Here is a 113,067-nt window from a genome sequence, read left to right as displayed (position 1 = left end):
CAGTCCATAGGTTCATTTCATCAGACGAACATGTCGACCAGTCGTTTCAAGAATGGAATCCGGCATTACCGAATCGACCGTTTATGCAAGTATCGCCGGAAACTAGACTGACCGTGTTCTCGTAACGAAGAGGGAGATGATGGATCTGAAACTGTCGGGAAAAACGGCGCTCGTACTCGGCGCGTCACGCGGGCTCGGACTGGCGAGCGCAATCGAACTGGGACGCGAGGGGGCGAACGTGATGATCGCTTCGTCGAACGGCGGCCATCATGCACACGCACTGGCGCAGCTACGCGAAGCGGGCGTGACGAACGCACACGCGATCACAGTGGACGTAAGGCGTCCAGACGACGCATCGCATGCGCTCGCCGATACCGTCGCCCAATTTGGCTCGCTCGATATTCTGGTCAACAACGCCGGAGGTCCACCCTTCGGCTCGTTCGACACGTTTGACGACGCCGCGTGGCAAGAGGCGTTCGAGCTCAGCTTCTTGAGCATCGCGCGCTTCACACGCCTGGCGCTGCCGCATCTGCGCCGCTCCGGCGAGGGCCGCGTGATCAATATCGTCAGCTTTTCGGTGCGGCACGCAATGCAGGGATCGATTCTGTCGACGAGCATGCGCCTGGGCGTAGTCGGCCTCGCCAAGCTGCTGTCACGCGAGGCGAACGGCAATGGCATCACCGTCAACAACGTGGCACCGGGATTGATACTGACCGACCGCATCCGCGAGTCGTCGCTCAAGCAGAAACTCGCGGACGGCAGAAGCGAACAACAGGGCCTCGCGGAACTGGCCGCGGAAGTCCCCTTGCGGCGCCTCGGTCGTCCGGAGGAACTCGGCGCGCTGGTCGCGTTTCTGGCGTCTCCCCGCGCCAGCTATATCAACGGCGCAACGATCCAGGTCGACGGGGGCCTCGGCACCGGCATTCTGTGATTCGCGAGGCCGGCGCGCTTCGGCTCGCGGCGCCGCTTCGTTCACCATTTCGTCAGACGAGAACCGCACTGAAAGCGGTCTAGAATGGATTCATTGTCTCAGTACGGAAACGATCGCCATGATCGACCTCAATGATCTGTATTACTTTTCGGTCGTGGTCGAGAAACGTGGCTTTTCCGCTGCGGCCGATGCAATCGGGATCCCCAAGGGCACCCTTAGCAAACGCCTGCAGGCATTGGAGCAGGCGTTGGGACTGCGGCTTGCGAACCGCACGACGCGCAAGTTCTCGCTCACCGAGGCGGGCGTGGACTTCCACGCGCACTGCCTGCGCGTAATGAACGAGGTACGCGATGCCGAGCAGGCCGCACAGGCGCGCCTGACGGAGCCGGTTGGACGCGTGCGCATCACGTGTGCGGCCGGCATCGTCCGGATGGCGCTCGATAGAGTGCTGCCGCCGTTTCTCGCCGTGCATCCGAAAATCGACATCGATCTGCAGACCTCCAGCCGCTATGTCGACATCGTTGAAGAAGGGTATGACATTGCGCTGCGCAGCCATACGGAGCCGCTGCAAAGTTCGTCGCTGATCGCGCGGCCCGTTGGGCAAACGCGCGTAGTGCTCGTCGCGAGCCCCACGCTCTTTGCGAATGGACCGCCCTCCGAGCCGGCTGAGCTGAACGGCGCGGACGGCATGCAGCTGGCGCGTCGCGATACCGGCTGTACCTGGTTGCTGCATGCCTCGGATGGACGCACCGCGACCGTTTCCTACCACCCGAGGATTCGCTGCAACGACGCGCCGTTCGCGAAGTTCGCGGCCCAGGCGGGGCTAGGCGTCGTCGCCCTACCCTCGCCGATGTGCAAGGCCGAACTCGCAGACGGACGGCTCGTGCGCGTCCTCCCGGACTGGCACATCCCACGAGGCACGTTAAGTATCGTCTTTCCGTCGCAACGCGGCATGACGCAAGCGATGCGCGCGACCGTCGACTATCTCGCCGAAGCGTTGCCCGCCTTGATGAACGACTGACTCCCTTCGCAAACAGCCTTCATTCGAGCGCATGAAAAAGGGCGCAGGCCCGATTTCGTCCTCGTCCCGATCGTTTCCACGCGGAAACAGTTTTACTCCTCCAGCCGTCTTTTTCATTGTTTCCCTGCTGTCTACGATGACGCTCTTCAAGGAGGAGCAATCAGATGGCAAATACGTTGTCCCGTGCCGAGCGGCGTATCGCTCAACGCGCACGATCGCTGAACAGTTCGGCGATTCGCGAAATTCTCAAGCTCACCGAACGACCCGACATGATCTCGTTCGCGGGCGGCGTTCCGTCGCCCGCCTCGTTTCCGCTCGCCGCACTACGCGATGCATCCGCTCGGGCGACGCATGCTTCCAGTGCCGACATCTTCCAGTACAGCGCGACGGAAGGCTATGCGCCATTGCGCGAATGGATCGCGCGCGCGCACTCGACCAGCCAGCATCCCGTCACGCCGTCCAACGTCCTGATCACGAGCGGCTCCCAGCAGGCGTTCGACCTCATCGGCAAGGTGCTTGTCGATCCCCAAAGCGCGGTGCTCGTGGAGCGGCCGACGTATCTCGGCGCGTTGCAGTCGCTCTCGCTATACGAACCCGAATTCGTGAGCGTGCAGACGGACGACCACGGCATCGTGTCGAAAGCGCTCGAGTACATCGAACCCGAGCGCGCCGCGCTGTTGTATCTGCAGCCGAACTTCCAGAATCCCACGGGGACGCGTCTGCCGTTCCAGCGTCGCAGGAAGATCGCGGAAATCGCCCGCCGCACCGGGCTCATCGTCGTCGAGGACGATCCCTATGCCGCGCTTGCGTTCGACGGCGGTCAGTTGCCGTCCATCCATTCGATGGCGCCCGACAACGTCATTTACCTGGGTTCGTTTTCAAAGGCCCTCGCGCCCGGATTGCGGGTCGGCTACATGATCGTGCCGGGCGCGCTGCAGCAAAAGTTCGTCCAGGTCAAGCAGGCGGCCGATCTGCATAGCTCGACGCTTTCGCAGCACATCGTCTACGAGACCGTGCGCGACGGATTGCTCGAATCTCACGTACCGCGACTTGCCAGTTTCTATCGTCAGCAATGCGAAGCAATGCTATCCGCACTCGACAGGCATATGCCCGAAGGCGTGCGCTGGAACGTGCCCGAAGGCGGCATGTTCGTCTGGCTCGCGCTGCCGCCCGACATCGACAGCGCGGCACTGCTCGAAGACGCGCTTGCCGTCAATGTCGCATTCGTCCCCGGCGCGCCGTTCTTTGCACGCGATCCGCTCCACCACTTTCTGCGCCTGTCCTTCGCGACCGTATCGCCGCAGCAGATCGACCGCGGCATCGAACGGCTGGCGGCGCTCATCAACGCGCACTCGCGTGCGTTCACCCCCGTTTTCGACCTGGAACTCGACCGATGACATCCCGGCTGACTCTGCTGTTGCTTGCCTCGCCCATTGTTGCCGCGCTTAGCGTGCCGTTCTACAACCGCATGACACCCACGCTCGACGGCTGGCCATTCTTCTACTGGTGGCAAACGGGCTGCGTTCTCGCGGGCGCGCTGCTGACGGGTGCAGCTTACCTGCTCGACGCGAGCGCCGTGCGCAAGTCCGCAGCGCGATCGCAAGAAGGTGCCGCATGAACGTAATGTCGATAGGTATCTTCATCGCACTTTTTGCACTGGTGAGCGTGCTGGGGATGGCGGCGGCGCGATGGCGGCGCAGCGATCTCAGCGCCATTCACGAATGGGGACTCGCCGGTCGGCGCTTCGGCACCGTCATGAGCTGGTTCCTGATCGGCGGCGACCTTTACACCGCGTACACCTTCGTCGCCGTGCCGGCGCTTGTCTTCGCTGCGGGCGCGACGGGGTTCTTCGCGGTGCCGTACACCATCATCACGTTTCCTCTCGGCTTTCTCGTCTTGCCGCGCCTGTGGCGCGTTGCGCGCAAGCATGGCCACGTGACCCTCGCCGACTACATCGAACAGCGCTTTGGCAGCCGCCCCCTTGCGCTCGCGATCGCGTTGACAGGCATTCTCGCGACCATGCCGTATATTGCGTTGCAACTGGTGGGCATTCGGGTCACGCTCGGCGCGCTCGGCCTTCCGACGCATGGCTGGCTCGGCGAAACGCCGCTTTTCGTCGCGTTCGGCGTACTCGCGGTCTATACCTGGTCGAGCGGATTACGCGCGCCGGCAATGATCGCTGTCGTCAAGGACTTGCTGATCTACGCGACGATCATCGGGGCACTGATCGTGATCCCGGCGCGGCTTGGCGGCTTCGGTCACATGTTCGCGGCGTTGCCGCCAGCGAAGCTGCTGCTGAAAGCGCCGGACGCCACGAGCCTCAACGCGTACTCGTCGTATGCAACACTCGCGCTCGGCTCGGCACTTGCGTTGCTGCTCTATCCGCATTCGATGACGGCAACACTCTCCGCATCATCCGATCGCGTGATCCGACGCAACATGGCCTTGCTGCCTGCGTATTCGCTGCTGCTCGCCTTCGTCGCACTGCTTGGTGTGATGGCGCTCGCGGCGGGTGTCGGCGCGATGCCCGAGTACGCGGATCAGTTCCGGCAATACGGCCCGAACTTCGCAGTGTTCGCACTTTTCCTGCACTACTTCCCTTCGTGGTTCGTCGGCGTCGCGTTCGCGGCGATCGGCATTGGCGCGCTGGTGCCCGCCGCGATCATGTCGATTGCCGCGGCCAATCTTTTCACGCGCAACGTGTGGCGGCCGTATTTCGCGCCGTATTGCAGCGCGGCGCGCGAGACCCGGGTGGCAAAGCAGGTCTCGCTGTTCGTCAAGTTCGGGGCGCTGGGTTTCGTGCTGTTCATGCCCGTTCAGTTTGCCATTCAGTTGCAGCTGCTCGGCGGCGTCTGGATCACGCAGACCTTGCCTGCCGTCGTGCTGGGTCTCTTCGTGCCCGCCGTGCGCGCGCGCAGTCTGATGGCGGGCTGGATATCCGGTCTGGGCACCGGCACGTGGATGGTGGCCGTGAATGGCTTCAAGACCGCTACTTACACGATTCATGTCGGCGCGCTCGCGATGCCGGTCTATGCCGCTGTGATCGCGTTGCTTGCCAACCTTGTCATCGTCCTCGCGTCGTCGGTCCTTTTCACGAAACCGCAGGAAGAAGGAGTCGAAGGTGACCTCCAGAACTGATAGCACCAACGCTGCGCTCGCGGGCATCGACATCGATACCTTGATGTCGCACCTCGCGTGCCCCACGGCCGAAACCGGCCTCGCGGTCGGCGACATGATGGAGCGCGTCAACGCCGCGTTGATCGATGCAGCGTTCACCAGACTCGATCCGCAGGCGGACGAACGCATCGTCGAGATCGGGCCAGGCAACGGCGGCCATATCCTGTCCGTGCTGACGCGTGCGCCACGGCTGACGCTCGTGGGCATCGACATATCGCCGACGATGACGTCTGCGGCTCGCGAACGCAACGCCATGTTGCTGGCGCGCGGACGCGTCGCGCTGACGACGGCGGACGTCGCCAGCATTCCCTACGCAAACGCCTCATTCGACAAGGCCATCGCGATCAACAGCGTCTACTTCTGGCCGGACCTCCTGGCAGCCCTTCGGGAAATCCGCCGTGTGCTGCGCGACGAAGGACAACTGGTGATCGCGGCGATGACACCCGAAGCGGCGCTGTCGATGCCGTTCAGCCGCCACGGTTTTCGCGTTCATGGACCGACCGCTTTTCGCGAAGCCTGCTTCGAAGCCGGCTTCGATCACGTGCAGATCGAACGCTATGTCGATCACGGGTCCGCGGCGCCCGCGCCCGCCGCGCAACGCACGTTCTTTCTCGTGCGCGCTTCGTGCATGTAGTGGATCACGCTTCAGGAGTGTTTTATGTTTCCTCATGTTCAATCGTTTCATGATGCAGTGACGGGCACTGTCAGTCACATCGTTCATGCGGGCGCGGGTTCGACTTGCGCGGTGATCGACCCGGTACTGGACTACGACACGGCGTCCGGGCGCCCGTCGACCGCGTCACTCGATCGCATCCTCGCGTTTATCGGGGAGCAGCATCTGGTCGTCGGATGGATTCTCGAAACGCATGCGCATGCGGATCATCTATCGGGCGCCGTCGAACTGAAACGGCGCAGGGGCGGCACCATCGCTACGAGCGCGCGTATCGCCGACGTGCGCTCGCTGTTCTCGACGACGTTCGATCTCGCCGACGAGCACGGCTTTGATTGTCTATTCGGACCCGAGGAAGCATTCACGATCGGCACAATGACGGCGCATGCGATTCCGACACCCGGACACACGCCCGCAGACACGGCCTATTTGATTGGCGATGCGCTGTTCGTCGGCGATACGCTGTTCATGCCCGACCTCGGCACGGCACGCTGCGATTTCCCGGGTGGCGATGCGAAAACGCTCTACGCGTCGGTCCGGCGGCTCCTGGCACTGCCCGAATCGACCCGCGTATTCGTCTGTCACGACTACCCGCCTGCGGGGCGTGACGTACGCTTCGAAACGACGATTGCCGAGCAGCGGCAACACAATATCCATGTGCGCGACGGCATCAGCGAAAGCGAATTCGTTGCGATGCGAACTGCGCGCGATCTCACGCTGAAGGTGCCCGCGCTGCTGTTCCCCGCGATGCAGGTGAATTTGCGCGGCGGACGTCTGCCCGCTTCCGATGACAACGGCCGTCGCTATATGCGGATTCCGATCGACGAGTCCTGTTTCGCGGCGGATCCCTCATGATCGGCGCGCCAAGACGGTTGCTTAAGCGCGCGGGTCCAGGCCGTGGCAATGCGTTTTGCTTCGCTACGGAAGCTCCGACTGGCGCGTGCATCGACGCAGATGCGCCTCCGCCATCAATGGACGACAGCGCCGCCCCGACCGCCCCGGTCGATTACGAAATCGAACTCATGCGCTACCTGCTGCTTTCGATGGCTGCTGCCTACTGAACACAGCATCGCTGTTCGTCGCCTGGAAACTTCAGCGCCGTGACGCGAGACTCCATCACCTCGCTGCGATGGGTACATCGTCGTCGCGCGCGCCGCTTTGGGAATTCTTCGAAATGAGAAAACGTGCAAGATTCAACGCGACTCCCAGTTTGCGCAAGCGCGATGCTGGCTCGTTTGTCATACGCCATTTGCCTGCGATCCTGCTGCTATTGCTTTTGGGCTTGAATGCGTTCGTTCTTGGCATCGTGGGATAGCCGTGATCACGCACTCAGGCGCGCACCACCGTCACGCCGGCCGCTTCGATCGGCTCGATCAGCTTCGCGTCCGCCGAACGCTCGACGACGATGGTCTGCGCCATACCGATTGGACCGATGCAATACGGCGACGCCGCGTTGAGCTTCGCGGCCGACGCCAGGACGACCGTTTCAGCCGCGCGCGCAGCCAGCGCGCGTTTTACATAGGATTCCTCGAAATCGCCCGTGCTCAGCCCGGCTTGCACGTGCACGCCCGTCACGCCCATGAAGTACAGGTCTGCGTGAATGTGCGCGATCGCCTCCACGGCCGCCGCGCCCACGGTGACCACCGAATGCTTGTAGAGCTTCCCGCCGATCAGCACGACTTCGATGGCGGGATGCTCCGCGAGCGCCACCGCGACGCCGGGGCTATGCGTGACGATGGTTGCCCGCAGATCGCGCGGCAGGCACTCGACCAGAAGCGCCGAGGTCGTCCCGCCATCGACGATCGCCACCTGCCCCGGCGCGATCATGTCCGCGGCCTTTTGCGCGATGCGCCGCTTCGCTGCCACCTCCATGCCGCGCCGCTCTGCGATAGGCGCCACCGCCGGCGAAGCCGGGAGCGCGCCGCCGTGCACGCGCTGCAACAGGCCCTCGGCGGCCAGCTCGCGCAGGTCGCGCCGCACGGTGTCCTCGGAAACGCCGAATTGCGCGCTCAGTTCGCCGGCGAGCACCTGGCCATCGCGCTTGAGCGCCGCGAGTATCGCTTTCTTTCGTTGATCTGTGAGCATGGGAATGGCGCACACCGGGTTACACGGGATTGCACGAATTTTCTTGATTTTGCACGAAACTGCACGATACCATGAATGGCGAATGCCGACCAAGGGGAACGAGATGACTGCAACGAAAGACCGCGTGCGAATGATCGAAACCACCGTGCTGTCCGACGACTGGTATGTGCTCCGCAAGGTGACCTTCGACTTCCTGCGCAGCAACGGCGCGTGGCAGCGCCAGAGCCGCGAGACCTACGATCGCGGCAACGGCGCGACCATCCTGCTGCACGATCCGCGCAGCGGCAACGTCGTGCTCACGCGGCAATTTCGCATGCCGACGTTCGTCAACGGGCACGACGGCATGATGATCGAAGCCCCGGGCGGCCTGCTCGACGACGCCGCGCCCGACGAGCGCATTCGCGCCGAAGTCGAGGAAGAAACGGGCTACCGCGTGCGCAACCTGCGCAAGGTGTTCGAGGCGTACATGAGCCCGGGCTCCGTGACCGAGAAGCTTTACTTCTACCTGGGCGAATACGACCCCGCCGAGCGGCCCGGCGCGGGCGGCGGAGTCGAAGAGGAAGGCGAGGATCTGGAAGTGGTCGAAGTGCCGCTTGGCGAGGCGCTAAGCATGATCGAGCGCGGCGAGATCGTGGACGGCAAGACGATCATGCTGTTACAACACGCGGCGTTGCGCGGTCTCGCGCGCTAACATACACACTTCGCTCGTTTTTTATCGATTGCCCATGTACATCGTTTCGCTGTTCTATACCGCTTCGCTCGAACGCATCGACGACGCCCTGCCCGCGCATCGTGCGTACCTCGACGCGCAGTTCGAAGCCGGCAATTTCATTGCCGCAGGACCAAAAATGCCGCGCGACGGCGGCGTGATCATCGCCTCGCACATGCCGCGCGAGCGGCTCGATGCGCTGCTCGCCGCCGATCCCTTCGCGCAGCAAGGCGTCGCCCACTACGAAGTGACGGAATTCAAGGCCACGCGCCTCGCGCCCGGCCTCAATCTGCCGCGGCCCGAAACGCCTTGAGTGTTGGCGCGGCGGGCTGGCGCCGGTTCAGTTCGGCGAGCCCGCAACTGGCACCACCATGCCCGACCATACGATTTCCAGCTCCACCGCAATGGATCGCGCGAGCCCGTCGAGCCCCGGAAACAGCGACGCATTCGTGATGTTCATGCGGTAGAGCCACTTCATCGCGTCCATGCGGATGCGCTCGGGCAGCACGATCTTGTGCAGCAGCTCCTCGTGGCTCTCGTAGCCTTCCAGAATGGCCTGCAACGGCTTGTCGATCACGCCCGGCACGACGAACGTGCCCGACTGCGCGACGAGCCGGTCGTCCATCTCGGTGGGCTCGCCCGACCAGAGAATTTCGTTCGTGTTGCTAAAGAAGTAGCGCTCGAAGTTGTCGTGCGCGCGCGGGTCGATCACATCGCGCGTGAGCGTGGGATTGACCTTGGGCAGCGCGCGGCTGTTCCAGAGCGCCGGCGTGTTCAGTGCGTAGACGGCGGCGTCGCCGGTGGCGCGTTCGAGCGCGAAAAAGGCCGCGACGAACGGGCTCTTGGTGAAATCGAGCAGCCGCGTGGGTGCGCCGTGGTGCTGCATGAGCGCGAGACAGCGCAGATCGTCCTTGAGCAGGTCCGGATGCGCGAGAAAGTTGTGCGCCTTGCGGCGAAACACGCGAATCGCGCGCTCCTCGCGCTGGCGCCATTGCAGCCGGTCGCCTACGTAGTCGCGCATGTAGCGCGTGAGCGAGCTTTCGAGGTGCCACTGCGCGTTCTGCTGTCCGCGAAACGCCCAGCCGTCGAGCTGCGTCGTCAGCGCCATGAATTGCTGCCAGTCTGTGAGTACCGTGGTCTGCATCGTGGTTCCGGTAGCGTTCGTTTTTGCGTCGCGCCGGGGTCGCGCGAAGCGCGCGCCCCGCTGGACACGCTAGCACATCGACAATGACAACATCACGAAGGTTTCGCCACGCACTGTGTGCACACTCAGGCGAATGTACGCAGCATCGCGATCTGCTCGCGCCAACGCTTCAGCACCTGCACGGGCTCGTAGAGCCGGAACGTCACGCCGCTCAGCACCTCGGCATACTTTGCGCGATGCCCGGTGACGGATTCGATTTCCACACGAAATACGCTCAGTTCGAGTGCCGTTTGCCGCTGCGCCACGGCGTGTGAGCGTGCGCGGATCTCCAGCAGCGCGCCGTCATGCACGAGCGAGAGCGTGAGGCGGCCGTCGCGCATAAGGTTCGCGGTGGTGCTGGACTGCGGCCAGAGCGCGATGAGCAGCGTGGTGGCGTTCACGGCCAGGATCTCGCCCGCGCTCAGTTGCGCACCGTGCGGCCAGCCGTCCTCGCTGACGGTCGAAAGGCGAACCGCATCGGCAAGACGCGCTTCGAGGTGCTCGCCGTCGAATTCTCGAACGAGCGCTGCGGGCAGTTGCGTGGGCGATGCGGGCTGCATCGCCTGTGGGGCCGGTTCGTTTTGCTCCATGGGGCGTTCCTTGCGGGTATCGCGTGCGTCGGGTCGTTTGAAATTGGACCGTAGCGCCGCGCCGAAGTCAAATCGCCCCGCCCTTCAGCAGCCGTTCAGCCCTTGGTCGCGCCGAACGTGAGCCCTGCTACGAAGTGCTTCTGCATCGCGAAGAACATCATCACCGAAGGCAGCGCAGCAAGGACCGAGCCTGCGGAAACGAGGTTCCACGCCGTCGTCCATTGCCCCTTGAGGGCCGCGACGCCCACCGTGATCGGCGCGGCGTCGTCGCCCTGGGTCAGGCACAGCGCCCAGAAGTAGTCGTTCCAGACGAACGTGAAGACGAGAATGGCGAGTGCTGCGAGCGCCGGGCGGATGAGCGGCAGCACGATGCGCACGAACACGGTCCATTCGTTCGAGCCCTCGATGCGCGCGGCCTCCACGAGTTCGAATGGCAGCTGCTTGATGAAATTACGCAGGAAGAGCGCGCAAAAACCGGTCTGAAACGAAAGATGGAACAGGATCAGGCCGCCGACGGTGTTGTAGAGACCCAGCCTGAGCGTGAGGTCGCGCACCGGAATCATCAGCACCTGGATCGGCACGAAGTTGCCCGCAACGAAGGTCGCGAACAGCGCCGCATTGCCCGGAAAGCGATAGATGGCGAGCGCATAGCCCGCCAGCGCTGCGAGCGCAATCGCCCCGGCCACGGCGGGCAGCGTGATCTGCACGCTGTTCCAGAAGTAATGGAGCATGGGCGAAGTCGTGAGCGCGTCGCGATAGTTCTCGATCATCGCGAAGTGTCTCGGCCAGCCCCAGTAGTTGCCTTCGCTCAGTTCCTCGGTGGAGCGCACCGAGGTGACCAGCACGGCAATCAGCGGCAGCAGCCAGATGACGAGCGCCACGGGCAGCGAGAGCTTGTACAGGCGGCGCGACGCGGGCTTCCACTTGTCGACCGGAATCGGAAACATGGGGGGCTCCTCGTAGCGAATTCAGTGCTCGCTGCGCAGCAGGCGGCGCAGGTGATAGACGATGTAGAGCAGCATGATCGCGAACAGCACGACGGCAATCGCGGCCGAATAACCGAGCCGGTAGTATTTGATCGCCTGGTCGTACATGTAGTACGCGAGCACGGTCGAGCTTTCGAACGGTCCGCCGCCCGTCATCACGGAGATGAGGTCGAAACTGCGCAGCGCGCCGATGATCGTGACCACCACGGCCATGAACGTGACGGGCCGCAGTTGCGGAAGGATCACGTGCCAGAGCATGGTCCAGCCCTTCGCGCCTTCCATGCGCGCGGCCTCGATCTGCTCGCTGTTGAGTGTGGTGAGGCCCGTGAGGTAGAGGATCATGCAGTACGCGGTTTGCGGCCAGAGCGCGGCGAAGATGATGCCCGGCGTGGCGTAGTTCGGGTCGCCGAGCACGGGGATGCCGCGGCCCAGCATGAGCGCGAGCAGGCCGAACGTGGGGTCGTAGAACCACGAGTAGATGAGGCCCACCACCACGCCAGAAAGCACGAACGGCGCGAAGAACAGCGACTTGACGATGCGGATGCCGCCCACGGCCTGGTTGAGGTACAGCGCGATCGCAAGACCCATGGGCGGTGCGAGCAGGAACAGCACCAGCCAGATCACGTTGTTCTTGAGCGCCGTGTAGAACGTGGGCGAGTGGAACAACTCGATATAGTTCGCGAAACCCACGAAGCTCGCTTCGGTCATGCCGTCCCAGTTGTAGAGCGAGAGACGCAGCGTGGAGAGAATCGGCCAGATCACGTAGACCACGAACATGATGACCGCGGGCGCGAGAAAGAGGCACGCGGCACGGCGCTGGCGCCGCGCGGTGGGCGACGCGCGGCGGCGCGGCTGAATGCCCCGCCCGCTTGCGTGCTGCATGCCGCCGTTCTCGCCGCCTGCCGGCGCGGCGCCGTCCACGCGATGCGCAACGGTGTGACTCACTGCCTGTCTCACGGCAAAAACCTCCGCTTGATTACCCGGCGGGCAGCGCCGACGCACTGCCCGCCTTCGCTTCGAACACCTTACTTCTTGTAGATCCGCTGACGCGTCTGCTCGAGCTGCGCGAGAATCGAGTCGAGCTTCGTCGGATCGGACACGAACTGCTGCATGCCCTTCATGCCTTCGTCAGCCATTTCCTTCGTCATGTCGCGATCATAGAACTGCGCAATGCCGCCCTTCGTGTTCGAGAGGATCTGGAAGCCGATCTTCGAAATCGGGTCTTCGGGCTCCGGCGACTTGCTGTTGGCCGAAAGCGAACCCAGCCCCTTGGCAAGCTGCGCGCCGACATCCGGCGTCTCCGCGAACGCGAGGAACGCACGCGCATCGGCCTTGTTCTTCGCCTTGCCCGGAATGTGCAGCGATTCGACCGGACCGTCTTCGGCGGTCGGCACGTTCGGGTCGATGATCGGGAACTGGAAGTAGCCCATCTGCTGCTTGACCGTCGGGCTGAAACCGCCCGTGATGAAGGTACCCATCAGCATCATCGCGGCCTTACCCTGGAACAGGAACGGCTGCGCCGCATCGAGATCGTACGAGAGCGAATTGGGAATGAAGTCGCCGTCGTCGAGCAGTTGCTTCCATGTGACGTAGACTTTTTTCACGCGCGGGTCGGTGTACGGCACCTCGCCTGCCATCAGCTTCTGGTGGAACGCGTTGCCGTTCAGGCGCAGATCCAGATAGTCGAACCAGCCCGCCAGCGTCCACGCGTCGCGCCCGGCCACGGCAATCGGCGCGATGCCCGCTGCCTTGAGCTTCTTGCAGGCATCGAGGAATTCATTCCACGTTTTCGGCTCGCTCTTGATGCCTACCTTGTCGAACAGGTCCTTGCGATAGAACATGCCCCACGAGTAATACACCGTGGGCGCGGCGTACTGCTTGCCCTGGTACGACGAAGCTTCCTTCGTCGAGGCGTACATGCTGTCCCAGTTGTTCTTTTTCCAGTCGTCCGAAAGATCCGCGAAAAGGCCGCGCTTCGCGTAGTAGGCCATGCGCTCGCCGTCGTGCCAGTTCACGATGTCGGGCGGCGCGGTCGTGAGCCAGTTCGGCAACTGGACCTTGTAGGCTTCCTCGTCGACGAACGACACCTTTACGTCGGTGCCGGGGTGCGTCTTCTTGAACTGTTCGATCACCTGTTCCCACACGGCGCGCTGGCTTGCGCCCTTGTAGGCAATGTTCATTTCGAGCGTGCCGGCCTGCGCCGCGCTCGCGAACGCGCCTGCAAGCGCGCCCGCCGCCAGCGTCGCAGCAACGAGCAGGGTGCGTGGTCTGAAGGTCTTGCCGATCATGCGTGTCTCCTTGGTTATACGTCGTTGTCGGTGCTGCATCGTCAGGAACTGCGCAATACGTCTATTTGCGTCTATTGCGAACGGTAGGCGCTCACGCCCTGCGGCTCTATCGTACGCGAGCCGATCACGTATGCATCGTCGGGAATATCCGCAGAAAGGGTGTGCGTGCCCGGCCCGTAGTTGAACACCCAGGTGAAGCCGCCGCGCCGGCTCACGCGGATCGCGTCGCCAAGCGGCTGCGGCGTGAGGCCCGCTTCGCGCGCCACGCGCGCAAAGAGCGCCTGCGTGCTCGCCTCGTCGAACAGGCTCGCGAGGTAGTGGACCGCGCCGCTCCTCACGTACGCGGGATGGCCGTCGCTGAACGTCGCGCGCACTTCCGGCACGGCCCATTCGTTTTCGCCGGTATCGGCGCCGAGTTCGATCAGATCGCGCCAGTGGCGCGCGTGGCCTTCGTGCGCGCCATCCATGTCGAAGCGCACCGGCTCGCTGATGTTGGGCCGCAGCGACTCCACGCGCCACACGCGCAGCGGCAGCAGCGCCGCGAGCGGCCCCGGCGGCAGGTTGGCGGGAATTTGGAGATCCGCGGTTTTCGAGCCCGTGCGCGGCCCGATCACCACCTGCGCGCCCGAACTGGCGAGGCGCTGCGCGAAGTCGTCTGGCACGACGGGCAGCGGCGGCACGACCACGAGCCGGTAGCCGTCGAGCGGCGCGTGCACCGAAACGATATCCACGTCGAAGCCGAGCGCGCGCAGCGCCGAGTAGTACTCCACAGCGAAGCGCGGATAGTGGAAATCCGCGCCCTGCGGATGAATCTCGAAGAGCCACTTCGCCTCGTAATCGAGCACGAGCGCAACCGGCGTTTTCACGTCGAAGTCGCGGCCGCCCTTGGTCACCGCGAGCACGGCCTCGATTTCCTCGGCCACGCGCGCCGCTTCCGCACTGGCGAGGTCGGGGCGGTTGTCGGGCGTATTCAGGCCCGCGTGCATCTGCTCCTGCGCGAACGGCGCCTGGCGCCAGCGGAAATACGACACGCAGCCCGCGCCGTGCGCGAACGCTTCCCAGCTCCAGAGACGCACCATCCCAGGCAGCGGCGCGGGGTTCCAGTGGGCCCAGTTCACGGGGCCGGGCTGCTGCTCCATGACCCAGAACGGCAGCTTCGACATGCCGCGATACACGTCGTGATTGAACGAGGCGAAGTCCGGGTGCCCGGTGCGCAGATAGCGCGCCTTCACGTCGGGTGCGTACCACTGCTGGTCGAGCGCGCCGAGCGGATAGCTGTCCCACGTCGCGACGTCGAGATCGGCGGCGACCTTGTAGTGATCGAACTCCATGAAGAGCTGCATGAAATTGTGTGCAATGGGCCGCCCCGGCGAATGCGCGCGCAGGATATCGACCTGCATGCGGTTGTAGCGCTGCACTTCGTCGGAGGCGAAGCGCTGGTAGTCGAGCCGGTGCGACGGATGCGCCTCGGTCACGGTGCCAACGGGCGCCTCGATTTCGTCGAAGCTGCGGTACTCCATGCTCCAGAACACGGTGCCCCAGGCGGTGTTGAGCGCGTCGATGCTGCCGTAACGCGCCTTGAGCCATTCGCGAAAGCGCTGCACCGCCGCCGTCGAGTAGCTGACCACCGTTTGATGGCAGCCGTACTCGTTATCGGTCTGCCAGTACGCGACGGCGGGATGCTGGCCATAACGCGCGGCGACCGCCTCGCAGATGCGCCGCGAAGCCTCGTAATACGCCGGCGACGAAAAATCGTAGTGCCGCCGCGAGCCGAACCCGCGCACGCGGCCATCGGCGCCCACGGGCAGGATGTCGGGATGCTGGTCGATCAGCCACTTGGGCGGCGTGGCGGTGGGCGTGCACATCACCACTTGCAGGCCGGCGGCACCGAGCGTGTCGATCGCGCGATCGAGCCAGCCCCAGTCGAATTCGCCCGGCGAGGGCTCGATGCGGCTCCACGCGAATTCGGCGATACGCACCTGCGCGATGCCCAGCGCCTTCATGCGCGCGGCGTCGTCTTTCCACATGGCCTCCGGCCAGTGCTCCGGGTAATAGCAGACTCCAAGACGCATCCCTGTGTCCTCGGTTGTTGTTTTCATGCGGGTTGATCGGCGGTGGCGAGCGGTGCAACGGCAAAGCCGTCTTCCGCGAACAGATGGCAGGCGCTCGCGCTCGCACGGAACTGCGCGGTATCGCCGCTACTGAGCCGGGCATCGCCGGGCGCCTTGGCGACGAGCACCGCCTCACCCGGCTGATCGAGGTGCACATAGCTGTGTTCGCCAAGCTCCTCGATCAGCGTGATGGCACGCGCAATCGTCAAGGCATCCTGAGCATCGCGCGAGGTGCGCGAGGCCACACCTTCCACCACCAGTTCGAGATGCTCGGGACGCACGCCGAACGTGACCGGCGCGCCCACGGCGAGCCGCGCGCCCTGTACCGGCAGCCGCACCGTTTCGCCGCTTTCGTCGAGCGTGACGCTCACGCCGTTCGTCTCGATAGCCGCCACGCGCGCCGGCAGAAAATTCATGCGCGGCGAGCCGATGAAGCCCGCCACGAAGCGGCTCGCGGGCCGGTGATAAAGCTCGAGCGGCGCGCCAACTTGCGCGATGCTGCCGTATCGTTCGGTATCCTTACCGCTATGCAGCAGGACGATCTTGTCGGCGAGCGTCATCGCCTCGATCTGGTCGTGCGTCACGTACACCACGCTCGCCTGCTCGAACTGGCGATGCAGGCGCGCGATCTCGATACGCGTCTGGCCGCGCAACGTGGCATCGAGATTGGAAAGCGGTTCGTCGAACAGGAACACGCCGGGCTCGCGTACGATCGCCCGGCCAATCGCCACGCGTTGCCGCTGGCCGCCCGAAAGCGCCTTGGGGTGACGCTCGAGCAACGCTTCGAGCTGAAGAATGCGTGCGGCTTCGCGCACCTTGCGATCGATCTCGGCCCTCGGCGTTTTCGCGAGCTTGAGGCCGAACGCCATGTTCTCGTACACGGTCATGTGCGGGAACAGCGCGTAGCTCTGGAACACCATGGCCACGCCGCGCTGCGCGGCACTCACGTCGTTCACGAGCTTGCCGCCGATCGAGATGTCGCCGTCGGTGACGTCTTCCAGGCCCGCGATCATGCGCAGCAGCGTGGACTTGCCGCAGCCCGAAGGGCCGAGGAATACACAGAACTCGTTCCTGCCGATCTCCAGATCGACGTTGCGAATCACCGGCGCATTCTCGCCGTATGCCTTCTGAACGCCGCGCAACGAAATGCTCGCCATCGTCCCGTCTCCATGTTCTAATCAGCGCGACACGGAGATTAAGCGCTTAATCAGCAGCCCATAAAAAAGCGATCGCTTCTGCGATCTGGCTGCCTTGTCTCCGATATTCGCTTTGATTGTCGGGCCAATGTTGCAGTGCCCGTCACAATCATGCAAATGTTGAATCGCCTTCCCATATTTTGAGATGGACATGTGAAATCCCATGCCGACCCTGAACGAAGTCGCGCGCCGCGCTGGCGTCACGCCGGCCACCGTCTCGAACGTCTTGCGCGAGCGCGGGCGCGTGGGCGAAGCCACGCGCCAACGCGTGCTCGAAGCGGTCGAGGCGCTCGGCTATCGCCCGCATTTGTCGGCCCGCGCGCTCGCCGAAGGGCGGCCGCCCACCATTGCGCTGATGGTGTCGAGCATCGCGAATCCGTTCTATCCGGAGTTCGCGCTCGCCGTGGAGAATGCGCTGCGGCGCAGCGGGCGCTTTCTCATCATCTGCAATACGGATGGCGACCCGCAAACGGGCCGCGCCTACCTCGAACAGATTGCGGGCACGCTCTCGGCGGGCGTGCTCGTGATGAACGCCAATCTCGACTTCGCCGACCTGCGCGCCACCGTGCGGCGCGGCGCGCCGGTCGTGCTGTGCATGTGGGAGCGGCCGCTCGACCCGCCGGGCCTGCCGTGCGTGGCCGTGGACTTCCGGCGCGCGGGGGAGCTTGCCGCGCAGCATTTGCTGACGCTCGGGCATCGGCGCATTGGGGCGATCGTCGGCAGCAAGGTTTCCGGCATTCACGCGGCACGCTATGACGGCTTCGTCGCGGCCATGCAGGCCGCCGGCCTCGACGGTGCGGGCGCGCCCGTACGCTATGCGCCGGACACCACGCAAGGCGGTTATGCGGCCACGAGCGAGTTGCTCGCACGGCATCCCGACCTCACCGCGATCTTCGCGACCAACGACCTGCCGGCGCTAGGCGCCATGCAGGCCGCCGCCGATCTCGGGCTCGACGTGCCGCGCGAGCTTTCCGTGGTCGGCATTACCGATATTCAGCTGGCGCGCGAGTCGCGGCCCCCGCTCACGACCGTTGCGGTCGCAACGACCGAGGCGGCAGAGCTGGCCGTCGAGTTGCTGACGGAACTGGTCGAAGCGCCCGGTTCGGCCGCCGGCGCGGCGGCGCGCGTGTGCGTGGTCCCGGCGCCGCGACTGGTCGTGCGAGCTTCGACGGCGGCGCCGCGGGCGCAAGGCTAACGAAAGAATTAGCATGACAAGTCCCACCCAGCGCAAAGATCCCATACGCAAACGTTAAGGTTCCCTCCAAACCATCCGTTAAACACGTTGGCGCTGCACGTGTGCACTGCCGCGAGAATACAAATCGAAGACGGCTGGAGAAAAACGAACGTGAAGCGAACAACGTTGAATCAGAAAGCCTGGGGCATCGTCGGGCTGCTATGGATCTCGCTCGTCGTGCTGGTGGTGGCCAACGCCTTCATGACGCGCTCGGGCATGGTGACGGACCGCAAGGCCCTCGTCGAGCAGGAGACGCAAACCGCATTGGGTGTGGTCTCGTACTATCAGAAAGAAGCGGCCGCGGGCCACATGAGCGCCGACGACGCGAAGCGCTTCGCCATCGCCACGCTGCGCGGCACGCGCTACGGCGACGACCAGAGCGGCTACTTCGGCATTTACGACAGCAACGCCGTGGCGCTGCTCGTGCCGCCCAAGCCGGAGATGGAAGGCAAGAGCCAGGCGAACATGACGGACCCGCGCGGCACGCATGTGGCGCTCGAGATCGTCAAAAGCTCGTCCACGGGCGGCGACGGCTACAGCAGCTACTGGTGGCCGAAGCCCGGCAAGAGCGCGCCGGTCGAAAAGATCACGTACTCCGCCCTCGTACCGGGCTGGGACTGGCACATCTTCACCGGCATCTATACCGACGACATCGACGACGCCTTCCGCAGCGCGCTGATCAGCAACCTTTTGCTCGTGACGGTGATCGGCGCGGCCGTGACGCTCGGCCTCATGTGGCTCATCCGCACGATTCGCCGCAGCCTTGGCGGCGAGCCGGACTACGCTTCGCAGATCTGCCAGCGCATCGCCGAAGGCGATCTCACGGCCCACGTGAATCTCGCGCCCGGCGACCAGCACAGCCTGCTTCATTCGATGCAGCAAATGCAGCGCCAACTGGTCGACACCGTGCAACGCATCCAGACCTCGGCCGAATCGATCACGACGGGCGCCAAGGAAATCGCGGCGGGCAACCTGGATCTTTCCTCGCGTACCGAAGAGCAAGCCGCGTCGCTCGAGGAAACGGCCGCCAGCATCGAAGAGCTCACGACCACGGTCAAGCACAATACCGACAACGCGCGCCAGGGCAACACGCTCGCGGTCAATGCATCGGAAGTCGCCGCGCGCGGCGGCGAAGTCGTGCGCCGCGTGGTCGAAACGATGAACGAGATTTCGAGCAGCTCGCAGCGCGTGGAGCAGATCATCGGCGTGATCGACGGCATCGCCTTCCAGACCAACATCCTCGCGCTCAACGCGGCCGTGGAAGCGGCGCGCGCCGGCGACCAGGGCCGTGGCTTCGCCGTCGTGGCGGGCGAAGTGCGCAGCCTCGCCCAGCGCAGCGCGACGGCGGCCAAGGAGATCAAGGACCTGATTGGACAGTCGGTGGCGCAGGTGTCGGAAGGCACGAAGCTCGTCGACGAAGCCGGTAAGACGATCGACGAGGTGGTGATTTCGGCGCGCCGCGTGGCCGACCTGATGGGCGAAATCGCGGCGGCGTCCGAAGAGCAGCACACCGGCATCGAGCAGGTGAACCGCGCCGTCGCGCAGATGGACGAAGTGACGCAGCAGAACGCGGCGCTCGTGGAAGAGGCATCGGCGGCGGCGCAGTCGATGGCAGCGCAGTCGAACGGGTTGCGCGACGTCGTGACGGTATTCCGCGTTGGGGCGCAGGCCGAGTCTGCGCTTGCGTCGACGGTTGCAGCTCCGGATCAACGCGCGCGTGCCGTGCGCCCCGCCGCACCGCTCAAGCGCCCTGCCCCCGCGCCCGCGAAGGCCACGACAACCACGCCGGCCCGCAAGGCCGCCAACGCAGCGCCCGCGGTCACAGCAAAGGCGGCATCGGCCATCCCCGTGGCCACCGCCGCTCACGAAGCGGCAGACTGGGAAACGTTCTAATCGTCGGTCGCGAGGTGATCACGCAAGGCGCCCGCCCTCACCGGGCGCGCCTTGCGCCGCCCGCCATGCGGCAAACGTGATCAACCCGGGCGCAAGTCCCGGATCGCCGATACGGGTCCAGCTCGTATGCGTGTCGTCGAGTCCCGCCACCGGCTGCGGCGTGGCGAACTCCACGCGCGACATGCCGGGCCGATACGCCTCGTTCGGCCAGTACACCGGCATGACGCGGCGCGCCGCCATTTCCTCGCGCAACGCTTCGGGACCGCCTTCGTCGGTCACGACATCGCATTGTGCCGCCCAGTCGTGACTGTCCCACGCGAGAAACACGCCGGCGTTGCCTTCGGCGTCGAACGTGAGCACGGCGTTCTGCTCGGGGCGCCAGTAGTACTCGACGATGCGCTCGCGCTGCGCGACTTCGTGCAGCACGTCGGCGACGCGCCGGTTCGCGTAGATCGCGCCCACGCCGTGCACGCCGATATGGCCGCGCCGTGCGCAGAACTTGCGCTTGGCGTCTTCTATCGCGCCGCGCAGCTTGCGGGTCATCGCCGGATCGGACTTCTTCACGTAAAAGTCGATCAGCCCCGCGTTGAACGCCTCCACCGCGTGTGATTCGTCGGCCGTGGCCGTGAGCAGGATGCGCGTGCACGCCACGTCCTTCGCGGCGGCCAGGAAGTCGACGCCGGTCATCTCCGGCATTTCGTAGTCCACGACGAGCGCCGCGATATCGCCGAAGCGCGCCGCGTCGGTCATTACGTCCTCACCGAGCGCGTTGCCGCCGCGCTTCTCGAACTCCGACCATGCCGCGCCCGCAGCGGGGTTGCGCGCACTCTGCCGCGCCTCGTGCGAAGCGACGAAGGCCAGCGCTTCTCTTGCGCTCGTGAAGTAGCGATCCGTGCCCGCGCCCGGAAAGAGCCCGCGCAGCGCGTAGAGGAAGTCGGGGCTGTCGTCGAGGAAAACGACGGAGACGGGATGGTAAACCGGCTGTCTGACGATGGAACTCATGCTGGATCTCGGTAAGCGCGCTGCGCCTCATGCGGCGCGCCCGACACCTGGAGCGGCACCGCGCGGAAAACATGTCGATTATGCGGCGTCTCGCCTGGACACAGCAACCCGAAGCCGCAGGTGCGCGCTCAATCGAACGCGCGCAAACGTTATCGCACCCAGCGAGCATGAAGCGGTTTGCGTATGTGGGGAGCACGGTATTGGATGAAGAGGAACGCGAAGAGAATGGTGCATGCCTCCGTTTCTCCGGAGGCACGCGCGGCTGCCGCCTGCAGTCCCTATCTGGAGTCACTCTGATGTACGCACGCGAATCCATTCCCGCCGTCCTGTCCCGTGGCACCGCCGGATTCTCCGACGAAATCATGGAAGCTACGCCGACCAAAACGTTTCATCACGTCATCGACATCTACCTGAAGGACTCGAACGCATTCATGAACACCTATTTCGCCCGTTATTTCGAATGGCAGGGCATTTGCCGCGAACGCTGGTTTCACGAGTGCATTCACAACAATCTGCTCGCCTCGGGGGGCGTGTTCGTCACCAAGCGCGCACACCAGGAATACGTGCAGGAAACCTTTCCGTTCCAGCGCGTGGATTGCTACCTCAACACCTTCCAGGTGCGTCAGTGCTCCGCGTATCTCGTGTTCCGCTTTTGCGTGGACGGGCGGCCCGTTTCGCTCGGCTATCAGCAGATCCTCTTTGCCGGCACCGATAAGCGCATTCGCCGCTTTCCGCCCGGCATCATCGAGCGCGTGAAGGAATACGAGCTGGTCCTGCCTTCGGGTTCGAACTGAGCGGATTGAACCCGGCTACCTGAACTAGCCCGCGAAATCCTGCCCCGCCGGAAAGCGGCGGGGTTTCGCCGGCGCATCGTGCAGCGCGCGGTCGGCGCTCGTGCCGGGCTCGGGCAGGCGGATCGTGAAGGTGGTGTACACGTGCGGCTCGGACTCGCAGGCGATCGTGCCGCCCAGCGCCTCCGCCACGCGGCGGCAGAATGTGAGGCCCATGCCGGCCCCGCGCCCGTGCGCCTTGGTCGAATAAAACGGATCGAACACGCGCGGCAGGATATCGGCGGGAATGCCGCAACCGTTGTCGGTAAAGCGCAGCACGCAAAAGCCCGCTTCGCTCGTTGCACTGATCTCCACGCGGCCCACGTAATCGCTCACCCTGTCGCTTCGTTCGGCCATTTCCGCGTGAATCGCGAAGAGCGCGTTCTTGAGCAGATTGAACAGCACGAACACGACGAGCGAATCCGAGCCCGAGAAACTCAGTTGTGCGTCGATGGGTGCCACCTCGACCATGTCGCGCTCGCCAGTGCGGAATGGAAAGCGCTCGAGCGCCGCATTCACGCAGGAGCGCACCGGGTAGGTCTCGAAGCTGCGGCGGTCGAGCCGGTCGAGCGTGAAAGAAGCCAGCGACATTTCGACCACGGTGCTCGTGCTGTCCACCTGGCGGCGTATCGAGGTGGCGAGCGAGGAAAGGCGCTCCGACTGACCGGGGTAGAGTCCGTCCACGCACAACTGGTGCTGCACGGCCAGCTGATAACCGCGCATGAGTTCGGGCAACACGTTGCCGATTTCCTCCGCATGCATGCCGATGGCCGCGAGCGGCGTGGCGACTTCGTGCGCCACCGTAGCCGCGATGAGGTACGGGCGCATGAGGCCGAAACGCACGATCGTGACCGCGAGAATGCCAAGGCTGATCGCGATGAACACCGCGCCCACGGGATAGAACGCGAGCCCGTAATTGACGGCGTAATCGGTGGCGGCGAGTGTGTACAGGCCGAGACTCACGAAGCACAGGTCGAGCAGCTTGCGGCGATCGTGCGCGTGCGTCTGACCGCGCGCGGCGTACAGCAGCCAGGCGCTGCGGCACGCGAGCAGCACGGTCTGCGCCACGTGCACGGGATGCAGCATGCCCGCCTTCGGATACTTGCCGAAGAAGAACGTGCCGTAGCCGTCCACGACGGAATCGCTCAACAGCAGCAGCGCCGCGAGCAGCACGCTGAGCAGATACGAGGCGATGAGGAGCGGGCGTTCGCCGCGCCGGGCGCTCACTTCCGTCACGAAGTGATAGAACGTGGTAGGCAGAAAGAGGATGAAAAAGTATCCGACCTTCACGAGCACGCCGGACAGTTCGGGGTCGGACGTCTGGAACAGAAAGGCCCAGGTGCCCTGCCAGAAGAACGTGGTCGCGCACATCAGGGCGAACGGCACCGAGAGGCGCGTGAAGCCCTCGGTCAGGAGCACGTAGACGCCGAATCCGAGAAATAACGCGGACACGAACGCTGGCAGGATCGAGTACATAGTCTGTCGCGTGGGTTCTTGTTCTTACCGACCTGGTTGGCGCGGCGCGTTCCCTGCAGCGTTCCCCGTGCGCCCAATGTGCGATTCGCGGGCCGGATCTCGCCGCCCGATGCAAGGCGCATGAAATGCGCGCCGATCGAATCGATTTTGCCGATTATCGCCGCTAATCCCGGATTGCGGCGAAATTTTGCCGCTATCGGCACCGCCGCTATGCGCCGCGAATCCGCGATGGCCCAATTTCGGTCGAATTGGCAGAAAACCACGGCATCCGTCGATTGAGGACAACCCTGGCGCCGCCCAGAATAGCGCTCATCACCCACCCCGACGGAGCATCCAGATGACCCCGACCCTCGCCGATGTCGCCATCCCCGACAGCAAGCTCGCCCGCGAAATCACCGAACTCGTGCGCGACACCGAATCGCCGCTGCTGTTCCATCATTCGAGCCGCGTCTATTACTTCGGCGCGCTGGCCGGCCGCCGGCTCGGCCTGAAGTTCGATCGCGAACTGCTGTACGCCGGCGCAATGTTTCATGACATGGGCCTCACGCACGCGCACAGCAGCGAGCACGAGCGCTTCGAAGTAGACGGCGCGAATGCCGCGCGCGACTTCCTGCGCGGCCATGGCATCTCGCAGCAGGACATCGACCTCGTGTGGACCGCCATCGCGCTGCATACGACGCCGGGCATCCCGCAGCACATGCATCCGGTGATCGCGCTCGTGACGGCTGGCGTCGAGATGGACGTGCTCGGCATTGCCTACGACCGCTTCAGCGACACCGAACGCGAGGCCGTGGTGCACGCGCACCCGCGCAGGGAGCACTTCAAGGAGGACATCATCCAGACCTTCTATGACGGCATCAAGCACAAGCCCGCCACGACGTTCGGCAACGTCAAGGCCGACGTGCTCGCCGACAAGGACCCGCACTTCCATGCCGGCAACTTCTGCAGCGTGATCCGCCATTCGGCCTGGCGCGGTTGAGTGACACCCGGAGCGATCCGGGACGTCTGAGGCGGCATGCGGCGCGGTTCTGACAGGCGATGCTATGCTCATCGCGATGTCCGCAAACGCGCTGCCGGGCCACGCTGCAATGCGATGCGCGCGCGTCCAGTCACAGTCCGCCGAGGGCTTCATGCAGCACACGCCAGGCCGCACGCGGCCGCACGGCTTCTCCAGCATAGTCATGAAACGCCCGCATCTCGTGGTGACGGTGTGCTTTCTTGCGGCCATGGCGCTGGTGAGTGGCGTCGGCCTGCGCCAGCTCTACCAGATGACGCGCTACGACCTCCATAGCCGCCAGCGCGACCTGGAGGTGCGCGCCGTAGGCGTGGACGCGCTGATTTCCGCAGAGCGCCGACGCCTGCTGTTCCTGCGCGACTATGCGGAACATCTGCTCGCTTCGCCGGGCCAGCAGCGCGCCGGCTTGCAGAATCCGAAGGTGCAGGCCGCGCTGCGCGACAGCGGCCGGCCGCAATGGGAGGCTCCCGGCGCGATGGATGGACCGCGCGTTTTCGGCACCAATGCGCAAGGGCTCGCGGGAATCGAGGGGTTTGACCGCGACGCCGCCGCACTGCCCGCCGACATCGTGCTCGCGCGCTCGATCAGCCCGCTCCTCGCGATCAGCCAGCACGCCGACGCGGTGCAAAGCACGGTCGCGTACATCTCGGCCAACGGCCTGTACGTGCTCTCGCCCGAGCGCCCGGACGCGCACGCGCCCGACCTGTTGCGGCGCTTCAGCACCATGCCCTACTACCGCCTGCATGCCACCGGACAGAATGCGGGACGCGACATCGTCTGGACTCCGATCTATACGGAATCGAAAAAAAGCGAGGCGATCGCCACGCTCAGCGCGCCCGTCTACACGAACGGACAGTTTCGCGGGGCGGTGGTGATGGACGTCGCACCCTCGCGCCTGCTCGCGCTTCAGCTCGCCACCTCGAATCTGACCGACGACGAGGCGCCTGCCGAGTTCGGCCTGCTGAACAGTAACGGCGACCTTGTCTACTTCGTCAATGGCGAGATCACGGCGCAGCGTCCCGCGCGCTTCGATCCGTATCTGCTCGACGTCGCGCGAGCGTCGGCGGCGGCCTGGTTAAAGCGCGGCAAGGGCTACGCCGTGCACTCGGGCCGGTATCTGCTGTTCCAGCACGTGGGCGATACGCACTGGATCCTGCTCACGGACACGGACGATTCAGAACTCACGCTCGCAGCAGCGCGCCGCGTGTTCAACAGCCCGCTGATCGTCGCCTGGCTGGCGATCGCGGTGCTGCTCGTCGGCACGCTGCGCATCGTCAAGCACATATTCGGCCAGTACGTCGAAGCGAGTACGCGGCTTGAAACGCTCGCGCGCAGCGATCCGCTCACCGGCCTCGCGAACCGCCGGCGCTTCCAGGAAGTATTCGACGAAACACTGGAACGCGCCGCCCGCGAGGGCGCTGAAACGGCGGCGCCCGCCGTGGCGATGCTGATGCTCGATATCGACTACTTCAAGCGCGTGAACGACCGCTTCGGCCACGCGGCCGGCGACCGCGTGCTGGTGATCTTCGCGGACATCCTGCGCAACAACCTGCGCAGCGCGGAAATGCCTGCGCGCGTGGGCGGCGAGGAATTCGCGGCGCTGCTTCCCGGCGCCGATCTCACGACGGCCGCGAGCGTTGCCGAGCGCATCCGCCGGGCGGTCGAAGCGCACGCGGCAGACTCGGCGCATGGCGCCAGTGTGCCGGGCGAAGCCGTGAACCCGGATGCGATTGCATTCACCGTCTCGATTGGGGTGGCGGCCAGTCCCGCCGACTGCCCCGCCCACTACGAAGCGCTCATGCAGGTCGCCGACCGGCGGCTCTATGCCGCGAAGACAGGCGGCCGCAATCGCGTCGTTGCAGAGGATTCCCGATCGATCGATCCCGCGCGTGCCTGATGTGGGTTTGCCAATCCCGGTGGCCGCATTCATGCGCCACGCATGAGCGAAAACCTCGTCGGCCACTGCGATTGCGCTTGCGCGCCGGACAGCAGCGCGTCGCCGCCAGCGGAAAGACGCTACCATCGGCAGCGGCGATCGACGAAGGCCGCGCGTCGCCTTCGTCCGCGACGCCGGAGCCCGACCGTACGCCATGAGCAGCCGACTCACCGCCCTGACGACCTATTGTGTCGTGGCGTTCGCCGTCCTGGCAACGCTCACGGCGGCAGTGTATGCGTCGGACGCCGTCAACGAACGCCAGCAGCGCCAACAGGTGGACGTCTTTTCGAATCGCGCGCTGCTGCGCGCCGAACTGGTCACCTCCGAAGCCGACTCCGCGCTGCGCCAGCTCATGTCGTACCCCGACACGCCGTGCACGAACGACCACATGCAGCGCCTGCGGCAGGTCGAGGAGCAGTTTCGATACATTCGCGAAGTCGCCTCGACCCATGACATGCGGCTGCGCTGCAGTTCGCTGCACGGCGCTGTCGACATCGCGTTGCCGCCGCCCGAATGGACCTATGCAGGCGGCTTCACCGCCTGGCATACCGAAGTCGGCAAGCGCGGCAACGAGCGGCAGATGCTCAACGTGCGCCTGGGCAACCACGTCGTGGTGATCGATCCGCGCTTCTACCTCGACATCGTGCCGCTCGACGACACCATCAAGCTCACCGTGCTCGAAACGCAGCACGGCGCCGTGATTTCAAGCTGGCCGCACACGGACGACGCCCTCGTACGCGCCGCGCTCCAGCGCACCGGCAGCCCGTATTTCGAAGGCCGCTATTACGTCGTCGAGCGCTCGAGCCGTTATCCCATTGCGGTGGTCGCATACGAGCCCGAGGACCGCATGCGCCGCGACGTGCCGGCGCAGCTCAGAACGCTGCTACCGCCCGCGCTCGTCCTGAGCGCCATCGGCACGTGGCTCGTCCTGCGCTGGCGCCGCACGCTGCGCACGCCGCGCAACGCGATGCTGCAGGGCATCCGTCGGCGCCAGTTCGTGGCGTGGCTGCAGCCGCTCGTCTCGCTGGAGAGCGGGCGCTGCGTCGGCGCCGAAGCGCTCGTGCGCTGGAAGCTCGAAGACGGCACCCTTGTCGCGCCCGACACGTTCATTCCGATGGCGGAGTCGCTCGATCTCATCGAGCCCATCACCGATCAGGTCATACGGTCCGTGTTCGAGGGCGTCGGCGCGATGCTCGCGCGTCGCCGCGATCTGCACGTCTCGCTCAATCTTGCCGGCAAGGATCTCGCCGGCACACGCGTGCTCCAAACCCTCAAGGCGAGCCTCGCGAAATATGGCGTGCGCCCCGAACAAATCTGGTTCGAAGCGATTGAGCGCACGCTCATGGATACGGCCAGCTCCGCACCCGTTCTCGAAGCGTTTCGCGCAGCCGGTCACCGCATCTTCATCGACGATTTCGGCACGGGATATTCGAGTCTCTCGTATCTGCAGGCATTGCCCGTGGATGGCATCAAGATCGACCGCTCGTTCCTCCTCTCGCTGGCGAGCGGCGAGGAAATGAACAAGATCGTGCCGCACATCATCGAAATGGCGCGCAGCCTCGACCTGCTGATGGTCGCCGAGGGGGTGGAAACCGAGGCGCAAGCGCAATATCTGCGCGAGCGCGGCGTGCAGTTCGCTCAGGGCTGGCTCTATGCGAAGGCCATGCCCGCTGACGAATTCCTGCGCTACCTGGAGCGTGAAGCGGCGCGCACGCGCGAGACGTGAGCGTGGCGCACGCTCAGGCGAACGGACCCGGCGACGCGGCGTGCGGCAACCCGCCAGGCGAGTGCGGGACTGCCACGCCGCCGCACCGTGCCGCAGCCGACTTGCTGAGCACGGCGCTGTCGTAGCCACGGCCGGCAAAACGCACGACATCGACGAGACTGAAGCCTTGTGCGCGATAGAACGCGATGAGGTGGTCGGCGGGAAACGGCGTGTCGAGCGCGAGCTGCGTGTAGCCGCGCGCAGCCGCCCAACGCCCCGCGAAAGCAAGCAGCGCGCGGCCGATACCGCGGCTTTGCCATTTTGGCTCGATGCCGAACTGATGGACCGAAGCCACACTGCGCTGGCGATAATGTTCGCACTGCGAATGGCTATCGTGACCTTCCACCGTGAGCGTGCCGATGATCCTGCCATTGCAGACAGCGACGAAACAATCTCCAGCCAGCGCGCGTTCGCGCGTGAGGCTCGCCGCCTGATCGGCACATGAGCAGTGCAATCCGAGCGACGCGAGCCGCGAAAACGCGCGATGCAGCAGACGCGTCAGCGCTTCCCATGAGTCGTGGCGTGGATCGAAGCGCCTCAGCACGAGCCGGCCGAGGCCGGGCTGCACGGAGCTGATCTGCTCGTCCGGGCGCTGGCTTGCACGCGAGATCGACATGGCGTCTCCAGTCGTTTCGATGCCTCCAGTCTAGGGTTGCCCGGTAAGGGCCACAAGAAAAAATCTCGTAAAAACCGGCGCGATGGTTGTGAATGCAGTGGTGTATGCGCGCTAGCCTTGCTCGGCCATACGCTCCACCACGGCGAGCACGATGCGTCGTGCCGAGTCGATATGCGCCACGGTCAAGGCGCGCGCGCCGCGTGCGTTGCGCGCGAGGCACGCTTCCAGGATGGCCTCGTGTTCGTGCTGAAACGAGGGTGTGTCGGCAAGGAGCGTATTTTGCAGCCGCTCATAGCGCTCCACCTGCGCGCGCAGTTCGCGGATCGCCGCCAGCTGCCGTGTGTTGCCGCACGCGCCGTAAATCAGTTCGTGAAATTCACGGTTGAGTTCGCCCTGCTTCTGCGTGGTGACTGCTTCGCCCAGCAGCCGGTGAACGAGTTCCGCGCGCGCAAGCGTTTCGTCGTCGATGCGCTTGACCCCGCGAAAGACCGCGTCTCCTTCGAGCAGCGCGCGCAGGCCGTAGATCTCCTCCACGTCCTGCACCGTGAGCATGCGCACGACCGCGCCGCGATTGCGGAAAATCTCGACGAGCCCCTCGCGCGCGAGCCGCTGGATCGCTTCGCGCAGCGGAATGCGGCTCACCTCGAAACGCTCCGCGAGATCGCGCTCGACAAGGCGCTCGCCGCTGCCCAGCTCACCGCTGACGATCAGGTCGCGCAACCCGGACGCAACCGCGTCCGCCGTGGAGTCGAATTTTGTTTCCATGCGTGTCATGCCCGGTTAGTGCCCGGTTCGCTTTCAGGCCAGTTCGGCATAATGGTATACCAAAATGCCGAATGCGGTCATAATGGCGTATCCCCTTTTCGATCGAACGGAGAGTCAGCATGACGCATGGCGAACACACCTACCGCGTTTCGGTGCAATGGACGGGCAATCGCGGCAGCGGCACCTCGGGTTATCGCGACTACGACCGCGATCACGTGATCCGCGCGAACGGCAAGCCGGACATTCCGGGCTCGTCGGATCCGGCCTTTCGCGGCGACGCTTCGCGCTGGAATCCGGAAGATCTGCTGGTGGCCTCGGCTTGCGCGTGCCACAAGCTCTGGTATCTGCACCTGTGCGCCGAGGCGGGCATCGCCGTGCTCGCCTACGAAGACGAGGCCGAAGGCACGATGGCCGATACGCCGCAGCGCGGCGCCTTCACGAAGATCGTGCTGCGCCCGCGCGTCACGATCCGCGCGAGCGACAACCGCAGCCTCGCCGAGCGGCTGCATCACGCAGCGCACGAGCAGTGCTATATCGCCAATTCGGTGAACTTCCTCATCGTGTGCGAGCCGGCCATCGAACTGGCTGCGTAACGCTCGCGAACGCCCCAGGCGGCTCGGGCCAACGTGCCGGCACTCCCGCGAGTGCCGGAAACAAAAGGGCTCGATCCCAAATTCCCGCTGCAACGTTCGTGAACGTCGTCACGACTGACTGCTCCCTCCGAAACAGCCCCATATAAATCGTATGCGATTTAATCTTATGCGCTTGACACGGGGAAATTTCTTGTCCATTATGCATCGCATGCGATTCGATCTTACGCGACGCATATGACCCACCCCTGAATTCCATCAAGGAGCGCAACATGGCAACGATCGACAAAGTGCTGTTCTCGGGCAACACCCACACTACCTTCAATCACGACCCCGCAGCCCAACGCGGCGAATTCGGCGTGGTCGACATCCACCTGTCGTCTTCGAGCGGCGAAACCCTCGACATCGTCGCGACCGAACCGCACCCGCGCGCCGAGCAGCTGTTCGCCGGCGCATGGTCCGCCTGCTACATCTCCGCGCTCGCCATCGCGGCCTCGCTGAAGAAAGTCGCCCTGCCGGCGGACGCCTCGGTGGACATTCGGGTCGATATCGGCCAGACCGGCGCCGCCTGGTTCCTGGGCGCGCACTTCACGGTCACGCTGCCGGGCGTCGAGCAAAACGTGGCCGAGGCCATCGCGCGCAGCGCCCATCAGATCTGCCCGTACTCGAAGGCCGTGCACGGCAACATCGACGTGAGCCTCACTGTCGTCACCGCATAACCGGCGAACGCAATCGCCTCTTTCACCCCATTTCACTGCAATTCACCTAGCGAGATCCGATCATGAAGACCCAATTCATCGCCAAGCTCCTCATCGCCCTTTCTGTCAGCGCAACCGCCCCCGCATTCGCCAGCGGCTACGGCCCGGCCCCGTCGTATCGGCCCGAAGTCGGCGCACCGGCATCGCAACGCGGCCAGAGCGTGCAAACGCTCGCCGCCGAGCGCGCCGAAAGCGGCACCGCAGCGACGGCTTACGGCGGCGTGGCCGACACCACCACGGGCGCGGGCGGCCCCGTCTCGATGGAGCGAAACAACCTCTTCGCCCACCATTGATTGCGACACGGCGTCGTGGCTGTTTCGGCGGGCATCGCAATGGCGATGTGCGGCGGAACCGGTTTCGGCCTACGATATAATCGCAAGCGATTTATTCAAGTTTGCGAGCCATTGAGGCCTTTGCCCGAAGAGGATGACCATGAAATCGACGGACCACCCGGCGCAGGGCGCCACGCCCGCGCCGCTCGCAGACTACCTTTGCTTCGCGGTCTACTCGACCAATCTGGCATTCGGCAAGGCATACAAGCCGATCCTGGACGAACTCGGGCTGACCTATCCGCAGTACATCGCGATCATCGCGCTCTGGGAGCAGGACAACCAGACGGTGAGCGGCCTGGGCGAGAAGCTCTTTCTCGAATCGAACACGCTGACACCGATGCTGAAAAAGCTCGAAGCGATGGGGTATGTGCAGCGGCGGCGCGATCCGGAAGATGAGCGTCAGGTGCGAGTCAGCCTGACCGCGAGCGGCCGGAAGCTGCGCGAAAAGAGCCTGAAAATCGCGGATCTCACCGACGCGACCGGGCTGGGCCACGACGAATTCATGAAACTGCAAAGGGCGATCGTGAACCTGCGTGCCAATCTGATTCGTTCACTCGACACCGAATAGCCGTCGCAGCGACGTGCACAGTTTCCGCGCGCCGGCTTCGATAAGTAATAGTTAGGACTACAACCCATATCGCGGTTGGGGAAAGGCATGCGCACGTCCAATGCTTCCTGCGCGCCATTATCCAACGTCACCATCAGGAATTGATATGTCAAACGATCTTCATCCCACGCCCCTTTCGCGCCGGCGCTTCATCGGGGCCGCTGCCGTGACGCTTGCAGGCGCCGCAATGAGCCGGTTCGCCTTCGCGGAATCGAAGCCGTCGGCCGGCGGACTCACGCAGATTGCCGCCGGCGATCCGTCTGCGATTCGTCCGCTGCGCGTGCATGCGCCGGAAGCGGCGCTGACCGACCTGCGGCGCCGCATCGTCGCGACGCAGTGGCCCGAGCGCGAAACGGTCGACGACGCCTCGCAAGGCGTGCAGCTCGCGACCATGCAACGGCTCGCCAGCTACTGGGCCAACGACTACGACTGGCGCAAGGTGGAGGCGAGGCTCAACTCGCTGCCGCAATACGTCACGGAAATCGACGGGCTCGATATTCACTTCATCCATGTGCGCTCGAAGCACGAGAACGCGCTGCCGATCGTCGTCACGCACGGCTGGCCCGGTTCGATCATCGAGCAGCTGAAAATCATCGAACCGTTGACCAATCCAACCGCGCATGGCGGGAGCGCATCCGATGCGTTCCATGTCGTCATTCCTTCTCTTCCGGGTTACGGTTTCTCGGGTAAGCCGACGAAGACCGGTTGGGACCCCCAGCGTGTCGCTCGCGCCTGGGTCGTGCTGATGGACCGGCTCGGCTACAAGCGCTACGCCGCGCAAGGGGGCGACTGGGGCAATGCCGTGACGGAGCAGTTGGCGCTGCTCAAGCCGGCAGGACTCGTGGGCATTCACACCAACATGCCAGCGACCGTGCCCGACGCTGTCGCCAAATCGCTCAAGGACGGCACGCCGCCCCCGGCCGGGCTCTCGCCGGAAGAGCAGCACGCGTACGACCAGCTCGATTACTTTTACAAGCATGGTCTCGGCTACGCCCTCGAAATGGCGAACCGCCCGCAGACGCTCTACGCGATCCAGGATTCGCCAGTCGGCCTCGCCGCATGGATGCTCGACCACGACGCGAGCGGGCAGGCGATGATCGCGCGCGTGTTCGCAGGCGAGCCCGAAGGCCTGACGAAAGATGACGTGCTCGACAATGTGACGCTCTATTGGCTGACGAAGACGGCGGTTTCCTCCGCGCGCCTATATTGGGAAAACAAGCTCAACTTTTTCGAGCCCAAGCATGTGGAGCTGCCGGTTGGCGTGAGTGTCTTCCCGGACGAAATTTATGCCGCGCCGAAGAGCTGGACGGAGCGCGCCTACCCCAGGCTGATTCACTACAATCGCCTTCCGAAAGGCGGCCATTTCGCAGCATGGGAACAGCCTGCCGCGTTCACGGAAGAAGTTCGCGCGACCTTCAGAACGCTGCGTCAGCCGGCCTGACGAAATGCCGCAGGCGTGAGCTTTCGGGTGTCCGACGATTTTATCAAGGACTCCGAAGGCTCACGTCCACCCCCAACTACAAACGGCCCCGTGCACCGTCCGATGGACTGCAACAACGGGTGCGCCTCCTTCCCAAATACTGCGCTGCGTGGCTGCCAGCATCGCTCAAGCGGAAAAACGGCGCAAATTCCAGTGCTTTTCCACGAATAGAAGATCGCGCACCTCGCGGACAATGCCGGTCATAGCCCGATTTGCGGCTATTTCAAACGTGCGCCGACCGGCGCAAGTCAAACTTCGACGTCAAAAAAAGAAAGGTGATTGTTGTGTTTGCCCGGATATTCCTGCTGTGGATGGCGTCGCTGATGCTGGTGCAAGTCGGTTTTCGATATCTCGATGCAGAGTCGCTGCTCGATTTCGGCGACACGGCATTCGAACCGGCTTCCGCGATGCAGGTCGCCCAGCAGCAGGACGCCGAACTGGAACTGGCCGCACAAGGTGCGAGCGTCCGTGGGATCGCGCCGCTAGTGTCGATCAAACCGGACATCGTCAATCTCGGCGCCGAGGTAACGCCTCATCTGCGCGATGCCATCTGGGCGCCGCATGCCGGGACGGCGTCGAACGCCTCCTATCTGCGCGAAGCCTGTTCGTCTGGCTTCACGCGCCTGAAGATGGCCGCCCGCTGGTTCGATGCGCGATTCGCGGCGCTCATGCTGGCGCTCGGGGTGTTGCTGTTCGCGCTGCGCGCCTGGTGGCTGCGGACGGTGCGCCACGATCTGCTCGCCATGATCGCCACCCTGCGCGCCGCGACGAGCGCAAGCGGCCCGGCACCCGCGCTCGCGCTCGTGGACTGCCCGCGCAAGCTGCATGGGCTTGCCCGCGCGATCGGCGATCTGTTGTGCCGCCGCACCGGCGCAGTCGAAGACCAGTCGGCTACCTTCGCCGCTTTCCTGCGGCAGACTGAATCGCGAGTGGCGCGGTTGCGCGCCTATACGATGAACGTCACGCGCTGGAACTTGCGCGTGGCCCTCGTCGAGGACATCGATCTCTTCCAGGATCTCGCGCGGCAGTTCGTCGACACGGCCGGCCAGGGCGGCGTGAATCATGCGCCCGTGACCGTGGACGCGTATCTGAAGGACCGCTTCGTCTATGGCGCGAACGCGGACGCGAGCATCGTGCTGCGACTGGAAGCCGGCGAGGCGTTTGCGCTGCCGCGCTCCGCGCTCGTGCGCCTCGTCGACAATCTCGTGGGCAACGCGCACGCGCACGGCAAACCGCCCATCGAGATCTGCACGGCGCGCGGGCCGCGCTCGTGGACCTTGAGCGTGCGGGACCACGGCGAAGGCGTAGCGGCGAGTCTGCCCGAGGGCGGCGCGCCGGCGTCGCCGCTGCCCGCCTCGCGCGCGGCGAGCCTTCGCCTCGACTCGCATTGGGGCATGGGCCTGTCGATCGTCCGGCGCCTCGCGCGCCTGTGCAACGCGAAGCTCAAGATCGGCAATCATCCCGAGGGCGGGCTCTGGGTGCGCGTGATCGTGCCGATGGACAAAGCGCGGCACGCCTGACGCGATACCCTCCCCTCAAGCCCCCAGCAGCACGCCGCTGCGTATCGGCCGCGTGCCCGTCACGCGACCGAGCGGCGCGCCGGCCGTGACGAAGCGAATCGCCCTGCGCATATAGAAAACGCCTTCCGCGGTGCTCTTCACCGTCGTCGTTGCCCCCGTCATCGGATCGACGATATCGAAGAGCGGGTCGTTTTCGCGGATCATGTCGCCGATTTTCGCGCGGTGCACGAGAATGCCGCTGCACGGCGCATAGCATTGCACGCTGCCGGCGAGCGGCGTGGCCGGCATCAGCAGTTCCGGCAGCGGCTTCACGTCGCCGCCGGTGAGCGCGCCGCGCCAGCGCAGATAATCGATCAGCGCGTCGGCGTCCTGCTGCGCGGTTTCCCACGACACGTCGCGCTGGCCGCGGCACTCGATCGTCACCGCGGTAGGTCCGGCGGGCACGGGCTGCGTGGCCGGCATCTGTTGACGCAGTTGCCACCACAGCAGGCTATGCGCCTCGTCGAACGCCCGCGCGCCCGAGTCGGTGGCGAGCAGTTGCGCGCGCGAGCCGAGGTAGCGGGCCAGCGGCTCGACATCGCGCCAGCCGGCCTCGCTCGTGTACACGTGCATGACCGCCTCGAGCGAGCAATGCAGGTCGATGATGAGATCGGCGTCGTGCGAGAGCCGCAGCAGCGCCAACTGGAGCGAATCGAATTCCGTGAGCGGCTCTTGCGCGTCCAGTGCTTCGCGCATCAGTTGCCGGATCAGTTCGCGGTTGCGGTCGCTGTCCGCGCCGAGCGTCTCTTTCGCGCGCGCGAGCAGCTTTGGAAACGCGTGGAAGTGGCGGTTGAAGTTCCTGCCGCTCGCGAGATCGAACCGGCCGACGAACTGGCCTAGCACGTGCTGGTTAAGGCCCGCGGGGTTGGCGAGCGGCACGAGCACCACCTGCGCGGCGAGCGCGCCTTGCGCCTCGAGTTCAGCCAGTTGCGTGCGCAACAACACGGCCACCAGCATGGCGGGCGTTTCGTCGGCATGCAGCGACGCCTGGATATAAACCTTCTGGGGCGCGTCGGCGGGGCCGAAATGGAAGCTGGTCAGTTCGCGGTGCGTGCCCGGCGTGGCGCTCAGGAGCGGAATCGATTGCTGGTTCATGAATTCAATGCGGTTTCAAAAATGTGTGCAGCGGCTCAGTTTCCGTACGGATCGAAGTCGAAATAGCGATGTGCGATCTGCGCGTAGGTGCCGTCCTTCAGCATGGCCGCGATCGCGTCGTTCATCTGCGCCTGCAGTGCGGTTTCGTCCTTGCGCATGCCGATGCCGGTGCCGCGGTCGCCCATCGATAGCGGGCCACCGGCAAACGCGAAGCCGTTGCCCTGCGGCGTACGCAGGAAGCCGTAGTCGGCTTCGACGTAGCCCAGCAGCGCGGCGTCGAGCCGCCCGTTGACGAGATCGGCGAACACTTCGTCCTGGCTCTTGTAGGTGACGACGTGCACGCCCGCCGGCGCCCAGTTCGCGAGCGCATAAGTCTCGAACTGCGTGCCCGCCTGCACGCCGACCGACTTGCCGGCCAGCGACTGCGCGGTTCCGCCGAACGAGGTGCCCTTGCGCGCGACGAGCCGCGACTTGAACTGGAACAGCTTCGACGTGAAGAGAATTTGCTGCTCGCGCTTCGCGGTGATCGCCATCGACGACATGATCGCGTCGATCTTGCGCGCCTGGAGCGCCGGAATCATGCCCGAGAACTCCAGCTCGACCCACTGGCAACGCGCGTGAATACGGCGGCAGATCTCGTTGCCGAGATCGACGTCGAAGCCTTTGAGCGAGCCGTCGGGCGCCTTGGCGTCCATGGGCGGATAGGTCGGATCGATGCCGAGGCGCACGATGTCGCCCTCGCGCGCAAAGGCACTGCTGCTTAGCGTCAGCGCGAGCGAAAGAAGGATCGACGGGATTTTTTTCATGATGAGCGCACGATGAACGGCGAGAGAAAGTGGGGGTCTCCTGCCCGACCGATGGTAGGACGACGCTGCGTTCGGGAAAAGCTCGAATTCGTCTATCATGATCACTCATACCGATCGCAGCCAGTCATCGCCCATGAGTCTCACGCTCTCCCAATTGCGCGTCTTCGTCGCCGTCGCCCAGCGCGGCAGTGTGCGGGCAGCTTCGCGCGCGCTCGGCGTGGCGCAAAGCGGCGTGACGCAGCAGTTGCAGAATCTCGAAGTCGAACTGGGCGGCCCGCTGCTCACACGCACGAATCGCGGCGTGACGCTCACGGTGCTCGGGCAGCGCATGCTGGTACGAGCGGCGTCGATTCTCGGCGAGTGCGAGCGCGCGAGCGAAGAGGCGCAGCAACTGCGCGGCGATTACGCGGGCGAAGTGGCGTTCGGCCTGACGACCGATCCGCTCATGGACGCGCTCGTGCCCGTGCTCGGGCAGTACAGCACGCGGTTTCCACGCGTGGCGCTGCGTCTGCGCACGGGCACGTCGCGCATGATGATTTCGTGGATACGCGAAGGCACGCTCGATTTCGCGCTCGCCCTCGTTTCTGACCAGACCGATACGACCGATCTCTCGGTGACGGAGCTTTACCCGTCGGACCCGGTGGTCGTCTGCCGCCGCGACCATCCGAAGGCGGGGGCGCGCACGCTGCGCTCGCTCACGCACTGCGACTGGCTCGCGACGCGCTCGCCCAATATCGCGGACGCCTTCGCTTCGAGCCGGCTCACGACGTTCTTCACCGACCACGGGTTGCCGCCGCCGCGCATCGTCGCGACGGTGGAGGGGCTCTTCGAAACGCTGCATTGGGTCAGCGAAACGGATTGCCTCGCGCTGGAGTCGTCGGTGGTCGCCACGCGCGGCCCGTTTGCCGAACGGCTCGCGCGCATCAGGATCGCCGAGCGGCCGGCGGCACAGCAGGTCTGTTTGCTGCAGCGCGCGGCCGTGCCGCTCACGCCTGCCGCACAGGAGCTCGCGACCATGCTCGCTTCGTATGCGCGGGCAGGCCGTGCGCCGCGTTGAGGCAATCGTTACGCGCCTTGTCCTTGTATGTAAGCACTAAGCCCCGACGCCAGCGCCGCAAAAGTTACCGAGCAACGCGCGCTCGTGCGCAGATCCTCATGCATGGCGATCCACGTATCCAGGCTCAGCGAGAACTCGTCGCGCAGAACGCGAACCAGCTTCGGGTCTCTTGCCGCCAACGGCGACTGGCACCCGCCGATGCCGAAACCAGCGCGTATCGCGGCCAACTGGGCAAGATCGCTGTCGGCGCGAAATGCAAAGTTATGACGGCTGTAGGCTGCGAACCTGGGCTGAACCGAACGAATGAACGCGTTCTCGTGATCGAAGCCGATGACCGAATGGCGTGTCAGCTCTTTCATCGACTTCGGCACGCCATGAAGCGCCAGATATCGTTCGTGGGCATGCAGCCCGACGTCGATCGCGCCGACACGTTTGGCGATCAGCGCCTCCTGCACTGGCCGGAACATGCGTATCGCAATGTCCGCTTCACGACGCAGCAGGTCGTCCGCCCTGTTTGACAGCACAAGTTCGATCCTCAGCTCGGGATATTCGTGGCGCAGCGCCGCCAGGATCGGCGGCAAGACCTCGACGCCGATGACTTCGCTCGCCGTCAGCCGCACGGTCCCGCGCACGCCCGAGCCGTGACCGCTCGCCGCGCGGCGCAAGGCGGCCGTCGTCATCGCAAGGCCGACCGCGTACGGCCGCAGTTTATTGGCCGCCTCGGTTGGCGAGAACCCATCGGATGAGCGCGTAAACAGCGTGAGTCCCAGCGCCGCCTCCAGACTTTCGATGTGGCGGCCGACGGTCGGCTGCGTGATGCCCAACGCGCGGGCGGCCGCCGAGAGCGAGCCGCTTTCCAGGACCTGCAGAAAGCTCCGGTACCACTCCCAGTTCGGTTCCTTGTCGGCCATACTTCGTCCCCAATTCAGATCGCAGGCTATACATAAATGTATAGCTTATGGTCTATTTTCGCCAATTTTCTATTGACGGCAAGCGGCGCAGAATGCCCCTCATCACCGCTCACCCGTCAGGAGAACCCGCATGAACGCCACCCCCATCAATCGACAGAACCGCGCACTCGTACTCGGCGCCAGCGGCGGAATCGGCAGCGAAGTCGCGCGCCAGTTGCTCGACGCCGGCTGGCAAGTCCGCGCGCTGCGGCGCGGCGGTGCGCCGGGCACGGCTGCCGCCGGCGCCATCGAGTGGGTCGACGGCGACGCGCTCTCGCGCGAAGCGGTGGTACGCGCCGCGCAGGGTTGCGCGGTGATCGTACACGCCGTGAACCCGCCCGGATACCGGCGCTGGGCGGAAGTCGTGCTGCCGATGATCGACAACACGCTCGCCGCCGCGGCCGCCGTGGGCGCGACCGTCGTGCTGCCGGGCACCATCTACAACTTCGGGCCCGACACCTTCCCGGTACTGCGTGAAGATTCGCCCCAGCAGCCGCTCACGCGCAAGGGCGCGATTCGCGTGGAACTGGAGCGGCGCATGCGGGCCGCGAGCGAGCATGGCGTGCGCTCGATCGTCGTGCGTGCGGGGGACTTTTTCGGGCCGCACGTGGGCAATAGCTGGTTTGCGCAAGGGATCGTGAAGCGTGACGAGCCGGTGCAGGTCGTGCGCCAGCCGGGGACGCGCGGCGTGGGCCACGCGTGGTCGTACGTGCCCGATGTCGCGCGCACGATGCTCGAGCTGATCGAGCGGCGCGACACGCTGCCCGCGTTCGCAGTGTTCCACATGGCCGGCCACTGGGACGCCGATGGCTCGCAGTTCGTCGAAGCGATCTGCCGCGTCGCCCGGCGTCACGGACTGAAGCCGCAGAGCAAGCCGTTCGCCTGGACCTTCATGCGCGCCATCTCGCCCTTCGTGACGACGCTGCGCGAACTGATGGAGATGCGCTATCTGTGGAGCGAGCCGTTGCAGCTCGACAACGCCCGCCTCGTCCGCGAACTCGGGCGCGAGCCGCATACGCCGCTCGACGAAGCCGTCGAGGCGACGCTCATGGGTCTGAATTGCCTCGGCGCCGACGAGCGCGCGCCGAAGGCGGCTTGATGGTTACGCCTTCAGGCGCTGCGCGATTTGATACGGATTCCGAATGTCAATGCGAGTGGCTCGGCACGTCCGAGCCGCGGCAACCCACCAGGAAGTCGAAATCGCAGCCCTCGTCGGCCTGCAACACGTGTTCGACATAAAGCTTGCGATAACCGCTGCGATCGGCGGGGCTGGGCCGCTGGTTCGCAGCCCACTCGTCGAGCCGCGCGACGATCGCCTCGTCGCTGATATCCACGCGCAATACGCCCTCCTCGCAGTCCAGCTCGATCCAGTCGCCGTCCCGCACGATCGCGAGCGGGCCGCCCGCACGCGCTTCAGGGGCCACGTGCAGCACCACCGTGCCGTACGCCGTGCCGCTCATGCGCGCGTCCGACACGCGCACCATGTCGGTCACGCCCTGCGCTAGGAGCTTGGGCGGCAAGCCCATGTTGCCCACCTCGGCCATGCCCGGATATCCCTTGGGCCCGCAGTTCTTCAATACGAGCACGGAATCGGCCGTGACGTCGAGATCGGGGTCGCCGATGCGCGCCTTGTAGTCGTCGAAGTTCTCGAACACCACGGCGGGCCCGCGATGCTTCAACAGCTTCTGCGTGGCCGCCGACGGCTTCAACACCGCGCCGTTCGGCGCGAGATTGCCGCGCAGCACGCACAGCGCGCCGTCTTTGACGAGCGGATTGTCGAGCGGGCGAATGACTTCGGCATTGTGAATGGGGGCTTCGCGCACGTTTTCCCACAGCGTTTTGCCGTTGGCCGTGAGCGCATCGGGATGCGGCAGCAGGTTCGCTTCACCGAGGCGCCGCAGCACGGCGGGCAAGCCGCCCGCGTAATAGAACTCCTCCATCAGAAAGCGGCCCGAAGGCTGCAGGTCGACGAGGGTCGGCGTACCTTGCCCGATGCGCGTCCAGTCGTCGAGTTCGAGCGGCACGCCGATGCGTCCCGCGATCGCTTTCAGGTGGATCGCCGCATTGGTCGAGCCGCCGATCGCCGCGTTCGTGCGAATGGCGTTTTCGAACGCCGCGCGCGTGAGCAGCTTCGAGAGGCGCAGGTCTTCGAGCGCCATCTCCACGATACGCATGCCCGACATGTGCGCGAGCACGTAGCGGCGCGCGTCCACGGCCGGAATCGCCGCGTTGTGCGGGAGCGTGACGCCCAGCGCTTCGGCCATGCACGCCATCGTCGAAGCCGTACCCATGGTGTTGCAGGTGCCCGCCGAGCGCGACATGCCCGACTCCGCCGACATGAACTCGTGGATCGAAATCTTGCCCGCCTTCACCTGCTCGCTCAGTTGCCACACCACCGTGCCCGAACCGATATCGCGCCCTTCGTGCTTGCCGTTGAGCATCGGGCCGCCGGTCACGGCAATCGCAGGGACGTCGCAACTGGCCGCGCCCATCAGCAATGCGGGCGTGGTCTTGTCGCAGCCGACCAGCAGCACGACGGCATCGACTGGATTGCCTCGTATGGATTCCTCAACATCCATCGAAGCGAGGTTGCGGGTGAACATGGCCGTGGGCCGCAGGTTCGACTCACCGTTCGAGAACACGGGAAACTCGACCGGAAATCCACCGGCTTCATAGACGCCGCGCTTGACGTGCTCTGCAAGCTTGCGAAAGTGCGCGTTACACGGCGTGAGTTCCGACCACGTATTGCAAATGCCGATAATCGGCTTGCCGGCGAACTCATGATCCGGTATTCCTTGATTCTTCATCCAGCTCCGGTACATGAAGCCGTTTTTATCCGTGGTGCCGAACCACGCGGCCGAGCGAAGCTTGGGCTTACGGGTGTTCATGGCTTTGCCCACTTAGTGAGAAAGTCCTATAAATAGCATGACTATATGGACTGCGATTATCGGGAAAACGCTAATCGAAACCGTTCTGGTCGTTGCATATAGTTTGTCTATTGTGGTCAGCAGGGGCGGCCAACGGTTTACCGAGAGGATATAACCGAAGGCCAGGGATGGCGCGATACTTCTCGTGATACTGTCCGGCCGTGATGGACGCGGGTGTAGCGCCATGAATTAAAGAAATACAACGCACAGAGCTACATCGGAGACACGCATGAAACTGGCAACACGCATGGTAAGCGGGTTGGTCGCTGCGGCGGCCGCTTTCTCGTTGGCGGCGGGTGTCGCACACGCCGAAGACAAGCAGATTACGCTAGGTTTTGCGCAGGTCGGCGCGGAAAGCGCCTGGCGCACGGCAAACACGGTGTCGGTCAAACAGGCCGCCAAAGACGCCGGTATCAACCTCAAGTTCTCGGACGCCCAGCAGAAGCAGGAAAACCAGATCAAGGCGATCCGCTCGTATATCGCCCAGAAGGTGGACGTGATCGCGTTCTCGCCCGTGGTCGAATCGGGCTGGGAGCCGGTGCTGCAGGAGGCCAGGCGCGCCAAGATTCCCGTGATCCTCACGGACCGCAACATCGACGTGAAGGATCAGTCGCTCTACGTGACGATGATCGGCTCGGACTTCATGGAAGAAGGCCGCCGCGCGGGCAAGTGGCTTGAAGATCACTACAAGGACAACCCCGGCCCGATCAATATCGTCGAATTGCAAGGCACCGTGGGTTCCGCACCGGCCAACGACCGTCACTCGGGCCTCATGGAAGTGATCAAGAACGATCCGAAGTTCAAGATCATCGCGTCGCAAAGCGGCGACTTCACGCTGGCCGGCGGCAAGCAGGTCATGGAAGCATTCGCGAAGACGTATGGAAACAAGATCAACGTGGTCTACGCGCATAACGACGACATGGCGCTCGGCGCGATCCAGGCCATGGAAGAAGCCGGCATGAAGCCGGGCAAGGACATCAGCGTCGTGTCGTTCGACGCCACCAAGGGCGGCTTCCAGGCGATGATCGCCGGCAAGATGAATGTCGACGTGGAGTGCAGCCCGCTGCTCGGGCCGCAGCTCATGAGCGCCGTGAAGGACGTCGTGGCGGGCAAGCAGTTGCCCAAGCGCATCGTGACGAACGAAACGGTGTTCCCGGAGGACGTGGCGGCACAGGTGCTCCCGTCGCGCAAGTACTAAACTTCGCTGCAAGCGGCGCGGCGTGCTTCGTTGCCCTTAGTATTTAAGGAGTTGACTCAGCACACCGCGCGCTCTGGCCTCTTTCACGGTTGCTTATGAGCGTTGCCCCGATACTCGAAACCGTCGGTCTTACCCGAACCTTCCCCGGCGTGCGTGCGCTCGACCGGGTCGATTTTCGTCTGTACCCCGGCGAAATCCATACGCTGATGGGGCAGAACGGCGCCGGCAAGTCCACGCTCATCAACGTGCTGACCGGCGTGCACCAGCCCGAGGCGGGCGAGATACGCCTCGCGGGCGAGGCAGTGCACTTCCCGACGCCGCAGATGGCGGAAGCCGCCGGCATCCAGACGCTCTACCAGGAGGTCAATCTCTGCCCGAACCTCTCGGTTGCGGAGAACATTTTCGCGGGCCGCCAGCCGCGCAAGCGCGGCCTCGGCCTGATCGACTGGAAAACGATTCATCGCCGCGCAGAAGAAGCGCTCGCGCAACTGAATCTCTCTCTCGACGTCACGCAGTCGCTCGACACCTACCCCATTGCGATGCAGCAGATGGTGGCTATTGCGCGCGCGGTGTCCGTCGATGCGCGCATTCTGATTCTCGACGAACCGACTTCGAGCCTCGACGAAGGCGAAGTCGCGCGCCTGTTCGACGTGCTGCGCAAGCTGAAAGCGTCGGGCATTGCGATCCTGTTCGTCACGCATTTTCTGGAGCAGACCTATGCGATCTCCGATCGCATCACGGTGATGCGCAACGGCGAGCGCGAAGGCGAATATCTCGCCGCCGACCTGCCGGTGCAAACGCTGGTCGCGAAAATGGTCGGCCTGCAGAACGCGGGCGAGCGGCTCACGCAAGCCGAAACGGTGCACGGCGAGACGGCGGCAACGAACGCCGAACCGTATCTTGCGGCGCAAGGCGTGGCGCGCCGCGGCGTGCTCAATCCCCTCGATCTGGAAGTGCAGCCGGGCCAGATTCTCGGCCTCGCTGGCCTGCTCGGCTCGGGCCGCACGGAAACCGCCCGCCTGCTGTTCGGCGCGGAGAAAGCCGATGCGGGAACGCTGCATATCAACGGCAAAGCGGTGAAGCTTTCTTCGCCGCGTGACGCCGTGCGCCACGGCATGGCCTACTGTCCCGAAGACCGCAAGAAGGAAGGCATCGTCGCCGATCTGTCGATCCGCGAAAACATCGTGCTTGCGCTGCAGGCGCAACTCGGCTGGTGGCGCATGATACGGCGCTCGCGCCAGCGCGAACTGGCCAACGAATATATCGAGCAACTCGGCATCAAGGCGCGCGACGCCGAACAGCCCATTGGCCTGCTTTCGGGCGGCAACCAGCAGAAGGTGCTGCTCGCGCGCTGGCTCGCGACCAAACCGCGGTTGCTGATACTCGACGAGCCGACGCGCGGCATCGACGTGGCCGCCAAGTTCGAAATCATGGACCGCGTGCGCGCGCTTTGCGCAAAGGGCCTCGGCATCCTGTTCATTTCGTCGGAGATCAGCGAGGTGGTGCGTGTCTCCGACCGCATCGCCGTGCTGCGCGACCGGCGCAAGGTGGCCGAGCTTTCGGGCGCGGCGCGCTCGGAGCACGAAGTCTACGACCTCATTGCCGGAGACCGTCGATGACGCGCCCCGCCCTCCCCGTCTGGCTTTCGCTCGTCATCCGGCATCCGCTGGTGTGGCCCGCGGTGACGCTCATCGCGCTTTTCGTCGTCGACGTCGTCCATCGCGGCAACTTCCTCTCGATCACGATGCTGGGCGGCCACCTGTTCGGCGCGCCCATCGACATCCTCATGCGCGCCGCGCCGCTCGTCGTGGTGTCGCTCGGCATGACGCTCGTGATCGCTACGCGCGGCATCGACATTTCCGTGGGCGCAGTCGTGGCGATCGCGGGTGCGGCGGCCGCCACGGTGCTCGCCGCCGATCCTTCGCGCGTGGGCCTCGCGTTCGGCGCGGCGCTCGCGGTGGGCCTGCTCGCCGGCATCTGGAACGGGCTGCTCGTCGCGTTCGTCGGCATGCAGCCGATCATCGCCACGCTCATCCTGATGGTGGCGGGCCGCGGCGTGGCGCAGCTGCTCACGGGCGGCCAGATCATCCCCATCGGCGCGCCCGGTTATCTCTTCGCGGGCGGCGGCTATTTCGCGCTGATCCCGTGCGCCGTGTGGATCGCGATTGCCGTGACCGCGCTCACCGCGCTGATCGTCAACCGCACGGCGCTCGGCCTGTTCATCCGCTCGATCGGCGTGAATCCGGTGGCCGCGCGACTTGCGGGCCTGTCGTCGCAAGCCGTGGTGTTCGGCGCGTACGCGTTCTGCGGCGTGACCGCCGCGATCGCCGGCATTCTCATCAGCTCGAACGTGCGCAGCGCGGACGGCAACAACGCGGGCCTGCTGCTCGAACTCGACGCCATTCTCGCCGTGACGCTCGGCGGCACGTCGCTGCTGGGCGGGCGCTTCAGTCTCGCGGGCACGGTACTCGGCGCGCTCATTATCCAGACGCTCACCTACACCACCTATTCGATCGGCGTGCCGCCCGAGGCCACGCTCGTCGTGAAGGCCGTGGTCGTGCTGCTCGTGTGCCTGATCCAGTCGCCCGCCGCGCGAACCTTCGCTTTTCAACAACTCAAACGCATCGCTCTCGCGCGCCGCGTGCGCGCCTGAGTCGTCATGCACCCATTCGGGGGAAGCCGAGCATGAACCGCCCTGCCCTGTCCTTTTCGAACACGCTCGCAGCGTGCCGGCGCGGCGCCACCCGCTTCGTCGATCCGCGCGTGCTGCCCATCGTCGTGACCGTCGTGCTGTTTGCCGTGCTGTTCGGCTTCGGCTCGGTCATGTACACCGGTTTCTTCTCGCTTCAGGTGGCCTTCGGGCTGCTGGTCGACAACGCGTTCCTGCTGATCGTCGCCATCGGCATGACGTTCGTGATCATCTCGGGCGGCATCGATCTTTCGGTCGGCGCCGTGGTCGCGCTCACGACGATTCTCTGCGCCGTAGGCACCGAGAAGCTGCACTGGCCCGTGCTCGTGGTCGTGCCGCTCGTCTTGCTCTGCGGCGCGCTGTACGGCGCGGCAATGGGCGCGCTGATCCACTTCTTCCGGCTGCAGCCTTTCATCATCACACTCGCGGGCATGTTCCTCGCGCGCGGCACCTGCTTTCTCATCACCACCGAATCCATCCAGATCAACGACCCCGGTTTTCACGCGCTCTCCGAATTCAACATTCCGGTGGGCAGCGGCTCGCTCACCACCGGTTCGCTCACGGCCATCGCCATGCTCGTTGCGGGCATCGTCATCGCGCACTTCACGCGCTTTGGGCGCAACGTCTACGCGATCGGCGGCAACGAGCGCTCCGCGCTGCTCATGGGCCTGCCGGTGGCGCGCACCAAGATCGGCGTGTACGCGCTCTCGGGCTTTTGCTCGGCGCTCGGCGGCGTGGTGTTTACGCTCTACGTGCTGTCGGGCTACGGGCTGCAGGCGCAAGGCATGGAACTCGACGCCATCGCCGCGACCGTGATCGGCGGCACGCTGCTTACGGGCGGCGTGGGCTATGTGATCGGCTCGGTGTTCGGCGTGGGCATTCTGGGCACGATCCAGACGCTCATTACCTTCGACGGCACGCTCAGCTCGTGGTGGACGCGCATCGTGATCGGCGCGCTGCTCTGCGCGTTCTGCCTCATGCAGCGCGCAACCGAGCGCCACGCCGCGCGCCGCAAGTCCACCGGCACAGGCCGCGGCGCCCCGCGCACCACGCGGCCGCAAGCCGCCGCGCCGATGGACCAGGCCAAGCTCGCCAGCCCGCCGCCGCACATGCAGGAGGCGAAGGGCGGTGCGTAAGCCGCTTGTCATGGACGATCGTCGCCATGGCAGCGCGTATGGAGTAGTTACGGGTATACATGGATTAGGAGGCCTCATCACGCTGCACTAAGATTTTTGCGGTACCGTCGGCGCCTGGCGAACCCATGTTCGCTGCGGATGTCTAGCGCGTTCCCCCGGTACTGGCCAGTATCTGCACGCTTTTCGACGAAAAGTCGCCTACATCGACCACGATGACAAGACCGGAGGAAAACATGGCGCAGGATCGGGATGACACAAAAGACGGTAAGGGCTTGATCGACACGGGCCGGCGCGGCCTGATGCAGGGTGCGGGACTGGGCGCGGCACTATCGCTGCTCGGTGCGGTGGGCGGCGGCGGATTCATTTCCACGGCGCAGGCCGCCGAATCGGGCTTCCCTTCGCACAAGAAGTGGAAGATCGTGTTCGTCAATCACGTCACCACGAATCCGTTCTTCGTGCCGACGCAATACGGCATTCAGGACGCGTGCTCGCTGCTCAACATGGACTACCAGTGGACCGGCTCGGCCACGTCCGACGCGGGCGAAATGGTGCGCGCCGTGAATTCGGCCATCGCCGCGAAGGCCGACGCGATCGCGGTGCCGATCGTCGACCCCACCGCTTTCGACAAGCCCATTCAGGCGGCGCTCGACGCGGGCATTCCGGTCTTCGCCTATAACGCCGACGCGCCGCGCGGCAAGAAGAACCCGCGGCTTGCCTATATCGGCCAGGACCTGTATCTCTCGGGCTACCAGATGGGCGAGCGTATCGTGAGCCTGATCGACAGCGGCCTCGTCGGCCTCTTCATCGCCACGCCTGGCCAGCTCAATATCCAGCCGCGTCTGGACGGCGCGAGCGACGCCATCAAGAAGTCCGGCAAGAAGATCGACATCCAGACCGTGGCCACGGGCGCGACCGTCAACGAAGAGCTTTCGAAGATCAAGTCGTTCTACCTGGGCCACCAGGACCTGAAGGGCATGTTCGCTGTCGATGCGGGCAGCACGCAGGGCGTCGCGCAGGTGATGAAGGAAAACAACCTGCCCTCGAAGGGCGTGCACGGCGGCGGCTTCGACCTGCTGCCGACCACGGTCCAGCTCATCCACGAAGGCTATCTCGACTTCACGATCGACCAGCAGCCGTACGTGCAGGGCTTCTATACGGTGATGCAGGCGTTCGTGACGCTCGCCTCGGGCGGTCTGGTCGGGCCGGCCGACACGAACACGGGTCTGAAGTTCGTGACGAAGGAAACCGTCGAGCCGTACCTCAATACCTCGACGCGTTTCGAAGGCAAGACCACCAAGCCGCAAATCGTGCCGATGAGCGGTGCGATCAAGTCGTAATGAACCCAGTGCAATGAACTACGAGTGATGAACTCTGTGAACGAAACCGGCAAGGCTGAAGTCTCCGCGCGGGCTGTTGCCCGCCCGCGCGGGCAATGGCTCTCCGCGTGGGCGCCCGAGCTGCGTATTCTGCTCGTCGCGATGATCCTCGCGGCATACTTCGAGTTTTCCAACCGGGATTTCCTGCTCACCAACGCGAGTCTCGTCAACCTCTCGCAGTTCATCGCGCCGGTGGCGATCATCGCGTTCGGCGAAATCATGCTGATGATCGGCGGCGACATCGATCTTTCAGCCGGCATGGTGTTCGCCTTCGCGCCGTTCATGATGGTGTTCGCCAACGACGCAGGCGCGCCCATGTGGCTCGCCGTGATCGCGGGGCTCGTGGCCGCGGGCATCGTCGGCTTCGTGAACGGGGCCGTGACCGTGTGGCTGCGTCTGCCCTCGTTCGTCACGACGCTCGGCACGCTCTTCCTCATCAACGGCATCACGCTCACCATTTCGCGCGGCACCCCGGTGCAGACGCCGGGTTCGCCCGAATTCGCGGCCTTCATGGGCGCGTGGGGCTATAGCGAGATCCTCTGGACTATCGTCATCGCGTTTGCCATGCACGTGCTGCTGCGCCACACGCGCTGGGGCCTGCATACGCAGGCGGCCGGCGCGAATCCGCTAGGCGCGAGCGAGGCCGGTATTCACGTGAACCGGCTGCGCCTCGGCAATTTCATCATTGCCGCCGTGCTCGCGGGCTTCACCGGCATTCTGGAAGGCTTTCGCATCACCTCGATCGACCCGCAGGCGGGCGGCAACCAGATCATGTTCCTCGCCGTGGCTTCGGCCGTGATCGGCGGCACGCCGCTCACGGGCGGCTCGGGCACGATCGTGGGCGGCCTGATCGGCGCGGCGGTGCTCGGCATTCTCAACGACGGCTTCACGCTCATCGGCATCAACGCGTTCACCTTCAACATCATCCTCGGCGCCGCGATTCTCGCCGCCATGGTCTTCAACATCCACGTTGGGCGCCTGCGCCGCAAAGGGAGCCGATGATGGACGAATCGCAAGCCTCCCCCGGCGGCGCAACCGCCACGGCCAACGCCCCGCTCGCGGTGCGCGGCGAGAACATCGTCAAGCGCTTCGGCGCGGTCACGGCGCTCGACGGCGTTTCGCTCACGCTCGGCCGCGGCGAAATCCTCGGCATTCTCGGCGACAACGGCGCGGGCAAGTCCACGCTCGTGAAAATCCTCACGGGTTTTCATCAGCAAACGAGCGGCACACTGCAGATCGACGGCAGCGAGACGCTGCTGCGCTCGGTGGACCATGCGCGCTCGCTCGGCATCGAATGTGTTTATCAGGACCTCGCGCTGGCGAATTCGCTGAGCATTTACCACAACATGTTCCTGAACCGCGAGATTGTGCGGCGCGGGCCCTTCAAATTGCTCGATCACAAGCAGATGCGCCAGCGCGCGGCGCAACTGCTCGACGACATCGGCGTGCACGTGCCCTCCGTGGACCTGCCTGTGGAGCGGCTTTCGGGTGGTCAGCGCCAGGCGATCGCGGTGGCGCGCGCCGTCCATTCGAACGCAAAAATCCTGTTGCTCGATGAGCCGCTCGCCGCGATGGGAGCGCGCGAAGCGGGTCTGATCATCGATCTCATCATGCGTTTGAAGGAAAAAGGCGGCCTATCGATTATCATGATCATGCACAACTATGCGCAGACGCTCGATATTGCGGATCGCATCATGTTGATGCAGCGAGGCCGCGTGACATACGAGCAGCACAGCGCCAATACATCGGTGGCTGAACTGATGGATATCGTGCGGCGGGAATATCGGGCCATGCGCACCACCAGCGCGTAATGGTTCCCACATACAGGGGGGACGCTCCGATCGGGTAGCCCCCGGCCGGACAATCATGGATTACCGCAATCTAGAGAAACGCAAGAGCATGCACGCGCGCATCGTGCAGGAGCTCGGCATGCAGATCGTAGGCGGCACGCTCGCCCCCGGGCAGCGCCTGCCGCCCGAACCCACGCTGTGCGAAACCTACGGCGTGAGCCGGCCCGTGCTGCGCGAGGCCACGCGCGTGCTGGTCGCCAAGGGTCTCGTGGTGTCGAAGCCGCGCGTGGGCAGTGTCGTTCGCCCGCGCGAAGAATGGCACATGCTCGACCCCGACGTGCTGTACTGGACCGTCAACAGCATTCCCGAAGGCGAGTTCTTCCGCTCGCTCATGACCGTGCGGCAGATCATCGAACCCGCCGCCGCGGCACTTGCCGCGATTTCAGCAAACGACGAAGACCGCGCCCGCATCACCGCGGCCTACGCCCGCATGGAGCAGGCGGAGACTGCCGCCGACCTGCTCGAACCCGATCTGGAATTCCACCGCGCGATCATGGCCGCCACGCATAACAACATGCTGGCGTACATCGGCAACATGCTCTCGCTCGCGCTTTCCGAGTCGATCAAGCTCACGAGCCGCCATCCCAACACACACGCCCTTTCGTTGCCGCGCCACAAGGCAATTCTCACGGCGATCGAGCACGGCGACGCGCTTGCGGCGCGGCAGGCGAGCGTCGTGCAGCTCGACAATGCGCGCGCCGACGCCAAGTCGATTCTGGGCGGGGCGGGGCTGGAAACCTGAGGCTCGCAGACTGAAGCGCCGCCGCACCTGGGCCGCATTGCGCGGCCCATCGACGCTCGCTTGCCTCACACCGCCCGCTTGCTGCGACGGAACTGGTCGAACAGCACCGCGAGCAGCAGGATGCCGCCGCGAATCAGGTACTGATAGAACGTCGGCACGTTCATGAGGCTCATGGCGTCCTGCACCGCGCCCATGATGAGCACGCCCACCAGGACGCCCGAGATCGTCGCCACGCCGCCCGTGAGCGACACGCCGCCCAGCACGCAGGCCGAGATCACGCCGAGTTCGAGGCCCACCGAAGTCTTCGGGTCGCCGAGGCTCATGCGCGAGGCCAGCATCACGCCCGCGAAGCCCGTAATGAGCCCTTGCAGCACGAACACCGTGATCTTGATGCGCGTGACCGGCAGGCCGGCCAGGCGCGCCGCTTCGCTATTGCCGCCCACCGCCAGCACGTTCTTGCCGAACACGGTTTTCTTGAGCAGGAAACCGAACACCACGAAACCGATGATGTTGCTCCAGATCGGGTACGAGATGCCCAGGAACGAGCCGCCGCCCAGATCGAAGAAGCGTTCTTCCGAGATCATCACGGCGTCGCCGTTCGAGGTGAGGAAGGCGAGGCCGCGCACCGCTTCCATCATCGCGAGCGTGGCGATCAGCGAGTTGATCTTGAAGCGCGCGATCAGCACGCCGTTCACGAGCCCGACCGCGCCGCCCGCGAGCACGCCGGCCGTAATGCCGAGCAGCACGCTATGCGACTGCGTGATGACCGTGGAGGCCACCACGCCCGCGAACGCCACGATCGAGGCGACCGAAAGATCGACCTCGCCCAGCGCGAGCACGAACATCATCGTGACGGCAATCGAGCCGATCAGCGTGACGGAGAGCAGCAGGCCCTGAATGTTGCGGGTCGTGAGGAAGTCGGGCACCGTGGCGGATAGCACCGCGAACAGCACCACGAACACCACCACGATGCCCGATTTGTTGATCATGTCCCACGCCCGCGCGCGCTGGGGGGTAATCGGCGCGGCGGCTTCGTTGACGGTAGGCGTGCCCTGTGGCTGCATGGCTTCACTCATTTCTGGTTCATCGTTACAAAAAGGATTTCAGCGCGGCAGCGCCATCTTGATCAGTTCGTCGGGCGAAGCTTCGGCCTTCGGCAGGCTGCCGGCAATCCGGCCTTCGCGCATGACGATGATGCGGTCCGACACGCCGATCACTTCGGCCAGGTCGCTCGACACCATGATCACGGTCTTGCCCGCTTCGGCGAGCTCGTACAGCAGGTTGTAGATCTCGGCGCGCGCGCCCACGTCGATGCCGCGCGTGGGCTCGTCCATCAGGAACACCTCGATGCGCTCGGCGAGCCAGCGCGACAGAATCACCTTCTGCTGGTTGCCGCCCGAGAGCGTGCCGATGGCCGTGTCGCCGTTGCGCGTCTTGATCGCGAGCTTCTTGATGTAGTCCTGCGCGAGATCGCGCTCGCGCCGCGCGTCGAGGAGGAAGCGCGCGGGGCTGAAGTGGCGGCGCGCGCTGATGTTGAGGTTGTCGGCCACCGAGGCGATCGCGACGATGCCTTCCTGCTTGCGGTCCTCGGGGCATAGTGCGAGGCCCGCGCGCACGGCGTCGCGGGGGCTCGCGAAATTGACGCGCTTGCCGTCGAGTTCGACATGCCCCGCGCTGGCGCGCGTCGCGCCGTAGATCAGCTTCATGAGTTCCGAGCGCCCGGCGCCCACGAGCCCGAAGAAACCGACGATTTCGCCGCGCCGCGCCGTAAACGATACCGGCTCGGCCAGGCCGGGACCCAGCAGGCCCTTCGCTTCGATCAGCACGTCTCCCGCCTGGCGCGGACGATAGCCGTACACGTCCTCGATCGAGCGCCCCACCATCGCCGCGATCAGGCGATTGCGGTCGAGATCGGCCACCGAATCGAACGTCTCGATGCGCTTGCCGTCGCGGAACACCGTCACGCGGTCGCAGAGCTCATAGACTTCGTCCATGCGGTGCGTGACGTAGATGATCGCGCGGCCATCCGCGCGCAGCGCGTTGATGATGCGAAAGAGGTTCTCCGTCTCGCGCGCCGAGAGCGAGCTGGTCGGTTCGTCGAAGGCGATCACGCGCGCGTCGCGCATGAGCGCCTTGCCAATCTCGATCATCTGGCGCTGGCCGATGGAGAGATTCTTCACCGGCGTGCGCGGATCGATGCGCTCGCCAAGCCGCTTGAGTTCATCCATCGCGCGCTTGACGAGCGTGCCTTCGTCGAGCACGCCGAAGCGATTGGGCAACTGCCCGAGCATCAGGTTTTCCGCCACCGTCAGCTCGGGCACGAGATGCAGTTCCTGATAGATGATCGCGATACCCGCTTCGAGCGCCGCCTTCGTGGTCGTGAAGCGGTGCTCCACGCCATTCAGCTCGAGCGTGCCTTCCTGCGGCTGGTTCACGCCCGAGAGCACCTTGAGCAGCGTGGATTTGCCCGCGCCGTTCTCGCCCATCAAGCCGTGCACTTCGCCGGCACGCACTTCCAGCGCCACGCGGTCGAGCGCGCGCACGCCCGGGAAGCTCACGGTAATGCCGTCGAGCTCCAGGTACGCGCGATTCCCCTGTTGAGCGCCCTTCACCGCGTTCGCTTGCGCGTTCGCATCAGTCATCGTTTCAGTCATTGCATCCCTGCCCTTTGCTTCGCCTCAGTCTTCTACGCAGTCCTTAGATACCCAGCTCGCTGCGCACGGCCGTCCAGTTGTCGCGCGTCATCAGCTTGCCGGTGGTCTGCGTGTCGGCGGCCGGCTGCTTGCCGTCGCGGATCCACTCGACGAGGTTCTCGGCGCTTTCCTTGCCGTGGTTCGTCGAGCTCACGGCGATCGTGCCGTAGAAGCCCGTAGGCTGCTTCTTCTGGAACTCGGCGAACGCTTCGCCTGCGCCGTTGATGCCCACGCCGATCACGTCAGCCGACGGAATGTGCAGCTGTTCGGTCGCGCGCACGGCGCCCAGCACGCTTTCCTCGTTGAGCGCGAACACCACCCACTTCTTGATGTTCGGATGCTGGGCGAGCACCGGCGACGCCGCATTGAAGCCGCCTTCGTCGTCGGTGGTCTTTTGCGGAGCGTCGAAGATGTTTTCCTTCTTGAAGCCGCCGGCCAGCAGCGATTGCGTCGCGCCGTCCGTGCGCAGCTTCGCCGTGGGCAGTTCATAGTCGGTGATACGCAGCGCACCCACTTCTTCCGGCTTCCAGCCGCGGCGCTTCATTTCGTCGGTGATCGCCTGGCCGACCTGATTGCCGATCTTGAGCGCCGACATACCGAGGTGCGGCACGCTGGCGATCGGCTTGCCCGACGAGTCGACGAGCTGGTCGTCCACCGTCACGAACTTCATGTTGTAGCGCTTGGCGCGCGCCTGGATGGCCGGTCCGAGACGCACGTCCGGCGCGCAGATCACGAAGCCTTGTGCGCCTTGCGCGCCGAGGTTGTCGATGGCGGCGAGCACCTTCTCGCCGTCCGGCGTGCCGATGTTCACCACCGAGAAGTTCTCTTTCTGGCCGAGTGCCGTAGCGGCCTTCTGCTCGTTGATGAACCATGCCTGCTCCGGCATCTTCACGAGGAAGCCGATCTTCACGGGCGAGTCGGCGTGCGCCGCCACGTTCATGCCGAGCGGGGCGATGCACATCGCCGCGAATGCGGCACGAAGGGTCAAACGGCGGATCTTGCTGGTCATGCTCCTGTCTCCTCAGGTGTGGTGTGCTGCGTGTGTAATGCTTGAAAGAAGCGTCTTTAATGCCCGAAGGCCTCGACTTCGACGTGCCTGCCGAGCAGGAACGCGTCCGCCACGAGGCGCAGCGGGCGCACGTCCACGTCGTCGGTGCCGTGGGCGATCAACCAGTGAAAACGCTCATAGAGCGCCGCATATTCCCGTTCCGCGTCGAGCGCGACCGGCTCGCCCGCAATCGCGAGGCGCTTGCCGCCTTGCGCGATCGAGAGCAGGCCGTCCGTGGTCTCCACATCGATTTCCCATTGCTCGACCGGACCGTGGCGCCAGTCGAACTCGGCGCGCACGGGCACGCCATCGGTGTCGATGCAATCGAGTTCGGCTGCGATCGGCGTCGAGCAATCGCTCGGCACATGCAGCGTCGCGCCCTGCAGCAGCACTTCGCGCGGCAGGATGCGCGTGACGATGGAAAGCGCGTTGATGCCCGGATCGAACACGCCGAGGCCGCCCGGTTCCCAGATCCACTGCTGACCCGGATGCCAGCGGCGCACGTCTTCCTTCCAGCGCACGTGCACGGCGCGAATGGTGCGCTCGGCGAGCCACGCGCGCGCGGGTTCGACGGCGCTCGCGCAGCGCGAATGCCACGTGGTGAACAGCGTGCGGCCGCGCTTTTGCGCGAGTTCGCGCAGCGCCTCGACTTCGCTCACGCTCGCGCCAGGCGGCTTTTCGAGCATGACGTGCTTGCCCGCTTCGAGCGCGGCGCGCGCCTGCGCGTAGCGCACCTGCGGCGGCGCGCACAGCGACACCGCGTCGAGATCGGACTCGGCGGCCAGCAGCGCACCGATGTCCTTGTAGTTGCGCACGTTCTCGACCTGCGCGTTGCGGCTCGCGCTCGCGACGAGTTCGAAGCCGGGATTGCCCGCGATGGCGGGCAGATGCTGGTCGCGCGCAATCTTGCCCACGCCGACGATACCCAACGTATAGGACGCTTTCATGACGTATCTCCGCCCCTTCTTTTCAGGGAGATTTTTTATTCTGCATGACGAATGATTTATTTACCCCAGCGCAACACGAGCGGATCGAGGCGGCGCGCGATGTCGATCAGTTCGGCGCGCGTCGCGGGATGCATCGCGGGCAGCGGGTGGCGCGGCAGTTCGCACTCGATTACGCCGCCTTCCTTCATCAGCGACTTGCAGGCGAGCATGCCCGCCTGGCGGTTTTCGTGATTGATGAGCGGCAGCCACTTCTGGTAGAGCGCGAATGCGTCGTCGGTGCGGCCTTCGCGGTGGGCTACGATAATCGGGCGAATACCGTCCGGGAAGCCGCCGCCCGTCATCGAGCCGGTCGCGCCGGCGTTCAGGTCCGCGAGCAACGTAATGGCTTCTTCGCCGTCCCACGGGCCTTCGACGGCCTCGCCCGCCAGCTTGATCAGCTCGCGCAGCTTGTTTGCCGCGCCCGGCGTTTCGATCTTGAAGTACGAGACCTGCTCGATCTCGCGGGCCATGCGCGCGAGGAACGGGGCGGAGAGCACCGTGCCGCTCGCAGGCGCGTCCTGGATCATGATCGGAATGTCGATCGCATCGGACACGCGCGCGTAGAAGTCGTAAATCTGCTGCTCGGGCACGCGGAAGGTCGCGCCGTGGTACGGCGGCATGAGCATCACCATCGCCGCGCCCTGCTCCTGCGCGCGCTTGCTGCGTGCGGCGGCAACCGGCGTGCCGTAGTGCGTGGTCGTCACGATCACGGGCACGCGGCCTGCCACGTGCTCGAGTACGGTGCGCGTGATGACTTCGCGCTCGTCGTCGGAGAGCGAGAACTGCTCCGAGAAGTTCGCGAGAATGCACAGGCCGTCCGAGCCCGCGTCGATCATGAAATCGACGGCGCGCTTCTGGCTTGCCAGATCCAGTTCGCCCGTTTCGGTGAACGTGGTCGGCACGACGGGGAAAATGCCCCTGAATCGGGGCGTACGGCTCGTAGTCATGTCTTCAGTCCTGCTTGAGAAAGAGTGTCAGGCCGCGCCTTCACGATTCGCTCGCCAGCTCTCCCGTGCTGCGGCGAGGCGTGCGCAGCACCGCGCGCACGGCGAACGTCACGAGCACCGCGAACACCAGCGTGGCCGCGAGAAAGTAAAGCCCGGCCGCCAGGCTGCCCGTCGCGTCCTTGATGAGCCCGATGCCATAGGGGCCGAGATAGCCGCCGAGATTCGCGAGCGAGTTGATCGTCGCGATCCCCACGGCCGCGCTCGCGCCGGTGAGGAACTCGCCGGGCAGCGCCCAGACCACGGCCTGAATCGAGTAGATCGAAAAAGCGGTCAGGCAGATGAACAGCAGTTGCAGCGCCGGCGCGTGAAACCACGCGCTCGCGGCCATCGTCAGCGCCGCGACGCCCGAGACCACGACGATGTGGCCGTAGCGTTCGCGATGCTTGTCCGAATGGCGCGGCACGATCAGCAATCCCGCTACCGCGAACAGATAGGGAACGGCGGAAAGCAGGCCCGCCGTGGAATCGCTCACGCCGAACGCCTTGATAATGGTAGGCAACCAGAGCGACAAACCATAGATGCACAGCGGAAACGGCAGGAACAGCAGCGCAAGCAGCAGCACGCGGCGGTCCTTGAGCGCGCTGAATGGGTTGCGATGCGTGTCGAGGCGGTAGGTGCGCTGGTCGGCGGCAAGTTCGCGCGCGATCCAGCGGCGCTCAGTGTCGTCGAGCCAGCGTGCATGCGCGGGCGATTCGGGCAACAGACGCAGCGTGGGAATGCACAGCAGCACGGCAGGCAGGCCGCTCACGACGAAGAGCGTCTGCCAGCTCGACATGCCGAAAAAGCCGTGCGTTTCGAGCAGCGCGCCCGCGATCGGGCCCGTGACGATGCCGGCGATGGGCTGCGCGAGCACGAGCAGGCCGATCACGCGCGCGCGGTGGCGCATGGGGAACCACTGCGTGAGGAAATACAGAATGCCGGGATAGAGCCCAGCCTCCGCCGCGCCCAGCAGAAAGCGCAACGCGTAGAAGCTCTTCGGGCCGCTCACGAGCGCCATCAGCATCGTGATCACGCCCCACGTGAAGAGGATGCGCGCGAACCACACGCGCGCGCCGAAGCGCGCGAGCGCGAGATTGCTCGGCACTTCGCAGAGGAAATAACCGATGAAGAAGAGGCCCGCGCCCAGGCCGTAGGCGGCGTCGGACAGGCCCACGGCCGCGTTCATGTGCAGCTTCGCGAAGCCGACCACGGTGCGATCGACGTACGCCACCACATAGATCAGCGCGAGAAAAGGCAGCAGCCGGCGCGCGATATGGCCGACGATGTGCTTTTCCTCGCTGCTGGCGCTTACCATTGCAGCGGGGCTTTCGTGTTGCAGCACCTGCGGGTTCGTCATCGTGTCTCCAGGCTCGTTTCTTCTCTTTTGCTGCGCTCAGGGCGCCGGCGCGCCCTGGCTCATTGCGTCAACCGCTCAGTGCGAATGCCGCGGCACCGCCGCCCCGCGCTTGCCCACGAGGAAGTCGAGGTCGCAACCCTCGTCGGCCTGCAGCACGTGATCGACGTAAAGGCGCGCATAACCGCCCTTGCCCAGCTGCTCCGCCACGCCGGGCGCGGCCGCCGGATCGACATCGCTCAGACGGCGCGCGAGTTCCTCGTCGCTGATGTCCAGATGCAGGCGACCCGATTCGCAGTCCAGCTCGATCCAGTCGCCGTTGCGCACCGCCGCGAGCGGCCCGCCCGCCGCCGCTTCGGGCGCCACGTGCAGGACCACCGTGCCGTAAGCCGTGCCGCTCATGCGCGCATCGGAAATGCGCACCATGTCCTTCACGCCCTGGCGCAGCAGCTTGGGCGGCAGGCCCATGTTGCCGACCTCGGCCATGCCGGGGTAGCCGCGCGGGCCGCAGTTCTTCATCACGAGGATGGAGTCCTTGTCGACATCGAGCGACTCGTCGGCGATCGTCGCCTTGTAGTGGTCGAAGTTTTCGAACACCACGGCGCGGCCCCGATGCTTGAGCAGCTCGGGCGTGGCCGCCGAAGGCTTGAGCACGGCGCCGCGCGGCGCGAGATTGCCGCGCAGGATACAGATGCCGCCGTCCGCGATCAATGGGTTGTCGAGTTGACGGATCACTTCATCGTTGTAATTGGGCGCCTCGCGCACGTTGTCCCAGATGGACTTGCCGTTGACCGTGAGCGCATTGGGATGCGGCAGGAGGTTCGCTTCGCCGAGCCGGCGCAGCACCGCCGGCAGGCCGCCCGCGTAATAGAACTCTTCCATCAGGAAGCGGCCCGACGGCTGCAGATCGACGATGGTCGGCGTGTTGCGGCCAATGCGCTGCCAGTCTTCCAGTTCGAGATCGACGCCGATGCGCCCGGCAATCGCCTTCAGGTGAATCACGGCGTTAGTCGAGCCGCCAATCGCGGCGTTGGTGCGGATGGCGTTCTCGAACGCTTCACGCGTGAGGACCTTCGAGAGCTTCAGGTCTTCCAGCGCCATCTGCACGATGCGGATGCCCGACATGTGCGCGAGCACGTAGCGGCGCGAATCGACGGCGGGAATCGCGGCGTTGTGCGGCAGCGAAACGCCGAGCGATTCGGCCATGCAGGCCATCGTCGAGGCAGTGCCCATGGTGTTGCAGGTGCCCGCCGAGCGCGACATGCCCGCTTCGGCCGAAAGGAACTGATGCAGGTTGATCTCGCCCGCCTTCAGCTCCTCGTGCAGCCTCCAGACGACCGTCCCGGAGCCGATGTCACGGCCTTCGTGCTTGCCGTTGAGCATCGGGCCGCCGGTCACGACGATGGCGGGCACGTCCACGCTCGCCGCGCCCATCAGCAGCGCGGGCGTGGTCTTGTCGCAGCCGCACAGCAGCACGACGGCGTCGATGGGGTTGCCGCGAATCGCCTCTTCCACGTCCATGGAGGCGAGATTGCGCGTGAGCATGGCCGAGGGACGCAGGTTCGATTCGCCGTTCGAGAACACCGGGAATTCGACCGGGAAGCCGCCCGCTTCATAAATGCCGCGCTTCACGTGCTCGGCGAGCTTGCGGAAATGCGCATTGCAGGGCGTGAGTTCCGACCAGGTGTTGCAGATGCCGATGATCGGGCGACCATCGAATTCGTGATCGGGAATGCCTTGATTCTTCATCCAGCTTCGGTACATGAAGCCGTTCTTGTCCGTGGTGCCGAACCACTGTTGGGAGCGCAGTTTGGGTTTGGTATCCGACATCGTGTTCGTTGTGTAGAGCGAGTAGTTCGCCGAGTGCTTCGAGCGATGGATTCGGGACAGTCTACGGAGAAGTCTGATAACCTCCTAATGAAATAATGGACGCTTCCGATATCGAAATCGGCATTGGTATAAACACCTAAAACTATTTGGGAAATCAGGCGGAGACATGCTCGATACGAGCCCCTGGTACGTGCGCACGCGGCTGAAAACGCGGCAATTGCTCCTCGTCGTGGCGCTGGCGGAGGAAGGTAACATTCACCGCGCGGCGGCGGCGCTGAACATGACGCAGCCCGCCGCCTCGAAGCTCCTGCGCGAGCTCGAAGACATGCTCGGTGCGGTGCTGTTCGAACGCATGCCACGCGGCATGCGGCCCACGCTGTACGGCGACGCGCTGATCCGCCACGCGCGCGCCGTGCTCGGCAGCCTGGACCAGGCGCAGGAGGAGCTTAGCGCGCTCAAGGCCGGGCGCCTTGGCCACGTGGCGGTGGGCGCGATCACCTCGCCGGGCGTGCGCGTGCTGCCGGCGGCCGTTGCGGCGGTCAAGCGCACGCATGCGAACCTGCGCGTCTCCGTGGAGATCGACGCCAGCAACGTGCTGCTCGAACACCTGGCGCAAGACAAGCTCGACGTGGTGCTGGGCCGCCTGTCCGCCGAGCACGACAAGCTCCAGTTGCGTTACGAACCGCTCGCGGGCGAGCCCGTGTGCGCCGTGGTCCGGCCGGGGCACCCCATGCTCGTGGCGGCGCAGGACGAAGCCCGACCGATCGCGCTCGCCGACATCGCGCGCGCCACGTGGGTCGTGCCGCCCGTTGGCAGCGTGCTGCGCCACCGCTTCGAGCTGATGTTCCAGCGCGCGAGCCTCGCGCCCCCATCGAACGTGGTCGAGACACCCGCGCTGCTGTTCATCACGCGCGTGCTGGAGCAAAGCGACATGATCGCCGTGCTCACCGAAGACGTGGCGCGCTACTACGCGGCGCACGGCATGGTCGCGATCCTGCCCGTGCCGATGGATTGCCAGATGGACGACTTCGGCATCATCACGCGTGCGGACGGCCTCCTCACGCCCGCGGCGAGCGTGATGATCGAGGCGTTGCGGCAGGTGAGCGCCGACATCTACGGGACACACGGCCGCGAGCCAGGCGCGCGATAATCGTGCGACGAAACCCGCGCGAGAGGACCGAACCATGCCCGCCAGCCATCCCGCCGCTCCCGACAGCACCGCCATTCGCGTCGCGCTGTGGCGCGCGCTGCACGTCCAGGTCGACGATGCGCCCCACGTGCTCGAAGACGAAACCGGCATGCAGATCGCCGCACCGGAGTCGAACTGGCGCGAGCGGCCCGATATGCACCCTGAAGGGACGCGCGGTTATCGTGCCTCGATCGTCGGGCGCGCGCGCTTCGTCGAAGACCTTGTCGCCGAACAGACCGCTAACGGGCTCGCCCGCCAGTACGCGATTCTCGGCGCGGGACTCGACACGTTCGCCCAGCGCCACCCCGAAATCGCCTCGCGCCTGCACGTGTACGAAGTGGACAGGCCGGGCACGCAGACATGGAAGCGTCAGCGGCTCATGGAGCTGGGGTATCGCGAGCAGGCGTGGCTGCGCTTCGTGCCGGTGGATTTCGAAGCCGGGCAGACGTGGTGGGAGCGGCTCGCCGCGGCTGGGTTCGATGCCGCGAGTCCCGCGGTGATCGCCTCGACGGGCGTTTCCATGTATCTCACGCGCGAGGCGAACCTCGCGACGCTGCGGCAGATCGCGCAACTCGCACCGGGCTCGACGCTCGTCATGACCTTCCTCCTGCCGCTCGAACTCATCGACGAGCCCGAGCGTTCGCAGCATGCCGCCGTGTATGAACGCGCGAAGGCGGCGGGTACGCCGTTCGTGAGCTTTTTCGCGCCCGATGAGATGCTTGCGCTGGCAAGCGAGGCCGGGTTGCGCAATGCGCGTCATGTTTCGACCGCGGATCTCACCGCACTTTACTTCGCAGGACGAAGCGATGGGCTGAGGCCGGCTAGCGGGGAGTCGATTCTGGTGGGGACGGTTTGAGGCGGGGGTTGTCGCGGTCTGTGCGGGGAAAGCTGTGTTTTTGCGCGCATTCTGGCCCACTTGCCACCTTCTGCACGGTTTAGGTAGTCAACCGTCGATACGCGCTCAAATGACGAACCAAACCCTGCGGGTCGCCACGTCTTTCGAGCAGCATGGCCAGGTTGTGGTGAGCGTCCGCGTACGTCGGGTCGAGTTCGAGGCAGCGCATATAGCTTCGCTCGGCGTCTTCGAAGCGTCCCAGCTCCTCGAACGCAATCGCGCGATTGAAGTGCAACACGGCATCGTCGGGAAAGTGAGCCAACGCCTCATCGAATACATGCAGCGCATCTTCGCACCGGGATTCGAGTTCACACAGCAGCGCGCCCAGGTCAACGTAGGCGGGATAAAAAGGTTGCGGCGATAGCGCGATAGCCTTCTTGTACGCCCGTTCAGCGCCGTTCACATCGGATGCTCTCAACTGTTCGCCCAGGTCGTACCACTCCTGCGCCTGATGCGCGAGATTCTTTTGCGCAGGCGCCGAGTCGAGAAACACGACATCGCCCTTGATCTGCGCCACTTCGAAATCCAGCAGGAACTGACCGGTGGCGGCATCCCACTGCGAAGGACCCGTTCGCACGGCCACGTCGTTGCCGACTGCCGATACGCGAATCCCCGTAAGCGGTAACTGATCGGGCAACTCGTCTCTGAGCCGCGTGAGCGCCATGATGATCTTGCGCGGTGGAATACGCGCATCGCGCAGCTGCAACGCCGTACGCAGCAGCACGACGTCCTGGAACGTGAAGCGGTAGGCGTTTCGCGGTCCGCGTGACGGGTTGACGAATCCTGCAGCAATGAGGCCCGATACCACCCTCCGGGAAACGCCCAGCATGGCCTGCAACTCGCGCATCGAAATTTCGCGCGCGGCGACTTGTGGCGTCACTTGCGTGCCCGCACCCTGGCAGGCGCTTCAGCGGGCGCCTTGGCGGCACGCGCCGGCGGCTTGCGCGTCCTGGGCGCGACAGGCAGTTCGGTAACGGGCTCCGCGCTCTTGCTACGCTTGGGCGCCGGAGCGGCCTTCGCTTTTGCACCACCCTTCAAACTCGCCCGCAATGCATCCATCAGGTCGATAACCTGTCCGCCACCCGCAAGCTCTTCGCGAGCCTCGTGAACGACGACCTGCTTGCCTGCGATCTTTTCGTCGATGGCTGCGAGGATGCGCTTCTTCTCTTCGTCTTCGTACGCAGTCGGGTCGTAATTGTCCTCGGAGCCCTGCTCGATAATCTGCAGCGCGAGTTTCATCTCGGTATCGGATACGTCGACATGTTCGACATGGAGATCAGCCAGCGAGCGAACCTCGTCGGCGTACAGCAGTTGCTGAAAGACGAGTCCATCTTCTTCGGGGCGCACCTGCACGATCCGCGTCCGTCCTTTCGACGCCCATTTCGCCAACGCGCAGCGACCGCTCTGCACGAGCGCCTGCTGCAAGAGGCTATACGGCTTGCCGCCGCGCTTGTCGGGTGCAATGTAGTAGGCCTTGTCGTAGAAGACCGGGTTGATCGCCTCTTCCGGGATGAAGGCCATGATTTCGACGACATGGCTCGCAGCGTCTTCCAGCGCCTTTAGCTCATCGGTGGTGAAGACCACGAAGCGGTCCTTTTCGAATTCGTAGCCCTTGTTCATGCTCGAGCGCTCGACGACATCGCCCGTCTTCTCGGAGACGTATTGCTGCTTCACGCGCGAGCCGTCGGGCGCCAGCATGTGAAACCGGATGTCGGACGAACTCTCGGTAGCGGTATAGAGCTTCACCGGAATCGAAACGAGCCCGAAGGACAGCGTCAGGGAAGCAATTGAGCGGGCGGGCATGGACTTCTCCTCGCGGATTTGCAGGTTCGGCACGTCGCTCACGCAAAGCGCGTGCCGCCACCGACTGGCGGTCGTTTCATTTTAGGCGCTTTATCGCCGGTGCCAACGATTGCGACCCCGACCAGTAATCGGCCCACGGGTCTTGCTGCTGGAAGCTCAGATACTCGCGGGCCGTTTGTACGGTCCACTGCGCCCCGCTCTTGAGGTCATTCAACTGCTCCCAGGCGACCGGCATCGAGACGCCCATCCCGGGTCGCGCACGCGCGGAAAATGCCGCAGCGGTGGTCTGTGCCTTGCCGTTGCGCAAGTAGTCGACATAGACCTTTCCGACCCGGTTCGAAGCCCCGGCGGTCGCCGAAAAGCGCTCGGGAATCGTCTTCGCCAGATGCCGCACGAATGCCTGCGAGAACGACTTGACCGCATCGTAGTCCAGCCGCGGCGCAAGCGGCACGACGACGTGCAAGCCTTTCCCGCCGCTCGTCTTCAGCCAGGCTTGCAGCCCCAGTTCCGACAACAACGTTTGAACCAGCAGCGCCGCTTCCTGAACGCGTCCCCATTTCACGCCCTCGCCTGGGTCCAGGTCGAAGATGACCCTGTCGGGCTTGTCGAGTCGTCGAACGGTCGAATTCCAGGTGTGAAACTCGACGGCGTTCATCTGTGCCGCCGACAGCAGCGCATCGACCGTGTCGACGCTCAAGAGGGGCGGATGATTCGGCCAGAGACTGCGGTCGTGAGCCGTCAATCCGGGCATGCCTGTTCTCTCGGCATGCTTCTGAAAGAACAGGTCTTCGGCGATGCCTGCCGGCGCGCGAACCATCGCAATGGGCCGGGCCTTCAGGTGAGGCAGCATCCGCTCCGCGATGCTCGCGTAGTAGCGCACGAGGTCCGCCTTCGTGACACCCGTCGATGGGTCGACGACGCGTTCCGGATGCGTGATTTTCAGCTTCAGTTGCGGCTCCGGCGCCTGCGTCTTCCCCCCCTCCCGGACGACGCCGCCTGGCGGCTTGTCGATGCGCAGACCTCTGAACGAGGCCTGCCGGATGACGCCATCGGCAGTCCAGTCCGCGAATTCGACCTCTGCGACGAGTTCAGGGCGAACCCACCGCTCACTGCCGGCCGAGCGCCGGGCCCACCGGCGCGACCTCGCGACGTCGACTTCAAAGGGTGCTGCATCGACTTCGAGCGGCGTCAGCCGCGCCCACAGGTCCCGCGCGATCCTGGCGTCCCAGCCGGTGCCGACGCTTCCAGCGTCGCGAAGCCTGCCGTCTGCGTAATAGCCAAGCAACAGGCTGCCAATCTCCCCGTCTTTACCGCCTCGGGCCGTGAACCCGCAGATGACCAGTTCCTGCCGGAGCCGGGATTTTGCCTTGAGCCACGTCTGGGTCCGCCCCGACTCATAAGGCGCGTCGCGGCGCTTGAGCATGAGGCCTTCCAGGCCCAGGCCCGAGGCGGCCTCGAACAGTTGGGTCGGGGGCGCCTCGAAGTCCTCGCTGAACCGGATGTGCTCACCGGCATCGTGAAGAAGCTGCGCGAGCAGCATGCGCCTCGACCACAGCGGCACCTTCCTGAGGTCTTTCCCGTCGAGGTACACCAGGTCGAACAGGAAGTAGACGATGTCTTGATTCGCGTTGCCGTCTATCGCATCTTGCAACGCAGCGAAACTGGGAAGGCCGTTTTTGAGGACGGTGATTTCGCCATCCAGCCACGCGCTGTTGAGCGCAAGCGCCTCGACCTCTGCTGCAAGCGCGGGAAACCTCGCTGTCCAGTCATGACCGCCTCGTGTGATGAGTCGCACACGGCCTTTGGCGACGCGGGACAGCATGCGATAGCCGTCGAGCTTGGCTTCCGTTACCCAATCACCGCTTGTGGGAAGTGATGGCGCCAGGGTCGCGAGTTGGGGCTCGAGCCTGGCAGGCAACGGAGCAGACACCGCCGCGCAAAGGTCGATCTCCGACGATTCGCTGCGCGCCGGCCTCGCTGCCCGCGGCGCACGTTCCTCGATGAGCCCGAGCGGCTTCGCCGTCACGCTATCCGGAAGCGCCTTGATGACATCGTATTCGGCAAGCGGCTGCGCCCAGGCATCGCGCTTCTTGAACAGCATCCACTGGTCTTGCCTGTCGCCGGGCTTCGATATGCGGACCAGCTCCCAGAGTCCGGCAAGTTTTTCGCCGTGGAGACGGAAGACCAGCTTGCCCGCAGTCATCCCCTCACGCGGATCACCGACGGGTTCCCAGGTGCCACGGTCCCAGACGATCACGTCGCCAGCGCCGTATTGCTTTGCCGGAATGGTGCCTTCAAAACCCGCGTAGTCGGCAGGATGGTCCTCCACGTGAATGGCCATCCGTTTTTCCTTCGGGTCGTAACACGGACCTTTGGGTACGGCCCATGAGAGCAATACCCCGTCGAGTTCGAGCCGGAAGTCGTAGTGCAGCCGGCTCGCCCAGTGCTTCTGCACGACGAAGCCCAGATGTCCATTTTCAACGGGCGAGCTGGCAGCCGGCGGCGCCGGTTCAGGCGTGACACTGAAATCCCGCTTTTTTCCGTAGCGGGAAAGCGGCGGTGATGACGGATTGCGGTCGCGGGTCGAGGCCATGACGATAGTCTAGGAAGAACTCTCGCCTGGTGCGTCGCAAGTGGAACGCGTGGCGCGAATGCGCGAGCGCGCCTGCCTCACGTGCCCTGCGCTGCGGTTTCCGGCCGCCGCTTCCAGACCCAGCACAAAACCGGCGCCCCAAATACGAGGCGGGAGCCGGCATTTCGCCGCTCCCGCCAGATCACTTCGTTGTGCTCACAAGCACCGCGCAAGAAGCCGCGGCAATGCTCAGCTCATGTGCAGGCCGCCGTTGAGCGAGAAGTCCGCGCCGGTCGAGAAACCTGCTTCGTCGGACGCGAGCCACGCCACGATCGAGGCAATTTCCTGCGGCTCGCCGAGGCGCCGCACCGGAATGCTGTCGACGATCTTCGAGAGCACTTCGGGCTTCACCGCCTTCACCATGTCCGTGCCGATATAGCCGGGAGAAACGGTGTTGACCGTCACGCCCTTGGTCGCCACCTCCTGCGCGAGCGCCATGGTGAAGCCGTGAATGCCGGCCTTGGCCGTAGAGTAATTCGTCTGACCGAACTGGCCTTTCTGCCCGTTGACCGACGATATATTGATCACCCGCCCAAAGCCCCGCTCGATCATGCCGTCGATCACCTGCTTGGTCACGTTGAAGAGGCTCGTGAGATTGGTGTCGATCACCGCGATCCAGTCTTCGTGCGTCATCTTGCGGAACACGACGTCGCGCGTGATGCCGGCGTTGTTGACGAGGATGTCGATCTCGCCGACGTCCTTCTTCACCTTCTCGAACGCGGCAGCCGTGGAGTCCCAGTCGGCCACGTTGCCTTCGGACGCGACGAATTCGTAGCCCAGCGCCTTCTGCTCGTCGAGCCAGCGCGCCTTGCGCTGCGAGTTCGGGCCGCAGCCCGCGACCACCGTGTAGCCATCCTTGTGCAGACGCTGGCAGATGGCCGTTCCGATGCCGCCCATGCCGCCGGTCACGTAGGCAATACGCTTTGCCATAGATCCTCCTTTTGCTTTAGGGGGTAGGTGAGTTGGGAAAGACTCTGGAGGATGGAGTCAGTTTGACGAGCGCCACCAAGCCGGGCGATGGGGAAATACCCGTACAGGAAAACGCCTGCCGCAATCCTTCCGTAAGACAGCGTGCGCCGGCCTTCGCCCGATACCGCCGGAGAACCGACTCAGCGTAGCAGCGCCCTTTGGGGGACACAAGACGATCACGCCTTCGGGCGTGGGCAAAAGCACACAATTACCTGGCATGCCTCAGTAAATGCAAGCGGGGAAATGTGTTTTGCATAAAGATACGGCCCGGCTCCATTCGAGGCCGGGCCGCGCGCAGGCTCACTGCGTGAGAATCAGACAAGCATCAAAGGCCGGCGGCGAGGCGCTCGTTGCCATACCCCTCGGGCAAACCCGTCACGTATTCCAGCCGCCCCACGGCTTCGAGCAGCGAGCGGCCGGCGATCGTGAGCGACAGCCGGCGGTGGCCTTCCGTCCAATGCTCGAGCGCAACCAGCTGACGCTCGAGCAGCGTGTCCAGTTCCTGGCGATTCATGTCGATCTGGTCCGGCGAATGGCGGACCAGCATCAGCGTGGCGAATTCCTTAGGGCTCAGCAATGTCGTCTCCCAGTAACTTTCATGCCGCAACCAGGGGCACAGGGCCGCATATATTCGAGCCTTAATGTGACACGGGCATGACTGTCACAATTTCGCTCCCGCACTATATTGATCCTGCATATCCGGTGCTGCCGCCCTCTTTTCGCTTTGCGGCGTGTGAGCCGGCACGAGCGCCGCGCCGCATTCCTCCACGAGGTTGCGCAGCGAGGTCGGGAAGAGCGTGCCGGGGTCGTCGGCAATGCCTGCGCCGTCGTCGCGCAGCGCCGCGCCGATGCCCACCACGATGGTCGCGTCGGGCGCACGCTCGCGCAGGCGCCGCACGAGATTGCGCAGGTACGGCGCCGACTCGGGCGCATCGAGCGACACCAGGCAGATGGCCGGCGAGCGCTCGTCGATCATGGCCCCGCGCGTGGCGCGCACTTCGTCGTAGGTGGTAGCCGTGCAGGGAATGTTGCGCCGCATGAGCAACTGGCCGACGATCGCCACCGCCACGTCGTCGAACGCGCCGCGTCCGGGTACGCAGAGCACCTCGCCCGCGTCCGGCGAGAGCGTGAACTCGATTACCTTGGCGCCTTCGTCCGCGCCTTCGACGGACTTCCTGGCGCTCTCCTCCTCGGCTGCGGTGTGGCGAGAATCGTCCACGGATTCGAGATCCTCGACGATATCGAGCAGCGCCTGGTTGATGCGCGCGACCTGCTCGCCGGGCAGCACGCCGCGCAAGGCGTCGTTGCGCGCGAAGCGCAGGCCCTCGAACACCACCTGCTCGTAGTAGTCGATGAGCGGCATGCTCGTGAGCAGCCGGTCCGCCTGCAGCAGCGCTTCATGAGGATCGTCGGCGAGCAGGCGCTGGTAGCAGGTTTGCGCAGGCGTGAGCGCGGGCTGGTCGCCGAGCAGGATCGTGAGGAAGTTCAGCCGGTCCACGTAGCGGCCCAGCGTGACGATGCACAGCGTGAGCGGCGTGGAAAGCACCAGCCCCACGGGCCCCCACAGCCAGCTCCAGAAGATCGCCGCCACTACCACGGCCAGCGGCGAAAGGCCCGAGCGCTTGCCATAGACCATCGGCTCGGCGAACTGCCCCGCCACCACGTCCACGACGATGAAGAAGATCAGCGTCGTGACGCCCATGGTCCACTGCGGCTGCGTGGCCGCGGCGACGATCGTCGCCATGATCGCGGCGATCCAGATGCCGATGTACGGCACGAAGCGCATGAGCGCCGCCACCGCGCCGAACAACAGCGCGCCCGGCACGCCGATGCCCGCCAGCCCCAGCGCGATCACGCCGCCCACCGTGACGTTCACGCCGACTTGCGCGACGAAGTAGCGCGAGAGCCGCTGCGAGGCGTCGTTGATGGCGGTTGTGGTGCGGTGCAGGTCGTCTGAGCCGAACACGCTGATGAGCCGGTCGCGCAGATCCTCGCGCTGGAACAGGATGAAGATCGTCACCACCAGCACGATGAAGGTCGTCTCGAGCGGCGCGATAGCTGGGGCGAGCGCCTTTTGCGCGAGCGTAAGCGGCGTGGGGGCGGGATTATGGATCTCCACGGGCATGGGCTGCTGCGGCTGATTGCGCGCCGCGCGCCCGCGCGGCTGCGGCGGCGCGGGCGGCGGCGTGGGCGTCACACGCTGCAGCGCGGTGGCGGCTCGCGACATCAGCGAATCGGCGCGGCCTACGGTTTTTTCCTGCACCGTTTGCACTTTCTGCTCGATCTCTTCCTGGTACTGCGGCAGGGAGGCGGAAAGCTGGTAGACCTGCGCGGCGATCAGCGCGCCCACACCGGCAAGCGCGAGCACGGTGGAAAGCACCGCAACGAGGATGGCGAGGAACTGTGGCAGATGAAAGCGCCGCAGCGTGGTCACGAGCGGCGCCAGCAGAAAGCTCAGCAGCACCGAGAGCGTAATGGGAATCAGCACCGCACGCCCAAAGTACAGGCCGCACACCACGACCACGCCGGTAATGACGGAGGCGAGGCTGTGCAGCGTCGGCGGGCTTGGCGGAAACACCCGGTTGCGTCGGCCCTGCGGCGGCAGCGGGAAATTCATGTCGGATCGGATCGGCAAAAAAAGAAACATCGGGGCCGCGCGGGCTCGGGCAAGCGCACGGCCCATCTATACGCACGAGGCGCACCTGGAAATGGTACAGCGCCTCCATACGTGAGACGCAGCCGTCCAGATTTTCGCAGGTCGCGAGAGGCGGACGCAAAAACCGCACGTCACTGCGTCTGCGTCTTGCCCGTGACGAGCTCCTGGTTGCGCGCGGTCAGGAACTGGATGAGCCCGTCCACGCCGCCCTGCTGGATCTTCTCGTTGAACTGCTGGCGATAGGTCTGGATCAGCCACGCACCGAGCACGTTCAGGTCATAAAGGCGCCAGCCCTGCGGCGTCTTGTACAGGCGGTAATCGATTTCAACCGGATTGCTGCTGGTCTGCGCGAGCGTGCGCACGACGACGTCGGTGTCTCCTGGCGAACTGCGCATGGGCGGGTACTCGATCTTCTGGTCAGGCTTGAGTTGCGCGATGGCGCCCGAGTAGAGATGGATCAGCAGCAGCTGGAACTGCTGCTCGATCTGCGCTTGCTGCTCGGGCGTCGTGGTGCGCCAGTGCGGCCCCATGGCGAGGCGCGTGGTGCGGCGAAAATCGACGTACGGAAGAATGTCGCGGTTGACGATATCCTGGATGCGCGCGATATCGTCGGGCGCGATGGCCTTCGTGCGGACTTCGTCGAGGATCTGCTGCGTGGCGGTCTTGATGAGCGCCTGCGGGTCCGACTGGTCCACCTGGGCCGATTGAGCGAATGCCGCCGTAGCGGGCAGGAACGACAGACACCACGCAAGCAGCGCGGTCATGCGGAATAACCTGGTCATCGATATCTCTGGGCAATGGCGGGAGAGGCGAGCGGGCGCGAAATCGACAAACCGCACGCTTCGCGCAAGCGCACGCCAGCGCTCAGTCTAGCGGGTCGGGCGGGGTCCGGTCGGATCGCTGTGCGGCTCGTGCGTTCATGCCTTCACGCGCGGGGCGTGCGAGCTCGCGCACCGGCTTCCGAAGAACGCCTCCAGCCCGAAAGGCGCTACGGTAAAGCAAGTTACATACCATTCCATGACATAGCGGGCCACCCGAAAACAAGGCTCACTCAGCTGCACATAACGACCGCCCTGTAAAAACTACAAGCGCGTCATGGCAAAGCGGATGGTGCCGCGCGCTGCAGGCCCAGCAGTCGTTGCGCGGACCAGCGGGCACGAAAAACGCATGCAGCCCCACGCCCGCCCGTTCGCTCGCCTTGACTGACCGCGTAATCGGTTCAATCGCCATGCAATTGGGATCGAATCGATACGAGGGTGCAAGGTTCAGCGGTCCGTCCAGAAAGGAGGCGTGGCCCCATCGCTCAGGAGATCGCATGAACACACCGGAACAGGTTCGCATTGCGGACATCCTCGGCCAGCATCGCGACACGCTGCTCGCGGAATGGCTGCGCCTGCATCTGCCGATCGCGCTGCGCCGCGGCCTTGCGATGGAGGGGGAAATTCGCGAGCAGTTTTCGGCGTTCCTGAATGTCTTTCTCGACACGCTGCCTAACACCGGAACCTTCGATTCGGGCAGCCCGGACTGGGAGCCGGTGCGCGCATTCCTCGCGGACATGTCGGCGCATCGCGCACGTCAGGGCTACACGCCTGTCGAGACGGCCACCTTCGTGTTCTCGTTCAAGGAGCCGCTCTATGCGCGGCTGCGCGAGGCGTATGCGAACAACGCCGCCGAGCTTGCCCATGTGAGCTGGCAGATCAACCTGCTGCTCGATGGCTTCGGCATCTACACCACCGACATTTTCCAGAAGAGCCGCGAAGCGATCATCGCGCGCCAGCAGGAAGAACTGCTCGAGCTTTCCACGCCCGTCGTGCAGCTTTGGGAAGGCATCCTCGCGCTGCCGCTCATCGGCACACTCGATTCCGCGCGCACCCAGGTCGTCATGGAGAGCCTGCTGCAGAAGATCGTCGACACGGGTGCGGGCCTCGCGATCATCGACATCACGGGCGTGCCCACCGTCGACACGCTCGTCGCGCAGCATCTGCTCAAGACCGTGGCCGCCGCGCGCCTCATGGGCGCGGACTGCATCATCAGCGGCATCCGCCCGCAGATCGCGCAGACCATCGTGCATCTGGGCGTCGATCTCACCAACGTCACGACCAAGTCCACGCTCGCCGACGCCTTCGTCATCGCGTTGCAGCGCATCGGCGCGACCATCATCTCGCCGAAGGCCACGACCTGAACGCCACTCAGCGCCACTGAAGCACGGGGAACCGCACACGATGGAACGCATTCCGATTCTGCGCCTCGGCGACTGCCTGATCGTCACGATCCAGGTGGACATGCACGACCGCCTCGCGATCGCACTGCAGGACGACCTTACCGAGCGCATCGTGAAAGAGTCGGCCAAGGGCGTGCTGATCGACATCTCGACGCTCGACGTGGTCGACTCGTTCATCGGCCGCATGATCAGCAACACGGCCGCCATGGCGATGGTGCTCGACGCGCAGACCGTGGTGGTCGGCATGCAGCCGTCCGTGGCGATCACGCTGGTCGAGCTCGGTCTCACGCTGTCGGGCGTGCGCACCGCGCTGAACGTCGAAAAAGGCATGGCGCTGCTCAAGCAGCGGCAGCTCCGTTGAGTCCGATGACTCCGTTAGCTAGCACGTCTCTTGCGTTCAATCATGAATAGCAACGACACGACCGGAAGGCTTGCGGCCCAGGTGAGCCTGAGATCGGACGAGGAAATCGTCCGGCTGCGACAGATCGTGCGCGACGCCGCGATCGCGCAGGGCTTCTCGCTCATCGAACAGACCAAGTTCGTGACGGCGGCGAGCGAGCTCGCACGCAACACGCTGCAGCATGGCGGCGGCGGCGATGCGCGGCTCGACGTGCTGGAAAAAGGCGTGCGCGTGGGACTGCGGCTCTCGTTCGTCGATCAGGGTCCGGGTATTGCTGATATCGGGCGCGCGCTGCAGGACGGCTTCACGAGCGGCAATGGCCTGGGACTCGGCCTCGGCGGCTCGCGGCGACTGTGCGACGAGTTCACGATCGAATCGACTCCGGGCAGCGGTACAACGGTCACCATCACGAAATGGAAAGTACGCTAGACGGCGCGGCCGGTTCTGCCGGCGGCACCCACCGCTCCTTCGAGATCGGCGACGCCAGCGGCGTCGCCTTTGCACGCCGCGGCGCCAGCGAAGCCGCGCGCTTTGCGGCGCTCAGCGAGACCGACGCCGGCCGCCTCGCGATCGTGCTCACAGAAGCGGCCACCAATATCCTCAAGCATGCCGGCCACGGCGAACTGCTCGTGCGCGCGCTGGAGGGCGCGGTGGAGCTGATCGCGCTCGACAGCGGCCCCGGCATGGCCGACGTCGGCATCGCCCTCGCCGACGGCCACTCCACGACCGGGACGCCCGGCACCGGGCTCGGCGCAATCCGGCGGCTCTCGAACCAGTTCGCCATTTACTCGCAGCCGGGCGCGGGCACGGTGTTGCGCGTGCTCGTGCAGAAAAGCGGCGTCAACGCAGCGCTCGCGGCATTCACCAGACCCGAGATCGGCGGGGTCTGCGTGCCTTACCCCGGCGAGGAAGTCTGCGGCGACGGCTGGCAGGCGCAGGCCGACCAGAGCGGCCTCACGCTCGCACTCGCCGATGGGCTCGGCCACGGTGCCGAAGCCCACGTGGCCGCCGTGGCCGCGCTCGACGTGCTGCGCCGCCGCGCCGGCCTCGCGCCCGCCGCACTCATGGAACTCTCGCACGCGGCCCTGCGCCCCACGCGCGGCGCGGCGCTCGCGCTCGTGCGCATCGATCTGGCGCGCGGCGCGCTCGCGTTTTGCGGCACGGGCAACATCTCGGCGGTCGCGTATGGCGCGGGCCGCCCCATCGATAACCGCGCTTCAACCGGCCACGCGCAGCGCTCCGCCGGCGCAGGCGCACCACCCGCGCGCGAGTGCTACCAGCTCGTCTCGCGCAACGGCATCGTGGGCCACACGATGCGCGGCACCCAGGAGTTCGAGCTGACGTGGAGCGAGAACGCGCTGCTCGTCCTGCATTCGGACGGCATCGGCACCCGCTGGGACCTCGCCGCCTGGCCCGGCCTCGCCAACCAGCCCGCCGCCGTGATCGCGGCCGTCCTCTACCGAGACTTCGCGCGCCGGCGCGACGACGCCACCGTCGTCGTCGTGCGCGCCCGCCCCGGAGTACAGTTGAATCATGAATAAGCCCCTGCTGCGCATCCGGCTGCAAACCGCCCAGGACGTCGTCGCCGCGCGTCGCCGCGCGCGCGAGCTGGCCGCCGGACTCGGCTTCTCGCCGCTCGACCAGACGCGCATTGCGAGCGCCGTCTCCGAAATCGCCCGCAACGCGTTCGAATATGCGGGCGGCGGCGAAGTCGCCTTCGCGCTGGAAGGCGCGCGGCCGCGCGAAGCGCTCGCCGTGCAGGTCAGCGACCAGGGCCCCGGCGTGCGCGAACTCGAAGCCGTGCTCGACGGCACTTATCGCTCGCCGGGCGGCATGGGCCTCGGCATCACGGGCAGCCGCCGCCTCATGGACCGCTTCGAGATTCGTTCGTCGACTGGCGGCACAACCGTCACCATGACGCGCGACTTGCCGCACGAGCGCGGCGAGGCGAGTGGCCCGGAACTCGAGCGCATCGTGCACGAACTCGCCGCACGCAGTCCGCAGGAAGGCGCGCATGGCGACTCGCTCGAAGAACTGCAGCAGCAGAACCGCGAACTCGTGACGGCGCTCGACGAACTGCGCGAACGCCAGGAAGAACTCTCGCGCCTCACGCAGGAGCTGGAAGCGACCAACCGCGGCGTGGTGGCGCTCTACGCCGAACTCGACGAGCGCGCCGAGGAGCTGCGCCGCGCCGACATGATGAAGACGCGCTTTCTCTCGAACATGAGCCACGAATTGCGCACACCGCTCAGTTCGATCCGCGCGCTCGCCAACCTGCTGCTCAACCGGCTCGATGGCGACCTGAGCGTGGAGCAGGAACGCCAGGTCAAGCTGATTCTTTCGTCGGCGGAAAGCCTGGGCGAGACCGTGAACGACCTGCTCGATCTCGCGAAGATCGAAGCCGGCAAGACCGAAGTCGTGCCCACGTGGTTCGATGCCGCCGACCTCTTCGCCGCGCTGCGCACCATGCTCTTGCCGCTGCTCGATACGCCGGAGGTCACGCTCGAGTTCGGTTCCACGGCAGGCCTGCCGCAGCTTTACACCGACGAACCCAAACTCACGCAGATCCTGCGCAATTTCGTCTCGAACGCGCTCAAGTACACCGAGCGCGGGCAGATTCGCGTGGGCGCCCAGTGCATGCCCGGCGCCGGCGACGAAGCGCGCATCACCTTCTTCGTCGCGGACACGGGCATCGGAATTGCTCCCGAACACCACCAGATCATTTTCGAGGAGTTCGGCCAGGTGCAGAACCGCCTCCAGCAGCGCGTGAAGGGAACGGGTCTTGGCCTGCCGCTGTGCCGCAAGCTTGCGGCGCTGCTGGGCGGCGAAGTGGGCGTGGAAAGCGAGCCCGGCGTGGGCTCGACGTTCCGCCTGAACGTGCCGGTGTGCCTCGCGACGTCCGTCGAGGACGAACCCGAGACCTCCGGGGACGCGGCGCCATGAACGCGCAGACCACGCTGATCCTCAACGTCGACGACAACGAAGGCGCGCGCTACGTGAAGTCGCGCGTGCTGCGCCACGCCGGCTACGCCGTGATCGAAGCCGCGACGGGCCAGGCCGCGCTCGAAGCCGTGCGCGAACAGGCGCCTGCGATCGTGCTGCTCGACGTGAAGCTGCCCGACCTCAGCGGCATCGAAGTGTGCCGCCTCATCAAGGCAGACCCGGAAACGAACTCCACGCTCGTGCTGCAGACCTCCGCCGCCGCGGTGCAGACGCGCGACAAGATTCTCGCGCTCGACGGCGGCGCCGACAGCTACCTCACCGAGCCCGTCGAGCCCGCCGAGCTGGTGGCGAACGTGCGCGCGCTCCTGCGCCTCTACGCGGCCGAAAAAGCGCTGCGTGACGCCGACCGCCGCAAGGACCGCTTCCTCGCGACACTTGCGCACGAACTGCGCAATCCGCTCGCGCCGATTCGCAACGCCATCGCGCTACTCGACCCGCGCCATGGCGCGAACGATGTCATGCGCGCCGACGCGCGGCAGATCGCGAGCCGCCAGGTCGAGCATCTCGGCCGCCTCGTCGACGACCTGCTCGACGTCTCGCGCATCTCGCACGGCAAGATCGCGCTGCAGATGAGCACGCTCGACCTGCGCGAGATCGTCCAGACCGCCGTGGAAACGAGCCGGCCCTTCCTCGACGCGAAATCGCAAACGCTCACGGTCGAGATCGACTGCGAGCCGTGCCACGTGACCGGCGACGCGATACGCGTGGCGCAGATCATGAGCAACCTGCTTTCCAACGCCGCGAAGTACACGGCCGAAGGCGGCCAGATCGCGTTGCGGCTCGAACAGGACGTCTACGAGATCCTGATTCGCGTGCGCGACAACGGCATCGGCATCGCGCCCGACGAGCTGCCCTACGTGTTCGAGCTTTTCATGCAGTCGCGCGAAGCCGTGAAGCGCGCCGACGGCGGCCTCGGCATCGGCCTCGCACTCGTGCGCGAACTCGCGGAACTGCATGGCGGCTCGGTGAGCGCCCATTCGGACGGGCTTGGACACGGCTCGGAATTCGTCGTGCGTCTGCCGCTCGCGCGGGCGTCGCAGTGCGAAGCGCCGCGCGACGAAGCGCCGGGCGCAGGGGAACAAATCGCGCCGCCGCGCCGCCGCGTGCTGATCGCCGACGACAACGTCGATTCCGCTACTTCGCTGCTCATGCTGCTGGAACTCGAAGGCCACGAGGTGCGCGTGGCGCACGACGGACCGAGCGCACTCGCGCTCGCGCAGAGCTTCCTGCCCAACGTCGCGATTCTCGACATCGGCTTGCCCGGCATGGACGGTCACGCGCTGGCGAAGGCGCTGCGCGCCGGGCCGGCCACTGCGCACGTGCAATTGATCGCGCTGACGGGCTACGGCCAGGAGCGCGACCGCCAGGCAGCGAGCGAGGCAGGCTTCGACCGGCATCTCGTCAAGCCCGCGCCGTTCGAAGAGATTCTGCGGGAAATCGACAACGCGCCGCCGGATTGAGTGGCGCCGCGCGGTCCGCCTGCCGACCGTTCGCGCCACCCAGGCCCCGTTCGCGCCCGTTTCCCCACACTTCGTCGCATCCCCCTCGCCCGCCCCGCCCCCATTCACCACACTGCAGACATCGCCCCCGCTCGACCCGCCATGGAGAGCCAGCATGTCTGCCATCATTGCTGCGCACGTCGTCGCCGCAACACTTTCTGTCATACTCGGAACCGCCGTCATGCTGGCCGAAAAGGGCAGCGCGCGGCACAAGTGGCTCGGCCGCCTCTGGGCGCTGACGATGCTTACCGCCGCGCTCAGCTCGTTCGATATCCGCGAGCTGCATCCGGGGCATCTGTCCTGGGTGCACGGCCTGTCGCTGCTGACGTTCGCAAGCGTCGGGCGCGCCATCTGGGCGATCCGCCACGGCAACGTCCGCGGCCATCGCCTCGCCATGCGCGGTTCGTTCTTCAGCCTCATCGCGGCCGGTCTTGCCGCCGTTGCGACGCCGCACCGGTTGCTCAACCTCATCGTCACGAGCTGGTTCGCATGATTCCTGGCATGCACGTCGAGTTTCCGAACGCCGCCGCCCGCCTCCCCGCGCCGACGGCCAATGTCCTGCTCGCCGGGTTCGCGCGCGAGGGCGTGATCGTCGTCATAGGCAATGCGCTGATTGCGGTCGCGCTCACCGCCGCGGGCGTTCACGAGCGCTTCATCGACAACCTCGTCTTCAGCCAGGCGATCGGGCTTTCGATCATGCTGCTGCTCGACGTCGCCCGCTTCTTTCTGCAACGCCACGATGCGCTCACGGGTCCGCGCCTCGCGTTGGCGATGGTGCTCGCCATCGTGCTCGGCGCGTCGCTCGGGCGCGGCATCGCGAGCGTGGTGCTCGGAATCGGCTTGCACAACGCGTTCGCGACGAAGGATCTCGCGCTCACCGGCTGGATCGCGCTGACCGCCACGCTGCTGGTCACCTGGTATGGCTGGTCGCGCACGCGCATTGCCGAGCTGAGCGAACAGGTCGCGCGCACGGCATGGCAAAAGGAAGCCGCAGAGCGCACGGCGCTCAGCGCGCGCCTGCAGGCGCTGCAGGCCCAGATCGAGCCGCACTTTCTCTTCAACACGCTGGCGACGCTCGACAGCCTGATCGCGTCCGACCCGCCGCGTGCGCGCGAACTGCTCGCAAGCCTCAACCGCTTCCTGCGCGCGACGCTCGAGGCCTCGCGCGCGCAAAGCGAAACGCTCGCGGTGCAGTTCAAGGTGCTCGACTCGATGCTCGCCGTGCATGCCATGCGTATCGGCCCGCGCCTTGCCTACGCGCTCGACCTGCCGCTCGATTGCGCCGACCTCCCGGTGCCGCCCATGCTGTTGCAGCCGCTCGTGGAGAACGCGCTCAAGCATGGCATCCAGGGTGCGCTCGAGGGCGGCAGAATCGACGTTGCCGCACGGCGCGACGGTGACCATGTCGAGCTGAGCGTGACCGATACGGGCCCGGGTTTTGGCGCGACGCCGGGCACCCAGGGCGCGGGCGTCGGGCTAGTGAACGTGCGCGAGCGGCTCGCGGCGCTCTATGGCGAGCAGGCGGCGCTCACGCTGATCGAGAACGTGCCGCATGGCCTCGTTGCGCGGGTGCGGCTGCCGCTGCGCGATGCTGTTGGTGCAAGCGTGCAGGAGTCCAGATCATGAAACGCCACGCGCCCGCAGATACGGCGCAACACGGCGACGCCTCGCACCGCTCGCCCGACACCCCGACCGCACTGATCGCCGAGGACGAGCCGCTGATCGCCGCCGCCCTGGAACGCGAACTGGCCGCCGCGTGGCCGGAACTGCGCATCGTGGCAACGGCCGGCAACGGCCAGGAAGCCATCGAACGCATCGGCGCGCTGACGCCCGACGTCGCGTTCCTCGACATCGCCATGCCGGGCGCGACCGGCCTCGATGTCGCGCGCGCGTGCGCGAATCTCGCCGCGCCGCCGCAAATCGTGTTCGTAACCGCCTACGACGCGTATGCCCTCGAGGCCTTCGAGGCCGCGGCCATCGACTATCTGCTCAAGCCCGTGGAGACTGCGCGGCTCGCGCGGACGGTGGAGCGCCTGCGCGTCCGGCTCGCGCGATCGGCGGCAAACGACGCCGAGGCGCCGCAGATGCAGGCCGATCTGCAACGCGTGCTGCGCCAGCTCGAAACGATCACCCAGGACGTTCGCGAAGCGCGCGCCGGTGCACGAGCGGGCAATGCGGAAAGCGCCCCGCGCGGGGCCCCGCTGCGATATCTGCGCGCCTCGAGCGGTAACGACATCCGCATGGTGCCGGTGGAAGATGTTTTGTACTTCGAAGCAGCCGACAAATATGTCGTGGTCACGACGCACAGCGGCGAATTGCTGATCCGCACGAGCCTGCGAGAGTTATCCGCGCAACTGGACCCGGCGCGCTTCTGGCAGGTTCACCGCGGCACGGTGGTCAACGTGGATCAGGTGGAATGCGCCTCGGTCAGCGCGATCGGGAAGATGACGTTGAGGCTGCGCGGCCACGCGGGCGCTCTCGATGTAAGCCGCCAGTACGCACACCTGTTCAAGCAGATGTGACGCGCGCCACGAGAACGGCAAACGCCTTCAACGCGGCTCGCTTTTCAAATACCGCTGAGGCGGCTCGCCCATCGTCTTGCGGAACATGGAGATGAACGCGCTCGAATTCGCATAGCCGAGCTCGGCCGCGATCTCCGCCACGCGCACGCCCTGGGCGAGCCTCGACACGGCCTCGACGATGCGCAGCTGCTGGCGCCAGTGGCCGAACGTCAACCCGGTCTCGTCCTTGAAGCGCCTCGCGAGCGTGCGTTCACTTGCCCCCACGCGCTCGCCCCAGGTCGCGAGCGAGTCGCCGTTGGCAGGCGCCGCCAGCAGGAAATCGCAAATCTGCCGCAAGCGCCGGTCGAGCGGCAGCGGCAACCCGCCGCCTAAGGCCTCGCGCGCATTGCGCATTTCGCTGAGCAACAGCGGCGTAATGAGCGCGTAGCGGCACTCCGGGCCGCGCTCGCGGTCTTCGACCAGCGCGGCCACCAGTTCGCGCAACAGCGGTGAAACCCGCATCGCATGGCATGCGGATTCCGGCCACGGCGACGCCTGCGGCTCGAACGACACACTATGCAGGCTCACCGCGGTCGTCGCGATCAATTCGTGGCGCACGCGCGGCGCGATCCACAGCCCGCGCTGCGGCCCGAGCGTCCACATGCCGCTGGGCGTCGTCACACGTAGCACCCCGCTCTCCGTAAAGACGAACCGCCCCTGATCGTGCGAAAGCCACGATCCCTTATGGGCAGCGTCGTACTGGTAGCTTGCCGCCACGATTGGCCGTTCGAGCTTGCGGTGCGGGATTTCAAGCGGTCGCCGCCATATTTGATCCACGGTCGAATCTTCCTTCGCTCATTTTCCAGATAAATGCCGGTTTTGCGCAATTTATGCCCGATGCGTCGGCCATCGCTGTGTCTCGTATTTTGCATCGGATGATGAATAATTGCTAATGCGAACGATAATGATTCTCTCTATGAATAATGAATGTTCCAGAGAACCGATCTGGTGCCCTAGACGGCCCCGCCCTCCTGCGCCGCCGCGCTGCCGCCGAGATAGGTGGCGCGCACGCGGTTGTCGTCGGCCAGTTCATGGGCCGAACCCGCGAGCGCCACGCGGCCGCCTTCCAGCACATAGGCGCGGTTCGCGATGCGCAGCGCCTGCCGCGCATTCTGCTCTACGAGCAGCACCGCCGTGCCCGCGCGGCTGATGCGCGCGATCACTTCGAAGATCGCGCGCACGAGCTTGGGCGCGAGCCCCATGGAAGGCTCGTCGAGCAGCACGAGTTTGGGCTTGAGCATGAGCGCGCGCGCAATCGCGAGCATTTGCTGCTCGCCGCCGCTGAGCGTGCCGGCAAGCTGGTCCTTGCGCTCGCGCAGCCGGCTGAATGTTTCGTATGCCTGAGCAATGCCCTGATCGAGCGCGCCGGCATCGCGCCGCAACAGGTAGCCGCCCAGGCGCAGGTTCTCCTCGACCGTCAACCCGCCGAAAATACGGCGCCCCTCCGGCACGTGCCCGATCCCGAGCGCGACGATGCGATGCGACGGCAGCCCGACGAGCGCCTGCCCCTCGAACCCGATGCTGCCGCCGCGCGGACGCAGCAGTCCGGAGATGGTGCGCAGCGTCGTGGTCTTGCCCGCGCCGTTGGCCCCGAGCAGCGCGACGATCTCGCCCGGCTCGACATCGAGCGAAACGCCGTGCAGCGCTTCGATGTTGCCGTAGTTCACGCGCAGGTCGCGAACGTCGAGGAGTTTGTCGGACGTCTCTACCCCCATAGCGACTTCTCCCCGTCCGTGGCGTCGGGTCCGTCGTCTTCCTCCGCCGTGCCCAGGTAGGCGTCGATCACCACCGGGTCGTTCTGGATTTGCGCGGGCGTGCCCTGAGCAATGATCTCGCCATGGTCCATCACGATGATGCGGTCGGACACGCCCATCACGAGCGCCATGTCGTGTTCGATCAGCAGCACGGTCACGCCCAGGTCGCGGATGCGGCGGATCTGCGCCATCAACGCGTGCTTTTCGGTTGGGTTCATGCCGGCGGCGGGCTCGTCGAGCAGCAACAAGCGTGGCTGGCTCGCCAGCGCGCGGGCGATTTCCAGCCTGCGCTGATCGCCATAGGGAAGGTCCGAGGCATATTCGCTCGCCCGCGCGCCGAGCCCCACCAGATCGAGCCAGCGCTGCCCGAGCGCGCCGTGCTCGGCCGCCTCGGCGCGCGCGGCGCGCGTGCCCACCAGTTCCGCTACAAGGGCCGTGTGCAGGCGATGATCCATGCCGATCAGCACGTTCTCGAATGCGCTCATATGGTTAAACAGGCGAATGCCCTGAAACGTACGCGCAATGCCGCGATGCACGTTGCGATGGGGCGCGCCGCCGCCAAGCGGCTCGCCGCGCCAGACGAGGCGGCCGCCGCTCGGCCGGATTACGCCCGTCAGGCAGTTGAACACCGTGGTCTTGCCGGCGCCGTTCGGGCCGATCAACGCGAGAATTTCGCCGCTGCGCACCTGGAAGGTAATGCCGCCAATCGCGCGCACGCCGCCAAAGCGGCGCTCGAGGTCATGCACCTCGAGCAGGGTTTCGCGCGCGGCGGCGGCTTCGAGGCCGCCGCTATCGGCGAGGGAAACGGCCGCCTCGGTTTCCTTGCCCGCCGCTTCCGCGGCTTCCGCTTCGTGCGCCACCGTTTCCTCTTCGGGCCGCGGCGCGGCACGCCTCACGCGCGCCGGCCACAATCCTTGCGGACGCAACAACATGAGCACGACGAGCGCCACGGCAAAGCCGAAAATGCGCCACAGGTTCAAAAAGCGCAGCATTTCCGGCAGCCCCGCGACGATCAGCGCGCCGAGTATCACGCCGGGAATGCTGCCGCGCCCCCCCATCACGACGACGATGAGAATCGTCACCGACTGCAGATAGGTGAACGCCGTGGGGTCGATCGTGCCGAAGCGCGCGGCGAACAGACTGCCCGCGAGGCCGCCGATCAGTGCGCCGATCACGTAGGCGAGCATCTTCACGCGCAGGGTCGCGACACCCACCGCTTCGGCGGCGGCTTCGTCCTCGCGGATGCTGGTCCAAGCGCGGCCGAGGCGCGAGCGTCCGAGCCGCACGGCGAACACCAGCACGACGATGAAGAACGCCATGCCCAGCACATACACCGAGCGCGGCGAACTGAATTCGAAGCCGAACAGGCTCGGCGGCTCGATGCCGTAGATGCCGTTCGGGCCGCCGGTAATGTCGAGATTGGTGGCAACGATGCGCGTGATCTCGCCGAAGCCGAGCGTGACGATGGCGAGATAGTCGCTACGCAGGCGCAGCGTGGGGTAGCCGATCACGACGCCGGAAGCGCCCGCGAACACCAGGCTGAACGGCAGCGTCGCCCAGAACGAGAAGTGCAGCAGCGTTTCCAGCAGCGCCGTCGTATAGGCGCCGATGGCAAAAAACGCCGCGTAGCCGAGGTCGAGCAACCCGGCATAGCCCACGACGATGTTCAACCCGAGGCCCAGAATCGCGTAGGTGATGATGGTGAGCCCGACATCGACGACATAGCCGCTCGCGAACTTGGGCAGCGCGATCGCCAACGCGAGCAGCACGCCGGAAACGACCCATGAAGTGTCCGTGGCCCGCGCGCGCATGTCTCACATCCTCTCGACCACGCGTTCGCCGAATAGCCCGGTGGGCTTCACCACGAGCACGGCGATCAGCACACCGAACACGAACACGTCGGTCCATTGGGAGGAGACATATCCCGCGCCGAACGCCTCCAGCAAACCGATCAGGAAGCCGCCCACCATCGCCCCCGGAATATTGCCGATGCCGCCGAGCACGGCCGCCGTGAACGCGCGCAGCCCGAGCACGAAGCCCATGAAGAAGTTGATCTGCGTGTAGAAGAGCCCTTCCATCACGCCGGCGACCGCGGCGAGCGCCGAACCGATGAAAAACGTGAGCTGGATGAGCCGCTCGACGTCGATGCCCATGAGCCGCGCCGCGTCCTGGTCGATGGCGAGCGCGCGCATGGCCGTACCGACGAACGTATGGTGTACGAACAGATACAGCGCGATCATCAGCGCGAAGCTGGCCGCGATAATGCCGATCTGCGCGAACGTGATGTGCACTTGCGCAACGTCGAAGCCGGTATGCGTGAGCAGGTGCGGGTACGTACGAAAGCCCGCGCCGTAGGCAATCAGGACGCCGTTCTCCAGCAGCAGAGAAACGGCTAGCGCCGTAATGAGAATGGACAGGCGCGGCGCGCGCAGCAACGGCTGATAGGCCACGCGCGCGATCGCCACGCCGAGCACGCCGGTCGCGAGCATGGCCACCGCGAAGGCCACGAACAGCGCGAGCGCGAGCGGCAGGCGAGCGGCCGCGAGCGCGGCGAGCGCGGTCCAGCCCACGAACGCGCCCACCATGAAGAGATCCCCGTGTGCGAAGTTGATGAGCCGGATAATGCCGTAGACCATCGTGTAGCCGAGGGCGACGAGCGCGTAGAACGAGCCGATCGTCAGCCCCTCGATGACGAACTGGAAGAAGGTGCTCATGAGCGGCCCGGTACGCTTACTTCATAGCCACCCACTTGCCGCTGGCATCCTGGCGTTGGTAAGGCTCGAACTGATCGTTATGCACGACGACCGTGATGTACACGGCACGGCTGCGGTCGCCCTTCGGATTGAAGCCGATCGTTCCCGTGGCGCCCTGGTAGTCCGTGATCTTGTGCAGCGCGGCGCTGATGTCTGCGGGCTTTGCCGACTTGCCGTCGGCGATGGCCTTGGCGGTCACGCCCACGGCGTCGTACTCGTACACCGAGTACGGTCCCGGCCCCTGACCATAGCTCTTGTTGTACTGATCGAGGTAGTCGTGCGCACCAGGAAGGAACTGTGCGAGCGGCGCAGTCGTGATGATCATGCCGTCGGCGGCTGGCCCTGCCGTCTTCATGAGCGTGGGGTCATTGGTGCCGTCGCCGCCCATGAAGGTCATCTTCAGGCCCACCTGGCGGGCTTCCTTCACGAGCAGACCCGCTTCGGAGAAATAGCCCGTGTAATAGATCACGTCCGGCTTGAGCGAGGATACCTTGGTGAGCGTCGGCGAATAATCCATCTGGCCCGGCGTGATCGAGTCGGCATAGACCACGTCCACGCCCATCTTCTTGAGCGATTCCACGGTGTTCTGCGCGAGACCCTTGGCGTAGGTCGTGTTGTCGTCGATCACTGCCGCGCGCTTCGCGTGCAGCGAATTCTTGATGAAGCTGGCCGCGAAAGGCCCTTGCTCGTCGTCACGGCCAATCGTGCGGAACACATTGTCGTAGCCCATTTCCGTGAGCTTCGGATTGGTCGAGGCATCGAGCACGTAGGGAATGCCGGCGCGGTGGAATGCGGTCAATTCGGGCAGTGCCGCGCTCGAGCAGTAGCCGCCCGCCACGGCAACCACGCCCGCGTCCACGAGCTTCTGCGCGGCCTGTACCGCCGTTTGTGCGTCGCATGCGTCGTCTTCGGGCACGAGTTCGATCTGCTTGCCGAGCACGCCACCCGCCGCGTTGATTTTGGCGGCCGCGAGCTTCGCGCCGTTCAGGATATCCGTGCCCGCTGCGGCGCTGCTGCCCGAAAGCGGCACCGGCACGCCGATCTTGATGGTCTGCGCCTGGGTGAGTCCAGGCGCCAGCGCGGCGAGCGAGAAGAGCGTGAGCGCGAGGGTTGCGTGCAGCGCGCCATTGTTCTGAGGATTCATGTGAGCGGCTCCTGAGCGTGGACCCGACCGGGCGATGCCGCAACGCAGGCGAGCCCGCGCGGTCAGTTAGCGAAACGAAATAATTCGTCCAGTGCGATGCCCTGCAGGTCTCTCGCGCTCATGGCGCGCGGCTTGCATGGGACCGGCGCATAACGACTTATCCATGATAGATGCACGTCACCGTTTAACTGCCTAGGGTATGCGCGTATACAAATTACGTGCGCTCGCGGCAGCGTGAAGGTAATTTGTATACACGCATGGAGGGGTGCGAATGAAGACCATCGTACTGGGCGGCGGCATCGCGGGCGTCACGAGCGCGTATTACCTTGCGCGCGACGGCCGCGACGTTACCGTTATCGAGCGACGCTCAGGCGTTGCACTCGAAACCAGTTTCGCCAACGCGGGGCTCGTCGCGCCGGGGCACTCGTACACGTGGGCCTCGCCGCGTGCGCCGAAAATCCTGCTCAAATCGCTGTTCGTCGAGGGCCAGGCGTTGCGCCTGCGCCTGAAGGCCGATCCGCATATGTGGGCCTGGTGCGCGCAATTCCTGCTCAACTGCACCGAGGCGCGCTCGCGCGAGAACACCTCGCGCAAGGTCAAGTTGTGCCGCTATTCGCAGCATCAACTGCAAGAGGTCACGGCGCGCGAGCAACTCGAATACGACCTCATCAGCCGCGGCCTGCTCTATCTCTATCGCGACGCCGCCTCGTTCGAGCGCGGCCGCGCCCACATGTCGATCCTCGTGGAAAACGGACTGCCGCTCGAAACGCTCGACGCCGCCGCCGTTGCAGCACGCGAACCGGCGCTCGCCCACGCGCGCGAGCGCATCGCGGGCGCGATCTACTGCCCCAGCGACGCAAGCGGCGATGCCCACCGCTTCACGCGCGGGCTCAAGGAAGTTTGCGAACGTATGGGTGTGCGCTTCGTGTTCGATGCCCCGATCGAGGCCATCGAAGCCACCGGCGACCGCATTGCCGGCGTGCGCACGAGCGCGGGCATGATTCAGGGCGACGACTACGTGCTCGCGCTCGGCTCCTGGTCGCCGATCCTCGCGCGGCCACTCGGCTATCGCATCGCGGTCTATCCGGTGAAGGGCTATTCGGCCACGTTCCCCTGCGGGCCCGGGGACCGGCCTCCCGAGATGGGTGGCGTCGACGAGAATCACCTCGTGGCATGGGCGCGCTTTGGCGCGCGCCTGCGCTTCACGGCCACCGCGGATTTCGCGGGCTACGACACGCGCCACACGCCCGCCGATTTCACGTCCATGATGCAGGCGGCGCGCGAACTCTTTCCCCAGGGCGCCGACTACACGCAGCCGGCGTACTGGGCCGGGCTGCGGCCGATGACGCCCGAAGGCACGCCGCTGATCGGCCGCACGCGCCATCGCAACTTCTTTCTGAACACGGGTCACGGACACATGGGCTGGACCATGTCGTGCGGCACCGCAAAACTGCTCGCCGACATCATGGCCGGGCGCGAGCCCGAACTCGACATGACGGGATTGATGCTGAGATGACCATTACCGCACCGCCGCAAGATCACGAGGATGCCTACACGAAGCTCGGCTTCGCGCTCGACGGCGGCATTGCCCGCCGCGCCGCGATCGGCCTCGTCGTGCTGGCCACCGATCATACGATCGAATACGAATGGCGCGATCTGTTGCGCCAGCCGGGCGTGGCGTTCTACGAGAGCCGGCTCGCGAATTCGCCGGACATCACGCCGCCTCGCCTCGCGGAAATCGAGGCGCGCATCGCCCCCGCCGTGAACCTCATGCTGCCCGGCGAGCGCCTCGACGTGGTGGCGTTCGGCTGCACGTCGGCTTCGATGGTGATAGGCGAAGACAAGGTTGCGGCACGCATCCGCGAGGCGCGGCCCGATATTGCCTGCACCACGCCGATCACGGCCGCGCTCGCCGCGCTAAAGGCGCTCAAGGTGCGCCGCGTGGCGCTTCTTACACCCTACGTGCGTACCATCAACGACTTCATGCGCGATTACATCGAGGCGCGCGGCGTGGCCGTCACACGCATGGCTTCGTTCGAGCACGCGGACGACAACGAGGTGGCGCGCATCGATGCGAGTTCGATTCGCAGTGCGATAGAAACGCTGGCGCGCCACGACGATGCCGATGCGGTGTTCGTGTCGTGCACCAGCCTGCGCGTGGCCGCGCTCGTGCCTCAGATCGAGGCGCAGACCGGCAAGCCCGTTCTGTCGAGCAACTACGCGATGGCGTGGCACGCGCTGCGGCTCGCGGGGGTGCAGGATAGCGAGCCGCAGCTGGGGCGCCTGTTCGCGCGTTGATGCGCTAATGCACGACTGAGCAACGCGACGATCGATCGACTCCTTCACGACACGCGGGTCGGCCAGCGTTGAAACGTCACCGAGATTGCCGTAGTCGCCATCGGCGATCTTGCGCAGACATTGCGCACCGGCGCGAACATCCGCTGATGAAATCAGGCGTAAATGGGCTTGCCGGCGAGCGCGCTGCGAATCGCCCCCGCGAGGTCGCCGGCGGCGAATTTCGCCACGTAGCCGCTCGCGCCTGCATTCTTCACGTGCGCCTCATTCGCCGTGCCCGTGAGCGACGAATGAATCACCACCGGAATATCCACGGTGCGCGGGTCCGCCTTGATCTTGCGCGTCAACGTGAAGCCGTCCATCTCCGGCATTTCGAGGTCGGTCAGCACGAGCGCAATGCGATCCTTCGCGCGCACGCCGTCGCGCTCCGCGTTCCTGGCAATCTCGTCGAGCTGCTTCCACGCTTCGAGTCCCGTCTTCGCCATCGTGTATTCGACGCCGAGCGCCTTGAGGCTCTGGCCGATCAGCTCGCGCGCGAAGCCCGAGTCGTCGGCGGCCAGCACCTTCGCACCCGGCGGAATCATCGCGGGCTCGCCCACCTCCTCCGGCACGACCGCGCCGTGCTGCGCCGGGAAGACGTCGCGCAGCACCTGCTCCACGTCCACCACCTGCACGAGTTTCTTGCTCTCGGGGTCGTTCTCGAGCCGCGCGATGCTCGTTACGCGGTTGCCCATCGTGACGTCGGCGGTCAGCACCTGGCTCCATTCGAGCCGCACGATCTCGTCCACGCTTTCGAGCGCGAAGCCCTGGGTGGAACGCGCGAATTCGGTCACGAGCAGGATGTTCAGGCCCGTGACCGGCTCGCAGCCCATGAGCCGCGGCAGGTCGATCACGGGCATCACCTGGCCGCGGATGTTCGCCGCGCCCAGCACGTAGGGGGACGACGCCGCGATCGGAGTGATCGCCGGCATGCTCAGAATTTCCCGTACCTTGAAAACGTTGATGCCGAAGACTTCGCCAACGTCGCTGCCCGGCGCCGCGCCGAGACGGAAAAGCAGCAGCTCGAACTGGTTCGTGCTCGTCAGGCGGGTTCGTTCGTCGATTGCGAAGCCGCTATCCATGATTCTCTGGTGTCCTTTACGTGTGGCGCGATGCGTCCGGCATCCGCTCTCTGCCAACGTCTACGGCCTGGCGCGGGAAATCTTGAGCCTGCCGCTCCCGCACGAGCGTGCCGGATCAGGACACGCTCACACGCCCTCGCGCAAGCGGCCAGCAGCATGCTCGCGCAGGAGCGCCGCGCAGCCCTGGGCGCTCACCGGCCTGCCGAACAGGTAGCCCTGCTGCCGCTCGCAGCGCAGCGAGCGCAGAAACGACGCCTGCTCGGGCGTTTCCACGCCTTCGGCGGTCACGCGCATGCCGAGCGAATGCGCCATCGCCACGACGGCCGAGGTGATCGCCACGGAGTCGCGGTTGTCGGGCAGACCCGCCACGAACGTGCGATCGACCTTCAGATGGTGCAGCGGAAAGCGCTTCAAATACGAAAGCGACGAGTAGCCGGTGCCGAAATCGTCCACTGAAATGCGCACGCCAATGGCGTTCAGCGCGTGCAGGAGAGGCAGCACACTCTGGCTGTCGCTCATCAGAATGCCTTCGGTGATCTCCACTTCGAGCGCGTCGGGCGCGAGGCCCGTGCGCGCGAGGCACCCCTCCACCTGTTCGACCAGCCCGTCCGCGATCTGGCGCGGCGAGAAGTTGACCGCCATGACGAAGTCGGGCGCGAAGAGGCGCCGCCACTGCGCGGCCTGGCGGCACGCGTGCTCGAGCACCCATTGGCCGATCGGGATGATCATGCCGGTGTCCTCGGCCACGGGGATGAACTCCACCGGCGAGACCTGGCCGAGCTCCTCGCTCTCCCAGCGCAGTAGCGCCTCGGCGCCGATCATGCGGCCGCTTTCGCCATCCACGATCGGCTGATAGACGAGGCGCAGCTCGCCCGAAGCGAGCGCGCGGCGCAGCCCCCGCTCGATCTGGAAACGGCGCTGCAGGTGCTGGCGCAACTCGTTCGTGAAGAACTGGAACTGGTTGGTGCCGCGCTGCTTGGCCGCGTACATGGCCGAATCGGCGTTGCGCATGAGTGCGGCGGCGCTGCGGCCATCGTCGGGATACAGGCTGATGCCGATCGAGGCGCCCAGGTAGTACTCGTTGCCCGCGACCGCGAACGGCGCGGCAAGCGCGCCGAGCACGCGCTGCGCAAGCGCGACAAGGTCGTCCACGCCCTTGTAGCAGCACACCGCGATCACGAATTCGTCGCCACCCACGCGTGCGAGCGTGTCCCCCTCGCTCACGCAGCCGGTGAGGCGCCGCCCCACGTCGCGCAGCAGCGAGTCGCCGGCTTCGTGGCCGCCCGTGTCGTTGACCTTCTTGAACCCGTCGAGATCGACGAAGAGGAGCGCCGGCTTCGCCGAACACGTAGCGCGCTCCAGCATCGCGTGCATGCGCTCGGCGAGGAAGGTGCGGTTGTACAGGCCTGTGAGCGCGTCGCGCGTGGCGAGGTAGCGCAATTGCTGCTGCGCCTCGCGCACGGGCCCGATATCCGTGAACGAGACCACCACGGAAATCGGCTCGCTTTCGCCGGGCCGGAAGATCGGCAGCACGTTCTCGCTCACCCAGACGATCTCGCCGTCCGCGAGTTCGAGGCCGACGGTCTCGCCGAGCACCGGCTTGCCCGTCTCGAGCGCCTTCATGCTCGGGCGCTTCGAGGTGGGCAGGGGCTTGCCGCTTTCGTCGAGCACGCGCGGAATCACCTGCATGATGCTCATGCCGACAGCGTGCTCGGGCAGGCGCAGGAGGCGCCGCGCGCTGCGATTGCAGGCGAGCACGGTGTCGTCGCGGGCCTGCATCACGATGCCTTCGTTGAGGTGGTCCACCACGAGGCGATGGTGCTCCTCGCTGAGCGCGAGACGCTCGGCCATGGTCTGCTGGTTGAGCATGGCCGCGACGCTGTGGGCGATGTCGCACAGCAGCGCCTCCTCGGCCGCGCTGGGCCGCCATGGCCGGCTCTGGTACACGGCGAGCGCGCCCAGCACGCCGCCGTTGTCGTCGTCGAGCGGCGTCGTCCAGACCGCGCGCAGGCCGCTGTCGAGCGCGATGCGGCGGTACTCGCCCCACTCGTGCGCGAGTTCGTAGTCCTCCACGCATATCGTGCGCCGCTCGGCGATCGCCGTGCCGGACGGGCTCGTGCCGGAACCGACCGGCGTGCCGTCGAACGCGGCGTGATACTGCGCCGGCAAGTTCGGCGCACTGCCGATGCGCAGGCGCTGGCCGTCGGCATCGAGTTGCAGGACCGCACAGTTTGCGCCCGCGCCCAGCAGCCGCCCGGCGCGACAGCAGACTTCCGCCAGCAGTTCCGGCAGCGGCATGCTGCGCGACACCAGCCGCAATACGCTGCGCTCCTGTGCGAGCGCCGCATCGGTTCCGTTCGCGGCCCCGCTGGTTGCCCCGTCCGATTCTTTCGACACCTCCGACTGACCGCCCCGTGATCCCGCTGCGCCGAACGCTCCCGCCGCTTGGGAATAGACCATACCTTCTTCCCCTCTTGTTGCCGCGGTGCCTGTGGTGCAGGTAGCGCCCGCGGCCGGCTCGATCTCTAATGTGGTGCGCGGCAAACCGCTCGCCGTCAGGCGAGCGATTGCGCCGCCCCTGCGTTAACGGCAAGGGCGGCGCGATTCTTGAAGCGTTGGGGCGAAAGGTACGGGCCGGCGGCGAGCCGGATAACAGGGCGCGGACGGGAAGGCACGCCGGGTGGAGGGGTATGGGCGGCGCGTAGTGGTTCGCGAGGGTAAACGCCTACGCGCGCCGGTACATCGCAAAAAACGCCTTACGCCTGACTCTTCTCGCTGCTTTCGCCGTTGCCGTCCTTATGGAACACGCGCTTGGTCGCGCGCTTGGTGGCCTCGTAGCCTTCGCGCGACGCATGCGCGATGCCGTGGCCCACCGTCTTCGCCGCGTGCGCGGTGGCGTGGCCGAAGTCGCGTGCGGCGTGGCCGGTTTTCGTGGCCGCTTCCTTCGAGTCGTGCTTGATGTTCTCCTTCACTTCGTGAAGGTCGGCGTGCGCCATCGTGCTGGCCATGCCCAGCACGAGCGCGGCAAGTATGAACCGTTTGGATTTCATCATCGGGCTCCCTTTTGTATTGTCATCGAATGACTGCGGACGCGTCGAGCATGACTGCCGCGCGTCCCGTAAGCAGCACGCGGCCCTCGCCGCGCACCGTAAAACCATAGAGTACCGTGTTGCCGCTGCCGCTCACGCGTTCGGCTTCGATCGCGAGCGGCGCGGCGAGCGTGTCGAGGCGCTCGATATGCGCCACTACCGTGCGCACGCTCGCAAGAAAACCGACGCGCGGACGCTCGGCCTCTGCGCCGTCCAGTGCGCCGAGCAACGCGCCATGCACCGCCATGGCCTGCGCCGCGTACTCCACGCCGCACACCGCCGCAAGGCGGCCGCGCGAGCGCAGCGGATTGTGCGGATCGCGATGGCTGGTCGCGATGCAGCGGATACGCGTCTCATCCCATGACTGTACCGCGTCGAGCAGGCACATCGCGCCGCTATGCGGTATGCGCGCCGCGATCCATGCGCGGTCGAGCGGCGCGCCCGGCGCGGCGTTCGCGATCACGTCCGCGAGCGTAGCGGGCAGAGTGGCTTGCGTCGTCATGCCCCCTCTCCAGACGCGTCCACGGGCTCGACGTCGATTTGCACACGCAGCTCGGGCATGTAGTCGATGACCACGCTCGCAGGCTGGCCGGATGCATCCATGCGCGCGAGCGCTTCGAGCAGCGGCAGCACACGCGCGGCGGGATTGTTCGTGCGCAGCGCTTCGAGTTCAGGCGAGGCGAGCGGCGTCGCGAGCGCTTCGGTGAGCGTCACGTCGAGGCGCGCGAGCGTCGTCGCGCTGGCCTGCGGCGCGAGCACGAGCGCGACGCCGAATGCATCGGCCACGGGACGCAACGCGTGCAGCGGCTCGGGATAGTCGGCGTCGTAGGCGATCAGCAAGGTGGGCACGCCATCCACGGCCACCTGACACGCGCTTTCGAGCAGCCCCGCTGCGAAGCTGCCGTCGTGCGCGCACAGCACGTTCGATGCGGCCCGGTCGCGCGTCGCGATGCTCCAGTATCCCGCGGGCGCGTTATGCACCGAGTTGTGAAAACGCGTGGGCGAAAGCAGGCGGTCGTCGCTTGCCAGCGCGTCGCAAATTATGTGGCAGTTCTGACCATCTCCACCCGAGGCGGCGAACACGGCGGCAAGCGTCGTCGCGTCGCGACCGCTCGCCGCGACGGCTTCGTGGCCCACGGCGAGCGCGGTCTTGACGACGGCCCCGGTGCGGCGGCGCTCTGCCGCCGGCAACCCCTCCGGCGGCGGCAGCACCGTGCGTGCGCTCGCGTAGGGCGCGCGCGCGGCGAGCACGTCGGCCGTCTGCGGCCAGTTGGCGAGACCCGGGCCGATCACGCCGACGCTTTCGATGAATACGGAAAGTTTCATGGCGGTCATCCGTGATGTGCGCGGTCCGCGCGCCCAAACAGGAGGCTGCAGTTCGTGCCGCCAAAACCGAATGAATTGCTGAGTGCGGCGCCGACTTGCGCTTCGCGGCTTTCCAGCACGTAGTCGAGGCCGAGCGCGGCGTCCGGCTGCGTGGTGTTGACGCCGGCGGGCACGAAACGATGGCGCAGCGCGAGCGCCGCGATCACGGCTTCGAGCGCACCCGCCGCGCCGAGCGTATGCCCCGTCGCGCCCTTGGTCGAGCTGCATGGCGTGCGCTCGAACAGTGCGTTGATCGCGCGGCTTTCAGCGACGTCGTTGCTTGGCGTGGCCGTGCCATGCAGATTGATGTAGCCGATTTCTCCTGGGGCCACGCCCGCGGTGGAAAGCGCCTGCGCCATCGCGGCGCGCGCGCCGAGCCCTTCGGGATGCGGCGACGACATGTGATGCGCGTCGCTCGATTCGCCCACGCCGAGCAGGAGGATGGCGTCGTCGTCCAGCGTGTCGGGCGTGCGCTCGAGGAAGGCGAACGCCGCGGCCTCGCCAATCGAAATGCCGTTGCGGTTCACGTCGAACGGGCGGCACGGATCACGCGAAAGCAGTTCGAGCGAGTTGAAACCGTACAGCGTCGTCAGGCAGAGCGAATCGACGCCGCCCACCACGGCCGCATCGATCAGCCCCGCTTCGATCATGCGGCGGGCGGAGCCAAACACCTTCGCGCCCGAGGAACAGGCCGAAGAAATCGACGTGGCCGGGCCGCGCAGGCCAAAATAGGCGCGCACGAACGAGGCCAGCGCGAACGGGTTGTGCGTCTGCGCGTAATGAAAGCCCGGCTTGAGCGCGCCGCTTTCCAGGTCCCGCTGCCGGTAGGCGTTTTCGGTTTCGAGAATGCCCGAGGTGCTGGTGCCGACGAACACGCCCACCCGCTCGGCGCCATAGCGCGCGACGGCGGCCCGAATGTGTTCGGCGAAACCGTCCTGCGTGAAGCCGATCTGCGCGAGACGGTGGTTGCGGCACGCATAGTCCGCGAGGTCGGCGCGTAGGGTCTCGCTCTCGAGGCCCGCCACTTCGCCAATCCACGTATCGAGGTCCGCGCGCGCGAAGTCGCAGCGCGCGAGGCCCCCGCGCTTGCCGCGCAGCGCGTCGAGCGTCGCGTCGAGCCCGCGCCCGAGGCAGCTGGTAGCGGTGAAATGCGAAAGGATCAGTGGTTTCACGTCAGTCGTTCCGTTTGCGCAGCGGTGGAATCAGGGTTGACCGGCTTCGCCGTCGAGGCACGCGCGCAGTGTGGTCCACTGCAGCTGGCGTTCGGCGGCGGCGCGCAGGAGCGGCGGCAGCACGTCGAGCACGAGCGGCTTGCCGCTTGCGTCGCGCGCCGCGTGGCCGTCGTGCACGAGCAGGATGTCGCGCGCAGCCAGGCCGTCGAGCAGGCGGTGCGTGACCGTGCCGGCGTCTTTCGCGCGGGTGTCGAAGCCGCGCCGCGTCCAGCTCGCGAGGTGCAGGCCGAGGCCGCACAGCACCGGCTCGAGGAACGGATTGCGCAGGCCCGCCGGTGCGCGGAAAAAGCGCGGCGGCGTCCCCGCGATTTCGGTAAGCGTGCGCTGCGCCGCCTCGATCTCGCGCTTCATCACGATGGGCCCCGAGACTGAAAACGTATGCCGATGGCGCTGGCTATGGTTCTCGACGGCATGGCCGCGCGCCACGATCGCTTCGACCAGATGCGGGTGGCGTCGCGCGAGATCGCCGATGCAGAAGAAGGTTGCGCGAACATCGAAGTGGTCGAGCAGGTCGAGCACGCGCGGTGTCACTTCGGGGTCCGGACCATCGTCGATGGTGAGCGCGATGCGCTGCCCCGCGTGCTCGGGCAGGCGCGTCCAGTTCGGGCCGAGCAACGCGCTGCGCGGCCACAGGCCCGCGGCGATCAGCGCGAGATGCGACGCGACCACGCTGCCCGCGGCCCACGGCCACGCGTGCGGCTGCGCGGCCACGGCGGCGGCCGCTCCCGCGGGCAGCGCCGCCGCGCCGCTTATGAGCGGCGACGGCCTCCAGCGGCGCGCCGTGGCGGACGCGGGCGTCGCATGCGTAGCGCGCAACGAAGCCGAATTCATGCGCGGCCTCCGTGCGGGTGGGTCATCTGCGCGGGTTCGGTACGCGGGCGAGCGTGCCGCCGCTCGTCGCGCGTATCGGCGCTCAGGTGCGCCTCGTCGCTGCTGTGCACGAGCGGCGGCGCGAGAATCGCCGCGAACACGAGCGCGAGCATCGCGCCCGGCCCCACCGTCAGCCCGAACGTTTCGAGCAGTGGCACATGAGACAGCGAGAGCAGGCCGAAGCCTGCCACCGTCGCGAGATTGGCGACGAGCAACGAGACGAGCGTGCGCGGCGTGATGCCCGCTTCGTCGTCGCGCTTGCAAAAGAACAGTGCATAGTTCGAGCCCACCGCGACGATGAGCAGCATCCCGACCAGGTGCAGAATGGTGAGCGACACGCCTGCCAGCGCGAATCCCGCCGCCACGACCAGCACCGCCGCGACGAGCGGCGCGAGCGCCCTCGCCGCACGCGAGAACGAGCGCAGCGCGAACACCAGCAGCACGACAATGACGGCGAAACCCGCGAGCGAGAGGCGAATGTCTTCGTGCACGTAGTCCACGTACATGCGGTCGGCTTCGGCCTTCATGTCGACGAAGAGCGCGCCCGGCACGTTCGCACGGGCGACGGCGCCGCTCACGGAGCTGGCGTCGAGGCTCGGCGTATTCACGGCCTGCGCGCCTTGTGAATGGCGCGGCGCACGCAAGGCGAGCATGGCGCTCCACTGGCCGTCGCGCTGGGTCAGGAGCGCATCGACGGCGAGCGCCATCGACGTGCCCTTGAGGTCCGCACGCGTGACGAGCGGCGCGTTGCGCGCCGCCTCGACGTCGGCGAGGAACGGCGCGAAGGCGTCGGGCCTCACATCCACCGGCTGGTTCCTGAGCGCCTCCTGCAGGCGCGCCGTGAGCACGTCGTTGCCGGGCAGGCTCGCGAGGCGTGCACGCTGGGTGGCGTCGCTCGGCAGGTAGCGCGCGGGGCTCTCGAAGCCGCCCAGCACACCACGCTCGACGAGCGGCTCCAACTGCGCGCCGACCTTCTCCGCGCCTTCGAGCGCGGCCTGCTCGCTCGCGGCCGGAATCACCACGAGATAGCGCACGTCGGGCGCGCCCACGTCCGCGCGCAGGCGCGTGTCGAGCGCCTGGCTCGCGGCCGGCACGGGGCTCAAGGCGGCAAGCTCGTGGCTCCAGAGGTCGTCGCGATGCAGCCAGAGCGACGCGAGCGCGGCGAGCACGAGCGCCGCGAGCGGCCAGCGCAGGCGCGGTGCGGCGTGCGCCAGGCGCGCGAGCGCCGCGCCGATACGCGACACATCGCGGATCGCGACTGCGCCGCCCGACAGTTGCGGCAGCACGAAACGCGTGACGAGCGCGGCGCTCAGGAGGCCCGCGATCGAATAGAGCCCGAGTTGCACGAGGCCGGGGAAGCCCGAGAACAGCATCGTCGCGAAGCCGCACACCGAGGTCAGCACGCCAAGGCGGATGGTCGGCCAGTAAGCGGCGAGCCATGCGCGCATCGACTCGCGGCCCTGAGGGGCGCCGCGGGGGCCACCCTGCGACGACTGCACGAACAGATAGATCGAGTAGTCCACCGCCTCGCCCATCAGTGTCGTGCCGAAGCCGAGCGTCAAGCCATGCACCGTGCCGAACACGAGCGAAACCGTCGCAATGCCCGCCGCCACACCCGAGAACACCGGCAGGAGCCCGAGCCCCAGCGTGCGCGGCGAACGGTACAGCGTGAGCAGCAGCGCGACGATCAGCACGAGGCTCAGGGTGGAGAGGCGTTCCACGTCGTGGCGAATCGCGTCGCGCGTGGCGACCCCGAACACGCCCGGCCCCGTCAGCGATACCTGGTAGGCCGAAGCATTGGGCAAGGTGCGCGTGGCGGCGGCAAAAGCGGCGCGCACGGCGTCGATGGCGCGGGACTGGGCGTCCGTGTCGGAGCCGGCGGCCGCCGTTTGCGCCACCAGCACGGCGCGCCGGCCGTCGCGCGAGGCCCAAACGCCGCCGCGGCTCGCAGGCTGCGCCGCGCTATCGAGCTGGCCGACCATCGCCGCCACTTCGCCCGTCGGGTCGCGCGGCAGCAGGTCCTTGGCAACCAGCCCCGCCGACGAAGTCAGCAGATCGAGGCTCTCGCCCAGCGCTTCGTGCAGCCCTTGTTCCGTGAAGTGTTGCGGCGTGACCGCGGGGCTCAGCACATAGCGGTGGGCGAACATGAACTGCTCGTCGCGCGCGTCGTTCTGGCCCGAGCCGTTGTGGATCGCCACGAATTGCGGGTCGGCGCGCAGGCTCGCCGCCACGCGGCGCGAAAGCTCCGCGCGCGTGCTCTCGTAGCCGCCGTCGATGCCGATCAGAATGAGCCGGGACGCCAGCCCGTCGCGCAGTTGATCGACGAGCACTTGCTGCGTGGGGCTCGGCGAGCGCGGCAGAAACGCCGAGAGATCGGCGGTGAAGTTCGCGCGGCCGATCGCCACCGCGCACGCGACGAGGCACAGCAGCCACACCGCAACGGCGCGCCGCTGCACGAGCGCGCAGCCGCGCGCAAGGACCGGATGGGCGCGCGGGTCCATCAGTTCGCGTCCGCGGAAAGGGCATGCAGGCGCATCACCGAATGATCGCCGTCTGCCTGCTGGATCGCGACGCTGCGCATCGCGTCGCGCGTGCCGTCTATCGTGATGGTGCTCACTACCTTGCGCATGCGCGAGTCGAGCGGCGTGAGCGTGAGCGTCCAGTCGTCGCCCTCACCCGTGAGCGCGACCTTGTACACCTGCTCCAGCGCGAAGCGGTTGCCTGCGAGCGTCGCGCGGATGCTCTCGATGAACGCGCCCAGTTCCGGATAGCGCGCGAGCGCCAGCGTGTACTTGTGGTTCTCGCGCTGCACGGTGAGCATGTCGCCGTCCACCACGAGGTGCTCGGGCTTCGGGTTCTGCGTGATCTTTTCCAGATGATCGGGCGCGACGAACACGAGTTCGCCCGACGACTCCACGGGCTGTGTCGCAATCGAGAGGTACTTCGTCTCGGTGAAGCTCGCGCGGCCGGACTTGCGCTGCGCGAGCGTGGACATCAGGCGGTCGAGCGTCCACGCGGGCTGCGCGGTTTCGGCAGCCTGTGCCTGCGCGGCAGGCGCGGCCGCCGTCATGACGGAAGCGGCGAGGAAAGCGGCGCTCGCCAGCGCACGCTGGCAGCGCGCGCGCAAGGTTGCGCAACGGCGGTTCGCGCTCATGCGTCGGTCACCTCGTGCACGGGTAGCTCGGCATGGGGGCGCGTCTCGCGGCGGCGCACCGTGGCCGGCGCACGCGCTGCAGTGCTCGCCGCCGCAGTTGCCGATGCCGGTGCCGGTGCGCCAACCATCGCGCCTTGCCTGCCGCCCTGCCAGAAGTCGTAGTAGTTGAACCAGTTGTACGGCGCCAGGCGGCAATAACGGTCGAGCAGGGTCACGTAACGCACGAGCGCCGCGTCGATGGCGCGCTGGCGCGACTCGCGCGGCACGTCGGTGAAGTCCGCCAGCGTTTCGAAGTGCACGTCGTAGCGATTGCCGCCGCGATACAGGCCCGTCATGAACAGCACCGGGCGCTTGAGCATCGCGGCCATGTAGAGCGGCCCGAGCGGGAACGCCGCCGGTTCGCCGAGAAACGCCATGCGGCGCATGGTGGCGGCGTCGTCGGCGAGCAGCGTGCGGTCCGCGAGCATACCCACCATGCAGTTCTGGTCGAGACGCTCGTGCACCTTCAGCATCGAGCCAACCTGGCCGAGCCCGATCACTTCGGGCTTCGCCGCGGGATTCACGGCGGCGAGCGTCGCGTTGATCTTCTGCGCGTTCTCTTCGTACATCGTCACGACCACGCGCAGGTCGGGCCGCGTGCGGCCGAGCGCGCGCACGATCTCGAAGCTGCCGAGATGCGCGCCCATCAGGAACACGCCGCGCCCCTTGGCGAGCGTCTCGTCCACGAGCGTATGGCCGTGCGGGCGGATATCGAACATGTCGAAGCGCGCGTTCGCCAGGTAGATGCGGTCGTGAATCGTCGACGCGAATGTAAACACGTGGCGGTAGATGTCGCGCCAGTGCGCCGGGCGGCCCAGTACGCGGCGCAAGTAGTCGCGCGAGGCGGCGCACGCGCGCGGCGAAAACAGCACGAAATACAGGGCGATCAAATGCAGCAGCACGCGGCCCGCGCGGCGGCCGAGGCGCAGCGAGAGCCACGTCATGATGCGCAGGAGCAGCGTATTGCTGCGCTCCTGCTGGTTCGCCCAGTCGGTGCGCTTCGTCATGGCTGCGCTCCGGTTTTTTCGTCGCTGATGACGCCGCTCGCGACATCGCGCGCGCCCGCGCGCAGCGTGAAGCGGATCGCGCCGCTCGCCGCCGCGTCCCAGGCGAGGTCGAGCGTTTCGCCAGGCGCGGCCGGGCTCAGGAATTTCGCGGTGCTGAGCTTGAACGTGGTGAACGGCCGGTTCAGCGCGTCGCCGATCGCGTCGATGGCGTGATCGAGCAGCACGACGCCGGGCACGATCGGGTGACCCGGGAAGTGGCCCGGCAGCGCGGGATGATCGGCGGGAATCGCGAACGAAAGCGTGGTTGCGGGTTCGGATAGAGCGTCGCCCGCTTCCTGCGCCGCCGGCGCGAGGCCGCCGCCGCGCATCTGCCGCGCGACGAACGCCGCGAGCACGTCATGCGGCAGCTTGCCGGTGTCGTTGCGCGGCAGGGAATCGACGAACAGCAGCGGACGCGGCAGAAACGCGCGATCGATGCGCTCGCGCAGCGCGCGCTGCAGATCGGCAAGCGTGAGCGTGGGCGCGACCACGAGCGCGACGAGGCGCTGCACGATGTCGTGTCCCGTATGCGCATCGTGCTCGAGGTGCGCTGGCATGAAGAATACGCCGTCCACCACGCCAGGAATGGCGTTGAGCTGATGGTTGAGGTAGGCGAGCGAGGTCCGCTTGCCCGCGATGTTGATGAGGTCCGCCTTGCGCCCGTGCAGCAGGAAACGCTGCGCGTCGAGCAGTTCGATCGCGTCGCCCATCGGCACCGGCTCTTCCACGTGGCCGCCCGAGACCCACATCGTGGGGCCTTCGTCGTCCTGGACCGCGCTTGCGCGCGCTTCGAAGCGAACCTGCGGGAACAGCTGCCACGTTGCGCCCTTCGCGGTGCGGCGCGTCGCGATCTGGCCGGTTTCGGTGCTGCCGTAGATTTCGACGAGCGGCGCCTTCAAGCGCGTTTCCGCTTCGAGCGCGAGCTTTTCCGAAAGCGGCGCGGTGGCGGAGAGCACCAGCTCGGCCGGCGGCAGCGCGTGATCGGTGGCGAGCAGCGCGCGCAGATGGATCGGCGAGGTCACGAGCACGCGCGGCTGCGGCACGGCTTCGAGTTCGTCGCGGATATCGACGGGATAGAACGGCAGCCGGTTGCTGAACGCGAAGCCACCGATCAGCGGCAGCAACACGGTCACTTCGAAGCCATACATGTGCTGCGGCGGCACCGTGCCGACGATCGTGCAGTCGCGCGCGGCGAGCAGGCCGTGGCGCTCGGCCGACGCGCGCACGCCCGCCACCAGCACGCCCCACGTCTTGGCATGCGGCACCGGCGCGCCGGTGGACCCCGACGTGAACACGTAGGCCGCGACGCGCGAGGCGTCGATCCGCGGGACGGCGAACGGCGCGTGCCCGTCGGCTTCCTGCCGGGCTTCGGGATACGCGAAACGCGGCAGGTCGATCGCGCAATCGGGCGCGTCGTGCAAGCAGAACGCATCGGGTGCGAACGAGGCGAGCTGGCGCACCGTTTCCGGCGTCTGCGTCGAGGGCAGCAGGCTGATGCGACCAGAGACGAGCGCCGCGCACAGGCCCACGGTAAAGCGGTAGCGATCGCGGCAGACGTTGAATACGTGGCCGCCCGCCGGCAGTGCCGCGGCCACACGCGTGACATCGGCGAGGAACGCGCGCACCGTGACGGGCGCGCCGTCGCGCCAGGCCATGACCTGATCGGGCGACGTATGAAAAACGAGCGGATGAGTCTGCATAACTTCAGTCAATACGGATTCCTGCGTTGTTCCCTGCTTTGATTCAGGCTGGCGAGCGGCGTCCATGATCAGGAATGCTCCGCGTGCGCCTGGGTCGTCTGCCGGTATGCGCGAATCGCGTCGAGCATGCCGGCATTCGCCTCGCCGGGCAGCACGAAACGCCGGCATGCGTGCTCGGCGACGAACATCACCGCCACGAGCGGCAACGCCAGATAGTTGGCGAACGTCGACCACGCGACGATCGGTGCAACCGCGAACATCAGCGTCGAAACGCCGGCAATCGCGACGAAAAAGAGCGCCCATGCGAGCGTGATCTGGCGCGTATAGCGCGCGACGGACGGCGTCAGCGCGCCGCCGTGGATCATCGACGCGAACTGCGTGCAAAGCGGCACGCGCCCCGCCGCGAGCGTGCGCCCGAACAGCAGCGCCATCGCGAGGTTGAAGCTCACATGCTCCAGATACAGTCCCCACTCGAAGTGCCAAGCAAGCGGCGTGCGCATGAACCACAGCGTGAGCACCACGAGCGTCCACAGCGGCAGCAGCCACGCCCGGCGCGGCGAACGCGCGGCGGCGGCCAGCGCGATCGCGAGCGGGGGCACGAGCGCCATGGCCAGGCCGAAGCCGTGCGCGCCGGGCGTCGCGACCGCGTAGTGCGCGCCGATTTGCCAGGCGGCCACAGCCGCCACTCCAAGCGCCGCGCGCGCCGCCGCAGCCACGGCGCTCATCGCCCGCCTCCGCGCACGCGCGCGCCAGAGGGCCGTGCGCAGGGCGCCGGCGGGCGGTCGGCCCCGGTGCGACCCAGGGCGGTCTGGCTAAGCAAAGAGGGCATCTGGCAAATATCGCAAATGGACTCGTAAGTGAATCGTAGGGTAAGGCAAGCGCCCCGAATCCTCTTAAGAAACGCAAGTATCGGGCCGGTTTCTTGCAAGTATGGTCAGGCACGCACATTTTAAGATTGGCGGGACCCGATCACCTGTCCTGCCGGATGCCGGTTTGTAACTGAATGTTCGGAATCGCGTCAGGCGGGGTTTTTGTCGGATCCAGACAGGCCCGAAGCCGTGCAAGCGTCTCGCGCGTTCCGATCCCAAAAAAGGGCGGCGCCTGGCACCGACCCTCTGTAACCCTTTCGGCTGGGAGCACGGTATACGCACCGATACCCTTCACTTAGAATCCTGGTAACTTTTACATCAAACGAACCCTAAAAACGGGTGGCCGGCGCTTTCGGCCCGCACGCCCGGAGAGCCCACGCATGATGAACGCACTGGAACAAGAGCTCGCCACGCAGATCGTGAAAGAGCTGAATCTCGAAGATGTCTCGCTCGACGAAGTGGGCGCCGACACTCCGCTCTACGGCGAAGGCTTCGGGCTCGACTCGATCGACATCCTGGAAATTGCGCTGCTGATCTCGAAGAAGTACGGCTTCGAGCTGCGCTCGGACAATCCGGAAAACGAAAAGATCTTCGCGACGCTCGGCTCGCTGGCCGCCTACGTCGCGGCGCACCGGGTGCGCTGACGTGCGCGGCGCGTAGTGCCATGACTGCCGGCGCAGGCCAGGACCTGGCCAGGATTGAGGGAGGAAAACCCATGCGTGCACTCGTGACAGGCGGCAGCGGCGCACTCGGGCAGGCCATCAGCGTGGCGCTCGCGCAGGCGGGCCACGAGGTCTGGGTGCACGCGAACCGGCGTCTGGCCGAGGCCGAAGCCGTCGCGCAGCGCATCGTCGCGGCGGGCGGCAGCGCGCACGCCATCGCCTTCGACGTGACCGACGCCGACGCGGCCCAAGCCGCGCTCGCGCGGCTCGTGGACGAAGCGCCCGTGCAGATCCTGGTGAACAACGCGGGCATTCACGACGACGCGCCCTTGGTGGGCATGCGCCGGGAGCAATGGCGCCGCGTGATCGACGTCTCGCTCAACGGCTTTTTCAACGTGACCCAGCCGCTCCTCATGCCGATGATCCGTACGCGCCACGGGCGCATCGTCAACATCGCCTCGCTCGCGGGCGTGATGGGCAATCGCGGCCAGGCGAACTACGCGGCCGCGAAGGCCGGGCTGATCGGCGCAACGAAATCGCTCTCGCTGGAGCTGGCCTCGCGCGGCATCACGGTGAATGCCGTGGCGCCCGGTATCATCGCTTCGCCCATGGCGGAGCACGCGTTTCCCGCCGAGCGCATCAAGCAGCTCGTGCCCGCGCAGCGCGCCGGCCAGCCCGAGGAAGTCGCGGGCATGGTGGCGTACCTGGTGTCCGACGCGGCCGCCTATGTGACAGGGCAAGTGCTCTCGATCAACGGCGGCCTGGCTTGAACACGCGGCGCGTTTTCCGCTGCTGCATCCTCTGAGGAAATACGAGTGTCTGTGCAACCCTTCGACGCAAAGCGGCAGTCGCGCTCCGCGCCCGGCACCAGCACGGGCGCGAGCGCCGAAGCATCCGGATACGACGTCCCCGCGCACGATGCGCCGGACGTCCGCCCGGGCGGTTATGCGCGCGCAGCGGCGCGACCTAGAATTTTTTCAGGGTCTCCCGCTGTCGAGGCACCCGCTGCCATGGCCACGCCTTCGTCCACGCATCTCGTCCTGATCCCGAGCTACAACCCGGGCGCCAAGCTCGACGAAACCGTGCGCGGCGCACGCGCGCAATGGAACCCCGTGTGGGTCGTGGTGGACGGCAGCACGGACGGCAGCGCCGCGCGCCTGCAGGCCATGGCCAACGACGACCCCGGCCTGCACGTCATCGTGCTGCCCGACAACCGGGGCAAGGGCGGCGCGGTGCTCGCGGGGCTCGAAGCCGCCGCGGCGCGCGGATTCACCCACGTGCTGACGATGGACTCCGACGGCCAGCACCCCGCCGCGCTGATTCCCGAATTCATGGCCGCCTCGCAGGCCGCGCCCGACGCCATGGTGCTGGGCCTGCCGAAGTTCGACGCGAGCGCGCCGCAACTGCGCGTGCAGGGACGACGCCTGTCGAACTTCTTCGCCGACTTCGAGACGCTGTGGGCCGGCATTGGCGATTCGCTGTACGGCTTTCGCGTGTACCCGATCGCGCCACTGAAGGCGATCATGCACCGCCAGACGTGGATGCGCCGCTTCGACTTCGATCCCGAAGCCGCCGTGCGCCTGTGCTGGGCCGGCGTGCGGCCCATCCAGATCGAAGCGCCGGTGCGTTACTTCGGCGCCGATGAAGGCGGGGTCTCGCATTTCAACTATGTGCGCGACAACCTGCTGCTCGCGGGCATGCATCTGCGGCTCGTGAGCGGCTTCGCGCTGCGCCTGCCGCGCTTGCTCGGCAGGCGCCTGCTGCCCTGATCGCTCGATGGCTTCTTACGCCGTGGCGCGCATCGCTGCGCTCGTGCGGTAGTCGGCCAGCAAGCGCTCCTGCCTTTTGCCGGCCGCCGCGAGATTGCGCGCCTTGACGTGGCCGAAGCCGCGAATCTCGTCGGGCAGCGCCGCCAGCTGCAGCGCGACGGGCAGGCGCTGGGCGTCGAGGCTCGCGCAGAATTCGTCCACGAGCGCGACGTATTGCGCAATCGAGCGGCGTTCGTCGCGACGCTCTCCGGTCTTGCCGAACACGTCGAACGCCGTCCCGCGCAGCCCCTTCATGCGGGCCAGCGTGCGCAACACCGGCAGCACCCACGGACCGAAACGGCGCTTCACGAGATGACCGTGCTCGTCGCGCTTCGCGAAGAGCGGCGGCGCGAGCCAGAAGTTCAGCTTGTAGTCGCGTCCCGGCTCGCCTTCGAACTGCTCACGCAGCTTCTGCAGATACGCGGGATCGGCGTAAAGACGCGCGACCTCGTATTCGTCCTTGTAGGCCATGAGCTTCGCGAGATTCACGGCAACGGCGCGCGTGAGCGGCAGCTTCGCGTCGCAGCCAAGCGTTGTCTCTTTCACGCGAATGCGCTCGACCACGCGGCGATACTGCTGCGCATAGGCGGCGTTCTGATACGCCGTGAGCAGCGCTTCGCGCGCGGCGATCACCTTGTCGAGCGATTCGGGCATGCGCAGAACGACGGCTTGCGGCTCTGCCTGCGTCCTGGTGAGCGCGCGCACGACCGCCTCGCCATGATGCGCGACGTAGCGGCCCCAGTTGAACGCCTGCTGGTTCTTCTCCACGGCCACGGCGTTGAGCTCGATCGCACGACGCAGATGCGCGAGTTCGAGCGGCAGCCAACCCTTTTGCCACGCATAGCCCAGCAGCAGCGGATTGCTGTAGATCGTGTCGCCGAGCAAGGCCAGCGCGAGCGCATTGGCGTCCACGAACGCACAGCCCTCGCCGATGCTCGCACGGAGTTCAGCCTCGGTTTGCGCACCCGGAAACGTCCACTTCGGATTCTTGACGAATTCCGCGGTCGGCGTCGCGCCGCTGTTGATCGCCGCGACCGTCACGCCATGCTGGGTGCGCGAGAGCACGTCGCCCGAAGCGGAGACGATCGCATCGCAGCCGATCACGAGGCGCGCCTCGCCCGTGGCGATGCGCGTGGCGTGCAAGGCGGCGGGCGTCGCCGCCACCTGCACGTGGCTCAGCACGGCGCCGCCCTTTTGCGCGAGCCCGGCCATGTCGAGCACGGTCACGCCCTTGCCTGCAAGATGCGCGGCCATGCCGATCAGGCCGCCGATGGTCACGACGCCCGTGCCGCCCACGCCCGTCACGAGGATGCCGTAAGGCTTCGCCAGTTGCGGGAGCACCGGCATGGGCAGCGCGTCGAAATCGATCGATGCGGCGCTGGACACGTTCGCCGCGCGCGGCTTGCGCAACTGCGCGCCCTCGGCCGTCACGAAGCTCGGGCAAAAGCCCTTCACGCACGAAAAGTCCTTGTTGCACGACGACTGGTTGATCTTGCGCTTCGTGCCGAGCGGCGTGTCGAGCGGCTCGACGGACAGGCAGTTCGATTGCACCGAGCAGTCGCCGCAGCCCTCGCACACGGCGTCGTTGATGAACGCGCGGCGCGCCGGGTCGGGATAGGCGCCGCGCTTGCGGCGACGGCGCTTTTCGGTGGCGCAGGTCTGGTCGTAGATCAGCACGGTGGTGCCGGCGATTTCGCGCAACGTGCGCTGCACGCTATCGAGCTGGTCGCGATGGTGAACATCCACGCCCGCCGGCAAGACGATATTCGAGTCGTATTTTTGCGGCTCGTCCGTGACGATGACGATGCGCTTCGCCCCTTCGGCATGCACCTGATGCGCGATCTGCGGCACGGTGAGCACGCCGTCCACGGGCTGGCCACCCGTCATCGCCACCGCGTCGTTGTAGAGAATCTTGTAGGTGATGTTGGCGTTCGATGCGATGGCCGCGCGAATCGCCAGCAGTCCTGAGTGAAAGTACGTGCCGTCGCCGAGATTCACGAACACGTGCCTGTCGCCCGAGAAATGCATCTGGCCGAGCCACGCCACGCCCTCGCCGCCCATCTGGCTGAACGTTTCCGTCTTGCGGTCCATCCACATCGACATGTAGTGGCAGCCGATGCCCGCCAGCGCACGCGAGCCTTCGGGCACATTCGTCGAGGTATTGTGCGGACAGCCCGAGCAGAACCACGGCTTGCGCTCCACCGTCACGCGCGGCTTCGCTGCCTCGCGTTCCTTCGCCTCGATGATCGCCACGCGCGCGAGCATACGTGCGCGGACTTCCTCGGGCACGTCGGCGCGCGCGAGACGCCGCGCAATGGCCTTGGCGATCAGTGCGGGCGAGAGTTCGTAGTGCGCGGGCAGCAGCCAGTTGCCGCGCGGCACCGACCATTCGCCGCCTTCGTTGTCGCGTTCGTCGAACTTGCCGTAGATCTTGGGACGCACGTCTTCGCGCCAGTTGTAGAGCTCTTCCTTGAGCGCGTATTCGAGAATCTGGCGCTTTTCCTCCACCACGAGAATTTCTTCGAGCCCGGTGGCGAAGCCGCGCGCGTCCTGCGCGTCGAGCGGCCACACACAGCCCACCTTGAGCACGCGCACGCCGATCTGCGCGCAGGTCTCGTCGTCGAGGCCGAGGTCGGTGAGCGCCTGGCGCACGTCGAGATACGCCTTGCCCGCGGTCATGATGCCAAAGCGTGCGCGCGGCGAATCGATCACCACGCGGTTCAGGCGGTTCGCGCGCACATAGGCAAGCGCGGCGTACCACTTCTCGTCGAGCAGGCGCGCTTCCTGGGCGAGCGGCGTGTCGGGCCAGCGGATATTGAGCCCGCCTTCGGGCATGGTGTAGTCGGCGGGCGTGACGATTGCCACGCGATCCGGGTCCAGGTCGATCGACGCGGTCGATTCGATCACGTCGGTCACGCACTTCATGGCGACCCACAAGCCGGAGTAGCGGCTCATGGCCCAGCCGTGCAAACCGTAGTCGAGATATTCCTGCACGTTCGCGGGATAGAGCACGGGAATGCCCGCCGCGATGAGCGCGTGCTCGGACTGGTGCGCGACCGACGACGACTTCGCCGCATGGTCGTCGCCCGCGAGCACGAGCACGCCGCCGCGCGCGTCGCTGCCCGCGGAGTTGGCGTGCTTGAACACGTCGCCGGTGCGGTCGACGCCGGGGCCCTTGCCGTACCACATGCCGAACACGCCGTCGCGCTGCGCGCCGGGCCAGAGATTGATCTGCTGCGTGCCCCACACGGCGGTGGCGGCGAGGTCTTCGTTCACGCCGGGCTGGAACACGACGTCGTGGGCCTGGAGGTGCTTTTTCGCCTTCCAGAGCGACTGGTCGAGCGCGCCGAGCGGCGAGCCGCGATAGCCCGAGACGAAGCCCGCGGTATTCAGGCCGGCCTTGCGGTCGCGCGCCTTTTGCAGCATGGGCAGGCGTACCAGCGCCTGGGTGCCGCTGATGTACACGCGGCCCTTTTCCAGCGTGTATTTATCGTCGAGCGAAACGGATGCGGCTAGCGATGCAGCGTCTACGGCGGCACGGTCTGGGGCGTTCATGGCGGGGCTGTCTCCGGAATCGGTACTTCATCGGTACGTTTTCCGGGCGAGTATAGGAAGCCGATATGCCATCGTAAAATCACAAATTGGGAACACCGGTATGTGAAAAACGGATGGCTGGACGCGCAGTCATCCCCGCGTCGACGGGCGCTTGCTCAAGCGCCTCGGGTATTTGCCGTTAACACACGGGACCAGCAACCACTCATTCCGGAGTCCCGCTTGCACGCGAAACCACGCGCCCTGCCATCTGCATCTGTCTTGTTCGGAACCCTGGCCGCAACCCTGCTGATCAGCGGCTGCGTCTCGAGCCCCCGAGTCGCCACCGCCCCCGCGCGCCCCACGACCGTGGTTGTCGCTCCCCCGCCGCCGCCCCCGCCTGTCGTCGTCGCACAACCCGTTTATGTGCCGCAACCGTACGACGCCTACGTTTCGGTCGTGCTCGACCGTGACGTGGTCTACGCCGGCGGCAGCACGTATATCTGGATCGTGGGGCCGGACGGCCACCGCCAGCGCCGCTACTACGGCCGCGGCGACCTGCGCGGCGAAGTCCTGCACCGCCGCGCGGAACTGCGCGTGGTGATGGCGCATAACGAAGGCCATCTACCGATGCAACATGCGCACATGCCCGAGCCCCAGCGCGTGCGCGTGACGATGCAGCCGCACGGCACGCCGCCGCATGGCTACCGGCCCCAGCCGGGCGGGCATCCGCCGGCGCACACCGCCCAACATCGCCCGCCGCCTGCACCGAACCTCAACGCGAACGCCAGCGCCAACGCCAATGCCGGCCATCACCGCCACCCCGACGGCCATTCCAACGCCGCTCCCGCGCCGCGTTTCGCGGGTCAGCCGCCGCATGCCGGTTAAGGCTGGCTAAAACTTGAAGTTCGAACCGGCGGCCAACGTTCACTGGCCGGCCTAAAATGCGCCGCCGCCCCTCTGGCGGCGCCTCCTCCCCTTGCCTCACCTGCCGCCGCCCGCCGCGCGGCTGCGGTTGCGTCCCCAAAAATTCCTGCCCGAAGCGCATCCTCGGTACAACATCGCCGCGACTAAGTGACGCGATATATATCACATTGCGATATAATCCCTTTTCTTTGGGCGGCGCCGAGCCGTCTGCGCTCCCCATCCGTTTCCGCTCCGAATCGTGTCACGCTTCAAGGTCCTTCGCTGGCTCACCCGCTTCACCCCTTCCAGGGTCACCATCACATGGCGCGAGCGCCTGCGCTCGGGCGGCGGCGCGCTGGTCGGCATCGCGCTGACTGGGGCGCTCGCACACCGGCTGCCTGGCGGCGATCCGGGCATTCCGTACCTGATCGCCCCGATGGGCGCCTCCGCCGTGCTGCTGTTCGGCGTCCCCGCCAGCCCGCTCGCGCAGCCCTGGTCGATCATCGGCGGCAACCTCGTTTCCGCCACCGTCGGCGTGACCGCGGCGATGTGGATCCATGACCCCGTGCCGGCCGCCGCCGTGGCCATCGCCGTGGCCATCGTCGCGATGTTTACGCTGCGCTGCGTGCATCCGCCCTCAGGCGCGGTCGCGCTGACCGCGGTGCTGGGCGGCCCGGCCGTCCATGCGCTCGGCTATGAGTTCGTATTCGTGCCCGTCGCGCTGCAGTCGTTCCTGCTGCTCGGCGGCGCGCTCGTCTATCACGCCGCCACGGGGCATCGCTATCCGCATGCCGCGCGGCGCCCGCGGGTGGCCGGCCCCGTCCCCGCGCAAGCCGGTTTCACGCGTGCCGACCTCGAAGCCGTGCTGCGCGAGCGCGACGAAATGCTCGACATCGACACCGACGACCTCGAAGCCGTGCTCCAGGACGCCGAGATCCGCGCCTACGCGCGCAGCTTCGGCGAACTGACCTGCGCCGACGTCATGTCGGCCAACGTGGTGAGCATCACGCCCGCGACGACCGTGGGCGAAGCGCGCTCGCTGCTCAAGCGCCACGATGTGAAGGCACTGCCCGTGGTGGACGCGCATCACCAGGTGAAGGGCATCGTCACGCGCGCCGACCTCGCCGACGACGGGCGCGAACGGCATCCGCTGCGCCTCATGCTTTACGCGATTGCACGCCTGTTCCGGCCGCACGCAGAGTCCGGCCAGAGTGTCGGCACGCTGATGACCACGCATGTGCTCACCGTCGCGAACACGACGCCGATCGTCGAACTCGTGCGTATTTTTGCGGGCCGCGGGCACCACCATGTGCCGGTGGTCGATCACGAACACCGGCTTGCGGGCATCATCACGCAGGCCGATTTGATCTCCGGGCTCTATCACCAGGCGAAGACGCCGCAGCAGGCACCGGCCTGAACCGCTTGGCGGCCAGAATCGCGGCCATACACCTGGCCGCATGCCGACGTGACGGGCGTTTTCGGGAATAAATGTCACATCGTGATATATTAGGAGACTAAACCGTTTCAGGGACTCCCGATGAAAAAAAGCGCGCGCGAGCTCGACAAGGTCGACTTTGAACAGCTGTCCGAATTTCGCTACCAGATGCGCCGCTTCGAGCGCTTCTCGGAGCAGGCCGCGCAGGCCGAGGGCATCACGCCGTTGCAATACCTGTTGCTGCTGCATGTGAAGGGTTACCCCGGCCGCACGTGGGCGACCATCGGCGAGTTGGCCGAGCGTTTGCAGGCGCAGCATCACGGCGTGGTGGCGCTCGTCTCGCGCTGCGAGGCGATCGAACTCGTCGAGCGCCGCGTGAGCGAGCGCGACCGGCGCCAGGTGGAAGTGCATTTGCTCGCTGCCGGCGAAAAGCTGCTCGCGCGCCTGGCCGAACTGCATCGCGCCGAGTTGAAGTCGCTCGAGGGCGCATTCACCATTCCGCGTATCGATCTTTAGGGCCTGCTCACCATGCATTCCGACGATTCCCACAAGCGCGACTTCTCGGCGAACGCACGCCTGCCCGGCATCAGCGCGCTGGCCGCCGTGATTGGCGCACTGGCCACGCTCGCGGCGTTCGTGCTGCTGAGCCTGATCCACTGGTTCACGAACCTGTTCTTCTTCGGCCAGTTCTCGTTCGCCGACCGCTCGCCCGCGCTCAACACGCTGGGGCCGTGGGTCATCGTCGTGCCGGTGATTGGCGGACTGATCGTCGGGATGATGGCGCGCTTCGGCTCCGAGAAGATTCGCGGCCACGGCATTCCCGAAGCCATCGAAGCCATTCTGTTCGGCAAGAGCAAGATGTCGCCGAAGGTGGCCGTGCTCAAGCCGCTTTCGTCGGGCATCGTGATCGGCAGCGGCGGCCCGTTCGGCGCGGAAGGCCCGATCATCATGACGGGCGGCGCGCTCGGCTCGCTGCTCGCGCAGTGCGTGCGCGTCACCTCGGCCGAGCGCAAGACGCTCCTCGTGGCGGGCGCGGCCGCGGGCATGACCGCCGTGTTCGGCACGCCGGTCGCGGCCGTGCTGCTCGCCGTCGAACTGCTGCTGTTCGAATGGCGCCCGCGCAGCTTCCTGCCGGTGGCGCTCGCGTGCGCGGTGGCCGGCTTCGCGCGCTCCGTGTTCTTCGGCACGGCGCCGCTCTTTCCCATGCAGACCCCGCCGCCGCACGCCGTGGCGCTCTTCTCGTGCATCATCGCAGGGCTGCTGGCTGGCGCGCTCGCGTCGGGGCTGTCGGCGGCGCTCTACAAGGTCGAGGACCTGTTCGGCCATCTGCCGCTGCACTGGTCGTGGTGGCCGGCCATCGGCGGGCTCGTGGTGGGCATTGGCGGCTTCATCGAGCCGCGCGCGCTCGGCGTGGGCTACGACGTGATCGGCGATCTGCTGCATCAGCACATCGTCCTTCAGGTCGCCATTGCGATTCTGGTGGTGAAAGCCGTGATCTGGGTCGTGGCGCTCGGCTCCGGCACCTCGGGCGGCGTACTCGCCCCGCTGCTCATGCTCGGCGCCGGGCTCGGCTCGGTGTTGAGCCACGTGCTGCCCGGCAGCGACCCGGCGCTGTGGCCGCTCGTGTGCATGGCGGCGACGCTCGGCGCCACGCTCGGCGCGCCGCTCACGGCCATCGTGTTCGCGTTCGGCCTCACGCACGATACCAATGCGCTGCTGCCGCTGCTCACGGCGACGCTGGTTGCGCACGGCTTCGCGACGGTCGTCATGAAGCGCTCGATCATGACCGAAAAGATCGCGCGCCGCGGTTATCACATCTATCGCGAGTACGGCGTCGATCCGCTCGAGCGCCATTACGTCGATGAAGTGATGACCCGCACCGTCGATACGATCGACGCGAACGTCACCGTGCGCGACGCCCTCGACCGCTATTTCGGTTCGACCCAGCAGCGCCGCGCCTTCCCGGTGCTGCGCGACGGCGCGGTGCTCGGTGTGGTGGATCGCGCGATGCTCGACGCCGTGCGCGCGAGCGCCGCGACCGAAGCCCTCGACACGCCACTCGGCTCGTTGCTCGCGCAACGTTCCCCCGACATGGCGCTCCCCGCGGAAACCTGCCGGCAGGTTGCCACGCGCCTCGCGATTCACGGGCTCGAACGCCTGCCCGTGGTTGCCGACCGCGAATCGCGGCGGCTCGTGGGCATCGTCTCGCGCAGCGACCTCGTCAAGCTCTCGCTTGCGCACTTCGAGGAAGAGCACAAAAAGGAGCGCTTCCGCCGCATTCCCATGGGCAACGGCAAGCGGCGCTTTCCGCCGGTGCGCAAGGCGGGGTGATGGAAACGGCGCGCGTCTACTGATGCAGCGCCAGCCCCTTCACGGCCTTGTCGACCGCGTTCTTCGGGCCGTATAACGCGATTCCCACAAGATCGGGATTCTCCGGGTCCTCGGCGCGAAAAACCTCGCGGTTCGCCGCGTCGTGGCCCGTCGAGAACATGGCGTGCACATACGGCACGATCGTGAGTTCGCGCGAAACGCCGCGCCGCATCGCCGCCTGCAATCCCCCGACATCGGCGCCATAGATCATCATCGGCTGGCCCAGCATCCTGCCGTAGCGTTGCCCGCGCGCGTCTTCGTAGGGCTCGCCAAGCGCTTCGGGCACCGCCGCCGCAATGCCCGTGGCGAGAAACGCGGTCACATTGAGCTTCTGCCAGACCGCGAGGTTTTCCCGCACGACCAGCGCGACTTTCGTATCGAACATGCTGCCTCCTTTTTCGAGGCAGTCATGATCCGCGAGACGCCGCTGCAAGTCTGGAACGTTTGTGCACGACGGCTTGGGCCGCCCGGAAGCCGCACATCTCAGTGCAGATGCCGCAGCTTGTCCGGATTGCGCATCACGTAAATCGCCGTGACCTTGCCGTCTTCGATCTCGAGCGCGGTGGTC

General features: G+C 66.0%; 101 protein-coding genes and 1 pseudogene (2 of these 102 cut by a window edge). 51 read left to right on the top strand and 51 right to left on the bottom strand.

Translation table 11 applies throughout. The features are described from left to right. Positions 1–8 carry the 5' portion of a LysR family transcriptional regulator gene (locus tag AB4Y36_RS15290; RefSeq protein ID WP_368683433.1) on the bottom strand. 910 nt of this gene lie to the left of the window's left edge, so only the first 8 of its 918 coding nucleotides appear in the window; the start codon lies at positions 6–8; the stop codon falls past the left edge of the window. A gap of 128 nt (positions 9–136) precedes the next feature. On the opposite strand from AB4Y36_RS15290, the gene AB4Y36_RS15285 reads away from it, so the two are divergent. The 7 genes from AB4Y36_RS15285 to AB4Y36_RS15255 all read left to right on the top strand — a co-directional run bounded on the left by AB4Y36_RS15285 (position 137) and on the right by AB4Y36_RS15255 (position 6,654). Next, entirely contained in the window at positions 137–931 is a 795-nt protein-coding gene (locus tag AB4Y36_RS15285; protein ID WP_368602411.1) for an SDR family oxidoreductase, read from the top strand. A 118-nt stretch (positions 932–1,049) separates the two neighbouring features. Continuing rightward, on the top strand, positions 1,050–1,952 hold the full coding sequence (locus tag AB4Y36_RS15280) for a LysR substrate-binding domain-containing protein (protein ID WP_069265874.1): 903 nt from the start codon (positions 1,050–1,052) through the stop codon (positions 1,950–1,952). A 164-nt stretch (positions 1,953–2,116) separates the two neighbouring features. Beyond that, positions 2,117–3,349: a PLP-dependent aminotransferase family protein gene (locus tag AB4Y36_RS15275; RefSeq protein ID WP_368683432.1), complete on the top strand. Its 1,233-nt coding sequence runs from the start codon at positions 2,117–2,119 to the stop codon at positions 3,347–3,349. Continuing rightward, a complete protein-coding gene (locus AB4Y36_RS15270) occupies positions 3,346–3,570 on the top strand; it encodes a DUF3311 domain-containing protein (protein WP_069265872.1) in 225 nt (74 codons plus the stop codon). Before AB4Y36_RS15275 ends, AB4Y36_RS15270 begins: the two co-directional genes overlap by 4 nt. Continuing rightward, positions 3,567–5,090: a monocarboxylate uptake permease MctP gene (mctP, locus tag AB4Y36_RS15265; protein ID WP_342949004.1), complete on the top strand. Its 1,524-nt coding sequence runs from the start codon at positions 3,567–3,569 to the stop codon at positions 5,088–5,090. The genes AB4Y36_RS15270 and mctP overlap by 4 nt, the downstream gene beginning before the upstream one ends. Further along, positions 5,074–5,763: a class I SAM-dependent methyltransferase gene (locus AB4Y36_RS15260; RefSeq protein ID WP_141710726.1), complete on the top strand. Its 690-nt coding sequence runs from the start codon at positions 5,074–5,076 to the stop codon at positions 5,761–5,763. Before mctP ends, AB4Y36_RS15260 begins: the two co-directional genes overlap by 17 nt. 24 nt (positions 5,764–5,787) lie before the next feature. Further along, positions 5,788–6,654, top strand: a complete 867-nt coding sequence (locus tag AB4Y36_RS15255) for an MBL fold metallo-hydrolase (protein WP_368683431.1) — start codon at positions 5,788–5,790, stop codon at positions 6,652–6,654. Between the two features lie 474 nt (positions 6,655–7,128). Here the strand turns inward: AB4Y36_RS15255 and AB4Y36_RS15250 are convergent, their stop codons facing one another. Next, complete coding sequence (locus AB4Y36_RS15250; RefSeq protein ID WP_368602406.1) at positions 7,129–7,884, bottom strand: DeoR/GlpR family DNA-binding transcription regulator; 756 nt, start codon at positions 7,882–7,884, stop codon at positions 7,129–7,131. A 103-nt stretch (positions 7,885–7,987) separates the two neighbouring features. On the opposite strand from AB4Y36_RS15250, the gene AB4Y36_RS15245 reads away from it, so the two are divergent. Then, positions 7,988–8,575 carry an NUDIX domain-containing protein gene (locus AB4Y36_RS15245; RefSeq protein ID WP_069265987.1) on the top strand — a complete coding sequence of 196 codons (588 nt, stop codon included), beginning with the start codon at positions 7,988–7,990 and terminating at the stop codon, positions 8,573–8,575. Between the two features lie 34 nt (positions 8,576–8,609). After that, positions 8,610–8,906, top strand: coding sequence for a YciI family protein (locus tag AB4Y36_RS15240; protein ID WP_069265868.1), 297 nt, complete (start codon positions 8,610–8,612; stop codon positions 8,904–8,906). 27 nt (positions 8,907–8,933) lie between these two features. On the opposite strand, the gene AB4Y36_RS15235 is transcribed toward AB4Y36_RS15240, so the two are convergent. The 7 genes from AB4Y36_RS15235 to AB4Y36_RS15205 all read right to left on the bottom strand — a co-directional run bounded on the left by AB4Y36_RS15235 (position 8,934) and on the right by AB4Y36_RS15205 (position 16,908). Continuing rightward, entirely contained in the window at positions 8,934–9,737 is an 804-nt protein-coding gene (locus tag AB4Y36_RS15235; protein ID WP_069265867.1) for an FRG domain-containing protein, read from the bottom strand. A 125-nt stretch (positions 9,738–9,862) separates the two neighbouring features. Beyond that, positions 9,863–10,366: a pyridoxamine 5'-phosphate oxidase family protein gene (locus tag AB4Y36_RS15230; RefSeq protein WP_368683430.1), complete on the bottom strand. Its 504-nt coding sequence runs from the start codon at positions 10,364–10,366 to the stop codon at positions 9,863–9,865. Between the two features lie 95 nt (positions 10,367–10,461). Beyond that, entirely contained in the window at positions 10,462–11,313 is an 852-nt protein-coding gene (locus AB4Y36_RS15225) for a carbohydrate ABC transporter permease (protein WP_368683429.1), read from the bottom strand. A 21-nt stretch (positions 11,314–11,334) separates the two neighbouring features. Continuing rightward, complete coding sequence (locus tag AB4Y36_RS15220; protein ID WP_368683562.1) at positions 11,335–12,234, bottom strand: carbohydrate ABC transporter permease; 900 nt, start codon at positions 12,232–12,234, stop codon at positions 11,335–11,337. A gap of 143 nt (positions 12,235–12,377) precedes the next feature. Further along, on the bottom strand, positions 12,378–13,640 hold the full coding sequence (locus AB4Y36_RS15215; protein ID WP_368683428.1) for an ABC transporter substrate-binding protein: 1,263 nt from the start codon (positions 13,638–13,640) through the stop codon (positions 12,378–12,380). A gap of 71 nt (positions 13,641–13,711) precedes the next feature. Continuing rightward, the gene (locus AB4Y36_RS15210) at positions 13,712–15,712 is read right to left on the bottom strand and encodes a beta-galactosidase (RefSeq protein WP_069265863.1); all 2,001 of its coding nucleotides are present in this window, start codon (positions 15,710–15,712) and stop codon (positions 13,712–13,714) included. A 23-nt stretch (positions 15,713–15,735) separates the two neighbouring features. Then, positions 15,736–16,908, bottom strand: a complete 1,173-nt coding sequence (locus tag AB4Y36_RS15205; protein WP_069265862.1) for an ABC transporter ATP-binding protein — start codon at positions 16,906–16,908, stop codon at positions 15,736–15,738. Between the two features lie 202 nt (positions 16,909–17,110). Here AB4Y36_RS15205 and AB4Y36_RS15200 point away from each other — a divergent pair, with 202 nt between their 5' ends. Both AB4Y36_RS15200 and AB4Y36_RS15195 read left to right on the top strand, forming a co-directional pair. Beyond that, the gene (locus AB4Y36_RS15200; RefSeq protein ID WP_368683427.1) at positions 17,111–18,142 is read left to right on the top strand and encodes a LacI family DNA-binding transcriptional regulator; all 1,032 of its coding nucleotides are present in this window, start codon (positions 17,111–17,113) and stop codon (positions 18,140–18,142) included. Between the two features lie 150 nt (positions 18,143–18,292). Beyond that, positions 18,293–20,074 carry a methyl-accepting chemotaxis protein gene (locus tag AB4Y36_RS15195; RefSeq protein ID WP_368683426.1) on the top strand — a complete coding sequence of 594 codons (1,782 nt, stop codon included), beginning with the start codon at positions 18,293–18,295 and terminating at the stop codon, positions 20,072–20,074. 18 nt (positions 20,075–20,092) lie between these two features. Here AB4Y36_RS15195 and AB4Y36_RS15190 read toward each other — a convergent pair whose 3' ends face one another. Beyond that, the gene (locus AB4Y36_RS15190) at positions 20,093–21,076 is read right to left on the bottom strand and encodes a response regulator (protein WP_069265859.1); all 984 of its coding nucleotides are present in this window, start codon (positions 21,074–21,076) and stop codon (positions 20,093–20,095) included. 296 nt (positions 21,077–21,372) lie between these two features. On the opposite strand from AB4Y36_RS15190, the gene AB4Y36_RS15185 reads away from it, so the two are divergent. Continuing rightward, entirely contained in the window at positions 21,373–21,870 is a 498-nt protein-coding gene (locus tag AB4Y36_RS15185; protein ID WP_069265858.1) for a thioesterase family protein, read from the top strand. 24 nt (positions 21,871–21,894) lie between these two features. Here AB4Y36_RS15185 and AB4Y36_RS15180 read toward each other — a convergent pair whose 3' ends face one another. Next, complete coding sequence (locus AB4Y36_RS15180; RefSeq protein ID WP_368602402.1) at positions 21,895–23,382, bottom strand: ATP-binding protein; 1,488 nt, start codon at positions 23,380–23,382, stop codon at positions 21,895–21,897. Between the two features lie 337 nt (positions 23,383–23,719). Between AB4Y36_RS15180 and AB4Y36_RS15175 the strand changes: the two genes are divergently transcribed. The 3 genes from AB4Y36_RS15175 (at position 23,720) to AB4Y36_RS15165 (ending at position 28,059) form a co-directional block, all read left to right on the top strand. Beyond that, positions 23,720–24,361, top strand: a complete 642-nt coding sequence (locus AB4Y36_RS15175) for an HD domain-containing protein (protein ID WP_368683425.1) — start codon at positions 23,720–23,722, stop codon at positions 24,359–24,361. A gap of 202 nt (positions 24,362–24,563) precedes the next feature. Further along, positions 24,564–26,294 carry a diguanylate cyclase gene (locus tag AB4Y36_RS15170; RefSeq protein WP_368683424.1) on the top strand — a complete coding sequence of 577 codons (1,731 nt, stop codon included), beginning with the start codon at positions 24,564–24,566 and terminating at the stop codon, positions 26,292–26,294. A 193-nt stretch (positions 26,295–26,487) separates the two neighbouring features. Continuing rightward, the gene (locus tag AB4Y36_RS15165; RefSeq protein ID WP_342949017.1) at positions 26,488–28,059 is read left to right on the top strand and encodes an EAL domain-containing protein; all 1,572 of its coding nucleotides are present in this window, start codon (positions 26,488–26,490) and stop codon (positions 28,057–28,059) included. 13 nt (positions 28,060–28,072) lie between these two features. Here AB4Y36_RS15165 and AB4Y36_RS15160 read toward each other — a convergent pair whose 3' ends face one another. Together AB4Y36_RS15160 and AB4Y36_RS15155 are read right to left on the bottom strand one after the other, a co-directional pair. Continuing rightward, a complete protein-coding gene (locus AB4Y36_RS15160) occupies positions 28,073–28,714 on the bottom strand; it encodes a GNAT family N-acetyltransferase (RefSeq protein WP_368683423.1) in 642 nt (213 codons plus the stop codon). 111 nt (positions 28,715–28,825) lie between these two features. After that, positions 28,826–29,479: a GntR family transcriptional regulator gene (locus AB4Y36_RS15155; RefSeq protein WP_368683422.1), complete on the bottom strand. Its 654-nt coding sequence runs from the start codon at positions 29,477–29,479 to the stop codon at positions 28,826–28,828. 119 nt (positions 29,480–29,598) lie between these two features. Between AB4Y36_RS15155 and AB4Y36_RS15150 the strand changes: the two genes are divergently transcribed. The 6 genes from AB4Y36_RS15150 (at position 29,599) to AB4Y36_RS15125 (ending at position 34,766) form a co-directional block, all read left to right on the top strand. Then, positions 29,599–30,072 (top strand): OsmC family protein, encoded by a 474-nt coding sequence (locus AB4Y36_RS15150; RefSeq protein WP_368683421.1) that lies wholly within the window; start codon positions 29,599–29,601, stop codon positions 30,070–30,072. A gap of 269 nt (positions 30,073–30,341) precedes the next feature. Next, positions 30,342–30,788 (top strand): Ohr family peroxiredoxin, encoded by a 447-nt coding sequence (locus AB4Y36_RS15145; RefSeq protein ID WP_368683420.1) that lies wholly within the window; start codon positions 30,342–30,344, stop codon positions 30,786–30,788. Between the two features lie 62 nt (positions 30,789–30,850). Beyond that, positions 30,851–31,120 carry a hypothetical protein gene (locus AB4Y36_RS15140; protein WP_368683419.1) on the top strand — a complete coding sequence of 90 codons (270 nt, stop codon included), beginning with the start codon at positions 30,851–30,853 and terminating at the stop codon, positions 31,118–31,120. 139 nt (positions 31,121–31,259) lie between these two features. Further along, positions 31,260–31,727 carry a MarR family winged helix-turn-helix transcriptional regulator gene (locus tag AB4Y36_RS15135; RefSeq protein WP_028202370.1) on the top strand — a complete coding sequence of 156 codons (468 nt, stop codon included), beginning with the start codon at positions 31,260–31,262 and terminating at the stop codon, positions 31,725–31,727. A gap of 145 nt (positions 31,728–31,872) precedes the next feature. Beyond that, positions 31,873–33,207 (top strand): epoxide hydrolase family protein, encoded by a 1,335-nt coding sequence (locus AB4Y36_RS15130; RefSeq protein ID WP_368683418.1) that lies wholly within the window; start codon positions 31,873–31,875, stop codon positions 33,205–33,207. Between the two features lie 323 nt (positions 33,208–33,530). Next, complete coding sequence (locus tag AB4Y36_RS15125; protein ID WP_368683417.1) at positions 33,531–34,766, top strand: ATP-binding protein; 1,236 nt, start codon at positions 33,531–33,533, stop codon at positions 34,764–34,766. 15 nt (positions 34,767–34,781) lie between these two features. On the opposite strand, the gene AB4Y36_RS15120 is transcribed toward AB4Y36_RS15125, so the two are convergent. Together AB4Y36_RS15120 and AB4Y36_RS15115 are read right to left on the bottom strand one after the other, a co-directional pair. Beyond that, on the bottom strand, positions 34,782–35,900 hold the full coding sequence (locus tag AB4Y36_RS15120; protein WP_368683416.1) for a succinylglutamate desuccinylase/aspartoacylase family protein: 1,119 nt from the start codon (positions 35,898–35,900) through the stop codon (positions 34,782–34,784). A 35-nt stretch (positions 35,901–35,935) separates the two neighbouring features. Then, a complete protein-coding gene (locus AB4Y36_RS15115; RefSeq protein WP_368683415.1) occupies positions 35,936–36,706 on the bottom strand; it encodes a transporter substrate-binding domain-containing protein in 771 nt (256 codons plus the stop codon). Positions 36,707–36,839: 133 nt separating this feature from the next. On the opposite strand from AB4Y36_RS15115, the gene AB4Y36_RS15110 reads away from it, so the two are divergent. Further along, positions 36,840–37,763: a LysR substrate-binding domain-containing protein gene (locus AB4Y36_RS15110; RefSeq protein WP_342949104.1), complete on the top strand. Its 924-nt coding sequence runs from the start codon at positions 36,840–36,842 to the stop codon at positions 37,761–37,763. A gap of 8 nt (positions 37,764–37,771) precedes the next feature. Here AB4Y36_RS15110 and AB4Y36_RS15105 read toward each other — a convergent pair whose 3' ends face one another. Next, positions 37,772–38,674, bottom strand: a complete 903-nt coding sequence (locus tag AB4Y36_RS15105; RefSeq protein WP_368683414.1) for a LysR family transcriptional regulator — start codon at positions 38,672–38,674, stop codon at positions 37,772–37,774. Between the two features lie 130 nt (positions 38,675–38,804). Here AB4Y36_RS15105 and AB4Y36_RS15100 point away from each other — a divergent pair, with 130 nt between their 5' ends. Then, the gene (locus AB4Y36_RS15100; RefSeq protein WP_368683413.1) at positions 38,805–39,812 is read left to right on the top strand and encodes an NAD-dependent epimerase/dehydratase family protein; all 1,008 of its coding nucleotides are present in this window, start codon (positions 38,805–38,807) and stop codon (positions 39,810–39,812) included. Positions 39,813–39,858: 46 nt separating this feature from the next. Here the strand turns inward: AB4Y36_RS15100 and AB4Y36_RS15095 are convergent, their stop codons facing one another. Further along, on the bottom strand, positions 39,859–41,601 hold the full coding sequence (locus tag AB4Y36_RS15095) for an IlvD/Edd family dehydratase (RefSeq protein ID WP_368683412.1): 1,743 nt from the start codon (positions 41,599–41,601) through the stop codon (positions 39,859–39,861). 268 nt (positions 41,602–41,869) lie between these two features. On the opposite strand from AB4Y36_RS15095, the gene AB4Y36_RS15090 reads away from it, so the two are divergent. From AB4Y36_RS15090 to AB4Y36_RS15055, 8 genes are all read left to right on the top strand, one after another. Continuing rightward, positions 41,870–42,838, top strand: a complete 969-nt coding sequence (locus tag AB4Y36_RS15090) for an ABC transporter substrate-binding protein (RefSeq protein WP_069265841.1) — start codon at positions 41,870–41,872, stop codon at positions 42,836–42,838. Positions 42,839–42,933: 95 nt separating this feature from the next. Then, positions 42,934–44,457 carry a sugar ABC transporter ATP-binding protein gene (locus AB4Y36_RS15085; RefSeq protein ID WP_368683411.1) on the top strand — a complete coding sequence of 508 codons (1,524 nt, stop codon included), beginning with the start codon at positions 42,934–42,936 and terminating at the stop codon, positions 44,455–44,457. Continuing rightward, positions 44,454–45,491: an ABC transporter permease gene (locus AB4Y36_RS15080; protein WP_368683410.1), complete on the top strand. Its 1,038-nt coding sequence runs from the start codon at positions 44,454–44,456 to the stop codon at positions 45,489–45,491. The genes AB4Y36_RS15085 and AB4Y36_RS15080 overlap by 4 nt, the downstream gene beginning before the upstream one ends. 32 nt (positions 45,492–45,523) lie before the next feature. Beyond that, positions 45,524–46,663 carry a galactofuranose ABC transporter, permease protein YjfF gene (gene yjfF, locus AB4Y36_RS15075; protein ID WP_083245333.1) on the top strand — a complete coding sequence of 380 codons (1,140 nt, stop codon included), beginning with the start codon at positions 45,524–45,526 and terminating at the stop codon, positions 46,661–46,663. Between the two features lie 233 nt (positions 46,664–46,896). Continuing rightward, the gene (locus AB4Y36_RS15070; protein WP_342949029.1) at positions 46,897–48,000 is read left to right on the top strand and encodes a sugar ABC transporter substrate-binding protein; all 1,104 of its coding nucleotides are present in this window, start codon (positions 46,897–46,899) and stop codon (positions 47,998–48,000) included. 27 nt (positions 48,001–48,027) lie between these two features. Beyond that, a complete protein-coding gene (locus AB4Y36_RS15065; RefSeq protein WP_342949030.1) occupies positions 48,028–49,041 on the top strand; it encodes an ABC transporter permease in 1,014 nt (337 codons plus the stop codon). After that, a complete protein-coding gene (locus tag AB4Y36_RS15060) occupies positions 49,041–49,850 on the top strand; it encodes an ATP-binding cassette domain-containing protein (RefSeq protein WP_069265836.1) in 810 nt (269 codons plus the stop codon). Before AB4Y36_RS15065 ends, AB4Y36_RS15060 begins: the two co-directional genes overlap by 1 nt. Before the next feature lie 55 nt (positions 49,851–49,905). Continuing rightward, positions 49,906–50,631: a FadR/GntR family transcriptional regulator gene (locus AB4Y36_RS15055; protein ID WP_069265835.1), complete on the top strand. Its 726-nt coding sequence runs from the start codon at positions 49,906–49,908 to the stop codon at positions 50,629–50,631. Positions 50,632–50,696: 65 nt separating this feature from the next. Here the strand turns inward: AB4Y36_RS15055 and araH are convergent, their stop codons facing one another. The 7 genes from araH to AB4Y36_RS15020 form a co-directional block, all read right to left on the bottom strand. Then, positions 50,697–51,707 carry an L-arabinose ABC transporter permease AraH gene (araH, locus tag AB4Y36_RS15050; RefSeq protein WP_069265834.1) on the bottom strand — a complete coding sequence of 337 codons (1,011 nt, stop codon included), beginning with the start codon at positions 51,705–51,707 and terminating at the stop codon, positions 50,697–50,699. Between the two features lie 27 nt (positions 51,708–51,734). Next, a complete protein-coding gene (gene araG, locus AB4Y36_RS15045; protein ID WP_368683561.1) occupies positions 51,735–53,273 on the bottom strand; it encodes an L-arabinose ABC transporter ATP-binding protein AraG in 1,539 nt (512 codons plus the stop codon). A 55-nt stretch (positions 53,274–53,328) separates the two neighbouring features. After that, positions 53,329–54,333 carry an arabinose ABC transporter substrate-binding protein gene (locus AB4Y36_RS15040; RefSeq protein ID WP_069265832.1) on the bottom strand — a complete coding sequence of 335 codons (1,005 nt, stop codon included), beginning with the start codon at positions 54,331–54,333 and terminating at the stop codon, positions 53,329–53,331. A 56-nt stretch (positions 54,334–54,389) separates the two neighbouring features. Then, positions 54,390–55,319, bottom strand: a complete 930-nt coding sequence (locus tag AB4Y36_RS15035) for a Gfo/Idh/MocA family protein (RefSeq protein WP_069265831.1) — start codon at positions 55,317–55,319, stop codon at positions 54,390–54,392. A gap of 56 nt (positions 55,320–55,375) precedes the next feature. Next, a complete protein-coding gene (locus tag AB4Y36_RS15030) occupies positions 55,376–56,305 on the bottom strand; it encodes a dihydrodipicolinate synthase family protein (protein WP_069265830.1) in 930 nt (309 codons plus the stop codon). Between the two features lie 40 nt (positions 56,306–56,345). Next, complete coding sequence (locus AB4Y36_RS15025; RefSeq protein WP_342949032.1) at positions 56,346–57,701, bottom strand: MFS transporter; 1,356 nt, start codon at positions 57,699–57,701, stop codon at positions 56,346–56,348. 75 nt (positions 57,702–57,776) lie between these two features. Then, on the bottom strand, positions 57,777–59,528 hold the full coding sequence (locus AB4Y36_RS15020) for an IlvD/Edd family dehydratase (RefSeq protein WP_069265828.1): 1,752 nt from the start codon (positions 59,526–59,528) through the stop codon (positions 57,777–57,779). A gap of 166 nt (positions 59,529–59,694) precedes the next feature. Between AB4Y36_RS15020 and AB4Y36_RS15015 the strand changes: the two genes are divergently transcribed. Both AB4Y36_RS15015 and AB4Y36_RS15010 read left to right on the top strand, forming a co-directional pair. Then, positions 59,695–60,678 carry a LysR substrate-binding domain-containing protein gene (locus AB4Y36_RS15015; RefSeq protein ID WP_069265827.1) on the top strand — a complete coding sequence of 328 codons (984 nt, stop codon included), beginning with the start codon at positions 59,695–59,697 and terminating at the stop codon, positions 60,676–60,678. A gap of 34 nt (positions 60,679–60,712) precedes the next feature. Next, positions 60,713–61,573: a class I SAM-dependent methyltransferase gene (locus tag AB4Y36_RS15010; RefSeq protein WP_368683409.1), complete on the top strand. Its 861-nt coding sequence runs from the start codon at positions 60,713–60,715 to the stop codon at positions 61,571–61,573. 79 nt (positions 61,574–61,652) lie between these two features. Here the strand turns inward: AB4Y36_RS15010 and AB4Y36_RS15005 are convergent, their stop codons facing one another. The 7 genes from AB4Y36_RS15005 to AB4Y36_RS14975 all read right to left on the bottom strand — a co-directional run bounded on the left by AB4Y36_RS15005 (position 61,653) and on the right by AB4Y36_RS14975 (position 70,454). After that, positions 61,653–62,492, bottom strand: a complete 840-nt coding sequence (locus AB4Y36_RS15005) for a tetratricopeptide repeat protein (RefSeq protein WP_069265825.1) — start codon at positions 62,490–62,492, stop codon at positions 61,653–61,655. Continuing rightward, the gene (locus AB4Y36_RS15000) at positions 62,489–63,415 is read right to left on the bottom strand and encodes a Ku protein (protein ID WP_342949034.1); all 927 of its coding nucleotides are present in this window, start codon (positions 63,413–63,415) and stop codon (positions 62,489–62,491) included. The genes AB4Y36_RS15005 and AB4Y36_RS15000 overlap by 4 nt, the downstream gene beginning before the upstream one ends. Positions 63,416–63,491: 76 nt before the next feature. Then, a complete protein-coding gene (ligD, locus tag AB4Y36_RS14995; RefSeq protein ID WP_368683408.1) occupies positions 63,492–66,008 on the bottom strand; it encodes a DNA ligase D in 2,517 nt (838 codons plus the stop codon). A 228-nt stretch (positions 66,009–66,236) separates the two neighbouring features. Next, positions 66,237–66,977, bottom strand: coding sequence for a 3-ketoacyl-ACP reductase (locus AB4Y36_RS14990; RefSeq protein ID WP_069265823.1), 741 nt, complete (start codon positions 66,975–66,977; stop codon positions 66,237–66,239). 364 nt (positions 66,978–67,341) lie between these two features. Then, the gene (locus AB4Y36_RS14985; RefSeq protein WP_256094801.1) at positions 67,342–67,593 is read right to left on the bottom strand and encodes a hypothetical protein; all 252 of its coding nucleotides are present in this window, start codon (positions 67,591–67,593) and stop codon (positions 67,342–67,344) included. Between the two features lie 84 nt (positions 67,594–67,677). Next, positions 67,678–69,633 (bottom strand): AI-2E family transporter, encoded by a 1,956-nt coding sequence (locus tag AB4Y36_RS14980; RefSeq protein WP_342949036.1) that lies wholly within the window; start codon positions 69,631–69,633, stop codon positions 67,678–67,680. A 170-nt stretch (positions 69,634–69,803) separates the two neighbouring features. Further along, positions 69,804–70,454, bottom strand: coding sequence for a phospholipid-binding protein MlaC (locus AB4Y36_RS14975; protein ID WP_069265821.1), 651 nt, complete (start codon positions 70,452–70,454; stop codon positions 69,804–69,806). Positions 70,455–70,987: 533 nt separating this feature from the next. Between AB4Y36_RS14975 and AB4Y36_RS14970 the strand changes: the two genes are divergently transcribed. The 9 genes from AB4Y36_RS14970 to AB4Y36_RS14930 all read left to right on the top strand — a co-directional run bounded on the left by AB4Y36_RS14970 (position 70,988) and on the right by AB4Y36_RS14930 (position 79,317). Continuing rightward, positions 70,988–71,854, top strand: a complete 867-nt coding sequence (locus AB4Y36_RS14970; RefSeq protein ID WP_069265820.1) for an STAS domain-containing protein — start codon at positions 70,988–70,990, stop codon at positions 71,852–71,854. 40 nt (positions 71,855–71,894) lie between these two features. Continuing rightward, entirely contained in the window at positions 71,895–72,254 is a 360-nt protein-coding gene (locus tag AB4Y36_RS14965; RefSeq protein ID WP_069265819.1) for an STAS domain-containing protein, read from the top strand. Positions 72,255–72,296: 42 nt separating this feature from the next. After that, positions 72,297–72,722 carry an ATP-binding protein gene (locus tag AB4Y36_RS14960; RefSeq protein ID WP_069265818.1) on the top strand — a complete coding sequence of 142 codons (426 nt, stop codon included), beginning with the start codon at positions 72,297–72,299 and terminating at the stop codon, positions 72,720–72,722. Then, positions 72,707–73,834, top strand: a complete 1,128-nt coding sequence (locus tag AB4Y36_RS14955) for an ATP-binding protein (protein WP_368683407.1) — start codon at positions 72,707–72,709, stop codon at positions 73,832–73,834. The genes AB4Y36_RS14960 and AB4Y36_RS14955 overlap by 16 nt, the downstream gene beginning before the upstream one ends. Continuing rightward, positions 73,827–75,236, top strand: coding sequence for a sensor histidine kinase (locus AB4Y36_RS14950; protein ID WP_368683406.1), 1,410 nt, complete (start codon positions 73,827–73,829; stop codon positions 75,234–75,236). Before AB4Y36_RS14955 ends, AB4Y36_RS14950 begins: the two co-directional genes overlap by 8 nt. Further along, positions 75,233–76,756, top strand: a complete 1,524-nt coding sequence (locus AB4Y36_RS14945; RefSeq protein WP_069265815.1) for a response regulator — start codon at positions 75,233–75,235, stop codon at positions 76,754–76,756. Before AB4Y36_RS14950 ends, AB4Y36_RS14945 begins: the two co-directional genes overlap by 4 nt. 154 nt (positions 76,757–76,910) lie before the next feature. Continuing rightward, positions 76,911–77,288: a DUF2306 domain-containing protein gene (locus AB4Y36_RS14940; protein ID WP_368683405.1), complete on the top strand. Its 378-nt coding sequence runs from the start codon at positions 76,911–76,913 to the stop codon at positions 77,286–77,288. After that, positions 77,285–78,421, top strand: coding sequence for a sensor histidine kinase (locus AB4Y36_RS14935; RefSeq protein WP_368683404.1), 1,137 nt, complete (start codon positions 77,285–77,287; stop codon positions 78,419–78,421). The genes AB4Y36_RS14940 and AB4Y36_RS14935 overlap by 4 nt, the downstream gene beginning before the upstream one ends. Further along, positions 78,418–79,317 (top strand): LytTR family DNA-binding domain-containing protein, encoded by a 900-nt coding sequence (locus tag AB4Y36_RS14930; protein WP_083245332.1) that lies wholly within the window; start codon positions 78,418–78,420, stop codon positions 79,315–79,317. The genes AB4Y36_RS14935 and AB4Y36_RS14930 overlap by 4 nt, the downstream gene beginning before the upstream one ends. A gap of 27 nt (positions 79,318–79,344) precedes the next feature. Here AB4Y36_RS14930 and AB4Y36_RS14925 read toward each other — a convergent pair whose 3' ends face one another. The 5 genes from AB4Y36_RS14925 to AB4Y36_RS14905 form a co-directional block, all read right to left on the bottom strand. Further along, a complete protein-coding gene (locus tag AB4Y36_RS14925) occupies positions 79,345–80,133 on the bottom strand; it encodes a helix-turn-helix domain-containing protein (protein WP_368618782.1) in 789 nt (262 codons plus the stop codon). A gap of 176 nt (positions 80,134–80,309) precedes the next feature. Beyond that, positions 80,310–81,071: an ABC transporter ATP-binding protein gene (locus AB4Y36_RS14920; RefSeq protein WP_342949045.1), complete on the bottom strand. Its 762-nt coding sequence runs from the start codon at positions 81,069–81,071 to the stop codon at positions 80,310–80,312. Further along, the gene (locus AB4Y36_RS14915; RefSeq protein WP_069265810.1) at positions 81,062–82,921 is read right to left on the bottom strand and encodes an ATP-binding cassette domain-containing protein; all 1,860 of its coding nucleotides are present in this window, start codon (positions 82,919–82,921) and stop codon (positions 81,062–81,064) included. The genes AB4Y36_RS14920 and AB4Y36_RS14915 overlap by 10 nt, the downstream gene beginning before the upstream one ends. A gap of 3 nt (positions 82,922–82,924) precedes the next feature. Then, positions 82,925–83,824: a branched-chain amino acid ABC transporter permease gene (locus tag AB4Y36_RS14910; protein WP_069265809.1), complete on the bottom strand. Its 900-nt coding sequence runs from the start codon at positions 83,822–83,824 to the stop codon at positions 82,925–82,927. Positions 83,825–83,840: 16 nt separating this feature from the next. Further along, positions 83,841–85,007, bottom strand: a complete 1,167-nt coding sequence (locus AB4Y36_RS14905; RefSeq protein WP_368602380.1) for a branched-chain amino acid ABC transporter substrate-binding protein — start codon at positions 85,005–85,007, stop codon at positions 83,841–83,843. 271 nt (positions 85,008–85,278) lie between these two features. Here AB4Y36_RS14905 and AB4Y36_RS14900 point away from each other — a divergent pair, with 271 nt between their 5' ends. Both AB4Y36_RS14900 and AB4Y36_RS14895 read left to right on the top strand, forming a co-directional pair. Then, positions 85,279–86,523, top strand: a complete 1,245-nt coding sequence (locus AB4Y36_RS14900; protein WP_368683403.1) for a D-amino acid dehydrogenase — start codon at positions 85,279–85,281, stop codon at positions 86,521–86,523. After that, a complete protein-coding gene (locus tag AB4Y36_RS14895) occupies positions 86,520–87,305 on the top strand; it encodes an aspartate/glutamate racemase family protein (RefSeq protein WP_368683402.1) in 786 nt (261 codons plus the stop codon). Before AB4Y36_RS14900 ends, AB4Y36_RS14895 begins: the two co-directional genes overlap by 4 nt. A 152-nt stretch (positions 87,306–87,457) precedes the next feature. Here the strand turns inward: AB4Y36_RS14895 and AB4Y36_RS14890 are convergent, their stop codons facing one another. The 12 genes and pseudogenes from AB4Y36_RS14890 to AB4Y36_RS14835 form a co-directional block, all read right to left on the bottom strand. Continuing rightward, positions 87,458–88,423 carry a chemotaxis protein gene (locus AB4Y36_RS14890; protein ID WP_069265805.1) on the bottom strand — a complete coding sequence of 322 codons (966 nt, stop codon included), beginning with the start codon at positions 88,421–88,423 and terminating at the stop codon, positions 87,458–87,460. 126 nt (positions 88,424–88,549) lie between these two features. Beyond that, positions 88,550–90,883 carry a putative bifunctional diguanylate cyclase/phosphodiesterase gene (locus AB4Y36_RS14885; RefSeq protein WP_368683401.1) on the bottom strand — a complete coding sequence of 778 codons (2,334 nt, stop codon included), beginning with the start codon at positions 90,881–90,883 and terminating at the stop codon, positions 88,550–88,552. Between the two features lie 296 nt (positions 90,884–91,179). Next, positions 91,180–91,473, bottom strand: a complete 294-nt coding sequence (locus tag AB4Y36_RS14880; protein ID WP_368683400.1) for a hypothetical protein — start codon at positions 91,471–91,473, stop codon at positions 91,180–91,182. 22 nt (positions 91,474–91,495) lie between these two features. After that, the gene (locus AB4Y36_RS14875; RefSeq protein WP_368602377.1) at positions 91,496–92,014 is read right to left on the bottom strand and encodes a hotdog family protein; all 519 of its coding nucleotides are present in this window, start codon (positions 92,012–92,014) and stop codon (positions 91,496–91,498) included. After that, positions 92,011–92,838, bottom strand: a complete 828-nt coding sequence (locus AB4Y36_RS14870) for a beta-ketoacyl synthase chain length factor (protein WP_368683399.1) — start codon at positions 92,836–92,838, stop codon at positions 92,011–92,013. Before AB4Y36_RS14870 ends, AB4Y36_RS14875 begins: the two co-directional genes overlap by 4 nt. A gap of 5 nt (positions 92,839–92,843) precedes the next feature. Then, a complete protein-coding gene (locus AB4Y36_RS14865; protein ID WP_368683398.1) occupies positions 92,844–94,049 on the bottom strand; it encodes a beta-ketoacyl-[acyl-carrier-protein] synthase family protein in 1,206 nt (401 codons plus the stop codon). A gap of 30 nt (positions 94,050–94,079) precedes the next feature. After that, positions 94,080–94,940, bottom strand: a complete 861-nt coding sequence (locus AB4Y36_RS14860; protein WP_368683397.1) for a polysaccharide deacetylase family protein — start codon at positions 94,938–94,940, stop codon at positions 94,080–94,082. After that, complete coding sequence (locus tag AB4Y36_RS14855) at positions 94,937–97,480, bottom strand: MMPL family transporter (RefSeq protein WP_368683396.1); 2,544 nt, start codon at positions 97,478–97,480, stop codon at positions 94,937–94,939. Before AB4Y36_RS14855 ends, AB4Y36_RS14860 begins: the two co-directional genes overlap by 4 nt. Continuing rightward, complete coding sequence (locus AB4Y36_RS14850; protein ID WP_368683560.1) at positions 97,480–98,049, bottom strand: outer membrane lipoprotein carrier protein LolA; 570 nt, start codon at positions 98,047–98,049, stop codon at positions 97,480–97,482. The genes AB4Y36_RS14855 and AB4Y36_RS14850 overlap by 1 nt, the downstream gene beginning before the upstream one ends. Positions 98,050–98,273: 224 nt before the next feature. Next, positions 98,274–99,179, bottom strand: a pseudogene (locus tag AB4Y36_RS14845) (acyl-CoA synthetase); the annotation flags it as partial. After that, positions 99,176–100,918 (bottom strand): AMP-binding protein, encoded by a 1,743-nt coding sequence (locus tag AB4Y36_RS14840; protein ID WP_368683559.1) that lies wholly within the window; start codon positions 100,916–100,918, stop codon positions 99,176–99,178. The gene AB4Y36_RS14840 and the pseudogene AB4Y36_RS14845, both read right to left, overlap by 4 nt. 68 nt (positions 100,919–100,986) lie before the next feature. After that, entirely contained in the window at positions 100,987–101,643 is a 657-nt protein-coding gene (locus AB4Y36_RS14835; RefSeq protein ID WP_368683395.1) for a hypothetical protein, read from the bottom strand. 527 nt (positions 101,644–102,170) lie between these two features. On the opposite strand from AB4Y36_RS14835, the gene AB4Y36_RS14830 reads away from it, so the two are divergent. The 3 genes from AB4Y36_RS14830 to AB4Y36_RS14820 all read left to right on the top strand — a co-directional run bounded on the left by AB4Y36_RS14830 (position 102,171) and on the right by AB4Y36_RS14820 (position 104,218). Beyond that, positions 102,171–102,431 (top strand): phosphopantetheine-binding protein, encoded by a 261-nt coding sequence (locus AB4Y36_RS14830; protein ID WP_069265977.1) that lies wholly within the window; start codon positions 102,171–102,173, stop codon positions 102,429–102,431. Positions 102,432–102,502: 71 nt separating this feature from the next. Continuing rightward, entirely contained in the window at positions 102,503–103,219 is a 717-nt protein-coding gene (gene fabG / locus AB4Y36_RS14825; RefSeq protein WP_368683394.1) for a 3-oxoacyl-ACP reductase FabG, read from the top strand. 240 nt (positions 103,220–103,459) lie between these two features. Beyond that, positions 103,460–104,218, top strand: a complete 759-nt coding sequence (locus tag AB4Y36_RS14820; protein ID WP_342949057.1) for a glycosyltransferase family 2 protein — start codon at positions 103,460–103,462, stop codon at positions 104,216–104,218. 15 nt (positions 104,219–104,233) lie between these two features. On the opposite strand, the gene AB4Y36_RS14815 is transcribed toward AB4Y36_RS14820, so the two are convergent. Then, positions 104,234–107,812, bottom strand: coding sequence for an indolepyruvate ferredoxin oxidoreductase family protein (locus tag AB4Y36_RS14815; RefSeq protein WP_368683393.1), 3,579 nt, complete (start codon positions 107,810–107,812; stop codon positions 104,234–104,236). A 258-nt stretch (positions 107,813–108,070) separates the two neighbouring features. Here AB4Y36_RS14815 and AB4Y36_RS14810 point away from each other — a divergent pair, with 258 nt between their 5' ends. From AB4Y36_RS14810 to AB4Y36_RS14795, 4 genes are all read left to right on the top strand, one after another. After that, a complete protein-coding gene (locus tag AB4Y36_RS14810; protein WP_368683392.1) occupies positions 108,071–108,676 on the top strand; it encodes a hypothetical protein in 606 nt (201 codons plus the stop codon). Positions 108,677–108,953: 277 nt separating this feature from the next. Next, complete coding sequence (locus tag AB4Y36_RS14805; protein WP_368683391.1) at positions 108,954–110,111, top strand: HPP family protein; 1,158 nt, start codon at positions 108,954–108,956, stop codon at positions 110,109–110,111. A 120-nt stretch (positions 110,112–110,231) separates the two neighbouring features. Beyond that, positions 110,232–110,645, top strand: coding sequence for a MarR family winged helix-turn-helix transcriptional regulator (locus AB4Y36_RS14800; protein ID WP_069265794.1), 414 nt, complete (start codon positions 110,232–110,234; stop codon positions 110,643–110,645). A gap of 12 nt (positions 110,646–110,657) precedes the next feature. Further along, positions 110,658–112,460, top strand: a complete 1,803-nt coding sequence (locus AB4Y36_RS14795; RefSeq protein ID WP_368683390.1) for a chloride channel protein — start codon at positions 110,658–110,660, stop codon at positions 112,458–112,460. 16 nt (positions 112,461–112,476) lie between these two features. Here AB4Y36_RS14795 and AB4Y36_RS14790 read toward each other — a convergent pair whose 3' ends face one another. Continuing rightward, positions 112,477–112,884 carry a DUF2000 family protein gene (locus tag AB4Y36_RS14790; protein WP_368683389.1) on the bottom strand — a complete coding sequence of 136 codons (408 nt, stop codon included), beginning with the start codon at positions 112,882–112,884 and terminating at the stop codon, positions 112,477–112,479. 98 nt (positions 112,885–112,982) lie between these two features. Continuing rightward, a protein-coding gene (locus AB4Y36_RS14785) for a sigma-70 family RNA polymerase sigma factor (protein ID WP_342949063.1) crosses the window boundary here: on the bottom strand, positions 112,983–113,067 show its end. 773 nt of this gene lie beyond the right edge of the window; the window shows 85 of its 858 coding nt (coding positions 774–858); the start codon falls outside the window, past its right edge — the gene reads right to left on this strand; its stop codon occupies positions 112,983–112,985.

It is taken from the genome of Paraburkholderia sp. BR10936, from assembly GCF_040965735.1.
Classification (GTDB): Bacteria; Pseudomonadota; Gammaproteobacteria; order Burkholderiales; family Burkholderiaceae; genus Paraburkholderia; species Paraburkholderia nodosa_A.
Note: the sequence above shows the minus strand (reverse complement) of the source record. Positions and strands in the feature narration are given on the sequence as shown.

Excerpts from the sequence above, each read along its gene's own strand:
- AB4Y36_RS15285 (WP_368602411.1), top strand. The coding sequence starts at position 137 with ATGATGGATCTGAAACTGTCGGGAAAAACGGCGCTCGTACTCGGCGCG.
- AB4Y36_RS15280 (WP_069265874.1), top strand. The coding sequence starts at position 1,050 with ATGATCGACCTCAATGATCTGTATTACTTTTCGGTCGTGGTCGAGAAA.
- AB4Y36_RS15275 (WP_368683432.1), top strand. The coding sequence starts at position 2,117 with ATGGCAAATACGTTGTCCCGTGCCGAGCGGCGTATCGCTCAACGCGCA.
- AB4Y36_RS15270 (WP_069265872.1), top strand. The coding sequence starts at position 3,346 with ATGACATCCCGGCTGACTCTGCTGTTGCTTGCCTCGCCCATTGTTGCC.
- mctP (WP_342949004.1), top strand. The coding sequence starts at position 3,567 with ATGAACGTAATGTCGATAGGTATCTTCATCGCACTTTTTGCACTGGTG.
- AB4Y36_RS15255 (WP_368683431.1), top strand. The coding sequence starts at position 5,788 with ATGTTTCCTCATGTTCAATCGTTTCATGATGCAGTGACGGGCACTGTC.
- AB4Y36_RS15250 (WP_368602406.1), bottom strand. The coding sequence starts at position 7,884 with ATGCTCACAGATCAACGAAAGAAAGCGATACTCGCGGCGCTCAAGCGC.
- AB4Y36_RS15245 (WP_069265987.1), top strand. The coding sequence starts at position 7,988 with ATGACTGCAACGAAAGACCGCGTGCGAATGATCGAAACCACCGTGCTG.
- AB4Y36_RS15240 (WP_069265868.1), top strand. The coding sequence starts at position 8,610 with ATGTACATCGTTTCGCTGTTCTATACCGCTTCGCTCGAACGCATCGAC.
- AB4Y36_RS15235 (WP_069265867.1), bottom strand. The coding sequence starts at position 9,737 with ATGCAGACCACGGTACTCACAGACTGGCAGCAATTCATGGCGCTGACG.
- AB4Y36_RS15230 (WP_368683430.1), bottom strand. The coding sequence starts at position 10,366 with ATGGAGCAAAACGAACCGGCCCCACAGGCGATGCAGCCCGCATCGCCC.
- AB4Y36_RS15225 (WP_368683429.1), bottom strand. The coding sequence starts at position 11,313 with ATGTTTCCGATTCCGGTCGACAAGTGGAAGCCCGCGTCGCGCCGCCTG.
- AB4Y36_RS15220 (WP_368683562.1), bottom strand. The coding sequence starts at position 12,234 with ATGCAGCACGCAAGCGGGCGGGGCATTCAGCCGCGCCGCCGCGCGTCG.
- AB4Y36_RS15215 (WP_368683428.1), bottom strand. The coding sequence starts at position 13,640 with ATGATCGGCAAGACCTTCAGACCACGCACCCTGCTCGTTGCTGCGACG.
- AB4Y36_RS15210 (WP_069265863.1), bottom strand. The coding sequence starts at position 15,712 with ATGCGTCTTGGAGTCTGCTATTACCCGGAGCACTGGCCGGAGGCCATG.
- AB4Y36_RS15205 (WP_069265862.1), bottom strand. The coding sequence starts at position 16,908 with ATGGCGAGCATTTCGTTGCGCGGCGTTCAGAAGGCATACGGCGAGAAT.
- AB4Y36_RS15200 (WP_368683427.1), top strand. The coding sequence starts at position 17,111 with ATGCCGACCCTGAACGAAGTCGCGCGCCGCGCTGGCGTCACGCCGGCC.
- AB4Y36_RS15190 (WP_069265859.1), bottom strand. The coding sequence starts at position 21,076 with ATGAGTTCCATCGTCAGACAGCCGGTTTACCATCCCGTCTCCGTCGTT.
- AB4Y36_RS15185 (WP_069265858.1), top strand. The coding sequence starts at position 21,373 with ATGTACGCACGCGAATCCATTCCCGCCGTCCTGTCCCGTGGCACCGCC.
- AB4Y36_RS15180 (WP_368602402.1), bottom strand. The coding sequence starts at position 23,382 with ATGTACTCGATCCTGCCAGCGTTCGTGTCCGCGTTATTTCTCGGATTC.
- AB4Y36_RS15175 (WP_368683425.1), top strand. The coding sequence starts at position 23,720 with ATGACCCCGACCCTCGCCGATGTCGCCATCCCCGACAGCAAGCTCGCC.
- AB4Y36_RS15170 (WP_368683424.1), top strand. The coding sequence starts at position 24,564 with ATGAAACGCCCGCATCTCGTGGTGACGGTGTGCTTTCTTGCGGCCATG.
- AB4Y36_RS15165 (WP_342949017.1), top strand. The coding sequence starts at position 26,488 with ATGAGCAGCCGACTCACCGCCCTGACGACCTATTGTGTCGTGGCGTTC.
- AB4Y36_RS15160 (WP_368683423.1), bottom strand. The coding sequence starts at position 28,714 with ATGTCGATCTCGCGTGCAAGCCAGCGCCCGGACGAGCAGATCAGCTCC.
- AB4Y36_RS15155 (WP_368683422.1), bottom strand. The coding sequence starts at position 29,479 with ATGGAAACAAAATTCGACTCCACGGCGGACGCGGTTGCGTCCGGGTTG.
- AB4Y36_RS15150 (WP_368683421.1), top strand. The coding sequence starts at position 29,599 with ATGACGCATGGCGAACACACCTACCGCGTTTCGGTGCAATGGACGGGC.
- AB4Y36_RS15145 (WP_368683420.1), top strand. The coding sequence starts at position 30,342 with ATGGCAACGATCGACAAAGTGCTGTTCTCGGGCAACACCCACACTACC.
- AB4Y36_RS15140 (WP_368683419.1), top strand. The coding sequence starts at position 30,851 with ATGAAGACCCAATTCATCGCCAAGCTCCTCATCGCCCTTTCTGTCAGC.
- AB4Y36_RS15135 (WP_028202370.1), top strand. The coding sequence starts at position 31,260 with ATGAAATCGACGGACCACCCGGCGCAGGGCGCCACGCCCGCGCCGCTC.
- AB4Y36_RS15130 (WP_368683418.1), top strand. The coding sequence starts at position 31,873 with ATGTCAAACGATCTTCATCCCACGCCCCTTTCGCGCCGGCGCTTCATC.
- AB4Y36_RS15120 (WP_368683416.1), bottom strand. The coding sequence starts at position 35,900 with ATGAACCAGCAATCGATTCCGCTCCTGAGCGCCACGCCGGGCACGCAC.
- AB4Y36_RS15115 (WP_368683415.1), bottom strand. The coding sequence starts at position 36,706 with ATGAAAAAAATCCCGTCGATCCTTCTTTCGCTCGCGCTGACGCTAAGC.
- AB4Y36_RS15110 (WP_342949104.1), top strand. The coding sequence starts at position 36,840 with ATGAGTCTCACGCTCTCCCAATTGCGCGTCTTCGTCGCCGTCGCCCAG.
- AB4Y36_RS15105 (WP_368683414.1), bottom strand. The coding sequence starts at position 38,674 with ATGGCCGACAAGGAACCGAACTGGGAGTGGTACCGGAGCTTTCTGCAG.
- AB4Y36_RS15100 (WP_368683413.1), top strand. The coding sequence starts at position 38,805 with ATGAACGCCACCCCCATCAATCGACAGAACCGCGCACTCGTACTCGGC.
- AB4Y36_RS15095 (WP_368683412.1), bottom strand. The coding sequence starts at position 41,601 with ATGAACACCCGTAAGCCCAAGCTTCGCTCGGCCGCGTGGTTCGGCACC.
- AB4Y36_RS15090 (WP_069265841.1), top strand. The coding sequence starts at position 41,870 with ATGAAACTGGCAACACGCATGGTAAGCGGGTTGGTCGCTGCGGCGGCC.
- AB4Y36_RS15085 (WP_368683411.1), top strand. The coding sequence starts at position 42,934 with ATGAGCGTTGCCCCGATACTCGAAACCGTCGGTCTTACCCGAACCTTC.
- AB4Y36_RS15080 (WP_368683410.1), top strand. The coding sequence starts at position 44,454 with ATGACGCGCCCCGCCCTCCCCGTCTGGCTTTCGCTCGTCATCCGGCAT.
- yjfF (WP_083245333.1), top strand. The coding sequence starts at position 45,524 with ATGAACCGCCCTGCCCTGTCCTTTTCGAACACGCTCGCAGCGTGCCGG.
- AB4Y36_RS15070 (WP_342949029.1), top strand. The coding sequence starts at position 46,897 with ATGGCGCAGGATCGGGATGACACAAAAGACGGTAAGGGCTTGATCGAC.
- AB4Y36_RS15065 (WP_342949030.1), top strand. The coding sequence starts at position 48,028 with ATGAACTCTGTGAACGAAACCGGCAAGGCTGAAGTCTCCGCGCGGGCT.
- AB4Y36_RS15060 (WP_069265836.1), top strand. The coding sequence starts at position 49,041 with ATGGACGAATCGCAAGCCTCCCCCGGCGGCGCAACCGCCACGGCCAAC.
- AB4Y36_RS15055 (WP_069265835.1), top strand. The coding sequence starts at position 49,906 with ATGGATTACCGCAATCTAGAGAAACGCAAGAGCATGCACGCGCGCATC.
- araH (WP_069265834.1), bottom strand. The coding sequence starts at position 51,707 with ATGAGTGAAGCCATGCAGCCACAGGGCACGCCTACCGTCAACGAAGCC.
- araG (WP_368683561.1), bottom strand. The coding sequence starts at position 53,273 with ATGACTGATGCGAACGCGCAAGCGAACGCGGTGAAGGGCGCTCAACAG.
- AB4Y36_RS15040 (WP_069265832.1), bottom strand. The coding sequence starts at position 54,333 with ATGACCAGCAAGATCCGCCGTTTGACCCTTCGTGCCGCATTCGCGGCG.
- AB4Y36_RS15035 (WP_069265831.1), bottom strand. The coding sequence starts at position 55,319 with ATGAAAGCGTCCTATACGTTGGGTATCGTCGGCGTGGGCAAGATTGCG.
- AB4Y36_RS15030 (WP_069265830.1), bottom strand. The coding sequence starts at position 56,305 with ATGACTACGAGCCGTACGCCCCGATTCAGGGGCATTTTCCCCGTCGTG.
- AB4Y36_RS15025 (WP_342949032.1), bottom strand. The coding sequence starts at position 57,701 with ATGACGAACCCGCAGGTGCTGCAACACGAAAGCCCCGCTGCAATGGTA.
- AB4Y36_RS15020 (WP_069265828.1), bottom strand. The coding sequence starts at position 59,528 with ATGTCGGATACCAAACCCAAACTGCGCTCCCAACAGTGGTTCGGCACC.
- AB4Y36_RS15015 (WP_069265827.1), top strand. The coding sequence starts at position 59,695 with ATGCTCGATACGAGCCCCTGGTACGTGCGCACGCGGCTGAAAACGCGG.
- AB4Y36_RS15010 (WP_368683409.1), top strand. The coding sequence starts at position 60,713 with ATGCCCGCCAGCCATCCCGCCGCTCCCGACAGCACCGCCATTCGCGTC.
- AB4Y36_RS15000 (WP_342949034.1), bottom strand. The coding sequence starts at position 63,415 with ATGCCCGCCCGCTCAATTGCTTCCCTGACGCTGTCCTTCGGGCTCGTT.
- ligD (WP_368683408.1), bottom strand. The coding sequence starts at position 66,008 with ATGGCCTCGACCCGCGACCGCAATCCGTCATCACCGCCGCTTTCCCGC.
- AB4Y36_RS14990 (WP_069265823.1), bottom strand. The coding sequence starts at position 66,977 with ATGGCAAAGCGTATTGCCTACGTGACCGGCGGCATGGGCGGCATCGGA.
- AB4Y36_RS14980 (WP_342949036.1), bottom strand. The coding sequence starts at position 69,633 with ATGAATTTCCCGCTGCCGCCGCAGGGCCGACGCAACCGGGTGTTTCCG.
- AB4Y36_RS14975 (WP_069265821.1), bottom strand. The coding sequence starts at position 70,454 with ATGACCAGGTTATTCCGCATGACCGCGCTGCTTGCGTGGTGTCTGTCG.
- AB4Y36_RS14970 (WP_069265820.1), top strand. The coding sequence starts at position 70,988 with ATGAACACACCGGAACAGGTTCGCATTGCGGACATCCTCGGCCAGCAT.
- AB4Y36_RS14965 (WP_069265819.1), top strand. The coding sequence starts at position 71,895 with ATGGAACGCATTCCGATTCTGCGCCTCGGCGACTGCCTGATCGTCACG.
- AB4Y36_RS14960 (WP_069265818.1), top strand. The coding sequence starts at position 72,297 with ATGAATAGCAACGACACGACCGGAAGGCTTGCGGCCCAGGTGAGCCTG.
- AB4Y36_RS14955 (WP_368683407.1), top strand. The coding sequence starts at position 72,707 with ATGGAAAGTACGCTAGACGGCGCGGCCGGTTCTGCCGGCGGCACCCAC.
- AB4Y36_RS14950 (WP_368683406.1), top strand. The coding sequence starts at position 73,827 with ATGAATAAGCCCCTGCTGCGCATCCGGCTGCAAACCGCCCAGGACGTC.
- AB4Y36_RS14945 (WP_069265815.1), top strand. The coding sequence starts at position 75,233 with ATGAACGCGCAGACCACGCTGATCCTCAACGTCGACGACAACGAAGGC.
- AB4Y36_RS14940 (WP_368683405.1), top strand. The coding sequence starts at position 76,911 with ATGTCTGCCATCATTGCTGCGCACGTCGTCGCCGCAACACTTTCTGTC.
- AB4Y36_RS14935 (WP_368683404.1), top strand. The coding sequence starts at position 77,285 with ATGATTCCTGGCATGCACGTCGAGTTTCCGAACGCCGCCGCCCGCCTC.
- AB4Y36_RS14930 (WP_083245332.1), top strand. The coding sequence starts at position 78,418 with ATGAAACGCCACGCGCCCGCAGATACGGCGCAACACGGCGACGCCTCG.
- AB4Y36_RS14920 (WP_342949045.1), bottom strand. The coding sequence starts at position 81,071 with ATGGGGGTAGAGACGTCCGACAAACTCCTCGACGTTCGCGACCTGCGC.
- AB4Y36_RS14915 (WP_069265810.1), bottom strand. The coding sequence starts at position 82,921 with ATGCGCGCGCGGGCCACGGACACTTCATGGGTCGTTTCCGGCGTGCTG.
- AB4Y36_RS14910 (WP_069265809.1), bottom strand. The coding sequence starts at position 83,824 with ATGAGCACCTTCTTCCAGTTCGTCATCGAGGGGCTGACGATCGGCTCG.
- AB4Y36_RS14905 (WP_368602380.1), bottom strand. The coding sequence starts at position 85,007 with ATGAATCCTCAGAACAATGGCGCGCTGCACGCAACCCTCGCGCTCACG.
- AB4Y36_RS14900 (WP_368683403.1), top strand. The coding sequence starts at position 85,279 with ATGAAGACCATCGTACTGGGCGGCGGCATCGCGGGCGTCACGAGCGCG.
- AB4Y36_RS14895 (WP_368683402.1), top strand. The coding sequence starts at position 86,520 with ATGACCATTACCGCACCGCCGCAAGATCACGAGGATGCCTACACGAAG.
- AB4Y36_RS14890 (WP_069265805.1), bottom strand. The coding sequence starts at position 88,423 with ATGGATAGCGGCTTCGCAATCGACGAACGAACCCGCCTGACGAGCACG.
- AB4Y36_RS14885 (WP_368683401.1), bottom strand. The coding sequence starts at position 90,883 with ATGGTCTATTCCCAAGCGGCGGGAGCGTTCGGCGCAGCGGGATCACGG.
- AB4Y36_RS14880 (WP_368683400.1), bottom strand. The coding sequence starts at position 91,473 with ATGAAATCCAAACGGTTCATACTTGCCGCGCTCGTGCTGGGCATGGCC.
- AB4Y36_RS14875 (WP_368602377.1), bottom strand. The coding sequence starts at position 92,014 with ATGACGACGCAAGCCACTCTGCCCGCTACGCTCGCGGACGTGATCGCG.
- AB4Y36_RS14870 (WP_368683399.1), bottom strand. The coding sequence starts at position 92,838 with ATGAAACTTTCCGTATTCATCGAAAGCGTCGGCGTGATCGGCCCGGGT.
- AB4Y36_RS14860 (WP_368683397.1), bottom strand. The coding sequence starts at position 94,940 with ATGAATTCGGCTTCGTTGCGCGCTACGCATGCGACGCCCGCGTCCGCC.
- AB4Y36_RS14855 (WP_368683396.1), bottom strand. The coding sequence starts at position 97,480 with ATGGACCCGCGCGCCCATCCGGTCCTTGCGCGCGGCTGCGCGCTCGTG.
- AB4Y36_RS14850 (WP_368683560.1), bottom strand. The coding sequence starts at position 98,049 with ATGACGGCGGCCGCGCCTGCCGCGCAGGCACAGGCTGCCGAAACCGCG.
- AB4Y36_RS14840 (WP_368683559.1), bottom strand. The coding sequence starts at position 100,918 with ATGCAGACTCATCCGCTCGTTTTTCATACGTCGCCCGATCAGGTCATG.
- AB4Y36_RS14835 (WP_368683395.1), bottom strand. The coding sequence starts at position 101,643 with ATGAGCGCCGTGGCTGCGGCGGCGCGCGCGGCGCTTGGAGTGGCGGCT.
- AB4Y36_RS14830 (WP_069265977.1), top strand. The coding sequence starts at position 102,171 with ATGAACGCACTGGAACAAGAGCTCGCCACGCAGATCGTGAAAGAGCTG.
- fabG (WP_368683394.1), top strand. The coding sequence starts at position 102,503 with ATGCGTGCACTCGTGACAGGCGGCAGCGGCGCACTCGGGCAGGCCATC.
- AB4Y36_RS14820 (WP_342949057.1), top strand. The coding sequence starts at position 103,460 with ATGGCCACGCCTTCGTCCACGCATCTCGTCCTGATCCCGAGCTACAAC.
- AB4Y36_RS14815 (WP_368683393.1), bottom strand. The coding sequence starts at position 107,812 with ATGAACGCCCCAGACCGTGCCGCCGTAGACGCTGCATCGCTAGCCGCA.
- AB4Y36_RS14800 (WP_069265794.1), top strand. The coding sequence starts at position 110,232 with ATGAAAAAAAGCGCGCGCGAGCTCGACAAGGTCGACTTTGAACAGCTG.
- AB4Y36_RS14795 (WP_368683390.1), top strand. The coding sequence starts at position 110,658 with ATGCATTCCGACGATTCCCACAAGCGCGACTTCTCGGCGAACGCACGC.
- AB4Y36_RS14790 (WP_368683389.1), bottom strand. The coding sequence starts at position 112,884 with ATGTTCGATACGAAAGTCGCGCTGGTCGTGCGGGAAAACCTCGCGGTC.